We start from the raw sequence: 115,343 nt of genomic DNA, 5'->3' as shown, positions 1-115,343 counted from the left end.
CTAGTACACCGTTCATTGGTGTGCGAATCTCGTGGGACAATGTGGCTAAGAATGCCGTTTTAGCGTTTGTCGAAGCCTGAGCTTTTATTCTCTCCTGCTCCAAATAGATCGTCTTTTCATTGAACTTCTCGATAAGCTGTCCGATTTCGTCATCGCTATCGTACTCAATATCTATGATCCCACCTGTTTTAGAGTCGTCAATCTTAGCGGCAATGCGAACAATTGGTTCAACAATATAGCGATTCAGTAAGTAGTAACCGACCAAGACACACAAGAGCAAAAATGGAATGATCCTCCCCTCAACGCTCATCACTTGTTCAAACACTTGATCGGCGACTTTAGCTTTTGCGTTGACAACTTCCATGCGCCAGTCGAACTCTCCGAAATCAAGCTCGCTGACATAAATTTCGTCCGTCAGTTGAAAGTTGTGTTCAATAATCACGTTTGAGTCAGCATCGCGAACCACTACCCCCAAAGAATGCTGGTTCGTGTGCTCTCGAATAAACTGAAAAAGTGCATCAAGTGATAGGTCTACCGTTACAACTCCAGCGAATCGACCGTTTTGGTAGTACGGAGAAGACGCGGTAATCATCTGGACCTGAGTAAAGGTATCGATGTAAACCGTAGACCAACTAACAGAACCTACCGGAGCATCGGCGGCAGCGACATACCAGGGTTCATTATCATAACCGCCAGATTCGGGGTTATTGTAGGAGTGAATTTGGTCAATACCACTATCACTGTTTTTATTGAAGAATAGACTTTTATATCTCCATTGTTCTGCTTTGAGTTCGGGTTTAGGCCATACGCCACCACTAACAAGCATCTTGTCACTCAATTGAAGTATATGTGGAATTATTGTGTTGAGAGATTGAATATTTTCAGTCCCTTGGGCTAGCCCTACTAAGCTGCTCAATACACCTGTAGAACTGAGGAGGGGCTCTTTGATCTCAAGAGCCAGAAGTTGGGTACGTAACTCTAGGTTTTGCTCTAGCTTTTGTCTAACCGGTGGCTCAACAACCAAATAGGCGACAGAACCGATAGTGGCGATAAAGAAGCACAGGTAAAGTGTTAGGGCGAGAATGCTTTTTTTTCTAAGTGATGAGCGAATTTCCATAGATGTGTGAATCATTCCCTAATATCGATTTATCACTAATTGATTGGTAAGATGAGCGCAATCAACCAGCCCATTAACAAATGGTATTCTATTTTGAAACTACAAGACATCCTTTCTCTCCCAGAACTTGACGGTAAACTACTAAACCTAGCAAAAACTCAAGGCTTTGTAACAGCGATGGCTGCAGCGCCAAACGTATTAATGCCTCAAGAGTGGTTGCCATTCTTATGGGGTGGAGAAGAAACAGCGCCATTTACTGACGGTGAACAACTAGAGCAGTACATTGACGAGATTGTACAAATGTGGAACCAAACTCGTCCCGCTCTCCTAGAAGGCACTTGGCAGTGGCCTGCAGGGTGCGCGCTAGATGAGCAAGACATTGTAACAAGTCAGGCTCGCGATTTCTGTGAAGGTGTATTACAAGGCTGGCAACTTGCGCGTGATGACTGGGAAACGTTGATGCCTGAGGATAGCGAAGATAATGCCCTACTCGGTGGTCTTTTACTTTCTCTTACTATGCTTTACGACCCAGAAACAACCATTGAAACATTGGCCGAACAAGGTATGGAAGGCTTAGAGCAGTTTGAGGAAATCTTCAATGCAATGCCAGTGATGTTATGTGGTCTTACCCAGCGCGGTGTTGCATTAGCTGAAGAACAATAGACGCAACGCTGTCGACCATCAAGATTGAACGGCTGAATAGACAAAAAGCTCTCCAAATGGAGAGCTTTTTTGATCATGTTAAAATTACATGTGGAATATACCGCGCCATATCTTGAGTCACTAAGCTACTGTCTTCCCTAATCGAAATACCGGCAGCTCTATCATTGACCAACCAACTGCCAATTAACGTATGGTTTTGCCCAAACTTAGGTAGTGGATGGTATTGCTGGACGATATTAAATTTAGATTCATAAGGCCCTGACGTTTTAACAAAACGTTTTCCATCGATGACGATCTCGATGTTCGCGCCCTCTCGAGAAAATAGTGGCTTGATGACATAATCTCTCATAGTGTTCGCTTTTGAATCGTTAGCAAAATAAGCGGGCAAAAGGTTCGGGTGGTTAGGAAAACGCTCCCACAATAACGGTAAAAGTGCTTTATTGGATAGAATCGACTTCCACATCGGTTCTAACCAGTTTACGTTCGCAGTCGCTAAGTACTTCGCATATTCCTCTTCAAACATAAACTCCCAAGGGTAAAGCTTAAACATCCAACGAATCGCTCTGTCGTCAGCATCCACAAACAGACCATCTTCCGTCACTCCAATATCTTCGACATGCACGAATGCCGTTGCTAACCCTGCCTCTCGCGCGCAATCCTCTAAATACTGGACAGTCCCTTTATCTTCTTCAGTGTACTTGCAGCAGCTAAAGTGAAGTGTTTGTCCTGGTTGGTATTTTGCTATTTCGGCAAAGCGCTCGATCAAAAAGTCTTGAAGAATATTGAATTGATCCGCGCTCTGGTGAACTCGACCTTTATTTACGACATCTTCTAGCCACACCCACTGCCAAAAGCCAGTTTCAAACAAGCTGGTTGGCGTATCCGCATTGTTTTCCAGTAATTTTGCTGACGAGGTCCCGTTGTACGCGAAATCCAGCCGCGAATAAAGCGAAGGTTCGCTTCGTCTCCATGAAGAAGCGACCTGCTCCCACATAGATTCAGGGATCGCACATTGCGTCAGCAACCGCTCACTCCGAACGACTTCATCCACAATAGCCAGGCACATCTGATGCAGCTCTTCAGTGGGCGCTTCTATATCGCGCTCAATTTGCTCCAGCGTGAATTGATAGTAAGCACTCTCATCCCAATACGGTTGGTCATACATGGTATGGAAACCAAAACCAAACTGGCGTGCTAATTCACGCCAGTTTTCGCGCTCTTGTATTTCTCGTCGAAACATAGTGCTTTTTAACCGCCTCGACTGACCGACACCGCTTTACCAAACCCGCCTCGAGACATCGCCCTGCCAATGGTGCCGCCACCACGTTTATTAAGGCTATTCGTCGCAACTTTGGTCGGCTGATTTCGGTAGGAGCCAAAGAATTGTCCTGCTCCATTATAGAATTTGGATTTATAACGGTACATCGGCTCTGAGTAATAGCTCTTGTTATAACCTTTCAACCCGCTTAATGAGCGACTGTAAAAAAAACCGCCAAAGTTAGGTACATAAGCTCGGGAACTGGAACTGTAGTAACAATCATCCTCGTAGAAATCATTCTCGCATTCGAACTCGCTGCGGTAGCGAGGGGCATTTTGTTCGGCACGAGCTAAAGCTTCTTGGTATGCAATGTCACACTGTTCACTAAACTCAGGCGAGTTAGATTTACACTCATCAGCATCAGAAAAAATGTACCCTTCTGTTTTTGACTCGTACGTAGCAAAGAAGAAAATACCACCAAAGGCAGCAAAGGGAAGAATTTTCCCAAGCTTTAAGCTTTTGTCCATGGAAGAACGTTTAACGTTAGAACTCCGCTTCATCGTTCCTCCTAGTAGGTCATGCACGCGGCATTCAATACGCCAACCGAAACAGAAACTGCTGCTAATACAATACCGGCTGGCAGTTCATCTTTTTCGATACGCTCTGCCACTTTCGGAAGTAAAATAAAGCGTACAATTGCAAATGCGATAATTTGAGCAAGCATTGCGACAACGCCCCATACCATAAAATCGACGATATTGACTGAGTTTTTTGCCGCCCCCGAAATCGCGAGACAGTAACCAAGGAAAGCCCCACTTAGCGCAATCGCTGCTGCTGTATTTTGTTTTTCTTTAATCAGATGCCACTCATCGTATGGCGTCAACTTGACGTAGATGAACTTAAACGCCAATACAAAAATAATAGAAACAGAGAAATAGAGTAAAAAGTTTGGGAAGCCTGCTAACAGGCCAGCAATCATGTGCATTATTGTTCCTTGTTCATTTCTTTCCAGGCAAAATCTTCAATACGTTCATCTGCAATGTAAAACAGCTTGGTACTCGCGGGTACTTCAGCATCTAAATCTGGGTTGAGTTGAATACCATCGCCAATATCAAAAGCAATCAGCGTGGCATGATGGCGTCTTTTGAGAAAAACGAAGAGATTCTCAATAGTGGTGGCAGACTGCCCCTCAGGATAAATAACTGAGTATTGCGTCATACCTCGTGTTGAAGCCAAAAGCTCCTGATGAAGCGCACTTGAGCCCGGGTCAACCGCCGCTTTTGCCAACATTTCTGCGCCAACAGCAGGTATGCATTCCGCTTTCGGGCAATGCTGACTTAGAAGTCGGCCTAGCGCTTCATCTTTAAAGTAAGCGACCAAATGAGCGGAAGGGTTTACAGATGCGCAGTATAGAGCGGCTGACAAGGTAATGTCGTCCGAGAGATTATCCACAATAATGCAAGCGGCTTCGGCAATATTGGCGTTTTTCATTTCTTGCGAATCGGTATAACTGGTCACTTTGATAAAACTGATTTCGCCAGGTAACGGGTTCTCTATTTCTGAACGGCTGCATAAAACAATCGGGCGCTTTCCCTCTTCTTCATGTTGTAACATGCGAATAAGGTGCATCGTTCTCGATCCATTCCAGCCCAACAATACAATATGGTTTTCCACTCTTACTCTCCGTTTTCCTAAAATACCCGCTCGCCAATAGTCCATCGCTGCTCCAGCGACACGCCCCAATAATGCGGCGAATAAGCTCAAACCGCCGGGGATTACAAATAGTACGACAACCCATTTACCCATATCTGTTACTGGAGAATGGTCGCCATAACCCACCGTACTCGCCGTAACCATGAGGTAATAGATAAAGTTAGCGAAACTGTCTGTTAATGCTGTTTCACCAGCGAGAACCAGCAGCCACCATGAAAGGCTCACATATAAGCCACTAAAGATGAGAAGGCTTCGGTTGCTCAATTTAAAAAGGTGGGAACTAAGCCACTTTTTAACTACTAACCACACCGCCATAAATTTATGACCTCGATATTCATTGATTGCATCAATAGTAACTCATTGATAGTAAGACACAAAAAAACCAGCCATATTCGGCTGGTTTTTGAGATTTACTTTCAGTTACGCCTACTTTTTAAGCATTACCTTTCACTTGCATATTTAGCTGCTCAGCAAAATCTAGCATGCGGTTCAGTGGGATAAGTGATTTCACACGTAGCGCTTCATCAACAAAAATTTCGTGCTCTTCACCACCTTCACTAAGCGCTTTCTCAATTGCTTTCAAACCGTTCATTGCCATCCAAGGACAGTGTGCACAGCTGCGACATGTTGCGCCTGCACCTGCGGTTGGCGCTTCGATAAGTTCTTTCTCTGGCACAAGTTGCTGCATTTTAAAGAAAATGCCTTTGTCTGTCGCAACGATCATTTGTTTGTGAGGAAGCTCTTTCGCTGCTTTGATCAGCTGACTCGTTGATCCAACGGCATCGGCAAGTTCTACGACGCTTGCTGGTGACTCAGGGTGAACCAAAATAGCCGCATCTGGATACACGCTCTTCATTTTTCGTAGCGCATCAGCAGAGAACTCATCATGAACCACACACTCACCTTGCCAAAGCAGCATATCTGCGCCAGTTTTGTTAGCGATGTACGATCCTAGGTGACGGTCTGGTCCCCAAATAATTGGCTTATCTTCAGCGTCTAAGTGTTCCACGATTTCAAGCGCAATGCTCGATGTAACGACCCAGTCGGCACGGGCTTTAACCGCTGCTGAAGTATTTGCGTAAACTACAACCGTATGATCAGGGTGAGCATCACAAAACTCGCTGAACTTATCCGCAGGACAGCCAAGGTCGAGCGAACATTCCGCTTCCAACGTTGGCATTAGAATGCGCTTTTCTGGTGTCAGAATTTTGGCCGACTCGCCCATAAAGCGAACACCACCAATAATCAATGTACTTGCAGGGTGACGATTACCAAACTTCGCCATTTCCAACGAGTCACCAACAAACCCGCCAGTGTCTTCAGCTAGGGCTTGAATCTCAGGGTCGGTATAATAGTGCGCGATAAGTACCGCATCTTTTTCTTTGAGTAACTTTTTAATACGCTCAATGTAAGATGCTTTTTCTTCTTCGCTTAATGGAACTGGTTTCGGTGGGAATGGGTAAACAGTGTCGATTTTATCTAATATATGGCTCATTGCTCTTGCTCTACGCAACTTCCTTTAATCCGAGTATTGTAACCTCGTTAATTTTCAAAAACCAACTTGTCGCGGGGATTTCTAGCGGTCTAGCCGTATATCTTTGTTACAGGTAGCATTTCCGAGTAGCGAAATTCGGTGCAACACAAGGTCAGAGGCTCTGCATCATTGCTATCGACTTAGCCGTTCTGCACCAACAGAAAATGGAAAAGAAAAAGGAAGCCGAGGCTTCCTTTTCAAAACATAACGTCTTACAGCTTAGAGCTGGCAAGTTTTGCAGATGCACTACCTGGGTATTCATCAACCACTTGTTGGTAGTACTTTTTCGCTTGAGCTGCATTGTTATTACGCTCAGCGATTTCGCCTAATTTAAGCAACGCATCGGCTCGCTTATTGGAGTCTTTGTAAGACACCACAGCGGCAAAACTTTTCACTGCATCCTCATCCTGCTTTTTAGCGAAGTACAACTGACCTAGCCAGTAGTGAGAATTCGCTGAATATGTAGAATCAGGATAATCTTTCTGGAACTGCTGGAACGCTGCAATTGCGCCAGTGTAATCACGCTTTTTGAGAATGAGGTCAACTGCATTCTGATATGCCGTTTGCTCATCAACATTTGGAGTGTACTGGCCACCTGTTTTCACAGGTTGTGCTTCTTGTGCAGGTGTGGATTTTATCTCTCCACGAACACGATCCAGCTCGACAAACAACTCACGTTGACGTTGCAACATTTGTTTCATTTCGTAGCTATTTCGCTCTAATTGACCACGCAATTCACTGATCTCTTGTGACATTTGGTCAATTTGCTGTTGCATTTGGAGCTGAACGCGATTGCGATTTTGTAGCAAACGTTCTAGACGTTCTACTTCCGTTTCAGATGAACGGCTCTTAGAGACGGATGATGTGCTGTTGAGATCGGATACTGGAGCTGGTGCAGCGAACGCAAAGTTCGCTGCACTTGCCAGTAACGTAAGCGCAACAGCGCGCTTAGTGTTACTGAACATGAGGATTACCTCGAATTAGTATACTAGAACCGCGCGACGGTTCTTAGCGTAAACTTCATCTGATTGACCTAGAAGAAGTGGCTTCTCTTCACCGTAGCTAACGATTGAGATTTGGTCAGCTTGAACACCTAGTGCTTGTAGGTAGTTCGCTACTGCTTGTGCACGACGCTCACCTAGAGCAATGTTGTACTCAGGTGTACCGCGCTCATCAGCGTGACCTTCGATAGTTACGTTAAGTGCTGGGTTCTTGCTTAGGTAAGAAGCGTGAGCCGCTAGCATCTCTTCGTAATCTGCTGCAATTGTTGAGTTGTCAAAAGCAAAGTAGATTGTTTGAGTTTCACGTAGCGCTTGCTCTTTTAGCTCTTGCTCTGTCAACTGACCGCTTTGATCAATTGGCGTAGCTACTGTTGTTTCCACTGCGCCATTGTTGTTTGTTGCTGCACCAGTGTTAGAAGCAGCGTCGTCGCTTGAACTACACGCTGTAACAGCCATTACAGGAAGCGCGATTAGTAGCCCTTTTAGAACCTTGTTCAGTTGCATCTTATTTTCCTTTATTAATCAAACTTATTACTACAAAAACGGTGACCATGCAGGCGCTCGAACACGCCCATTTGTTGCCGGTAATCTAGCTTTGAATCGACCATCAATTGACACCATCGATAGTACGTTTTTCTTGTTGTAAATCGAGCTATACACAACCATGCCACCGTTTGGGGCAATACTAGGAGACTCATCAAGCAAGGTCTTAGTTAAGACTTGAAGAGCACCAGTTTCCAAATCTTGTTTCGCCAAATTAAATCCTGCGTTGCTGCGGTTCACCATAACTAGGAATCGCCCATCAGGAGTAATCTGACCACCCAAATTTTGGCTGCCTTGCCAAGTCAAACGGTCAATAGAACCGCTGCCCAAATTTACTTGATAAATCTGTGGTTTACCACCCCTATCCGATGTGAAAATCAACGATTTTCCATCCGGATGCCAGAACGGTTCCGTATTATTTGATCTGCCACGCGTAATTTGCGTCAGCTTACGAGTGTTAAGGTCAAACGTATAAACATGAAGCGAGCCTGTTTTAGAAAGAACAATCGCTAACTTATTGCCATCTGGCGAAAATCTTGGCGCACCATTGTGACGTGGGTATGAAGTAATTTTCTCACGTTCACCGGTGTAGATGTTCATGATGAAGATTTCTGCTTGGCCATTTTGGAAGCTAACATACGCAAGCTTTTTACCATCTGGTGACCACGCTGGTGACATTAATGGTTGCTTAGAACGTAAAACCAGACGCTCATTGTAGCCATCGTAATCAGCGACTCGAAGTTGGTAAGGGAAACGGTCTTTATCGTTCACTACCACATATGCAATACGAGTCATGAAAGCGCCACGGTCGCCAGTTAACTGTTCATACACCAAATCAGAGATACGGTGAGCGTACTCACGCATACGAGGCCCTTGAACAGTGGCTACTTTATTGAACAGCACATGATCTTTTGACAGAACCAATTCACCGTCACTACCAAGCGCCTTACTCTTCCCACCTGTTAACTGACCACGCACAATATCAACAAGTTGATAGTTGATAACGTAGTCACCTTGGTCGTTTTGCTTGATTGAACCAGTCAATAGCGCATCCACACCTAAATTGGTCCAAGCATCAAAATTAACTTCTGATTCACTGAACGGTGTTTGTGGCATTTTGCTCGTTGGAACTGGGCTGAATTTACCACTACGTTGTAAATCCGAGGCGATAACAGCAGAAACATCCGTTGGAAGCGCTTGTGTGCCCTCCCACTTAAACGGAACAACAGCAATTGGTCGTGCTGAATCAATACCATCGGTAATGACCAACTCTAATGCGGCATTCGCCACATTTGTCATACTGCTAAACAGTACAAACATTCCTAGTAAAAGGCGTCTAATCACGTCTTATTCCTTTTAGTCCAAAGCAACAGTTATGTTGATGTCTTTTAGTCTTTCATTGACCGCTGATTCTGAAGATTTAGGGAACGTCCCTACCTGAGCTATTGCTCGCTTCGCCGCAGCACATACTCGAGTATCGCCACTCAAAACGGTAACACCAGAGACCATCATATCAGTTCCTGTCGGAATCAATTTGATGTTTACCCTACACTCCTTTCCCAGCAAGTAGTCATCCTTAATCAGCTTTTGCTGAATATTTTGAGTATAGATGGATGACATACGAGAAAGTTCGTCGTCAATAAATTGATTGCGCGCAGCACTGTTTTTACTGACCTCATCCTCGAGACCCGCAAAAATATCATCTAACGCGGCTTCTTGAGCTTTGCGCTCACGCTCGGCACGCTCAGCTGCTTCTCTCGCTTTACGCTCTCGCTCCGCTGCCTCTTTTGCCGCTTTCTCTTTTGCAATGCGCTCTTGTTCAGCTTTTTCAGCAGCTTCACGCTCACGACGTGCTTTTTCTTCCGCTTCTTTTGCTGCTTTTTCACGAGCCAAACGTTCTTGCTCAGCTTTTGCTATAGCCGCTTCTTTTGCTAAACGCTCCTGCTCAGCTTTACGCACGGCTTCTTCTTTTTCCTTGCGCTCTTTTTCTAGCTTAGCAGCTCGCTCTTTTTCTTTGCGAACACGTTCTTCTTCCTGCTTGCGCTCTTGCTCTTTTATCTTACGTGCAGCTTCTGCTTCTCGCGCCGCTTGAGCATCTTTCGCTTGCTGCTCTTTCAACTTGCGAATTTGCTCTTCTTCAGCTTTGCGGTTTTTTTCTAGCTGCTCTGCTTCGCGTCTCAGTTTATCAAGACGCTCTTGTTCTTTTTTCGCTGCCTTTTCGCGTTGCTGGCGAATTTCTTTCGCTTGTTGCTGCACAAGTTTTGGATCGATGACAACAGCTTGAACCATTTGCCCTGTAGGCTCTGGTTTAGACATGTTGAAGTCCGTCCCCCAAAGCAGGGCTGCAACTAGAATTGCATGCAAACCAACCGATATTGCTATCGGTTTGGCGTATTGGTTGGGTTTCTTCTTGTGATCTTTCATAGATAATTGATGTCTATTCCCTGATATCGGTCATTAGACCTACCTTAGGGATACCAGCTCGACTTAGTTCATCTAGCAATAGAACAACATCGGCATATGGTGTTGCCGCGTCGCCACCTACCGCAACTGGTGAATCCGGCTTAACCTCTCGCTCCGCTTTCACTCGCACAATAACATCTTGCAACGACAAACCTCGCTGAACTTCTTCATCATTTACGCTTAGACCTAAATTACCCTCGCTATCAATTTCGATGATAATAAAGCTACTGTCAGTCTCGCCAGCAAGGTCTTGCATAGATTCTGCGGTCGATGTTTTCGGAAGATCAACGTCGACGCCTTGAGTCACAAATGGAGCGGTCGCCATAAAAATGATCAACAGTACGAGCATTACGTCGATATACGGAACAACGTTGATCTCCGCTGTCATTTTTCGCTTTTTAGGTTGATAACCCGCCATGCTTTATTCCTTATCCGCGCTGTCTCGGCCAGCCATCGCTTGACGATGAAGGATGCTGTGGAATTCTTCAGAAAATGTTGCGTAAGTGTGCTCTAGTTTACTCACTTTATTGCTTAGGCGGTTGTACGCCATTACTGCCGGAATAGCCGCAAATAGCCCCATCGCTGTCGCGATAAGTGCCTCGGCGATACCCGGTGCAACCATAGACAACGTAGCTTGCTTTACTTCACCCAGCGCAATAAAGGCATGCATGATGCCCCAAACGGTACCAAATAGGCCGATATAAGGGCTTATAGAACCGACTGTTGCCAAAAACGGTAAGCTTGTTTCTAGCTCATCTACTTCACGAGAAACAGCAACGCGCATTGCGCGGCCAGTGCCTTCCATGATGTAAGCTGGTGAATTTGCGTTGCTCTTACGTAGGCGAGCAAACTCTGTAAAACCTGCGTAGAAGATTTCTTCTGTGCCTTCAATTTCGTCTTTACGCGCTTTTACTTTTTGGTAAAGCTGAGAAAGATCAGTACCCGACCAAAATTTGTCTTCAAACTGCTCTGCATTTTTTGATGCTTGAGAAAGCACTTTGCTGCGCTTGATGATCATTGCCCATGACACAATTGACATGCCAAGCAACGTCAGCATCACAAGCTTTACCAACAGACTGGCCTGAAGAAAGAGATCTAAAATGGAAATATCAGCAGTCACTATTTGTTAGCTCCGAATTTATAAAGGTTGGAATAGCTATTGGTTTCATTTTCTTATTATCGATACATGCTACCTTAACCGAGGCCTTGCACAATATCTTGCCTTGATCATTGACCAACTCTTGACAGAATTGCAGAGAAGCACGTTTTATTTCTGACACTCGGGTTACGACTGTCAGATGCTCGTCCAGCCTAGCCCCTTGGTTGAAATCGATATCCATGTGTCGGACAACAAAGCCGATATTTTGTTCCAGTAACACATGTTGAGAAATGCCTTTAGCACGTAACATCTCTGTCCGTGCGCGCTCAAAGAATTTTAGATAATTAGAATGATATACAACACCGCCCGCATCAGTGTCTTCATAGTACACGGTGATCGGCCAGTGAAAGAGATTTGATGTGCCTTGCAAGGGAGTACCAATATATTCAATTCTTTAAAGTAATTACTATAACTGAAGCGACAGCAATTGGTACCGAGCTAAGGAAATATTTTTGAAATTTGTAGAAAAAATAAAAGCTAGGCGAGATACCTAGCTTTTATTCGATGATTTAGTAACCGACTTTATTACAGCATATTTCAGCCTAAATGAAATAAAGTGCCGTTAGATAAATTAAGATAGCTAACGAGAAATAAGGACTAAACAAAACTTGCCAGTACCAGTTTCTTGGCTTGAAGCCCACCCCATACACCATGCTTGAACATACAGACCAAATCAGTGCTGGTGCGATGATTGAGTTAAAACCACCAATTGCTTGATGGTAAGCTTCAGGGTCCCACATCACCAATCCTACGTGCATAAAGCCAAGGATGAGAGATAAGACTCGTAGCAGAGTCTTATCCATTGGTGCGTGAAGTTTCGCTACCTTATCAGCGAGGTTACTCACTGTCTTTATCCATCATTTCTGAGTGCTCTAGCCAAAGAGCGTTGATGATACCGAATGCACAAGCAAGTAGTACACCTAGAATCCATGCGAAATACCACATAGTAAATGCTCCTTAGTAAAGTGAGTTTTTGTTGTCTTCAATGTACTGGTCATCAAGGCGACCAAACATCTTGTAGTAAGTCCAAGATGTGTAGCCAAGGATGATTGGCACCATAACAAACGCAACGCCTGTCATTAGGTTCAGAGTCAGCTCAGATGACGTTGCATCCCACATTGTTAAGCTGTGGCTTGGCATTAAGTCTGAAGGCATGATGAATGGGAACATCGCAAAACCTGCAGTAAAGATAACACCAGCAACACCCAAGCTTGAAGTAATGAACGAAATCGCACATTTTTCAAGACGAGATGCCAATACAGCGAGAAGCGGCATTGCAACACCTAATACAGGAGCAGCCCATAGTAGTGGGTAGTTTTCAAAGTTCTTCATCCACGCACCAGCTTCACGGATAACCTCTTTGTTTAGAGGGTTAGAAGCAGCGTTAGTGTCGATACCGCCAACAATGACGTAACCATCGATATTTTGGATCCAGAAACCAGCCGCTACAAACGCAGCAACCGTCAGTAAACCAGCCAACTGAGCAACGTTGCGCGCACGCACATGCACTTCGCCTGTTGTTTTCATTTGTAGCCAAGTAGAACCTTGCATCAAAATCATGAACAAGCTTACTAGACCACACAACAGTGCAAATGGGTTTAGTAGACCAAAGAATGAGCCATGGTATGTTGGCATCAAGAACTCACTCAATTGGAATGGTACACCTTGTAGAAGGTTGCCAAACGCTACACCAAAGATGATTGGCGGAACAAAACCACTGATTGAGATACAGATATCCCAGGTATTGCGCCATTTTGGATCTTCGATTTTAGAGCGGTAGTCTAGGCCCAGAGGACGAAGCCATAGCGCTGCTAGTGTCAAAATCATCGCTAAGTAGAAGCCTGAAAATGACGTTGCGTAAACCAAAGGCCAAGCTGCGAACAGTGCACCACCAGCAGTGATAAGCCAAACTTGGTTACCATCCCAGTGAGGAGCAATTGAGTTAATCATGACACGGCGTTGCGTGTCGTTTTTACCGATGATAGGTACAAGCGCGCCTACACCCATATCGAAACCGTCTGTTACTGCAAAACCAACTAGTAGAACACCGATTAGTACCCACCAGATGAGTCGCAAGATTTCGTAATCAAACATCTTGTTATCTCCTTACCTTACGCTTCTACTTGGCGACTAACTTTGTCTTCAACAGAGTCAGCATTTTGCTCGAAGTGGTAGCGACCCGTTTTCAGGCTACTTGGGCCTTTACGAGCGAATTTCAACATTAGGTAAACTTCTGCAATCAGGAATACCGTGTATAGCGCCAGAATTGCGAAGAGTGAAGTCCAGATTTCACCTGCAGTTAGCGCAGAAGCTGCAACATGCACTGGTAGAATTTCACCTACAGCCCAAGGCTGACGGCCGTACTCAGCGACGAACCAACCCGCTTCAATTGCAATCCAAGGTAGTGGAATGCTAAATAGTGCAGCTTTTAGAATCCATTGTTTCTGTTCAATCTTCTGACGACACGTTTGGATAAACGCCGCACCAAAGACAAACAACATGATGAAGCCACAAGCAACCATGATACGGAATGACCAGAATAGCGGCCATACTGTTGGGATTGAGTCGTCCGCAGCAGCTTGGATTTGCTCTTCTGTTGCATCAACAACATTGTCTGTGTAGCGTTTTAGAAGTAGACCGTAACCTAGGTCACCTTTCACTTCATCAAACGCAGTCATGTTTTCTTCTGACTTGTCGCCCGCACGAAGCTTCTCTAGAAGTTCATAAGCGTACATGCCGTCACGAATACGATCGACGTGTTCATCACGTAAATCACGAAGACCTGTTACTTGCTCATCAAAAGAGCGTGTCGCGATAATACCCATTACGTAAGGGATCTTAATTGCGTAATCGGTATGCATCGTTTCCTGGTTAGGAACACCAAATAACGTAAATGCGGCAGGTGCAGGTTCAGTGTGCCACTCTGCTTCAATTGCAGCGAGTTTCACTTTTTGAACTTCACCAAGCTCGTAGCCAGATTCGTCACCAAGAACGATGGTAGATAAGATAGCTGCAATACCGAAAGAAGCAGCAATAGCAAACGAACGACGAGCAAACGCAATGTCACGACCTTTTAATAGGTAGTATGAACTGATGCCTAGAATAAACATTGCGCCACAAGTGTAACCAGAAGCAACCGTATGCACGAACTTAACCTGAGCAACTGGGTTTAGTACAACCTCAGAGAAGCTCACCATTTCCATTCGCATGGTTTCGAAGTTGAAATCTGCGCCTACTGGGTTTTGCATCCAGCCGTTTGCGATAAGAATCCAAAGAGCAGAGAAGTTAGAGCCTAGTGCCACAAGCCAGGTAACCGCTAAGTGTTGGCGTTTAGATAGACGATCCCACCCGAAGAAGAATAGACCAACAAAAGTTGACTCCAAGAAGAATGCGACAAGTGCTTCGATCGCTAGCGGTGCACCGAAGATATCACCTACATAGTGGGAGTAGTAAGACCAGTTCGTACCAAACTGGAACTCCATGGTAAGGCCTGTCGCCACACCAAGTGCAAAGTTAATACCGAATAGCTTACCCCAGAACTTGGTCATGTCCTTATAGATTTGCTTGTTCGTCATTACGTACATCGATTCCATAATGGCCAGAAGGAAGGCCATACCAAGGGTCAATGGTACGAATAGGAAGTGATACATCGCTGTCAGTGCAAACTGCAACCGCGATAGATCAACTACGTCAATCATGGTAACTCCTATGTGTCGGCTGAATGACACTCTCTACATATTGCAATCCATATTCAAGTGTTATTTACACTTGAAAAATGTTGAATTATCACAACTCATTGTTGCAAAAATGTGCTTCATTGGTTAGTTAATTGTTAAGCATCAGCTAATATAGCTGGGGCTAATATTACTTGTAAAAACAGATTGTTTCAAAAGGTTTATAGCCGTAACGCGCTTTGATATACATCAATGTTTATGCGCGGAATTTGCACAAAAATCCATCACATTGATCTAGATCAACCAGTATTGGATACGGATGTTAAGAGAGAGTAATCAGGAGAGAAATTAACCAGTTGCAAGCAAACATCGAGTTAACAATCAATGCTTTTTACTTACTAAACCAGTATGAGAAAAAATTCAAAAAATGTGAGTTTGGTCAACTTTAATGAAGCGCTGGGCAACAAAGGCCCAGCGAGGGAATCTTATTTTTCAATTCCGAAATGCAAATACGCACGATCTGTCGCGATTCTTCCACGCGGAGTGCGTTGTAAATAACCTTGCTGAATAAGATAAGGCTCAAGAACGTCTTCAATAGTGTCCTTTTCTTCACCTATTGCCGCTGCCATGTTGTCGAGCCCGACCGGACCACCACCAAATTTTTCCATAATCGCGAGTAGTAGCTTACGGTCCATGTAATCGAAGCCTTCGGCGTCCACATCAAGCATATTCAACGCCTTATCGGCAACATCGGCACAAATGTGACCATTGCCTTTTACTTCCGCATAATCACGAACACGGCGTAGCAAACGGTTAGCAATACGTGGTGTGCCACGCGCACGTCTTGCCACTTCCAATGCACCTTCAGGTTCCATTGATAAACCTAAACAATCCGCGCTTCGCTGCACGATATCTTGGAGGTCTTTTATCTTATAAAACTCAAGGCGCTGAGTAATACCAAAGCGGTCGCGCAATGGTGACGTCAAAGAGCCCGCTCGGGTCGTCGCACCAATTAACGTAAACGGTGGTAAATCGATCTTAATAGAACGAGCGGCCGGACCTTCACCGATCATAATATCCAGTTGATAATCTTCCATCGCCGGATATAGCACCTCTTCAACCATCGGACTCAAGCGGTGAATCTCATCGATGAACAACACATCGTTTTCTTCAAGGTTGGTTAACAGCGCGGCCAAATCGCCTGCTTTCTCAAGTACAGGGCCTGAAGTAGTGCGAATGTTCACTTCCATTTCATTGGCAACGATATTCGCAAGTGTGGTTTTACCCAAACCTGGGGGACCAAAAATCAAAAGGTGATCAAGTGCTTCGCTACGTAACTGAGCAGCTTTAATGAAGATCTCCATTTGGTCACGGACATGGTCCTGACCTTGGTAATCCGCTAATTTTTTTGGCCGAATAGCACGATCAATGACATCTTCATCACGAAAGGCAGGGTTTTCTGGCGCGATTAAACGATCGGCTTCAATCATCTTTTTACCTTGAAAAATGGTTACCTGAGAGAATAATGCCGCTCGTTTAACAGCAAGTGGCATATTTCTATATCTCGTCATCCTGTACAGCGACGAAGGAGCGTGATACAGGATCTTCTATCCGAGCGATTTATGGTCAAATTGTTTCATTAACCGCTCAGCGTGCTGCTATTAGATTCCCAGTCTCGCCAGGCTCGCTGGAATGACACAAAAAAACATCGTTAAGCGATTGGCATTAACCTTAGAGAATGAGTTATCTTGAACAAATATTCACTGTGCAACCAGCGTTACACCATTGATTTTAGAGCTTCACGGATCATTTGCTCACTGCTCATGTCCGGTTTAGCGATCTGAGATACCACTTTCGACGCTTGAGTCGGCTTGTAACCTAGAGCTAGAAGCGCACTGATTGCCTCTTCTTCTGCGTTGTTGGATGTTGCACCAGAATCCGCAGGAGCAGCATCCGTAAATGGCGTAAATAGATCGCCAGCGCCCCACCCTTTCAAGCGGTCTTTCATTTCAACAACCAATCGCTCTGCGGTTTTCTTGCCAACGCCTGGAAGCTTAACCAGCGTAGAAACGTCTTCATGTTCCACACAAGTAACAAATTGCGTTGCTGTCATACCAGAGAGAATACCAAGACCGAGTTTAGGACCAACGCCATTGGCTTTGATCACTTCACGGAAAAGTGCTCGTTCTTTTACTGTGTTGAAACCGTATAGCAATTGCGCATCCTCACGGACAACAAAGTGAGTATAAATAATGGCTTCTTCGCCAACATTTGGCAGTTCGTAAAAACAGCTCATTGGCATCTGGACTTCATAACCAATGCCATTAACTTCAATTAATACTTCAGGTGGTTGTTTTTCAATCAGTATGCCACGAAGACGTCCAATCACTATAAATACTCTTTGGAAATGAATTTGCGACAGGATAATAAAGAACTGGATAGACATCCAGTTAATTTTAACGGTAGCGCCCTTTTCTGGCACTGGTTGCTTTGCCCGCTAACGCAACGAGAGTCTTGTTAGTATTGGCATGACAAATCGCCACACCCAAAGCATCGGCTGCATCCGCTTGAGGCTTGGCGGGCAATTTAAGCATCTGCTGAACCATATGCTGAACTTGCGCTTTGTCCGCGCCACCAGTGCCGACGACAGCTTGCTTAATAAGACGAGCCGCGTATTCAAATACCGGCAACTCCGCATTCACCGCAGCAACAATTGCACTGCCACGAGCTTGGCCAAGTTTTAGCGCTGAATCCGCGTTTTTGGCCATAAACACTTGCTCGATCGCGAAAACGTCCGGTTGAAACTGGGTAATGATTTCCGTGACGCCTGCATAAATCTGTTTAAGCCGACCCGGAAGTTCTTTTTCTGAAGTACGAATGCAGCCACTACCAAGGTATTGCAAGTGGCGTCCATTTTGACGAATGACCCCATAGCCGGTAATGCGCGAACCTGGGTCAATGCCCAAAATAATTGACATGAATGTTCCTAAAAATGAGGCCTAATTCGGCCTCAGTCTTTTTATTATTACTTGCTAACTTCGGAGCAAATACCGCTACCGACACCTTGAGTTTAATCTAGCGTAGCCGCAACGTCGTCAGAGATATCACCATTGTGATAAACCTCTTGAACGTCGTCCAGATCTTCCAAAGCGTCAATCAAACGAAGTAGTTTTGGCGCAGTATCCGCGTCCAAATCTGCTTTCGTAGATGGGATCAGCGACACCTCAGCGTTCTCTGCCTCAAACCCTGCGGCATCAAGAGCATCTTTTACGAGTCCAAAATCGCCTGGGGCCGTGTAGACATCAATCGAGCCATCTTCTGCCGTTTCAATGTCATCAGCACCACTTTCTAATGCTACTTCCATTACCCCATCTTCATCTAAACCTGGGCCATATGAAATCACGCCTTTCTTGTCGAAAAGATAGTTGACGCTACCATCCGTCCCCAGATTACCGCCTGACTTTGAGAATGCATGACGTACGCCAGATACCGTACGATTTCGGTTATCCGTCATACATTCGACCATGACCGCCGTACCACCTGGACCATAACCTTCATAGATCACGGTTTCCATGTTGTCGTCGCCTTCACCACCAGCACCTCGGCTGACAGCGCGGTTGACAGTGTCACGTGTCATGTTGTTAGACAGTGCTTTATCAATTGCTGCTCGCAAACGTGGGTTATTTTCTGGCTCACCGCCCCCCTCTTTTGCCGCAACAACGATTTCACGAATTAATTTAGTAAAGATTTTGCCGCGCTTCGCATCTTGCGCTGCTTTACGGTGACGAATATTCGCCCATTTACTATGACCAGCCATAATTCACCTTTTAATGTATTTTGACGCTTAATAACAAAACATGTTCTAAAAAGCGTTGCTTGGGAAATTGCTTTGGAAGTTTCTTGGGTTTATTTAAACAAAAACTCCCGCAGTTGCGGGAGTTTTCTTCAAATGTTGTGCGCTTATTCTGCGTCTTTTTCTTTCGCTGCAGTTACTGCGATTGCTAGCTCTTCTAGCGCTGCTGGGTTCGCAATACTTGGTGCGTCTGTTAGTAGACACGCCGCTGCTGTTGTTTTAGGGAACGCGATAACATCACGGATGTTCTCTGTGCCACATAGCAGCATTACTAGACGGTCTAGACCAAATGCAAGACCAGCATGTGGAGGCGTACCGAATTTCAGCGCATCAAGCAGGAAGCCGAACTTAAGCTGTTGCTCTTCAGGTGTGATACCTAGAATATCAAATACGGCTTCTTGCATATCTGCGTTGTGGATACGAACAGAGCCGCCGCCCACTTCGTAGCCATTTAGAACCATATCGTAAGCGTTAGAATTTGCCGCAGCAGGGTTTGCTTTTAGCTCTTCCGCAGTCACACCTAGAGGCGATGTGAATGGGTGGTGCATCGCGTGTAGGTTGCCTTCGTCATCTTCTTCGAACATCGGGAAGTCAACCACCCATAATGGAGCCCAAGCAGATTCATCCGTTAGCTCTAGGTCTTTACCTAGTTTCAAACGTAGCGCACCCATTGCTTCTGCAACGATACCCGCTTTATCAGCGCCAAATAGGATAATGTCACCAGATTCCGCTTGAGTACGATCTAGAATGCCGTTGATCACGTCTTCATTTAGGAACTTAGCGACTGGAGATTGGATACCTTCCATGCCCGCTGCACGGTCATTAACCTTCATCCAAGCTAGACCTTTCGCACCGTAGATGCCAACGAATTCACCGTAGCCATCAATTTGCTTACGAGTCAAAGATGCACCACCTGGAACGCGAATAACGGCAACGCGGCCTTTTTCGTCGTTTGCTGGACCTGAGAATACTTTGAACTCAACATCTTTCACTAGGTCAGCAACGTCTACTAGTTCCAGTGGGTTACGTAGGTCTGGCTTGTCCGAACCGAAACGACGAATCGCTTCGCTGAACGGCATTACTGGGAATTCACCTAGGTCAACATTTAGTAGCTCTTGCCACATTTCACGAACCATTTTCTCAGTCGTTGCACGAACTTGGTCAGCCGTCATGAATGACGTTTCGATATCGATCTGAGTGAATTCTGGTTGACGGTCAGCACGCAAGTCTTCATCACGGAAACACTTAACGATTTGGTAGTAACGGTCAAAACCAGACATCATTAGAAGCTGTTTGAATAGCTGTGGAGACTGAGGAAGCGCGTAGAAGCTGCCTTTGTGAACACGGCTAGGTACTAGGTAGTCACGAGCGCCTTCTGGTGTCGCTTTTGTTAGTACTGGTGTTTCAATGTCTAGGAAGCCGTTGTCATCTAGGAAACGACGAACAAAGCTAGACGCTTTAGCACGTAGCTTGATGCGGTCGCTCATTTCTGGACGACGTAGATCTAGGTAACGGTACTTCAGGCGCTGCTCTTCAGAGTTCTTTTGGTTGAAGTCTAGAGGCAGAACATCAGAACGGTTGATGATTTCAAGACCTTTCGCAAGGATCTCAACTTCACCTGTTGCCATGTCTTTGTTTGCTTGGCTCTCTGGGCGAACGCGCACTTCACCCGTTAGTTTGATACAGAATTCATTACGAAGTGTGTTCGCCACTTCATACGCATCCGCCATATCTGGATCAACAACTACCTGAACGATACCTTCGCGATCTCGCATATCAATAAAAATAAGACCGCCTAAATCACGACGACGGTTAACCCAGCCGCAAAGTTCTACAGTTTGTCCTGCAAGGGACTTGTTCAGGTGACCACAGTAATGGGTACGCATAATGAAATTCCCAATCTCTCAAATGTTGTTAACTACGCTCTGTCAGCCTCATTGCTAAGCAGAGTAAAGATTCAGTTATACGCTGAATGTCCACGAAAATCGACTACTCAACATACAATTACGTGTGTTTTATCATTCACTGGTGCTTTTTAGTACAACAAATGTTCAAAAGCGCACCAAAGCGAAAAAATTGGGGAGGATTATAGCGTGAAATTACCTATTTCAGCAAAACTCTCGTAAAGTATTCACACGAGTAGCAAGCAGTAAAGAATAATGGATAACTTACCTCTTCGACTTGGATTGACAATGTGGTCACACAATCAATGGCAACAAAGTTTTTACGGCAGCGGGACAAAGCCCGCTGAACGTTTAGAAAGGTATGCGCAAGTGTTTCATACCGTGGAAGGCAACACGACATTTTATGCCACACCGACGCTCAATACAGTGCAAAACTGGAGAGCCGCAACCCACGATGATTTTCGCTTTACTTTCAAACTTCCTAAAGCCATCACTCATGAGCAAATGCTAAGAGGTTGCAGCGAACAACTGAGAGACTTCATGAAAGTCATGGAGCCTTTGCATGACCGTGTGGGCCAATGGACAATTCAATTGCCAGCCGCATTTGGTCCTGAACACCTTGTTCGACTGAAAAAGTTCTGTGCGAGCTTTCCACCTAACTTCCCTCTCGGTGTTGAGGTTCGCCATATGGCATTTTTCTCCAAAGGCGAAGAAGAGCGAGCACTTAACCAATGGTTAGTAGAGAATAATATTGACCGCATTATTATGGATAGCCGCCCAGTCTTTGCCGCTAAGCCCGACAATGAGGCGATTATTGATGCACAAATGAAAAAACCACGAGTACCTGTTCACGCCATTGCTACCGCTTCACACCCTTTGATTCGCTTTATTGGTCATCCAGAAGAACAGCAAAATTACGAGTTTTTTAAACCATGGCTCAACAAGTTGCCACAATGGATTGCCGAAGGTAAACAGCCATATGTCATGATCCATACCGCAGACAATATAATTGCGCCAGAGTTGGCCGCAAACCTATATAAAGACATACAAAAGCGTATCATGCTCCCTGAGTTAGCACCTTTCCCTGCTGACGATGGCAACTCGCAGTTACAGATGTTCTAACGCAACACATGACAGAGGCGCGAAATTCCCATAAAATACGCGCCTTTTTTGGTGCCTGACATTTTCAGGCGGCTTGTATGCAGAGACTTAGTTATGAACCCTAAGAGCAATCCAGATACTATTTTTTCGGCTCCAATCGATAAAATTGGGGATTTCACGTTCGATGAACGCGTAGCGGAAGTATTTCCTGACATGATTCAACGATCGGTACCGGGTTACAGCAATATCATTTCTGCAATCGGTATGCTGGCAGAGCGTTTTGTAAAACCTCACTCAAACATCTATGACCTTGGCTGTTCTTTGGGTGCTGCAACATTGTCTATGCGTCGCCATATCAAACAAGAAGGTTGCCAAATCATCGCAGTGGACAACTCTCCTGCGATGGTTGAGCGTTGTAAACTTCACGTCAACGCTTACCGCAGTGACACTCCTGTGGATGTAGTAGAAGCAGACATTCGCAATATCGAAATTGAAAACGCGTCAGTGGTGGTGTTGAACTTCACTTTGCAATTCCTCTCTCCAGAAGATCGTTACTCCTTGCTCGAGAAAATTTACGCAGGCCTGCGTCCAGGCGGCATTTTGATTCTATCGGAGAAGTTCGTCTTCGAAGATGAAGTGTCGAACGAACTGTTAATTGACCTTCACCACGACTTTAAACGTGCGAATGGTTATAGCGAACTAGAAATCAGCCAAAAGCGTAGCGCGATAGAAAACGTAATGCGCCCAGATTCAAAGAAAGAACATAAAGAGCGTTTCGCTAAAATTGGCTTTTCTAGCTACGACGTTTGGTTCCAATGCTTTAACTTCGGCTCCATGTTCGCGATTAAATAGACCATGCATACCAAGCCTGAACCATACCGATTTCGGCTTTTGTTAATAATTTATACCCATCAACTCAGCGATTGACTAACTATGTTTAACTTTGCAAATTTCTACCAATTGATTGCCCAAGACACTCGTCTTCAACCTTGGCTTAATGTGCTTCCGCAACAGCTAACGGATTGGCAAAATGCAGAGCACGGTGACTTTAGTCGCTGGTTGAAAGCCCTGAACAAAATCCCAGCGGGTAGACCGGACAACATCGACATTGTTGATTCTGTCACGATTTCAAACAATGAGCCGATGCCTCAAGGGGAACTTAAAAAGCTAGAAAGCTTACTTCGTACATTCCATCCTTGGCGCAAAGGCCCATACCACGTACACGGCATCCATATTGATACTGAGTGGCGCAGTGATTGGAAATGGGACCGCGTGCTTCCGCATATTTCACCATTAAAGAATCGCAGCGTACTCGATGTTGGTTGTGGTAACGGCTACCACATGTGGCGCATGCTAGGCGAAGGTGCACGCTTAACTGTCGGTATCGATCCATCTCACCTGTTTCTAATTCAGTTCGAAGCAATTCGTAAACTAATGGGCGATGACCAACGTGCGCACCTATTGCCATTGGGCATTGAACAGCTACCTAAGTTAGAAGCGTTCGATACGGTATTCAGCATGGGCGTTCTTTACCATCGCCGCTCGCCTCTCGATCATTTAGTGCAACTAAAAGATCAATTGGTATCTGGTGGTGAACTCGTATTGGAAACACTCGTGATTGAAGGTGATGAGAATGCAGTACTGGTCCCGACTTCTCGTTACGCGCAAATGCGTAATGTCTATTTCTTCCCTTCAGCAAAAGCCCTAAAAGTGTGGTTAGAATTGGTCGGTTTTGAAGATGTTCGTATCGTTGATGAAAACATCACATCCCTAGATGAACAACGTACCACAGATTGGATGACGCATAACTCTCTACCTGACTACTTAGATCCGAACGACCCAAGCAAGACTGTAGAAGGCTACCCTGCCCCTCGCCGCGCGGTTCTTGTCGCTCGCAAATCATAATTCGCTGAGATTCCTGACATTGTCTTAACTCATTTTACGAGTTAAGACATTACCCTCTTTCCTCGTAATGAGCGAGTTTGATTTTTGAATCCATTTTTCACGTCAAAATATAAGCACGCTCTAAATAAGGATGCGCTTTTATGTCCTTGATTTTTGGCTTTTCATCACTATTCCTCAAACAATAAGTAATAGAGAAACATTCTTACTTGTGAGGCTTTATCGATATAAGCTAAACTCCAAAAAAATAAACAACTTAATCCAATCCCAAGGTTTTCAATGTTATTACGATTGACCCCGATTGTTGCCATCGCCTTACTATCTGGATGCTCACTAACCAAAGGCGAACAGTACCACCAAGAAACGTTAGCGGCGATTCAAAATTCAGAAGCGAATGTCAATAATCGCATTACCAACCTAGAGCTACAGCTCAGCAACCAATCGGACTATATCGACAGCCTTGAAGAACAAGTCGATAAACTACAGGTTGAACTTCTTACATTTCGCGATGAAGCAATGGCAGAAGTAAAAAAACCGAAAGAGCCGATTATTGTCCAATCTCCCGCTCCTGTGGAACCAACCCCAACTCACGATATTGTCCTTGGCTCTATCGAAAAGGTCACTGTAGAGTCGATTAAGCAAACTTTTGATGCACGTATCGACACTGGTGCCGCGACGTCGTCTTTAAATGCCGTTGATATTGAAGAGTTCGAAAGAAATGGCAAAAAATGGGTCCGATTCCACTTAGCAGACACCAGTAAATCCGAAGAAGAGAAAAGTACTTGGATCGAAGCTCCTGTCATTCGCTACGTCAAAATCCGCCAGGTTACCAGTGAAGAGTTAGAACGCCGCGCTGTGGTAGAACTTTGGGTGCGCGTTGGAAAAATTCATGAAAAAGCGCAATTTACGTTGGCAGATCGCTCACATATGAACCATCCTATTTTACTGGGTAGAGAATTTATGCGCGACATAGCACTTGTCGATGTAAGTCGTACCTATATCCAAACGGACGAAGATAAAAAATAATAAGGTAGATTATGACGTCAAAAATACCGTTTTACCTTTCTATCATCTTATTGGTGATTGCGGGCATTGCTCTGAGTGTTTTCAGACATGAAAACTACGGCGTGCCTTGGACGCCAGGCGAAACTCGCCAGGTATGGGATGTAGAAGCTCGTATTGAGTTCAATGCTAACGGCAACGAAGTAAAAGCGTCACTTGCAGCACCTCATACACAAAGTGGTTACACACTTATCGGTGAATCTGCTTCCTCATCAGGTTATGGCGTTTCCTACATCAATGACGATTCAGGCCGTCGTGCAGAATGGTCAATTCGCCAAGCTCAAGGGCCACAAACCATATACTACAAAGCCCAGTTCTTAGTAGACCCTCAGGCTAAAGTCACTCCTTTACCGCCAACGGAAGACATTACGCCACCAACGCTTTCAGCGCCACAAGCAGCAGCGGCAAATGCCCTTATCGAACGTGCGATGAGTCGCTCAGCCGATAATGTGACGTTTACTCGTGAGCTTATCAAAGCGCTTAATGACCCTGATAGCCAAAACTCGTCGCTACTACTGAACGATTTCAGCCGTACTGATGCACTGCATAACATTTTGCTTACCGCAGGTATACAGAGCAAAACCGTCGGTGTTATCGAACTAGAAGATGGTCGTCGACGCCAAACAATTCAACCAATGGTTCAGGTTTGGTCAGGTAAAGATTGGGTACTGTTTTCACCAAAATCCGAACAAAAAGCAGTGAAACCCAACTTGTTAGTGTGGGATGAATCAAACGTATCCTTACTTGACCTTGTTGGTGGTAAAAATAGCCAAGTGCATTTCTCGATGATTAAGCAAGAAATGACACCACAACAAGCTACAAACAACAAAATAGAAGCAGATGGATTACTGAATATTTCAATTCATAGCTTACCTTTGGAAGAGCAAGCGATGTTCAAAACCATCATGCTCATCCCTATCGGTGCTCTGATCGTTGTGTTCTTGCGTGTGATTATCGGCCTGAAAACATCCGGTACCTTCATGCCTGTGTTGATTGCCGTTGCTTTTGTTCAAACTCAACTATTAACGGGTATTGTCGGTTTCTTGCTAATTGTAGGTACAGGCCTGATTATTCGAAGCTATTTGTCTAGGTTGAACTTATTGCTGGTAGCAAGGATATCTGCGGTCATTATTACCGTTATCATGATCATCTCGGTGTTCACCGTTGTTGCGTTTAAGATGGGCTTAACGGAAGGCCTAACAATTACCTTCTTCCCTATGATCATCTTGTCTTGGACGATTGAACGTATGTCAATCCTATGGGAAGAAGAAGGTGCGAAGGAAGTTGCTCTGCAAGGTGGTGGTTCATTGCTGACAGCGGTATTAGTTTACCTCGCAATGACTAACTCATACATTCAACACTTAACCTTTAACTTTATTGGTCTACAGTTGATTGTTCTGGCCGGTATTCTATTACTAGGTACTTACACAGGTTACCGCCTCACTGAGCTACGACGCTTCAAACCACTAGCGGAGGACTAAACGATGTTCGAAAGTTTTACTTCGCCGTCTAAGCTTCGCCATAAAGGCATTATGGGGATGAACAAGCGTAACCACAGCTATATTGGCCGTTACAATGATCGTTCTAAATACCCACTTGTCGATGACAAGCTAAAGACCAAAATTATTGCACAGGCAGCAGGAGCAACAGTTCCTGCCCTGATCGGTGTCATTCATAACCAAGCTGAAGTTAAGACTATCCACAAAATGGTTGAGAACTGGCCTGGTTTTGTAATCAAACCTGCACAAGGTAGTGGCGGTAAAGGCATTCTGGTTGTTACGTCTCACAAAAACGGGGTATATACCAAACCCTCCGGCTCTACAATTGGTAGGGATGAGGTCGAGCGTCACATTAGTAATGCGCTTGCTGGCCTTTTCTCTCTTGGTGGTAAAAATGACGTTGCTGTGGTTGAAAACTTAATCAAGTTTGATGACTGTTTTGATGGCTTCAGTTATGAAGGCGTACCAGATGTTCGGATCATCGTATTTAAAGGTTATCCAGTTATGGCGATGATGCGCTGCTCTACAGCGGCTTCCGACGGCAAAGCAAACCTTCACCAAGGTGCGGTAGGAGTAGGCATTGACATCGCGACAGGTAAAGCCGTCAGAGCGGTGCAGTTCGATCATCCAGTGACTCATCACCCTGATACAGGTAAAGACCTTTCGACCCTTCAAGTACCGCATTGGGAGCGCTTGCTGGAGCTTGCGTCAAGTGCCTGGGAAATGACAGGTTTGGGATACATGGGTACGGATATGGTGCTGGATAAAGATGAAGGACCTATGGTTTTAGAGCTTAACGCTCGCCCTGGTCTGGCAATCCAAATCGCTAATGGTGCAGGCTTGCTTCCTCGTTTGAAACACATAGAGAGCCTTGGCACACCTGCTGAGTATCCAAAACCGATTGAACGCGTCGCTTACGCGGCAGAGCAGTTCGGTGTGAAGCCGTTGTTCTAACCCTCCGACATAATGTTCGTTATTACTCGCCAGTAATTGTCATGATTACTGGCGTTTTTGTTCCCGCATCCAAAAACCTTGCACTTGCTCTCCTTATTAAACACATCCTTCTCATATATAAGTTGAATCAATGATCGAGCTAACAAAATCAACATAGATCGTTTCTTTTCTACTTTGCCTTTTGAGTATGATGAGAGCTCCCCTTACTCAACTTGAGAGGTTGGGAAATGCTAATAAAAGAAACAAATAATGATGAACCAGAGCTTGAAGAACAAGAGAGCTTAGACCAACACCTACAACGCTTGTCTGAGCTTTCTGTCCAAGCACTCGAAGAGCTTGCTGAAATGATCGAAGTCAGGGACGATATTCCAGAGGAATAAACGTCGCTTCCTCGTGAAGTTCCGCTAATAAGCCGAGACTGCCGTCCTACAGTCTCGGCTTATCTTATGTAGTTCGAAGCCTGCCTCGCAAACAGATACAAAAACGCCCGCGTTCATTGCGGGCGTTTTATTAGATTCGGAGTTTACGATTCAAACTCTTCAATCATCTCTTGCGCTTCAGTCTTAGGCTTATCCGTTTGACCAAAACCACGCAGACCAACTACGTGTACGTGCTCGTGGTCTTTAAACACCTTACGCACCAGTTTGTAGGTCGTACCTTTCTCTGGGCTGATGTTTTCAGGCGCCGCGATGAGAAGCTGCATATCCAGACGGTCACACAATTCGAACAATGTCGCGATCGATTTCGCATCCAGACGCGCGGCTTCATCCAAGAAGAGCAGACGACAAGGCACAATGTCTTTGCTGCGTAGACGACGAGACTCTTCTTCCCAGCTTTGAACAACCATCAGAAGGATTGACTGACCGGTACCGATCGCTTCACCTGTTGATAGCGCGCCAGACTCAGCCTGTAGCCAACCATCTGTACCACGGTTCACTTCTACACTTAGCTCTAGGTAGTTACGGTAATCCAGTAGCTCTTCACCCAGAACCTGAGGAGAACGTTGACCCATATCGATGTGTGGGTTCACACGTTGGAACAGCTTCGCCATTGCTTCAGAGAAGGTAAAGCGGGTCGATTCAAACAGGTCTTTATGTTGCTCTTGTTGTGTCGCTAAACCGTTCAGTAGCACTTCGTGACTTTCACGGATCTTCACGTTTAGACGTACGCCCTTCACCTGACCAAACGAAATGTTCGACAAGCCTTGGTTCAGCATGCGAATACGGTTTTGCTCACGCTGAATCGTCTTCTTGATGATGCTCGCTACTGACTCAGAGCTGATCGCTAGACGGTTTTCACGTTGCGTTAGCTCTTCCGTTAGACGCGCCAGCTCGACTTCCATCTCTTCGATTGCTTCAACTGGGTCATCAGTACGGATGATATCCTGACGAATACGCTCACGAAGGTGTTGGTATACAGCAATATAGAACAGAACTTTACGCTCTGGACGTGCATTATCTTCTGATAGACGCAGCGCATCACGCAGGTCGTCATTGTTCGCAACCGCTAGACGCAGCGCACCCAGTGATTTATCCGACATCGAACGCAGTTCATCCGCTGACATGTAAGCCAGTTCACGCTTGTGTAGACGACGCTCAACATCATTCTCACGCGCCAGACGAAGTACAGAGCACCAGCCAGCTTTCGCAGCAACCACGAACGTACGCAGCTCAACGTATTCTTTCTGAACTTTCTTCAGACGTTTTGCCAAGCCTTTCATCTCTAGTTCAGTAGAGGTGATCGTGCGCTCGTATTCGCTCTTACGGCTGCGAGACGAGTGTAGACGCTCGTGCAGTTCGTCACGACGACGCATTGCGCGCTCTTCCGCACCTTCGTCAGCGTTCACGCCAAACTCTTGAAGTTCTTGTTTGAACTCTTGAACCGTTTCCAGTTTCGCTTGGTGTGAACTCTTCAATGATGCCAATACTTGGTTGTATTGGTTCATTTGACCTTGCGATTGCTTCAACTCTTCACGAGAGCGAGTACGCATTTGTTCAGCTTGAACCAGTTTAGCTTTTAACTGCTCACTCAGTTCGCTACTCTTGTTCAGTAGGTCTACTGAATCTGAGTAAGCGAAGTAGTGACGACGTTCAACGAGATCCGAGAGTGCAAAGATTTGCTTCTTAAGATCTTGTAGCCGCTCGTCTGCCGCTTTGTATTCTGCTTCTAGTGCATCGAATTGCTCTGGGTCAGCATCAAGCGCAGACGCAATATTCTCTAATTGCGTGACGGCTTTTGCATGGTTGTTTAAGAAGTTTTTTGCCTCTGCAAGCTGAGCGATTTTCTCTTCTAGCTCATCAAAACGCGCTTGCAATGACTCATCTTCAACAAGCACCATGTGTGACGCTAGCTTGTCCAGAGAAGACAACGCTTGCTTGCTGGTTTGAAGCTGAGAACGTTGTTGTTGCTCTTTCGCATCCAGATCCGCCAGCACACGAGCAATTTGGTTACGCTTATCACGAATAGTTGCCAGTGCTTGTTCTGGATCGGCGTCAAAAGCAACCTGAATGTGGTTAGACACAAATAAGTTAAACGCTTGGTACAAGCGCTGCATTTTCTGAGAATCAAACGCCGCTTTTGCGTGTTTCTCTACCACTTCTTCTCGTTCGTTACGCAGCAACTCTAGACGCTGCTCACGTGCCGCACGGCCAAACAATGGGATCTCAGGCAAGCGAGAGTAACGCATTTGGCGATCGTTCATACGAACGCAAACCGCGCCCTCTAACTCTTCTGCATCGAACGAGCTGTCATCAAAGGCATCGATGTCACCTTCAATGATGTACAAGTCTTCTGGACAGTCGTCTAGCTCTACCAGTTTCTCTTCGATGCCTGACAAGTCAGAAACAACGATAGCGTGACGAGCCGGACCGTACATCGCACTGAAGTAAGGCGCGTCATCAATCGTGATGTCATCGTAGATCTCAGACAGCAATACACCGCCCAGCGTATCTGCCAAACCTTTCAGGCGAGGGTCATTTGAACCACCAGGAGAAGCAAGACGCTCAATCTCAGCGTCTAGCTGGCTACGGCGCTCAGCAAGCTTATCTTTAGCTAAAGACAGCTCCCTTTCTTGTTCAAGGACAACTTGCATGTGGTTCATTACCGCATGGCGATCCTCAAGCTCTTCACCGCTCTGCTCTCTCAGTTTCTCTAGCGCATCGTTCGCCGCAATCCAAGCTGGTGCTATTGCTTCAAGCTTACTAATTTCTGCCACCGCGTTTTGCTCTAGACGGCGCTGTTCACCACGCTGATCACGAACTTCTTCTTGAGCTATCTCTAGTGATTCGATTTGCGTCGCATGACGTTCACGTTCTTGTTCAAACGTAACCTCATCGGTTAGTTCAACGTGATATTGCTTTTTGTATTCAGCAACCAGTTCACGTGCTTGACGCTGCTGGTTAAGGCTGCGTTCGAGATCACGGTGTTGTGCTCGCCATTGCTGTTCGTTTTGTGCGATTTGTTGTGACTCACGCGCTTTCGCAATTGCGGTTTTCGCATGTTCAGACGCGTCTTTGCGCTCAACTTGACCAACAATGCTTTGTACCAGTTTAAGCGCGGTTTCAAACTGCTCTGCCGCTGCAGAAGACATGTCCAGTTTGTGCTTAACCGATAGCAACGCATTGGTGCTTTCTGACTCTTTGTTCTTAAGCTCAGAGACAAGCGCTTGAGCCGATTCCGCCGTTAGGCTGTCATCGCCAAGTAGTTGCTTCGCTTTCTCCAGCGCTTGAACTGCTTGTTGATATTGAAGGGCGCGAGTTTGCTGAACGTCAAGAGCTTGCTGGTAATCAGCAAGTTGCGTCTTAAGGCTATCCACCTCTTCTTCTGCAACGGTAGCTTGCTCTTCAGCCATCATCACGCGTTCTTGCGCTTCTTCCACTACCATCATTTGTTCTTCAAGACGCTCGCTCAGCTCTTCAAGATCTTCTTGGTAGCGTTCGATCTTCTCTTGCTGACGCAGCGCGTTTTGCACCAGTTGCAAGTGATCAGAAGCCGCTTGGTAGTCTTGCTCTAAAGAAGATTCTGATTCGATCAGCAGTTCCAGCTCTTCTTGAACGCGGTTAAGCAGATTGTTTTGCTCAATCAAGGTCTCGCGAGAACCAAATAACTCTGAACGCAAAGACAATGTCTGTTCTAGTTTTTTACGGCGCTCGTTGGCATGGCGCATATAGTCCGCTGCCACGTAGTTGGTCGACTCTGTAATCAAATGTTTGAACAAGTCACGGTCTGCTTGCGTGGTTTTGATCGCTTCTAGCGTCATGCGGTTTTCACGCAGCGCCGATTCCATATCTTGGAACGCTTTCTTCACGCCGCCGTTTTGTGGCAGAAGGTAGTCACGTAGCGAACGGGTAATCGCACTTGAGATACCACCGTAAAGCGATGCTTCGATCAGGCGGTAGAATTTAGAACGGTCACCAGAGTTACGCAGTTTCTTCGGAATCACACCGAATTCAAACATTTGCGCGTGGTAATCCACGATAGAAGAGAACGCTTTGAACTGAACGCCTTCAAATTCCGCGATCGATTCTTTTACTTCGTTGATTTGACGTACACGAGCTTGAGTCGCAGATACGCTTTCAACCAAGATATCCGTTGGTTTCACATGGCTTGGAAGACCTTGGATCACAAACGGTTTGATGTCTACTTTCTTATCACGACCCGCAACTTGCTGTAGTTTTACTGCAAACAATAGGCGTTGGTTACGTGAGTTCACCACGTCTAGCGCCGCATAACATGCGCCCGGCTGTAGCTTACCGTACAAACCTTTGTCGCGAGACGATTGGCTGCTGCCCGCTTCTGTCGTGTTACGGAAGTGCAGCAGCGTTTGGTCAGGAATCAATGCGGTGATGAACGCCGCCATTGTGGTTGATTTACCTGCACCGTTACCACCTGATAGCGTGGTGACCAGACCATCGATGTCAAACGTACGGGCAAAGAAGCCGTTCCAGTTGACCATGGTCAGCGATTGGTATTTACCGCGTTCAATCATGCTCATGCTTCACCCTCTTCTGTTGTTTCTTCTTGGGCTTGGTCGTCTTGATCTTCTTCAGACAATAAGCTGCCTTGGCTTGGCTCTTTGGTGTGCACTACTGCTTCACCATCACGGATTAGACGCAGCTGCGCTTCACGCATGTCATCGCCAATACGTACATCGGCACCAAAGCGGAATACCGCTTCACTGATGCTGAATTTACCGGTTTCACCGATGTTGATGATCATGCCTAGGCGACGCAAACGACGAAGTGACGTACGTACTTTTTCAAACAGCTTTTCTTTATCAAGGTCAGAACCAGTCGCACGGTTCGTCACTAGCTTCATCAGCTTGTTTTCGTCTGCTAGAGCAAGCAGTTCGTCGTACAGCTCTTGGTTAGTAAAGATGCCTTCGTGCGCAAGACGCTCTGGGCTTAGGTAAAGGAAACACAGTACCTTCCCCACCAGCATATCCAGTTCAGAAAGAACACTACGGCCAATCAGAGACGTTGAACGAGGACGAAGGTAGAAGAAACCTTCTGGCGCTTTCACCAATTCGGTGTTGTAGCGTTGGTAGAAAGAAGAAAGCTCAAGTTCGAAATCCGACAACAACGCGTGATTGTCTAGATCTTCACTTGAGATATGACGCCCTGCTCGAAGCATGCTGTCTAGCGCTGGGAACAGAGGGTTAGAAATTGCTTTTGCCAGATTCTCTGACATGTATTCATTAGTATCGGTCGATGACATTCGCTTGTACCTTTGCCCCAAATTCGTTGATTGCTTTCCAGTCTGGTTGAATCGCTTGGTAATCCGATTCTGAATACCCTAGACGTACAGCTTGATCGACGATAATGCGAGCTAAATCAAAATGATGAGTGTAAGGGTGCTGTGCAAGGTAATCTCGCAGTACCACACTCAAGTCGATTGGTGTGCCTTGATCTTTATGCGCTTTTAGCATGTCACCAATTCGTTCAGACAGCTCATCATTGACTTGTTGAAACTCTTCGTATTCTACTTCCATCGGAACTTGACCCGTTACCTCGTCATCACGCAGTACTAGGGCCTCATCACGAAGGTCAGAAAGCCTCTCCGCATCTGCATAAGTCAGATACCAAGGCGCATCGAAGTAATCTTTGACGGATTGACGCAGACGCGAGCTAAACGCACGGTTCTTATCCATATCGATTGCAGTACGAATAAACTTATGCACGTGTCGGTCATAACCAATCCAAAGGTCGATCGCTTGCTGGCCCCAGCTTGTGATTCGGTCTAGTTTCATTTGCAGACCAAACAAGGCTTCTTCGATAAACTCCAGCTCAGGGTCACCGTAAACAATTTCTTGAATATCGAGGATCTGAGTTTGCAGTTCATCACTGGCGGCTTGCAGCGTATCTTGAAGTTCACGCAACGTGCTTGATGTTTCTGACAGAAGTGCTTCACAGTTGTTGATCGCTTCACGCCAGTCTTTGTTAAGCAGGTCAGCAATCTGTTGTTTCACTGACTGTTGCTGCTCATCCATAACACGTTGGTTGAGATCAATTTGATCGAAGATTTCGCCTACAGAATATTTTAAAACACCGTATACGTTTTTCTTCCAGTGACCCGGTGTGCCACCTTTTTGTGCTGCCTCAATTGCTTTCGCCATTTCATCCGCTACCATGGATAGCTGGATAGATAGACGCAGTTTTGAGAACTCACGGTGACGCACGTAGTAGTCGGTTATTCCTATCGCTAATGGCGACAAGCGGTAAATGCTCGCTCCGTCAGTAATCTCACTGACAAAACGGCTCATAAGACGCTGCTTAACCATCTCGTTGATCGCATTGTTCGCACGAAAAGCGGAGGCTTCGCCGGTCTCATCAAATAGTCGAGTGACGATGGCAAATGCATCATGCAGTTCACCTTCACCCAGTTCTTCATCGAACCTTTCATTACTCAGTACGGCAATGGCTATCAAAAATGCCAATCGCTCTGTGGTCAGGTTCAACGAGAAATCGTGCTGCTTAACCCAGCCAACCAGCTCATCGATTGGTTGCTCTGCAGCATTGAGAGTCATCTCACTCATTGTTATTCCTGTTTATCGTTCTTTTTAGCCCACACATGAATGTAGCGGCCTAATGAGAGGTATGGCTCTTGTCGACAAAGTTGTTTTTCTAGCGCCAACACATCTTCAAACTCGTAATCACCCATGTATTCCATATTGCCTATGTAATCACTAAATGAGCGAATACCAGATTTGCCACAAATATTAAAACCTGAATTTTCTATCCACTGGTAGACTTCTTCAGGTTTTAAGCCTTTTTGCGGCTGTAGTTTAAATCTTTTTCGGTGAGGCATGCCGTCTAATATATGAGGAATGTTGCCACAAACCACGTTTTTATAGACTAAACCGTGGTGGTTGTAGAACATGACTGATGCGATACCTCCCGGTTTTACTTGTTCTAGAACTGTTTCAAGTGCGGCCTTAGGATCAACCAGCCACTCCATCACAGCGTGGAACATAACCAGATCGACCCGTCCATCCATATGTTCACCGATGGATTGGACAGGCGAATGAATCAGGCGATACTGCTCAAGCAAACCGTTTTTTTCAATATCCTGCTTAGCCAACTGCAGCATTTCCGAAGATAGATCACATAAAGCGATTCGATGTCCGAGCTTAGCAAGCTTTTGCGACATTTGTGCCAAACCACCACCAGCGTCCAACACTTCTAGGGGTTGCTGGTCAGCATCTAATTCACTTAGAATCTGTAGAAAATCTTCCCACACAATGATTTGGCGGATCTCCCCTTTATCGGAGCCGTAAATATTTTTTGCAAATTTGTGGGCGATATCGTCGAAATTGCGGTCTTCTGTCACTTCTGCTGAGTTATCATAACGGATTGTGCCGCTATTCTGGCACAAGGAAAGCAGGAATAAAGAGGGATACCCTCATTTTTATTATCAATTGATGTTTTTTCGGACTATTTATGTATGTTTGAGCTGAAAAAAGTAGTGTCAGCCATGCTTATGCCCCTTCCGGCATTGCTGCTGATAGGCTTGTTGGGTCTTGCTCTCATTAGTTTTACTACAAAACGTAAAACTGGCTGCTTCGTTGTTCTATTCTCTTTTGTTGGCATTTTTCTTGTTGCCTTCCAACCTGTTTCAACCAAGCTTCTTATGCCGTTAGAACGAGAGCATAAAGCCTTTTTGCCAGTTTCTGGCACCATCGACTACGTGATGGTTTTAGGGAATGGTCATGTTATCGATGACGAAATTCCACCCACCTCGCAGTTAAGCCGTGCAGCATTAATGCGCTTAACTGAGGGCATTCGTATTTTAAGAATGTATCCAGGCGCGAAATTAATCTTATCCGGCTATGCTGGCGGATCTGAAATTAGCCACGCGCGAATGATGGCGAACGTTGCCCTTGCGTTGGGAGTCGCGAAATCCGATATCATTTTATTAGAAGATGCGAAAGATACGTGGGAAGAGGCGCGTCAAGCGGCTGCATTCGTCCAACAAAAGGAGATTGTGTTAGTCACTTCTGCGAGTCACATGAGCCGTGCATTGTATGAGTTCAACGCAGCAGGCATTAAACCAATCCCAGCCCCGACCAACTTCTTAGCTATTAGCGAGATAAGTCAACCTTGGGATAAATACTCACCTAAAGCGCGTTACTTAGAACAAACAGAGCTTTATTGGCATGAGTACTTGGGCAGTATTTGGCAAAGGTTGCGTGATACTGTCGGCCAAACACCAATGGTTGAAGCAAACTAGTATTATCTTGAAGCCACAAAAAAGGAGAGCCGAAGCTCTCCTTTTCTTTTTACGATTGAGTTATGTTCAAACTAGTCACCAGCAAACATATAGCCTTCGCCGTGCACCGTTACAAAAATCTGTGGGTTCTTAGGATCGAACTCCATTTTTGCGCGCATACGTCGAATAAGAACATCAATGGTGCGGTCATTCGGCGCATCCACTCGATGGCTGATCATGTTCAAAATACGCTCACGACTTAACACCTGGTTAGGGTAAGACGATAATGCCACCAAAAGTTCATACTCTGCTTTAGTTAGTTTTACTGGCTCACCGTTGCGGCTAAGTGCGCGACGTTGAATGTCGAATGTCCACTCCCCAAAGCGCACAATGTGCTCTTCACTGGTTTCATTCGCTTTCGAGCTGCCACTACGCGCTGCTGAAATACGCCACAGCAAGTTTTTAACGCGAACTAACAGCTCTCTCAGTTCAAAAGGTTTTGTCACATAATCGTCAGCACCCATTTCTAGGCCTACGATTTTATCAATGCTATCCGTGCGTCCTGTTACTAATATGATACCAATATCCGATTGGCTACGTAACTCACGAGTAAGCATCAGGCCGTCTTCACCAGGCAAGTTAATATCCAGCATGATCAGGTCTACATCGCCCGCTTGCAAAACTTCACGCATTTCCGCGCCACTCTCTGCTTCGCTGACTTGGTAGCCCTCATTTTGGAAATATCCCGCAAGCTTACTACGAGTTACAACATCATCTTCTACGACTAATACGTGATAGCTCATTTACACCACTTTTCTGTCTTCTTATTATCCAAGACGTATTCTATTCATAACTAGTAACATTTCTAGTCATAGATACATTAAAACGCAAGATTTAGCGTTTTTATTGATTCAAAACAAGCTTGCCCATTGCTATTAATAAACGGTCATTTTTGACCATAAAACATAACAATTATAGTTACTGCTATTCATTTTAATTGATTACACTTAGGGGATATCCCTAATTGACTTTGTGATGCATGACTTGAAGCATCATTCAGGAGCCCAAAATGCAAGAAGTGAAAGCTTTTAATGAAAAACGCGCTGAAATTTACTGGTGGTTTTCGAGCTTGTTCGCAAAAGAACTAACAGAGAAAGAATTGGAAGCCTATCACAGTGTTGAAATTCGCAGTTTTCTCGCAGGTTTAGGTGAAAATGAGTCGCTGAAACCAGCTGTTGATAGCCTAGTTGATGCATTGAATCGGTTACAAGATCGTGAAGATGCACAACTAGAGCTTGCAGCTGACTTTTGTGAACTGTTTTTGAAGACAGAAAAATACGGCGCTCTTCCTTACGCATCCATGTACATTGGTGAATCAGGTTTACTGAATGACAAGCCAGCTGAGGAAATGGAAAAGTTGATGGCTGAATTTGGCGTTCAAGTAGACGAAAACCTAAAGGAACCTGCGGATCACTTAGCCGTTGAGCTCGACTTTCTCGGGAACATGATTATCCGCTCAAACGAGCTTGAACAAGAAAAACACATGGAAGAAGCCTTCGTTAAACAAAACGACTTTATCCAGCAACAATTGATGTCTTGGTTACCTCAGTTTTCAGACAAATGTAAACAATTCGACGAATTTGGATTTTACTCGAGTGTCGCGAAACTATTAGTTGCATTTTGTAAACTAGACAGCGCCTACCTTCTTGGTGAATAATTGCCGCCTATTTTTAGGGAGCCTGCCTATCGGGCTTCCTGTATGCCGAAAGTGACCAATTGTAAGTAACTTGGGTATAATATTCGTTTGCCTTAACTTAGCGCAAAGACGCTTGGTTATTTAGCAGTCAAAATGTGACTTCAAATACACAAATCTCGTGCTGAAAACATTGCTAGTCAGTCCACATAGGGCTAAAATGTGAGCGCAAACGATTAAATATGATTTATATGTAAACCGCTGAAATATAGCGGTTTTTGTGTTTTCTTAACAGGTTGATGGCAATTTCTCATCAGATAGAAAAAAGATAAAATTCATCGACCGATGCTGCTACGCACCCTTTTGTCGCACTTGGATCAACCGCTGCCGAGACACTTAGCGCCAATTTTATATTGCTAGGTGTGAAACCATTAGAGCATCAGGTACATCCAATACGACATATTTCAGTAGCTCGATACAGGACACCATTTATGGCCACGATAAAAGACGTTGCTCGCTTAGCCGGCGTTTCCACTACGACAGTTTCGCACGTTATCAATAAAACGCGTTTCGTTGCAGAAGCAACGCAAGAAAAAGTAATGAAAGCCGTTGACGAGCTGAATTACGCGCCAAGTGCCGTTGCACGCAGCCTAAAATGCAACTCAACTCGTACGATTGGCATGTTAGTAACTCAATCAACTAACCTATTTTTCTCAGAAGTGATTGATGGCGTTGAGAGCTACTGTTACCGCCAAGGCTATACTCTGATTTTATGTAACACAGGCGGGATTTACGAAAAACAACGCGATTACATTCGTATGCTGGCTGAAAAGCGCGTTGATGGCATCCTAGTGATGTGTTCTGACTTAACCGAAGAACTAAAAGAGATGCTTGACCGTCATGCGGACATTCCTAAAGTGGTCATGGATTGGGGCCCAGAGAGCTCGCAAGCAGACAAAATCATGGATAACTCAGAAGAAGGTGGCTACATTGCGACCAAACATCTGATTGACAATGGTCATACGGATATCGCTTGTCTAAGCGGTCATTTTGAAAAGCTTGCTTGCCAAGAGCGCATTGCAGGTTTCCGTCGCGCAATGAGCGAAGCGAACCTAGCTGTAAATGAAGACTGGATCCTTGAAGGTAACTTTGAATGTGATACGGCCGTATTAGTTGCAGATAAAATTACCGCAATGGACAAGCGCCCGACGGCGGTATTCTGTTTTAACGACACAATGGCTCTAGGCCTAATGAGCCGCTTGCAACAAAACGGGATCAAAATTCCTGAAGATATTTCAGTGATCGGCTACGACAACATCGAGCTTGCAGAATACTTCTCTCCACCGCTAACGACTATCCACCAACCTAAACGTCGTGTTGGTAAAAATGCATTCGAAATTCTACTTGAGCGTATCAAAGATAAAGAACACGAAAAACGAATTTTCGAAATGCAACCTGAGCTTGTAATTCGAAATACTGTGAAAAAAATGAACTAAATTTTACTGTATTTAACCGTGTTAAATAAGCGCTCTACAGGGGCGCTTATTTTTTTGGAAAAATTAAGCATTCTCTAATACTTCACACCACTCTAATAACAATTGACTAACGTTAACTCCCTGTTTTATATAAATGTAATATATATTAAGAACTCCTTTTCAAAGGCCAATTTGCACCTTTCCATATGCAAAATAGAGCATTCAATCTATCATTTTTATTGAACCGATATCACACTTTTAACGCTAAACCGTGATGTTAATTCAATATAAGAAGTATGCTCATTGTGTCACGCACAGGGCAAACCATTCGAAAGAGTGGGACGCAAAGCCTCCGGCCTGAACCATATTACGATATGGAAGGTAGCGGGGTTACCGATGGCAAGTGTGTAAGCAATGACTTTACTCTGTAATGACATTGTTTTTACGCATGTTTGCTACTCTCTCGGACCTGACTTTTGGTGGCGTAATATTAATTACACCGAGATAACAAAACATGGATAAACCGATACTCAAAGACTCTATGAAGCTATTTGAGGCACTTGGTAATATCAAGTCGCGCTCAATGTTTGGTGGCTTCGGACTATTCGCTGATGAAACAATGTTTGCACTAGTGGTAAACAATCAGCTTCATATCAGAGCAGACCAAAAAACTTCATCTGACTTCGAGAAACAAGGGCTAAAGCCTTACGTTTATAAAAAACGTGGCTTTCCAGTCGTTACAAAGTACTACGCTATTTCCAGCGATTTATGGGAATCAAGCGAACGCTTAATCGAAGTAGCGAATCAATCATTGAAAAAGGCAAAGCTTGAGAAAGAACAGCAAGCAAGTACAAAACCTAACCGTTTGAAAGATTTGCCTAACTTACGACTGGCTACCGAGCGCATGCTAAAAAAAGCCGGCATCGAATCCGTAGAGAAGCTTGAAGAGGAAGGTGCGCTTAACGCCTATAAAGCGATAAGAGATACGCACTCTGCAACCGTCAACATTGAGTTGCTATGGGCACTAGAAGGTGCTATCAACGGCACTCATTGGAGTGTGGTACCTCAAGCTCGCCGAGATGAGTTGATGAACGGCCTCCAATAAAAGTCGGCCTAAAAACTATCTTGTAAAACCGCAGTCTAATCTGCGGTTTTTTTGTGAAATTTTTTCGGTTTTCCTACTGTCTTATTACATATATCCCAAATTGGAATCAAAATTATGAATAAGAAACTGATATTAGGTCTCATCCTACTAGCGGCTATCGTCTTTTTAGGTATTAACTTTGGCCAGTATTTAACCTTAGAGAATGCAAAAGCCCAACAAGAAGCACTAACTACATACATCGATCAGAATTTTGTATTCTCGGCTGCGATTTACTTTTTTACCTACATTGCAATTACCGCTTTTTCTATCCCAGGAGCGGCAGTAGTCACCTTACTTGGTGCAGCCTTATTTGGTTTTTGGACAAGCTTGCTACTGGTTTCTTTCGCTAGCACTATGGGGGCAACACTGGCCTTCTTGAGCAGCCGATACTTATTGCGTGACTGGGTACAAAACAAATTCGGAAATAAACTCAACGCAATTAATCAAGGTGTCGAAAAAGACGGAGCTTTTTATCTATTTTCCTTGCGTCTAATCCCTGTATTCCCTTTCTTTCTAATCAACTTACTGATGGGCTTAACACCGATGTCTGTAGGTCGATTTTATCTCACTAGCCAAATAGGTATGCTGCCAGGCACAGCCGTATATCTGAATGCAGGTACTCAATTAGCAACAATTGAAAGCCTATCGGGCATTGTTTCACCCGCAGTATTAGCGTCTTTTGCGCTATTGGGACTATTTCCAATCATCACTAAATGGGTTATGAATAAAGTAAGGCCGACACCAAGTCAGCAAAACTCGTAATTGGTGAAGTGGGTATTTTGATGAAAATATTTATCGCTAAAAACCCAGCAGAAGCACACATTGTATGTGAGCTGCTTAAAGTGGAACAAATTTACTGTGAAGTTCGCGGAGAAGGTATTTTCGGCCTAAAAGGAGAACTGCCGTTTGGTGATGATACCGATCCTTATGTGTGGCTTTTTGACACGGCACAAAAGATGAAAGCTGAAGAAATAGTAAAAGCATATCGAAAACAATCCGATAGGCATGAGTATCAAGATTGGCAATGCCCAAAATGTCATGAAATAAACGAAGGGCAATTTGGTGCATGTTGGCAATGTGGATATCAACTAGGAGAGCTATAGCGGCTCTCCTATTCAGTGGATGCACTCAGTTTTAAGCACATACAGCTTGCTGTTTAATAAACTCGATGGAGTGTTGATTGAAGTCTTCTGGACGCTCTACATTGCATACATGACCACAATTCGGGATTTCTCGTAGAATGCTGAGCTTATGTGCTGCAACCATTTCTTTGACAGGTTTAATAAACATGTAATCCCTGTCGCCCATTAAGTAAAGAGTCGGAATGGGTAACTCTCGATCTTTAAAATATTTCATTAACGGATTTACATCAGCGGCAAGAATAAACCAACGTTTAAATTCTTTTTGGCAAAGCTTCTTGGCTTCGCGAATAAAAAGGTGGCGAGATTCTCGTTGGCTTCTTTGAGGCATAACAATATAAGCGAACAGTTTGTAGAGCCACATGTACGGTAGGATATGCTTACAAAAATTACCTAATTTCACCAATATCTGAGAACGAGTGTTAAGCCTTGTGACAGCACCGCCGAGCACCATCGAACGTACGCGCTCTGATGACAATTCAGCAAGGTTTCGAACAATAATAGTACCAAGCGACATACCGACAAAATGAGCGGATTGGATCTTTAAATGGTCCAATACTTTCAAAATATCTTGGGTAACTTCCGTAAAGGTATAACGGCTAGCAATGAGCTCTTTAAGTAACTGATTTGACTTTCCATGCCCTCTTAAATCGATCAGCAATAAGTTAAAGTGTTGCTTGTAAGCTTTAATTTGCTTGAACCAGATAGAAGAGCTACCACCAGCACCGTGCACAAATACAACCCACTCATTACTAGTAGGGTGCAAATAGGTTTTATGAAAAAGTAGCGGCTGGGTCATATTGAGTATCAAAAAGATCGTGCTATTGAGTAAAAAGCCATCCTACCACACTCCCCTTACTCAAGATAATAAAGGCACCTCATTCGGTGCCTTTCGTTACAATTTTAAGTCAAACTAACGCTGAGTGGTAAAGCTGCAAATAAGATTCTGCGGCCTTTTGCCAACAAAAGTCTTGTTGCATCGCGTGCAACTGTACTTTATTCACTTCAGGCTCGTTTTGAGCGTAGAGCAACAGTGCCCTTAGCATCGTTAACAACAATGCCTGCGGTGTCGGTTCGAAAAAAACAAACCCCGTTGCTTCAGATGGGTTTACATCATAATCGCTAACGCTGTCCTTTAAGCCACCAACACCGCGTACTATCGGTAATGTCCCATAAGCCATACTATAGATTTGGTTTAAGCCACATGGTTCAAACTCAGAAGGCATCAAGAAGAAATCAGAACCAGCTTCAACGATATGCGCAAGTTCATTGTCATACGCTTCTACAAAGGCAAATTTGCTAGAAAACTGCGCGGCAACCTCTCGTAGCTGAGCTGCAAGAACAGGGTCTCCGGTCCCAACGACAACTAGCTGAACATCGTGCTTCAAAAAATCGGCCAAAGCAGGCAACAAGTAATGAACGCCTTTCTGCTGGGTCAACCGACAAACCATACCGAACATAGCTACATTTTTTTCGGGCAAATTTAGTCGTTGTTGTAATGCTTTTTTACAAGCTTTCTTCCCTTGCGACATACTTTGCTGGTCGGCGCAGTAATTAACCGGCAAGTAGGTATCAGTTTCCGGATTCCAAGCGCTGTAATCACAACCGTTCAAAATACCAACTAAGTCCTGCGCGCGTTGCTGAAACTCCCAAGCCATGCCGTGACTGCCAAGCTCTGTTTTTAGTTCCTCTGCGTACGTAGGACTAACCGCGTTTATCTTATCTGCATTCATTACACCAGCTTTAAGCATCGTAATATGTGTTGCACTCACCGCAGCATCGGGAACGTTTCTACAATGAAACTCTGGCAAACACTGCACGTCTTCATAACTAAATACTCCTTTAAAGACCGCATTGTGAATTGAAATGACGCTTTTAGTATGAGCAAAAAACGGATCATTGCCATACCTGTGCTTGAGCAAAAATGGAACAAGACCTGTGTGCCAATCGTTCGCGTGTATGATATTAGGTTGAAAGGCGAGCTTGGGTAACATGTCGAGACATGCTGCACTAAAAAACGCAAAGCGCTCGCCGTTATCAGTATACGCTTGGTTGTTCTCCGCATACATTGATGGTCGATTGAAATACGGCGGACAATCAATCAGGTAAACAGGATTTTGACCTAACATGAGCCGCAAAACTCGATACTCCGTATGCGGCCATGATGTTAATTCTGTTTCTAATACAACTTCTGCGTCTGCGAGTTTATCAATACTGCTGTACGCAGGGATGGTAATTCTTACGTCTTGCTGTAGGTTTTGAAGGGCTTCCGGTAGTGCCTTGGCAACATCTGCCAAGCCACCACTTTTAATGAGGCCTTCAACCTCAGAAGCTACAAACAGAATAGATAAGTAGTTAGTAGCCAACTCGAGCCCCTTTCGGAATAACAACAATGCCCTCCTCAGACACGTGGAAGTGTTTTTTATCTTCTTGAAGATTCACACCAATCTGAGTACCAGGAGCAATATCGGCATCCTTGTCGACAATCACACGACGTAAAACACATCCTTCGCCAATTTTTACGTCACCAAGAAGTATACATTCGCTGATATCGCAAGCAGAAGCAATATTACTGCGAAAACCAAGCACCGACTTTTCGATTCTTGAGCCTCTAACATAGCTGCCATTACACACTAAACTATCGATTATCTGCACACGACCATTATCAGAGTCGGTAAATGTCGCAGGTGGCAATGGTGGGTAGTAGGTATGCAATGGCCATTTACGGTTGTACAGCGAAAATGGTGCATCTTTTTCTAGCAGATCCATATGCGCTTGCCAGTACGCATCAATAGTTCCGACATCACGCCAGTACACCTCTTCTTTTTCGCCACTGATTTTGTTGGTACTGAAGTCATACACGAACACATCACCTCTAGGGAACATCTTTGGAATGATGTCCTTTCCAAAATCATGTGATGAAGCTTCATTATCCGCATCTTCGACCAACTCTGAGAACAGTACCTGAGCTTCAAAAACATAGTTACCCATTGAAACTAAAGCGTAATCAGGGTCACCAGGAATCGACTTCGGATTTGCTGGTTTTTCTTCAAAGCCAATCATACGGCCTTCGCTATCCACTTCGATAACCCCAAATTGCGACGCCTCTTTTAGTGGCATGCGCAATGCAGATACCGTCAGAGAAGCCTGCTTTTCTGAGTGGAAGTTCAGCATTTGTTTGATATCCATCTTATAGATATGGTCAGAGCCAAAAATACAAACTTGCTCTGGTTCCTCTAACTCCATAAAACGCAGGTTTTGATAGATCGCGTCCGCCGTCCCTTCGTACCAACGTTTACCAGTACGCATTTGAGCGGGAATAGGATCGATAAAGCGGTCTGTAATGCCGTTGATGTTCCACCCCTTTTTTAAGTGATGGAATAAAGATTGAGATTTAAATTGGGTTAGGACGTAAATGCGCATCAGATCCGCATTAACAAAATTGTTTAGAGCAAAATCGATCAATCGATAACTACCACCAAACGGTACCGAAGGTTTACTGCGAGATTCCGTTAAAGGTCTCAAACGAGAGCCTTCACCGCCAGCAAGAATCATTCCCAAAACACCAGCCATTTGTTGTTCTCCATATCGTTATAGCTTGGATTTGGTACTCGCTTGAATGAGTCATACTCGGGGAGTCAAGCGAATACATTTAGCAACCGTCTCTGAGTTTCTGTGAACTCTTACAACACGGATAAAAAAGCTACGGCACTTCCAGTATGCAACGTCCACTCTTTCCTTATTTTTTGACGCAAACAATGCACACAGTTGCACTAATTTTTGTAATAAATTATCTAAGCGGGTTCTAAATTACAATTTTTAATACGCCATTCTGTGTACCATACAGCTCTTGCGTACTCAAGACGATATCTAGATCACACATGGAAAAGCAAACGATTACATTGTGAAAACAATTTACGAACGGATTCACTACACCGCCGATTTTTTAGCCCAATGTATAACAAATATGTGAATGCAAAATGAAAGTTACAACGAATATTTTTTACATAAAAAATACATCAGCGACTACGAAATATTGATACTGGGATCTTCTCGCGTCAGCAAAACTCAGTCAAAGCAGCAAAGATCTATACGAACAACACAGTGGCCTTTACGCAAAAACAAAACGCAAAAAAGGCAGCGATATCGCTGCCTTTTTACATTACTTAGATCGTACGTTTTTATGCTTTCGCTTTTTTACGCTTATCAGTGACTTCCCACTTACCGTCAACAAAGAGCGCTGTCCAACCAGATGGTTTGCCATTCTCTTCCGAACGAACGTAGTTCTCTTTTGTTTTGCGACTAAAGCGTACAACTGCAGGACGACCATCAGGATCTTCTTGCGGTGCGGTCGCTAGGTATTTGAACTTCTCAGGTAAACGCTCTTCAAAACGTGCCAGTTCAGCAACCAAAGGAGCACGTGTCTCGCGCGATTTCGGGAAGTTGCTTGCCGCCATAAATAGACCTGAAGCACCATCACGAAGTACGAAATACGCATCTGAGTTTTCACATGGCAACTCGGGGAAATGAACAGGATCTTCTTTCGGGGGCGCGACTTCGCCATTCTTCAAGATCTTACGAGTGTTCTTGCACGTTTCGCTCGTACAATCCATGTATTTACCAAAGCGACCGTTCTTAAGCACCATATCAGAGCCACATTTGTCACATTCAACAACTGGACCATCGTAGCCTTTTACTTTGAACTCGCCGTATTCAACAAGGTAGCCTTCACAGTTCGGGTTATTACCACAAACATGCATCTTACGCTTGTCATCAATCAGGTATGCGTCCATCGCTGTTTCACAGATCGGACAACGCTTTTTAGCACGAAGAGCTGCGGTTTCAACGTCTTCTTCTAGAACGTTAATAATACCTTCTTCGTCACCCAAGTTGATGGTTGTCTTACAACGCTCTTTTGGTGGTAACGCGTAACCTGAACAGCCTAAGAACACACCTGTTGAAGCAGTACGGATGCCCATTGGACGGCTACACGTCGGACACTCGATATCTGTCATGACGATGTGGTTTAACTTCATACCGCCTTCTGACTCATCCAGCTCCGCTTTTTCAAGATCGCCAGTAAAATCAGCAAAGAAGTTGTCTAACACAGCTTTCCAGTTCACTTCACCTTCAGCGATTTGGTCCAATTTCTGTTCCATACGCGCAGTAAAGTCGTAGTTCATCAAATCGTTAAAGCTGTCATCAAGGCGGTCAGTAACAATTTCACCCATTTTTTCAGCGTAGAAACGGCGCTGATCAACTTTCACGTAGCCACGATCTTGAATCGTAGAAATGATCGATGCGTAAGTCGACGGACGACCAATACCTCGTTTCTCTAGCTCTTTAACCAGTGCTGCTTCAGTGTAGCGCGCAGGTGGCTTTGTAAAGTGCTGTTTAGGGTCAAGTGACTCTAAGCTTAGCTTATCGCCAAGTTGTACCGCAGGAAGGATTGTATCCTCGTTTTTGCCCATTGGACGCTGTACACGAGTCCAGCCGTCAAATTTAAGGATACGACCTTTCGCTTTAAGCGTGTATTCTGCCGCTTTTACGCTGATGGTTGTTGAATCGTATTCTGCTGGCGTCATTTGACACGCTACAAACTGATTCCAAATCAAAGCATAAAGTTTGTGCGCATCAGCATCGACACCTTGCAGGTCTTCCGCCTTAACACCCACATTTGAAGGACGGATCGCTTCGTGCGCTTCCTGTGCCCCTTCTTTGCTACCGTACGTCAATGGTTTCGCTGGCAGGTACTTATCACCAAACTCAGAACCAATAAAGTCACGTACAGCGTCCACAGCCTCGGCACTTAGGTTAGTCGAGTCAGTACGCATGTAAGTGATGTAACCGGCCTCATAGAGGCGCTGAGCTAGCATCATGGTCTTTTTCACGCCGTAGCCCAGACGTGTACTCGCTGCCTGTTGAAGCGTAGAGGTGATGTAAGGTGCTGAAGGCTTGCTCTTTGTAGGACGGTCTTCACGCTTACATACTTCGTAACTTGCATTCTCAAGTACAGACATCGCTGCTTTGGTTTCTGCCTCATTAACTGGCTTAAACGCAGAACCGTCTTTCTGAGCAACAAGCAGTTTAAAGTCCGCTTTGTCTTTCGTTTTCGTATTCGCATGAATGTCCCAGAATTCTTCTGGTACAAACGCGTTAATCTCACGCTCGCGCTCAACTAACAGTTTCACCGCAACAGACTGCACGCGACCAGCAGATAAACCACGAGCCACTTTTTTCCAAAGTAAAGGTGAAACCATAAAACCAACGACACGGTCCATGAAGCGACGTGCTTGTTGGGCATTTACACCATCCATGTTCAGCTCGCCAGGTGTCTGGAAAGCTTGTTGGATCGCGTTTTTCGTAATTTCGTTAAAAACTACACGTTTGTATCGCTCTTCATCGCCACCGATGATCTCACGAAGGTGCCATGCGATTGCTTCTCCTTCGCGGTCCAAATCGGTTGCGAGATAAACGCAATCTGCGTCTTTGGCGAGTTTTTGTAGTTCGTTGACAACTTTTTCTTTGCCTGGAAGGATTTGGTAATTCGCTTCCCAGTCATGATATGGGTTAATCCCCATCTTTTTGATCAACGCTTTGCGGTCTTTCTCTTTTTTAACGCGCGCTTTCTCTTCCGGACTCATCCCTTTAGTTGAGATGGCTGCGGCTTTTTTCTCACCAGTGCTTTGACCGGCCGTAGGCAGATCACGCACATGACCAACACTAGACTTAACAATAAAGTCTTTACCAAGGTACTTATTTATCGTCTTTGCCTTGGCTGGTGACTCCACTATAACGAGTGATTTACCCATAACTGACTCTAACGTCCTTCATAATAATGCGGGTAGAAACCTTGTTTAAAGGCCACCCGCATAATGTTCTATTTCATTGCTTCTTTTTTTACTATTGTGCGAGATGAAAAGAAGATCAACTGCTTTTTTGAAATTCAGATCCGATTGGTTGACAATTCATCGTCTTTATACTTCAAAGAGACAGGGTTCTGAAAGGTATTGAGCGGCATATCTAAACAGGCAAACTTAGCATCCGCTAATCCAATGCAATAAATTTTGTTACCCATCACAAAATAGTTTGGTTCAATGCTCTGCCATCTTCCTCCGCATCATGCTTATACTCTAAAAATTGATCTGTTTAGTCTTACTGAACGATTGACTGAATTAATCATGCAAACCCATTTTAGTTGTAGGTATACTCAGCGTTCTTAACTGAATAGGATGGTAGAAAGAATATGTCTGATAGAACGTTTATCGAAGAGTTCGACCTTCTTTTGATCGCTAACCAAATCATCCAAGAGCACGATGATTACATCGAGGGGATGCGAGCAACAAGCGTAGAAGAAAAAGAAGGTGTTTTAGTTTTTAAAGGTGAATACTTCCTTGATGACAAAGGTTTACCAACTTCAAATACGACTGCAGTATTCAATATGTTCAAATACTTAGCGCATCACCTTTCTAAGGAATTTACGCTGGTTAAATAGTATTGGGAAACAAAAAAGCCAGAGTGTTATTCACTCTGGCTTTCCTGTTTTAGGTCAGAATATTTAGCAACTTAAAGCCTTAAGTTTGTCGAAGTAGTCAGGGAACGTTTTCGACGTACACTTTGGATCGTTAATCGTCACAGGCGTATCACTAAGTGCCACCAGCGAAAAACACATCGCCATACGATGATCATCGTAAGTATCAATCGCTGCATGCTTTAACTGAGAAACAGGTTTGACGATGATGTAGTCTTCCCCTTCTTCCACTTCCGCACCAACTTTACGTAACTCAGTCGCCATAGCTGACAAACGGTCTGTTTCTTTTACACGCCAGTTATAAACGTTACGAATAGCGGTAGTGCCTTCGGCAAATAACGCTGTTGTCGCGATGGTCATTGCAGCATCAGGGATATGGTTGTAATCCATATCAATGCCTTTTAATTGACCAACACGTGAAATTACGTAGTCATCACCCCATTCAATTTCTGCACCCATTTTTTCAAGCGCATCAGCAAATTGAATATCACCTTGAATGCTGTTTTTACCGATACCCGTTACTTTAACTTCTCCACCTTTGATGGCTGCCGCCGCCAAGAAGTAAGAAGCAGAAGACGCGTCACCTTCAACCAAGAAATCACCTGGAGCGATGTATTGCTGACCGGCTGGGATCACAAACTCTTGATAGTCGTTGTTGATCACATCGACTCCAAACTGCTTCATGATATGCAGGGTGATATCGATATAAGGCTTAGAAACCAAATCGCCTTCGATGTTGATGCGAATTTCACCTTCAGCCAATGGCGCAGACATTAAGAAAGCGGTCAAGAACTGACTTGAAATGGACCCATCAATAGAAACTGTACCTGCTTTTAGGCCAGTACCAATTATTTTGAGAGGCGGAAAGTTCTCGTTTTCCATGTACTCAACGTTCGCACCAGCATCTTTCAGTGCCGTGACAAGGTGACCAATTGGACGCTCTTTCATACGAGGTTCGCCCGTCAGTACATACTCCCCTTCTCCAAGACAAAGAGCCGCAGCTAATGGTCGCATCGCAGTGCCAGCATTGCCGAGAAATAACTCTACCGGCTCTGAGACAGAAAACGGACGCCCAAGGCCTTCAACGAGACATTCTGTTTTATCTTCGGAAAGTTGGTATTGAACGCCTAGTTTAGTCAGCGCATTCAGCATATGACGGATATCATCACTGTCGAGGAGATTAGTAAGGCGAGTTCTGCCTTTAGCAAGAGCAGCAAGTAAAAGAGCTCGATTAGAAACGCTTTTAGAGCCAGGAAGGTTCACTTCCCCTTGAATTTTATTGATAGGTTGTAACGTTAGGCTTTCCATTAAAAGTTGATAATCCTTTGTGCCCTCAACACACGATTTTTTATGAGGGCTAAACAATTCTTCGTGAATTCAGACTACCCAAAAAAACACGACAAAACCAGAGTAAATCGGCGCTAATTTATGAATATCCTCAAGCAGCCTAAAGATACAGAATTAAAGGCATTGCCAGCGATGTAAATAAGAGCGAAAGAAGTACGGCGAAACAGCAAACTATTTCGACTTTATTTGACGATAAGCCAGCCCGACTGTACATGCCTGATTAAGCTTCGTTAGGCTAAAACAACCTAGGGTTAATAAGTGATATCAACCCTGACTCCATCATCAAAATATAAGATACGAACTTCATCCCCTCGACTAAATAACATATTTTTATCAACATCTTGGATGACATTAATTAGCTTATCACCCTTCACTTTGATGAGTAGCTCAACTAACTTATATTCAACCGTGTATTGGTAATTACTTTGGTTTTGAGCAACTGCGGCACCTGCAAGCGCACCCACTGCCGTCGCGACTTCTCTTCCCGTACCGCCACCAAATTGATTACCGACTAAACCACCGATAGTGGCACCAAGTAGTGTCTTCCAACCGTTACTTTTCGATTGAACAACCTCTTGTTGAGTAATATAACGGACAGAGTCAATCTTCCCGTAAACTACTTCATTAACTGGCTTGGCAACATTTCTTTCATAGGCTGCGTTGGCGACAAGTGGTAAAAACAGTATGATCCCAAGCCATACTTTTACGATATTTCTTAACCAGGTCATCATAAACTCCTCTGACTCCAATGTTGGTAACGACTTCTTATGGCTATTTATTTAACTGAACTCGATGAAACGTTCAACTTTCCCTCACCCTATAAAGCACTCAGCGACCCCAATGGTTTGCTGGCTTTTGGTGGTGACTTAAACCCCATGAGAATCCTCAATGGTTACTATCAAGGCATTTTCCCTTGGTATGGTCCTGGTGAACCTATTTTATGGTGGAGCCCTTCTCCGCGCGCTGTGTTTGACCCATTGCAGTTTAAGCCATCTAAAAGTCTCAAAAAATTTCAGCGTAAACATAACTATAAAGTAACACTCAATTTCGCGACAGAAGAAGTGATTAGACTATGTTCTTCAACACGCCCTGTAGAGGAAACATGGCTCAACGAGGAAATGCAAGCTTCCTACATTGAGTTAGCCAAACTTGGTCACTGTCACTCTGTAGAAGTATGGCATGACAACAACCTGATTGGCGGACTATATGGCATCTGCGTGGGCCAACTTTTTTGCGGAGAGTCGATGTTTAGTCTAAAAGATAACGCATCCAAAATTGCATTGTGGTACTTATGCAACCATTTGGCGTCAAAGCAAGGTCAATTAATCGATTGCCAAGTTATGAATTCTCACTTGGCATCACTTGGCGCATTTGAACTTGAGCGTGACGAATTTATGCAAAAACTACTATCTTTAAGAGAAAAGCAAACACTATTTGATGCCTATCAGCCCCAAGTTTTGCAGGATTCAGTATGAGTACGGATATACAACATATTCGAATAGGGTTGACGAATAATCACCCTTGTAGTTATTTGCCTGAACGGCAAGAGCGGGTTGCGGTGGCGCTTGATGAAAGGCTGCATACTGAAGAAAATTACCAGTTGCTCATGGCTAACGGTTTTCGTCGTAGCGGAGATACCATATATAAACCGCATTGCGAGCATTGCACCGCTTGCCAGCCAATTCGAGTCTCGATTCCAGACGTTAGACTATCAAAAAATCAGAAGAGGCTGCTTAATAAAGCACAGTCTGTACGCTGGGAAATGAAACCTGAAATGGATGAGGAATGGTTTGAGCTTTACAGTCGGTACATCTGCAAACGGCATAAAAACGGCACTATGTACCCACCAAAGCGTGATGAGTTTGCTCGATTTGCTCAAACCAGCTGGCTGACAACGTCGTTTTTACACATTTACGATGAATCAGATCAATTGCTCGCCATTGCAGTGACAGATTTGATGCCACAATGCTCGAGTGCTTTTTATACTTTCTTTGACCCTGACTACGAGTTATCTCTTGGCACGTTAGCAGTGCTTTATCAAATTAAATACTGCCAAGAAAACAAACAACAGTGGCTATATTTGGGATATCAGATTGATGAGTGCCCAGCAATGAGCTACAAAACACGCTTTCAACGCCACCAAAGGCTAGTAAATCAGCGTTGGCGAGGGTAGAATACGCCTCAACTTTACATAATTACTATTTAGCGGCAGAATATAGCCCGCTAATATTGCCTAATTTCTAAAGAGGATTAAATGGCTAAAGAAGACGTAATCGAGATGCAAGGCACAGTCCTTGACACTCTACCAAACACTATGTTCCGTGTTGAACTTGAAAACGGTCACGTTGTGACTGCTCACATCTCTGGCAAGATGCGTAAGAACTACATCCGTATCCTAACGGGTGACAAAGTAACTGTAGAGATGACTCCATACGACCTGTCAAAAGGCCGCATCGTCTTCCGCGCTCGTTAATCTCTGATTTTCGGATGCAATAAAAAACGGAGCAAGCTGCTCCGTTTTTTATTGCACAATTTTTTCCGATTTAGTTCAGATAAAAAAGCGCACGATCTTCTCGTGCGCTTTTGCGTTTGTTACCGAATAACGATTAATGCATCGCTGTCTCTTTCTCACTTAAGTATTCAAACTCAAGCGTATCGTTGACCAGCGTTACTTTCACTGTACCGCCGTCAACTAAAGATCCAAACAACAGTTCGTTAGCTAAAGGCTTCTTAAGCTGTTCTTGGATAACCCGCCCCATTGGGCGAGCCCCCATAGCTTTGTCATAACCTTTATGTGCTAACCAATGGCGAGCGTCTTGCGATACTTCCATTGAAACGCCTCTCGCATCAAGTTGCACTTGCAGTTCAACAATGAACTTATCAACCACTTGATGGATAACGCTTTCATCAAGGCTGTTAAACCAGATGATGTTATCAAGACGGTTACGGAACTCAGGAGTAAACACCTTCTTAATTTCCGCCATTGCATCGTGACTGTTGTCTTGTTGAATCAAACCAATTGATTTCTTCTCGGTTTCCGCCACACCTGCGTTAGTTGTCATAACAAGAATGACATTACGGAAGTCTGCTTTGCGACCATTGTTGTCCGTTAGCGTACCGTTATCCATGACTTGCAACAGCAGGTTAAAGATATCAGGGTGCGCTTTTTCAATCTCATCAAGTAATACGACTGAATGTGGGTGCTTAATAACAGCATCAGTTAGCAAACCACCTTGGTCATAACCGACATAACCAGGAGGCGCACCAATTAAGCGACTTACGGAGTGACGCTCACCATACTCAGACATATCAAAACGAAGTAGCTCGATACCTAGAAGCTTAGATAACTGCACTGTCACCTCTGTTTTACCAACCCCTGTTGGGCCTGCAAACAAAAATGAACCAACAGGTTTGTTGTCTACACCCAAACCTGCACGTGTCAGCTTGATCGCCTCGGACAATGCATCAATCGCATTATCTTGACCAAATACCAACATCTTCATTTTGCTATCTAAGTTTTTCAAAATGTCTTTATCTGAAGAAGAAACCGACTTCTCTGGAATTCGCGCCATTTTGGCAACCATTGATTCGATATCAGCCACTCCGACCGTTTTTTTACGACGGCTTGCAGGAGCAAGACGACTACGCGCACCAGCTTCATCAATGACATCAATGGCCTTATCTGGTAGATGGCGTTCATTAATGTATTTAGCCGACAGTTCTACCGCGGCACGCAGTGCTTTATTGGTATAACGTACTTCATGGTGAGCTTCGTACTTCGGCTTCAAGCCCATCAAGATTTTAGTTGTGTCATCTAATGAAGGCTCTACAACGTCTATCTTTTGGAAACGGCGAGACAACGCACGCTCTTTCTCGAAAATGTTGCTGTATTCTTGGTATGTCGTCGAACCAATACAACGCAACTTACCGCTACTCAAAAGAGGCTTAATAAGATTTGCTGCATCGACTTGACCACCAGATGCCGCGCCTGCACCGATGATGGTATGTATTTCATCGATGAACAAAATGGCATCTTCTTCTTTTTCAAGTTGTTTCAAAATCGCCTTGAAGCGCTTTTCAAAATCACCGCGATATTTGGTACCAGCGAGCAAAGAGCCAATATCTAGTGAATAAATCACGCTGTTTTGAATGACCTCAGGGACCTGCCCTTCGACAATTCGCCATGCAAGACCTTCCGCAATGGCTGTTTTACCAACCCCTGCCTCACCCACTAGTAGTGGATTATTCTTGCGGCGTCGACAAAGTACCTGAATAGTGCGCTCTAACTCTTTATCACGTCCAATGAGTGGGTCGATGTTTCCATCTTTAGCGACTTGATTAAGATTCGTCGCAAAGCTTTCTAGGCGTTCTTCAGAATTAGGCTCTTCAACACTTTCTGAGCTAAACGAGTCTGATGATGAATCCTCACCTGCACCTGATGCTTTAGTAATACCGTGGGAGATGAAGTTAACAATATCTAATCGGGAGATGTCATTTTTCTTCAGTAAGTAAGCGGCATGCGACTCTTGTTCACTGAAGATAGCAACAAGCACGTTGGCGCCTGTTACTTCATTACGACCAGACGACTGTACATGAAAGACGGCGCGTTGTAGTACACGTTGAAAACTCAAAGTCGGCTGCGTTTCACGCGTCTCATCACTATCTGGGATAAGAGGCGTAGTTTGATCGATGAAAATATCGAGTTCGTTGCGTAAAGCGTCAAGATCCGCCTTACAAGCTAGAAGGGCTTCCTTAGCTGCATCATTTTCCAACAATGCAAGTAGGAGGTGTTCGACAGTCATAAACTCGTGGCGTTTATCTCGCGCCCGAGCAAATGCACCGTTAAGGCTTGACTCTAGTTCTTTATTTAGCATAAGTACCTCCCGAAAAAACAACTGGGGTTGTTCGAGCAAGTCTTCTTTGTTTACGCTTGCTCCATAGTGCAAAGTAGCGGATGTTCATTTTCCCTTGCGTACATCGTAACTTGCGCTACTTTTGTTTCGGCAATTTCTGCGCTGTATGTGCCGCAGATTGCCTTTCCTTCATAGTGGACCTGAAGCATGATTTGAGTTGCTTTATCAATATCATGTGAGAAAAATCGCTCAAGCACCTCTATGACGAAATCCATAGGTGTATAGTCATCATTATTGAGTACGACATTGTACAGCTTAGGTGGCTGGACTTTCGTACTTTCTCGCTCCAGAAGATCAGAGTCCGGAGTGACCCATTCAAAATTTTTACTCATGGCAATCTAAAGATATCGTATCAAAGGGTTGATGTTTTCGACCTATAAAAACAATCTACCACAAGCGTGCAGCGCGGTGTAGTGAGTTATGGCACCGAATTCGATCTTTGATCGATAAAAGTTGCTACCTAATATAGAGACTAATGCACGTCTTGATACGGTGCAAATAAAAGATGCTTGTCGATAAGTTACACATTTTTTCTTATAAAAGAACTTTCTATTTATTGCTTTCGGACTATTGCAAACCACCCCATCATCTTCTATCTGGATCACACTTCCTCATTGAGAATACGGTAATTATCACGAAAACTTCATTTTTTATTCAGTCAGAGGATTCTTCTCCCATAAGCAACACGGACAGTATGGCTTTTTCAGTATGAGCCACTTCATAGGCAAATTGACTAAACTTCTGCGTATATACGAAAAACTGTTTGCAAATTTGTTAATCTCAAAAGTGATTTGTTTTCAATTATGTTTCTGTTTGTTGCTCACTGCTATTGACTGTCGAAATTCATTGACTACAGTGGAAAGTGTCGATGCATAAATCATCATTTTGAAACCTCTCTTCTTTAAGTGGTTTGATGAATGTGACTTATCATTGATTTGACGTTTGTTGGCATTCGCTGACAATGGTAGTACCAAGTTAAAGGTATAACTTGGTTGCAGTAACAACATCAGTAAAAAATGCATGAGGGATGTAAAGCATGGCTACAGGTACAGTAAAGTGGTTTAACAATGCCAAAGGATTTGGGTTTATTTGTTCAGATGAAGAAGAGGGAGATATCTTTGCCCACTACTCAACTATCCAGATGGACGGTTATCGTACACTGAAAGCAGGCCAACAAGTCTCTTACGAGATTGAAAAAGGTCCCAAAGGCTGTCACGCGAGTAGCGTCGTGCCTCTTGAAGGCCAAGCCAAATAATTAGAGCGCTGTCGAAATATAAAAATATTGCTCTCGAAACGCCACGTTGATGTTTTGAAGAGAAAAATAAACCCGCCAAGATAGCGGGTTTCTTACTATTTAGAGCACGTGTTACAAAAGGAACACTTACAACGCACTTACAGGATAGGAAACACGCCGAAAACGACGTGTTTTTACACTAACTTACTTGTTAATGATTGCGTTAAAGGTTTCGCTTGGACGCATCAATTTAGAAACCAATGCATCGTCTAGTAAGTAGTAACCTCCTAGCTCACCTTTCACGCCTTGCGCATTATTTAGCTCAGCAACGATCGTTTCTTCCTGCTCTGACAGCGCTTTTGCAATTGGTGCAAATTCAGCAGCAAGATCCGCATCATCCGTTTGCTCTGAAAGCGCTTTCGCCCAGTAAAGTGCAAGATAGAAGTGGCTTCCACGGTTATCTAGCTCACCCACTTTACGTGACGGAGATTTGTTGGTGTCTAAAAACTCACCGGTCGCTTTATCTAGTGTATCTGCGAGAACCTGAGCCTTAGGATTGTTTGTCGCTACACTTAAATGCTCTAACGAAGCTGCAAGCGCTAGGAACTCGCCCAAAGAATCCCAACGAAGGTGATTCTCTTTTTCTACTTGTTGAACGTGCTTAGGAGCAGAACCACCAGCGCCTGTTTCAAATAGACCACCACCATTCATCAATGGAACAATAGATAGCATCTTAGCAGACGTACCTAACTCGAGAATTGGGAACAAGTCTGTTAGGTAGTCACGAAGAACATTACCTGTAACAGAGATAGTATCTAGGCCCGCTTTCATACGCTCTAGTGAGTACTTACAAGCTTCAACAGGAGATAGGATCTTAATCTCTAGACCGTCAGTATCGTGATCTGGTAGGTAGGCGTTTACTTTCTTGATGAGCTCAGCATCGTGCGCGCGGTTTTCATCTAGCCAGAATACAGCTGGAACACCTGTTGCACGTGCGCGAGTCACTGCTAGTTTAACCCAATCTTGGATTGGTGCGTCTTTAACCTGACACATACGGAAGATATCACCTTCTTCAACCGCTTGCTCTAACAGTACGTTACCTGAAGCATCAACAACGCGAACAGTACCCGCAGCGTCTAGAATGAATGTCTTGTCGTGAGAACCATACTCTTCAGCTTTCTGAGCCATTAGACCAACGTTAGGTACGCTACCCATAGTGGTTGGATCAAATGCGCCGTGCTCTTTACAGAAATCAATAACCGCTTGGTAAATACCTGCGTAGCTACGATCTGGAATCATCGCTTTGGTGTCTTTTTGTTTACCATCTGGTCCCCACATTTGACCCGAAGAGCGAAGCATTGCTGGCATAGAAGCATCTACAATAATGTCACTTGGTACATGTAAGTTTGTGATACCACGATCAGAGTCAACCATCGCAAGTTCTGGTTGAGTTTGGTAAACCGCTTGAATGGCCGCTTCAATTTCTGCTTTTTGCGCTTCAGGTAGAGACTCAATTTTTGAGTAAACATCACCGATGCCATTGTTTACATCAACGCCTAGCTCTTCAAACAGCTTACCGTACTTATCGAAAACGTCTTTGTAGTAAACTTTTACGGCATGGCCGAAAATGACAGGGTCAGAAACTTTCATCATCGTCGCTTTCATATGAAGAGACAGCAGCACGTCTTGCGCTTTCGCTTCAGCAATCTCTTTCTCGAAAAATTCAACCAACGCCTTCTTCTTCATTACTGAAGTATCAATGACTTCTTTATCTAGTAATGGGAACGCAGACTTAAGCTCTTTAACTGTACCATCATTACCGACAAACTCGATTTTGACCTCTGTTGCACCAGAGATAGTTGTAGACTTTTCGCTACCAAAGAAGTCATTGTCTGACATGCTCGCAACATGAGACTTAGATTCTGCTGACCATGCACCCATTGAGTGTGGGTTTTTCTTCGCGTAGTTCTTAACCGAAGTCGGAGCACGACGGTCTGAGTTACCTTCACGAAGTACTGGGTTAACCGCACTACCTTTGATTTTGTCGTAAGCCGCTTTAATCGCTTTCTCTTCGTACGTGCTCGGCTCTTCTGGGTAGTTTGGTAAATCGTAACCTTTCGCCTGAAGCTCTTTAATCGCCGCTTTAAGCTGAGGAACTGAAGCTGAAATGTTAGGTAGCTTGATGATATTTGCTTCTGGAGTTTGAGCTAGTTCACCAAGCTCAGTCAACGCATCGCCAATGCGCTGTTCTTCTTTTAGATGCTCTGGGAAGTTAGCGATAATTCGACCTGCTAGTGAAATATCACGAGTATCTACATTGATGCCAGACGATGCTGTGAATGATTGAATGATTGGTAGTAATGAATAAGTTGCTAGCGCCGGCGCTTCATCAGTGATGGTGTAGATAATTGTAGGTTTTTCTGTAGGCATGAAATTTCCCTATTTTTTAATCAACTTGTTGGCTGATCAACTCAGCGTCTGAGTTGGTTTAATTGACGCATTGCTGCACGTTAGCAGTACATGTCTCCTCACTAACGCCACATGCGGTTCGCACTCTTTGTTGTAGTTTGAAGCTCTAAGCTCTGAATCCATGAGTGCACTGATATAATTAAACAAATAACACGAATTAGTCTATCATTCTGTGCGCGTTTGTTAGTTTTAGGCGCGCAAATCATATCCGATCATGAGAAAACTTAAAACTTTCAAACACAGTTCATTTACATTTTTGCAGGGTAGTTAACATGTCATCTCGTATAGGTCAGGAAAAAGGTCGCAGTCGTAACCAGTCTAAAACGGGCCATTTTAAACACTCAGGAGCTCGCAATGGCTCGAAGACTCGTACTCAGCAAGACCGCCGCCCTAATCACCCAACAAAAAGCCAAAAGCCAAAAGTGGCCCCTAAAGATCGCAAAGTCATTATTTTCAATAAGCCTTACGATACGCTCAGTCAATTTACCGATGGCGATGGTCGCAAAACGTTAGCGGACTATATCCCGATCAAAAATGTCTATGCGGCTGGCCGATTGGACCGAGACAGCGAAGGTTTGATGGTACTCACTAACGATGGCATCTTGCAGGCGAAGTTAACGCAGCCAAAGTCAAAATCGCCGAAGACTTATTGGGTTCAAGTTGATGGCGCTCCTCAGGAGCAAGATCTTGAAAAATTGAGAAAGGGAGTAGAGCTAAAAGATGGTATGACTCTACCGGCCGAAGTTGAAGTAATTCCAGAACCACAAGTCTGGGACAGAACCCCTCCGGTCCGTTTTCGAGCAAATATCCCTACCACTTGGTTAGCCATTACCATTATTGAAGGAAGAAATCGTCAGGTACGTCGCATGACTGCGCACATTGGCTTCCCTACTTTGCGCCTCATTCGTCATTCGATGGGTGATATCGTCCTTAACGACCTAATGCCTGGTGAATGGAGAGAAATCTCTCTCTAATAAGCAGAAAAGATAAAAGCAGGCTTAAAGCCTGCTTTTTAGATTCGTACTTTTTCAGTTAAGCCCTATCTAATGAACTAAGGGATTACTGCTCAGCAAGCCAGTTTTTAAATGCCTCTTTTTCCGCCGGAGACGCTTTCTGGTACATCGTCTTTAATACATCAACCATTGGGCTGTCGTTCGATGCGGCTGTTGAACGGGTATCACTAGTCTCAACTCGAGGCTCGATATCACTTACTGATTGTTGATGCTGATTCACAGTTACATAACTAACGGCAACACTCGCGATACCGCCAGCAATATTGTAGTTGCGAGATTCTTGAGGGTAATTACGACCAATTTGAACACCATCTGACTCTAATACATCTTCGACCAAAGCAATAGGTTGGCCTTTGGTATCCAGTAATTGCCAATCTAGAGGCGAGATGTTGTTTTGCGCTTGGCGAAGAGTTTTAAACTCTGGTAGTTCAAACGTTAGCTTTTCGTTTTCAGCATCAAATTTAGCAACGATTACATCACTGTAAACCGTCTTAAGGTTTTCGTTAATTTCGAATGTAGGTTGATATTTGAAGACAATTTGATTCGTTCCGTCAGGTAGTTCGATTGTCTTCTCACTAGAAAAAAGACCACCTTCTAGATCTGGCTTCTCCATGTTGACGGCCAATAACTTCACGTCTTCTGGAACCACTAAAGTCGTTGCAGCGTAGAGGTTTGTACTGGCAAAAATAGACAGTGCCATTGCCACTTTTAATGATAACTGCATAGAATTTTTCATCCTTATCTTCATAGTAAAAGACCCAGCATATAGCTGGGTCTTACAATATCAAACTGGGTATTGATTACCAGTAGAAACGAGCACCAACACCGAAGTTAGTTGCGTCGTCTGTGTCTTTGTTGTCGAAGTCAGTACCTTCGAAAGTGTAACCCGCTTCTGCGAATACACGTGCCCATTTAGAGAACTTGTATTCAACACCAGCGTAGAACCAAGAGGAGTCTGCGTCTACTTTACCTGCTTCGTCAGTAGACTGAGCTAGGTACTCGTAACCAGAGTATAGAGTTGTTTTAGGAGCAACAGCGAACATACCAGCTACAACGATGTAGTGTGAATCAACTGTTGATTTACCTAGCTTATCTTCGTTTTCGTTGTAGTAGTACGTAGCACCTAGAGTGTGCTCGTTTAGTGCGTACTCAGCAGTTACTTCAAAAGATAGGTTTTCGTTATCAGTACGCTCTGTGTGAGAAACTGTTTGCTCTACACCATTAAGAACTAGTTTTTTCTCTTTAGTTACGTTGATGTCGTTGTTCGCAGTAAGTACACCAGCGTGTAGAGATAGGTCGTTGAAAGATTTACCAACGAATACTTCTAGTACTTCTTCGTTAGAATCTTTTTCGCCTAGCGCGTAACCAGCTTTTAGCCAGAATGCGTCATTTTCGTAAGCGTATTTGATTTGAGAATCGTTGTTCCAAGCGTGACCGTATGCAGTTTCCGCTGCGTTACCACCGAAGAAGTAAGAGTAATCTGCGAAGTATACGTCATCAGCCCAAGTACCTTCTTTACCGAAGCGAAGAGTACCCATATCACCCATATCAAAACCGATGATGTGGCGACGTACGTATACAGAGTCATCTGTACGCTCGCTTGAATCAGCACCTGCGTCGTAGTTGTCACCTAGAGCAACACCGATTTCAACTTCACCCAGAACTTTTAGGCTTTCGTCAACAACGTAAACCGCGTTCACACCAGTACGAGAAGAGCTAGTGTTTAGCTCTGCTGTGTGATCAGTTTTTTCTGTGAATAGAAGAGTTGGACGTAGCTGACCGTAGAAATCTACAGAACCTTCTTCAGATTTGAATACTTCAGCTGCGTTCACTGAAGTTGCAGACGCAACTACAGCTAGTGCTAATAGAGTTTTTTTCATAATTAATCCACTGCCTTTTCTTAGTTCGGGATATCCTTGTCCGGTTCCCTTTTTTTATATGTTTGAGGTAGAGCGTTAACAAAACGTTATACAGCACCTCCTCAAAATCTGGAGCTAAGAGTGCAAAAGATTATTCTGGCTGTCAAATTTTCTAAATACCAATGTAAAAAAAACAAAATACCATTATAAAACAATAACTTGATAAGTTTACCTTTATTTATTCGACGAACATCTAACCAATCTCCATTATTATTTGTAATTTACAAAATCATCAACAAATGGTTTTTTAATCCAATAAGTAAATTTAAAAAAACAAAAAAAAGAATAAAAACCCACAAATCAGACCAAGTTGGAGTTTTATATTTTTCATATAATGAAATTAATTTCATTAAGATAAGGTTCAATATTTTTTTGTGAAGGAGATCTACATTCCTTATAAAAGCATTCCGTTTTGTGAACTACTGTACAACTAGTGATGTGTGCTACTATTCGCCTCCAACGCATTTGAGGCCCGTATGCTGACCAGTAACATTCAAAAATCGATTCGTAATAGCTATCAAAACCTTCAAGATCAACTTGATAACTTTGTGCCTAGAAGAGCACAAAACTACCTTGTTGCAGAGATTGCAAAAACGCTGTGCGGTCAGTATCACAAATCTAACCGAATACTCGTTGCAGAAGCAGGGACTGGAATTGGTAAATCGCTCTCCTATCTAATGGCGACCATTCCCGTGGCTGTACATAACAATAGAAAAGTGGTTATCTCAACGGCGACCGTCGCTCTGCAAGAGCAGCTCATAAATAAAGACCTCCCTCTTTTTCGTCGGATTACCGACCGAGAGTTTTCTTTTATTTTGGCAAAAGGCCGTCAACGCTATTGTTGCGCTGAAAAGCTCGCTACTGCTAGCGGTGCTGATGGTGGCCAGTTAGCCATGTTTGAAACCAAACCTAAGCAAAAAGATATAGAGCTGTTAGAAACAATGCATCGCTCTCTTGCGCAAGGTAAATGGGACGGTGACCGTGATTCTTGGCCTAAACCCATCGACGATAAGCTTTGGCAACTGATTGTCAGTGATAAACACAGTTGCAATAACAGTTTACCAGGCCACCGCGGCTGCCCATTCCAAAAAGCGCGCTCAGAGTTGGATAAAAACGATGTCATCATTGCTAACCACTCTCTTGTCATGGCAGACGCAGATTTAGGTGGCGGCGTGATTTTACCTGAGCCAGAAAATACGATATACGTCTTCGACGAGGCACATCACTTACCTCACGTCGCTCGTGACCATGCTTCAGCATCTGCGAGTTTAAAAGGTGCGGCAGCATGGCTTGAGAAGTTAAATCAGTCGATTAGTAAGTTTTCATCACTCGCAGACGAGAAACGCGTAGCTCGATTTCGCAACGACCTTCAAGACGCGGTTCAGAACTTGATACCGGCACTGACTCAATTGCCCAAACAGTTCGACCCAGCTCAATTTGAAGAGGGTATCTACCGCTTCGAACACGGTGAACTACCTGAGTGGCTAGAGAACCAATCCAAAGAACTAAAACAGTTCAGTAAAAAAGCAAATCAGAGCGTGGCAAAAATTGCCGACCTTATTGCGGAAAGAGTAAAAGACGGGGAGCTTGCGACAAGGTTGGCTGAACCAGCGCTTGCAGAGCTCGGTTTCTACATTCAAAGGTTAGAAAACCTAGCGCAAGTATGGCATTTAATGGCTGAACCAACTCGTGAAAAAGGTGCGCCTTTAGCTCGCTGGTTAGAAACCCACCCCGATCGCGAGGGTGATTTCATTGTGAGTGTTTCGCCACTTGAAATTGGATGGCAACTCGACCAACAGATTTGGAGCAGATGTATTGGCGCCATTTTGGTTTCCGCAACGATGCGTGCATTAAACTCTTTCCATTACTTTTGCCATCAGGTTGGTATTGATGGAAAACCAGAATCAGGCACTCAGTTTTTAGCGCTTGCGTCACCATTCGATTACCAAAACCAGGCAGAATTGCTCATCCCTGCGATGAAATATGAACCACCAGCGCCTCAATTTACTGAATATCTTATCGAGATATTGCCTAAGTACTTGGAAGACAAGAAAGCCAACTTAGTATTATTCTCATCCTATTGGCAGATGAACCAAGTCGCGAAGGCACTCTCTTTGAAGTTCATAAAAAAAGGCTGGGCGTTGCAAGTTCAAGGTGAAAGCTCACGTCAAGAAATTCTAAAAAAACATAAAAAGTTAATAGAATCAAATAAAACCAGCGTCTTATTTGGTACTGGCAGTTTCTCTGAGGGGCTAGACTTACCTGGCGAATTACTTGAAAACTTGGTGATTACAAAAATTCCATTTGGCGTTCCAACCTCCCCTGTTGAGCAGGCTCATTCCGAATACATTGAGAAAAAAGGAGGAAACCCGTTTATGCAAATAACTGTACCAGACGCAAGCAAAAAGCTGATCCAGAGCGTAGGTCGCTTACTGCGTAAAGAGAGAGATTCTGGTAGAGTAACGATTCTTGATCGACGCCTAGTCACTAAGCGATACGGACAAGCCTTAATCGACTCACTACCTCCATTTAAACGTAAAATAGAATATTAGAAGAATCACCATTTATGGAAATGATTGAGCCAACCATGCTGTTGGTGTTGGCGCTTGTCGCTTTTGTCGCAGGATTTATTGATGCAGTTGCCGGTGGTGGTGGCATGCTTACCGTACCTGCTCTACTTTCGCTAGGCTTGCCGCCTCATATTGCACTAGGCACCAATAAACTTGCCGCTACCTTTGCTTCTTCTACTGCAGCATTTACGTACTACAAAAAACGTCTATTCAAACCTCAATGCTGGAGGCGTGCATTCGTGGCAACACTCGTCGGAGCGACATTAGGTACGCTATTTGTAGATGCGATTAGTACGGATTGGCTGGAAAAAGGATTGCCGCTTGTTATTTTGGCGGCAGCGTTGTATACCGTTTTTCATAAAACACCCCACTCTGCTCATCAAAGTCCAATACCCGAGCCTTGCCCAAAACTTCATAAAAAACAGTACATGCAAGGCTTATCCATAGGATTCTACGACGGACTCGCAGGGCCTGGAACTGGGGCTTTTTGGACAGTAAGTTCAATGGCGCTGTACCGACTGAATATCTTGCTCGCCTCTGGCTTAGCAAAAGCAATGAACTTTACCAGTAACTTTACCTCTTTGATCACTTTTGCATTCCTCGGACACATCAACTGGGTGCTAGGCTTAACAATGGGAGTATGTTTAATGGCTGGTGCTTTTGTTGGCGCGCACTCCGCTATTAGATTTGGTTCTAAATTCATTCGTCCTGTATTTGTTACTGTCGTCAGCATACTAGCCATTAAATTGGCTTATGACGCATGGTTTGTAGGCTTGTCATGAACATTTCTCAACTCCAGGAAAATCTAGAACAAATGGCGAAGCAAGCCGCTGTTCTTGACCGTCAAAGAGGCGAACATCATGTTCCGCTTTTTGATGAGCGTTTATTTGGTTGCCGCTCTCGCTTACTTACTCCTTGCGTAAAAGAAGCAAAAGCCACGCTGGATGCGATTGTGCGTGAGCAAAATGAAGGTAAGCTCACCGCTTTGCGTGCTGAGTACCTCACTGAACGGTTAGTGGCGCAAATCGGTGCAATTCAACGCGAGATTTCTACCACTAAAATTCGTAAGAATGAAATCAAACATAGCAGCTATTTCCGCAAGCCTATCAACGTGCTTTATCAGGAACTCGCTCAACACCAAGAGTGGGCAAGACGCTTGCGCGAGATGGTGTTAGAAAAAGAACGTGCTGTCGAAAGCGCTCCGAGTTTTATGCGTGCCGACGCTCAAAAAGTATTACTAGCAACCGAGCAACGTTTAGCGCGTTGTGAAGCAGCACTTCTTAAGCTAGAGAACCAAATTACACATAGGGAAAAACATCAATAATGGCTGATCAACCAACCTCGCCTTTAGATGACGCACCTGAAGAGATCAAACTGGCTGTCGATTTAATCTATTTGCTTGAGAGCAATGAGATAGATCCAGAAGTTGCGCTTAACGCTTTAAAGATCGTGCAAAACGACTTAGAAAACAAATTAAAAGCAAAGTAGCTCAGAGCGTTTCAATCCTTTCACCGAGACTCATTTTCAGTGCTCTTACACAATGATACTATTCATAAAAAAGTACGCCCCCAAAAGGATAAATAATGAAAGTAATCAGCTTTAACATCAATGGACTACGTGCGCGACTGCACCAACTCCAAGCGCTAATCGACAAACACCAACCTGATGTGATTGGTCTTCAGGAAATTAAAGTTCACGATGAAGCATTCCCGATTGAAGCTGTCGAAGCCATGGGCTACAAAGTGTATTTCCATGGTCAAAAAGCACATTACGGCGTAGCAATGCTTTGTAAGCAAGAGCCTCTACACGTACAAAAAGGGTTCCCGACGGATAACGAGGAACATCAAAAGCGCATGATCATGGCAACGTTTTTAAATGAAAACGGCGAAAAGGTCACTGTGCTAAACGGCTATTTCCCTCAAGGGGATAACATCAGCCACGAAACCAAATTCCCATACAAGCGCCAATTCTATAAAGATCTGATGACCTACCTAAACGATCATCACAATAACGACGAGCAATTGATTGTTATGGGTGACATCAACATCAGCCCTATTGATGCAGATATCGGTATCGGCGAACCAAACCGTAAACGTTGGCTAAAAACAGGTAAATGTTCATTCCAACCTGAAGAGCGCGAATGGTTGAAAACCTTACTAGACTGGGGCTTTGTGGACACCTTCCGTAAGCTATACCCAGAGGTGAACGATCAATTTTCGTGGTTTGACTACCGTTCTCGCGGTTTTGATGATAACCGTGGCCTACGAATTGATGTCATTTTGGCAACCCCTTCTCTAGCGGAAAAGTGTATTGAATCTGGTATCGACTATGAGCTTCGTGGTATCGAGAAGCCTTCAGATCACGCACCAATCTGGTCAACATTTAAGTAATATATTGCAAAGCTATAAGCGAGACTCAACGCTAAGCTTAGTCCAATAAAAAGGGAGACTCAGTCTCCCTTTTCATACAAATTACCAGTTAATCACTGATTTAGCGGCCAAACCGTTTGACCATCAATAGTTATCGGTGTTTGAGCAAATTCGTTCAGACAGTAGCCTGTATTACTACTTGCAAAGTAAGTGAGCGGCATCGGCGGTAGATTCAGCGCCACAACCTGCTGTTTCGCTTTTTCTGTGAACGAGAACCCCCACATATCGAGATAGCTAGTCATATCTCGCTGAGAGATGTAGCTCAGAGCAATAAGCAACCAGTCGTTGTTCGAGATGCTATTTGCTTCTTCCCGAGAGTAGTTGGCAAAACCAATGCTCAATCGTCTCTCATCCCAAAGCGCGTCGTCCGATTTTAAGCGGTTAAACTCACGTTCAATCAGGTGCAAGCGCGCCAATAAATGCCAACCATTTTTAAGCACACCTTCATGCTGCGCCGCCATCATCATTTGAATGTAAACACGAGCGCCCCAACTCCAACTGGTTTGATTTTGCGCAGCCATGTATGCGTTTGGATCCGCTTGAGTTCGGCTAGCTTGCAATAATTCAAACTGGCCTTTGAAATCCAAGCTTTGGCAAGTTGAAACTTTTCCCGTATTCTGGAAGAAACGAGACTTACTGTAATACGAGTAGTAATTGGTCGTTGAATGCCCTTCCCAGCCTGAAAATCGGAATCGACCTTTTTCTAAACCATGACCAAGCTCATGTAAATCACCGTGACCGAGTGGGCTGAATGACCAGTAAGCATCGTAAGGGTTACCCGAACAACCATAACCACACGTCGCTTGGTCAGCGTTCATGTGCTTCACTATATCAATATTGGCGATTTCCCAACCTTGGTTTTGGGCGTATTGAATAATTTCAGGCACTTCATCTATGCCCGGCCCTTGGAAACCTGCCAGCACATGCGGGTAGTTGTGAACATATTCTTCTGTTGCAAGCGCCATTTCCGAAGGGGTAGACCACATTTCATCGTTGACCGACTCCAACATTTTGTCGCGCTTTGAGTGTACTTCAAACCCAGGAGTGATCAGCTCAGCCCAATCGAATAAATTGGCTTCTAACTGTTGAATAAAAGCGTCGTTGTCCTTCTCACTTCTCCAAACTGGATGCTGTGCCACATGATTAAATTTCAGTTCAACCGGAACATCATTTTTGTCAAAGTGAACCTGTACTGGACCACCATAAGGAGAAGTCAGCGTGATGGTTTCACCCGGCTTTACTTCATAGCCGAATGAAGTCAGCAGTTTTGGTCGCGTGTATCCATCTTTGCTGAACTCATGAGTTGCACCACTTCTTAAAGTGTTGATGACAATCTTAGTCGCCACATCATTGCTGTCATTACGTTTAACCGTAAAGGTTTCCCCAGGAAGCGCATACACACCAGCCGAACGGAAGTTACGCTTTGATTCCATATTAATCGTTGCACTGATTCTCTTTATGTCAGGGCTAAACTCACTACGGCTGAAGTTCCCCATATTTGGTTGTTTTGGGTTTACGCTTCGGCTGTTGTATTGCACGTAATCGGCAAAGTACGACTTTAGGAATTCGGTCGTTTGGGTTGATTGTTTGTCCATCGGGAAGACAACCGTTTGACGATAATGATCAGCCAGCAATACCATGAGTTTTTCGTATTGGTAGCCGTTTTGATTAAACAAATCTACTTTTTGTTCATCAAGCTTTTGCAACCAATGGCGAATGCTGTTTGCCCCTGCATAAAATTGACTGTCCATATTCGCAGTGTCAGGGCAGGATTTGTCATCACACTTTGACAAGTCAACGTTGAAATTTTGAGATTCAAAACGAGACAACAGCGCTTGTTGTGTGATGACAGAGTCCGGCACAACGTTCATCAACGATGAAGGTTCCCAGTCGACCAAGCCTAACTTACGCCAATAGTTATCTCCCACATAATCAACATGGAATTTTTCCAAAATGTCTTGGCCAAGATCAGTTAGTCCTCCATCCCAATGCAGGTATAGAACAGGAATTTGGACTTGCTCAGCGTATTCCAAAGCTTCGAGTACTGGTTTGTTGGTATCTCCAGATTGCAGATGCTGTGACAAGATCAATAAGTTTGGAGTATTGGTTTGCAAGCAGCTAAGTAGCTTCGAACCATCGCATAGGTTGGCCTCGTTAAACGCCAACTCTTGTGAAACATTGTCTTTCAGCCAATTCCGAGTCGCTTGCTCATCCGGAAAGTAATAAGACTGATCCATTTGCGCGATGACGACGTTTGAAGTAACTCCGCCCGACAACCAAGTGACCAGGTTACTTAACCATTTCGTCATCGCTGCGTTGGAAGAGTCGGGAAAACGTTGTGCCGTTCTAAATGGGTTACTACCTAATAGTGCGTAACGTTGACCATTAGACTTTTCCCCGGCAACGCCAATTGACAGAGCTTGATCTTTGTAACCGCTTGCCATGGCCTTATTGGTCATCAAGATGGTGTCGTTGAAGCCATACTGAGGTGCCAAGATCGCGGCATCATGGGTTGGATCCCAATAAAGACCTGAAAGGCTTTTCGCAATTGCAGATTTGATCGTATTCGACTGCATCTTGTGGGCTTCTACAACCTGACGACTTTCTCGAATGAAATCGCTCGGGTCAGAAACGAGCAGTGCATTACCAGTTTCCAGAGCTTGTTGAACTGGAGCTTGCGTTGGTTTTACTTGAGCATTAGGTTGTGATTCTCCCTCTCCCCCACCACATCCTGTGGCTAAGGCGGCAATGCCCAACGATAGAATTGTTTTTTTCATTTTTACTTACTAAACAATGAGTTTATCGAATGTTAATGTAAGTTAATGAATAATAAGAAATAGTCTTTTACATCGGCTGGAAAAATAGGAATGAAGATAACAAAATTATCAAAAGCAATAGCACCCACTCCGGTGCTATTGCCTCTATTGATAATTAGCTTAAAGGACGCAGATAAGCTAAGAAACGCTTCTCTGCCACTTTGAAACACCACAAAATCATAAACGTCAGTGCCATGTAGAACAGCCCCGCCGTCAGGAAAGACTCAAATGGTGCATAGTAGCGCGAGTTAACTAGACGCGCAGCACCAGTTAAATCCATGATGGTAACGATGCCCGCGACTGCACTTCCGTGCAGCATAAATATGACCTCGTTGGAATAAGCTGGTAATGCTCGACGCAATGCACTCGGCAAGATAATACGTCTGTATGTCATAAACTTACTCATGCCATAGGCTTTCGCAGCTTCCACCTCACCTTTCGGCAAACCATTAATCGCACCACGAATAATTTCTGCGGTGTAAGCCGATGTATTCAGAATAAAAGCGACCAAAGCACAGAACCAAGCGTTCTCCCACAAGGTATCTTTCACAGGGAAAAACTGATCCATGCCGTAGTAAATCAAATACAGCTGAACCAATAGCGGCGTTCCACGGAAAAAGTAAATGAATCCCCAAGAAGGTAAGCTTAGAGCGTAATTGGTACTATTGCGTGCCACGGCTAATGGGATAGAGACACACAAGCCAATAACCAACGCTAATCCCACTAACCAAACTGTTGTCCAAAGTCCCTGAAGATAAGTTGGAAAGCTTTCAATAATCAAAGAAAAGTCCATAACTTACCTCGCATGAATACTGAACTTACGCTCAACAAGCTTGAGTAGCCCGGTCGAAACGCTGGTAAAAAATAGAAAGATGAGCGCGACAGCCATGTAAAAGGTGAACGGCATTTTCGTTGTACCTGCTGCCAATGAGCTCATTCTCACCATGTCATCCAGACCAATAATGGAAACTAACGCTGTGGTCTTAAGTAACACTAACCAGTTATTACCAAATCCAGGTAATGCATGACGAATCATCTGAGGAAGTAAGATTCTTCTAAACGATAAAGCAGAACTCATCCCATAAGCTTTCGCCGCTTCTAATTCACCCTTGTCCACCGCCATGATCGCTCCACGAAAAGTCTCCGCCATGTAGGCGCCAAAGATAAAACCAATCGTGAGTACACCAGCTATAAATGGGCTGACATCAATATAATCAGGTAAGTAAGACGTCCATTCATGGTTTGGATCACTCGAGGCAAACCACTCGTTGAGCGTTTCGTTGATGGAGTAAAGGCTGTTATTTAAAAGTATTTGTCCACCAAAGAAAATTAGCATCATCAGAACCAAATCTGGAATGCCGCGAATAACGGTGGTGTAAAGAGTGGCAATCGCCCTTGCCCATTTGTAAGGTGCTAACTTAGCTAATGCGCCAAGCATGCCTAAGACCATGGCGAGAATGAGTGAAAGCACTGCAACTTCTATTGTTACTAAAGCTCCCTTCAAAATCGAAGCTTCGTATCCTTGTAAATCTAGCATAGGTGAGTTCCTAATCCCTAAACTCAAAAAATCGACCGTTGACTACTTCTAGGAACAAGCCAACGGTCGCTTAATTACGGTTTATTCACCGTACACATCGTAGTTAAAGTATTTACCAGCAATTTCTTGGTAAACACCTTTCTCACGTAGTGAAATAATTGCTGCGTCGAGTTTCTTCGTCAGATCTTTGTCTTGTTTACGAACAGCGATACCCATACCTTCGCCAAACCATTTTGGATCGGTTAACGATGGTCCAACAAACTCATAAGCTTCGCCACCTGCTTTGTTGATCACACCCTCTTCTAGAGCAGACGCATCACCTAAAACGGCAGCAATTCGACCATTTTCTAGATCAAGATACGCTTCATCAAAAGAGCCATAACGCACAATTTCAACATCATCGCCGTAGTTGTCAGTTAAGTACTTGTCATGTGTCGTCGCACGTTGCACGCCAATTTTGACATCTTTAAGATTATCAAAATCTAGACCAGCACCTTTCTTAGCGATAAATTTATTTGGAATTTGTGCGTACTTGCCAGTGAAATCGACTTTTTTCTTGCGCTCTTCAGTGATAGACATTGCTGCGATGATGGCATCGTACTTACGTGCAAGCAGAGAAGGAATAATACCATCCCAATCTTGAGCGACGATTTTGCACTTCACTTGCATCTCTTCACAGAGTGCATTTGCCATGTCTACGTCAAAGCCTTTTATTGAGCCATCAGTTTCTGTCCAGCTAAACGGAGGGTAAGCACCTTCGATACCAAAGCGAACTGTTTTCCATTCTTTCGCTTGGGCAACACCTGATACTGCCGTTGCAGCAATCGTTGCTGCTAATAACCACTTTTTCATTTCCATACTCCTGTGATTGCTATTTTATTTCGTTTTGTTTGTTGTGTTGGCTTAGGAGGCAATAGTCTGCCGCCTAACAAATATTAGTAAATGGATGAGATAAACTGCTGTAATCGTTCTGAATCCGGGTTTGTAAATAGCTTAGCTGGATTTCCCTGTTCTTCCACTAAGCCTTGATGTAAAAACATCACATGGTTTGATACGTCACGCGCAAACGCCATTTCGTGCGTGACCACCAGCATAGTTCGCCCTTCATCTGCCAAATCTCTCATTACCCCCAGAACTTCTCCTACAAGTTCTGGGTCAAGCGCAGAAGTTGGCTCGTCAAACAACATCACCTCTGGGTCAACTGCTAGCGCACGGGCAATAGCGGCACGTTGCTGCTGGCCGCCAGATAAGTGCCCAGGGTAATAATCTTTACGCTCATACAAGCCTACTTTCTTAAGCAAGACTTCTGCGTTTTCAATCGCTTGAGCTTTTGGCACGCCTAGGACATGAACAGGCGCCTCAATCACGTTTTCTAGTACGGTTAGGTGAGACCAGAGGTTGAAACCTTGGAAAACCATTGCCAGGCGTGAGCGAATACGTTGGACTTGCTTTTCATTAGCAGGAACAGATTCACCTGCTCTGTTGTTCTTCATTTGGATTAATTCACCATTTACCCAAATTTCGCCCGCGGTAGGCGTTTCTAGCAAGTTGATACATCTGAGAAAGGTACTCTTACCTGAGCCGGAAGAGCCAATGATGGAGATAACATCTCCTTTGTGCGCGGCAAGTGAAATGCCTTTTAAAACTTCATTTTGTCCAAATGTTTTGTGCAGGTCTTTTATATCTAGCGCTGGTACATCATTCATGCGCCCTACTCCCTGTGTTTTTGTCACTGCAATTAAGGGACTCCGCCCTCTCTAATTCGGAACAAATTAGCACCGCCCCTTGAAACTTGCAACAAATTATTAACCTAAATAATTCGAATAGAAAGATACGATAAACAAATTAATATGCAATATATAGCAACATATTCTTCAAAAGTTGAATATTAAATATAAAAAAGCCCCTTTCAAAGGGGCTTAATAAATTTACAAAAGTGTTAATTGAAACCTATTCGAGGTCGCAATGAATTAATTAAAACGACTGACTACCAACGAGTTTGAAGTACGTAATGTCACTTCATTTTCTAAGCCTTCTTTTTCAGAAGTAATGATGCCATCTAGGTCTTCATCTAGTTCAGGCTCTGACGCTTCACCATTGGAGAAGAAGCTCATGAAAACTTTAGAATCAATATTACTATCTTCATTCACTACTAAAGCAGTGCGATTAAAATCGTCCGAAGCTGAAACCTTCAAACCGTTAACGGCCGATGTTGGGAAGTTGTAGTAATGCAATTCAGGAACAACAACAGAATCACTATCACTTGTTGTGAAAATGCGATGTGTGACTCTGTAGTCGCCTGAAGTTGCAAAGTAAGCGACACGAGTAAAGCCTTCAGTAGACGATGTTAAGCCCATGTCCAGATCAATCACGGACTCTGCACTTCCTTGCGTTGATACACTTGGTTTTGTGTTCGGCAGGTTATCAATATTTAAGTAAGCACTCGGATCAACGTCAATATCCCATCCGTCAGAGATCGTTTCGTTAAGTAGAGACTCCCAACCATTAACTTGATTCTCTGAGAACGCCATGTATACCCAAGTTTCTTTATTCGTTGCACTAGGGCGATTATATTCAACGGCCGTTTTATCCAGCTTCAACGCGTCATATGCAAAACCGTTAGTAACAAAGCCAATGTTGAGCGAGTCGTAAGTATAGTCAGAAGACGAATAAATGTTTGACGTATTATCCGCTCTAACTAAGGCTATCTCACCAGTTCCCCACGAACCAATACCATACTGGTAAAGCGCTTTGTCACTTGAACCTGATTCATACTGAAACAATGCCGTTGGTTCACCTTTAAGCCCCATCAGTTCATCAGTAGGCAACATATCAGGGTTCGGAGACGTGAAAATATCGGTTTGCGAGACAAAGTTGTAATCTCCGCCACCTGATTCAGCGTTTCGGTAATCTAAGTTAGTAAACTTATTGCTTGCTACGTTACCGCCAGTAAAGCATTTGTTCAAAGAGTCTCGGTTTAGTGCAAAAGTAGCATTACGTAGTTTCTTATCTTGCAAGAACTCTTTTGAAAACGTGTTTACGCGAGCTTCTTTGCCGTTAAATTCTATTGCTTGAAACGTTACAAAGCCGCCGTCAGGGATATCTTCAAGATAAAACTTAAAGTTATCAGTGGTAGGTTTGATAATGTCTCCGGATCTTTTGCCATCGGCATCAGAGTAGTAACCGATAACATAGTTGGTCACTTGCTCTTTTGACGCTGCACTGTAGGTTAAAACCGTTTTATCGCCGTTCAGCTCAGTTTTGTGGTCATATACAGTACAACCTTTCGTAGTTGCTTCACTTTCAGTCATTGTTGCTGGTATAGCAAAATCAAAAGTAAACGCAGTTTTCGGCGCTGCACCACCGCCACCGCCGCCACCGCCGCCGCAACCGACCATTAACCCTGAGATGATTGCCACTAGTGGCAGTACTTTAAGCTGTTTCATGTCTTTTTCCTAAACTGAGCGGCAATGATTAGCCAAAAAATTGTCTTTGCTCTGTCCAAAGCAAGAATAAAGCCAGCTTTATATAATCACCGTGAATATTGACATTTAATCTGCATCTCGTGCAAAAGGACAAAAAGTTCTAATTTTATGCAACTTGTGTAATGAAATTACACAAGATCTCCGCATCTCATTCGCATGCCAGAAACTTTCTGTAGTTTTATTTCACAACCATTCTTAAAGTGATCTAAATCAATCACCCTAAATGGCTATCTTGCTAGACTCCTGCCAAAAGATGAGGCTTTTTTTGTGCCTCAACACAATAAGTTATTAGCTATGCTTAGGCACAGTGTCGACGTGTAACAAATCTAACAATAGCTAGCATAAGCGTGCCGCAGGATGCGGATTAACACAATTGAATGAAGAATTCATAACTTTTAAATATATGAGGAATCTATGTCAGACGCAGTTAACAAAACGCACTCTGATTCAGATATCGAGACCAAGAGCTACCGTGAGCTTCATCGTCCAGCATCTGAGTTCGCAAGCCGTTCAGACTACCTAGACCACGAACTACAAATTATGAAGCCACGTCGTTTTGGCTTGAACTTGCCAGGTCGTGACTTCCGCTTTGAGCTTGAAGACCTTGTTCCAGCGCTTGCTGGTACTATCGGTATTATCGCAATGTACTCTGCGGTAATGATGTCTTGGGCTGAAGGTCTTACTGCAGCATGGGACCACGTAAACTTAGGCAAGGACTTTGCTATCGAAGTTGCGCGTGTAGAAATGCTCATCCCTGCACTTCTTTTCTGTGTACTTGCCTCTGGTTTTATTAACCCTAAAGCCAACCTAGCAGGCAACCACGGCCCAATGATCCCTCTTATTGGTACCATCGCTCTTGCTGGTGCTCACCCTCTTGCATTAGCAATTCTCATTGGTGTGTTTGGTTTGATTTTGAGCCTCTTAAAAGGTGGGTCAAAACTGGTTAACCTCACCTCTGAAGGTACGGCTGGTGGCCTTCTTATTTTCCTAGGTTTAACCGGAACCATGAGCCAAATTAACTCTATTCAAGCTTGGGCTGTTGGTTTGCAATCCGATACGGTTGCCGCTGGTAGCATGGGTTACATCGGTCTAATTGTTCTTGCGGTTACCATTGGCTTATACGCGTTCCTTGCTAAAGTGAACAAACGCTGGCTAGCGATCCCTGTTTGTGCCTTCACTGGGCTTGCAATCGCACTTGCTCTTGGCGCAGGCTTCGATATTAAATTCGTAACCGAGACAGGCCTTCCAAACCTAAATCCAATCTACTGGTGGGGTTCAACAGAAGAAGGTTGGATGCTTGGTCTTCCTAATATGGAACACTTCATCGCTTCTCTACCATTCGCCATTCTTGCGGTAGCAATGTGGTCACCTGACTTCTTGGGTCACCGTATCTTCCAAGAGATGAACTATCCACGTAAGAGTGAGAAAGTGCTGATGGACGTTGATGACACAATGACAATGTGTTCCGTTCGCCAAATGGTCGGTACTGCAGTGGGTGGTGGTAACATCACATCATCTTGGGGGACTTACATGATCCCTGCTGCAATCGCGAAACGCCCTATTCCTGCTGGCGCCATCTTACTAGGCTCTCTATGTATTATTGTTGCAATCCTTGGTTTTCCTATGGACGTTGCAGTATGGCCTCCAGTTATGCGCGTTGCTCTTCTCGTTGGTGTATCTCTACCACTGCTTGAAGCTGGCATGCAGATGGTGAAGGACTCGAAAGACTCACAAGCAGCAGGTATCTGTATCTTTGGTTCTGCCGTTGTTAACCCAGTTCTAGCTTGGGCACTAACTATGCTTTTAGATAACAACGGTTTAATTGGAGATAAAGAGCGCGCGTCTCGCCTATCATTTGTAGACAAGATTGTGATCCCAGTAAGCGTACTTGTTATCTGTTTAGTTGCTATGCTTGCAGTTGGTATGCTTGAAGGCCAGTATGGCATCCAAGCTTGGCTATAAGCTAGCAGTCCAGAAATTTGTGGGTAGCGCTCGTCGCTACCCCATTTTTATCGAGATTTTTGAGGATTTATTGATTTAGTTTAAGGTTTGCAAAAAAATTTTAGTTTAACCTCTAACTGTTGCTTAAAAAGAAAAACGTTAAAACTAGTGACAATATTTATAGTTTTGTAAATCGAATACGTAAATTTAAGACTATAAATATTGTTATTCATAAGAGTGTACTGTTCCCCTCTTTTATCTGGGGATAGCTGGCTCAACGGCGAAGCAGTACGTATTTTTTTCTACTAAAAAGGTAGGTATGTCATGGCAGAGCAATTTGCTAAAGCTTGGGAAGGTTTTGCTGCAGGCGACTGGCAAAACGAAGTAAACGTTCGTGATTTCATTCAGAAGAACTACACTCCGTACGAAGGCGACGAATCTTTCCTAGTTTCTGAAGGTACTGAAGCGACTAACAAGCTTTGGGCTAAGGTAATGGAAGGCATCAAACAAGAGAACGCGACTCACGCTCCTGTTGATTTTGATACTTCAGTTATCTCTACCATCACTGCTCACGATGCAGGCTACATCGAAAAAGACCTAGAAACTATCGTAGGTCTTCAAACTGACGCTCCTCTAAAACGTGCGATCATCCCTAACGGTGGTATCCGCATGGTTGAAGGTTCATGCAAAGCCTACGACCGCGAGCTAGACCCACAAGTTAAAAAAATCTACACAGAATACCGTAAAACTCACAACCAAGGCGTTTTCGATATCTACACTCCTCAAATCATGGCGTGTCGTAAATCTGGCGTACTGACTGGTCTTCCAGATGCATACGGTCGTGGTCGTATCATCGGTGACTACCGTCGTGTTGCTCTATACGGTATTGACTTCCTAATGAAGGATAAATTCGCGCAGTTCTCTTCTCTACAAGAGCGTTTTGAGAACGGCGAAGACCTACAAATGACAATGCAGCTTCGTGAAGAGATCGCAGAGCAACACCGTGCTCTAGGTCAAATCAAAGAAATGGCTGCAAAATACGGTTGTGATATTTCTCGTCCTGCTGAAACTGCGCAAGAAGCTATTCAGTGGACTTACTTCGGTTACCTAGCTGCTGTTAAATCTCAAAACGGTGCGGCTATGTCTCTAGGTCGTACTTCTACGTTCCTAGACATCTTCATCGAACGTGATATCGCGGCTGGTAAGCTAACTGAAGAACAAGCTCAGGAAATGATCGACCACTTCGTAATGAAACTACGTATGGTTCGTTTCCTACGTACTCCTGAGTACGATGATCTATTCTCTGGCGACCCTATCTGGGCAACTGAGTCTATGGGTGGTATGGGTCTTGACGGTCGTACGCTAGTTACTCGTACAAACTTCCGTTTCCTAAACTCACTATACACTATGGGTCCTTCTCCAGAGCCAAACATCACTGTTCTTTGGTCTGAGCAACTACCTGAAGGCTTCAAGAAGTTCTGTGCGAAAGTATCTATCGATACTTCTTCTATTCAGTACGAAAATGACGACCTAATGCGTCCAGACATGAACTCTGACGACTACGCGATCGCATGTTGTGTATCTCCAATGGTTGTTGGTAAGCAAATGCAGTTCTTCGGTGCTCGTGCGAACCTTGCAAAAACAATGCTTTACACCATCAACGGTGGTGTGGATGAGAAGCTAAAAATCCAAGTTGGCCCGCAAATGCCTAAGATCGAAGGCGATGTTCTTAACTACGATGAACTGTGGGAGAAAATGGACCACTTCATGGATTGGCTAGCGAAACAATATGTGACTGCACTAAACGCTATCCACTTCATGCACGATAAGTACAGCTACGAAGCGGCACTAATGGCTCTACACGACCGTGACGTTAAACGTACTATGGCTTGTGGTATTGCTGGTCTATCTGTTGCAGCTGACTCACTATCTGCAATTAAATACGCAAAAGTTAAGCCAATTCGTGACGAAGACGGTCTAGCAATCGACTTCGAAATCGAAGGCGATTACCCTAAATTCGGTAACAACGACCCACGCGTTGATGACATTGCATGTGAACTTGTTTCTGTATTTATGGGCAAAATCCGTAAGCTTAAGACTTACCGTGACGCAATCCCTACTCAGTCAATTCTTACTATCACTTCAAACGTGGTTTACGGTAAGAAAACTGGTAACACGCCTGATGGTCGTCGTGCTGGTGCTCCATTTGCTCCAGGTGCAAACCCAATGCACGGTCGTGACGAGAAAGGTGCTGTAGCATCACTAACTTCAGTTGCTAAACTGCCGTTTGCTGACGCACAAGATGGTATCTCTTACACATTCTCTATCGTACCTAACGCACTAGGTAAAGATGAGGGTTCACAACGCGCTAACCTTGCTGGTCTGATGGATGGTTACTTCCACCACGAAGCGGGTATCGAAGGTGGCCAACACCTAAACGTGAACGTTCTTAACCGTGAAACTCTAGAAGACGCAGTTAAGCACCCAGAGAAATACCCTCAGCTAACAATCCGTGTATCTGGTTACGCTGTTCGCTTCAACTCTCTAACTGCAGAGCAACAAGCTGACGTAATCGCACGTACATTCACTGAGTCTCTATAAGACTATAGCGAAATAACGTTCTAGTAATACAACAAAGGCTGATGCTAAGTAGCATCAGCCTTTTTTTATTTCTTGAATGAAAGTTGTGATATCGCGAAAGACTTTTGCCCGCATTCTTACGTATGATGCGAAAAAAGTTAGCAAATAAAGTCTATGAGATTTAGTAAATTAATTATTCTTACCCTTCTTTCTCCAGTTGCAATAGCATCCACTAAGTCTACGGTTTCTTTTACCATCGACAACGATGGTATTTTTGGCGTCGATCAAGACTATACGAATGGTGTTTTCCTTTCGTACGCGACAGACCAACTGATACAAGAAAGCCAATGGAAATGGCTGAGTCTAGCTAACTCAGAGCACGCCAATATCGATAAAATAGAGTTGGTTCTTGGCCACAAAATGTGGACTCCAAGCGACATTGAAGCCGATTATCCACTAATCAATGATCGCCCATATGCCGGTTACCTACACACCGAAATCAACTACCTTTCCCTAACGAGTGACAAAGCTGTACGGTACAATTTCACCATAGGAGCTACGGGTGAAAGTTCGCTATCAGAAAAGGCGCAAGAAATCGTTCACGGCATAACAGGATCGACGGACCCTCAAGGTTGGGATTACCAGATTGAAGATAAAGTTGCGTTCAGCCTTGGTTACCGCGTATTTAACAAATTGATGCGCAGCGAAGAACAAAAAACACAATGGGAGATCACCAACATTAACGACATCAATGCGGGTAACTTCCGTAGTGATGTCTCTCAAGGCGTCATGTTTCGTTGGGGTACAAACCTAGCGAATAGCATCGGAGCCGCCAATATCAGTGTCGAAAGCCCTTTTTCAGCAAGTATGATCGCTCAGAACACGTCGAGTTGGTTCTTGTTCACCGGGTTTGAAGGTCGTTACCGCTTTAATGACATGACTATCGAAGGAGATCGTCCTGGCATTCCTGAACCATCAGCGCCATACGACGTCACTCTGCAAAATTGGCAAGCAAGTGCCGTCGCGGGGGTATCTTGGTACAACCAAAATTACGGTGCAAGCATCACCTTTACAATTAAAACACCGGATTATGAAGAAGCCCAAACCGATGTTTATGGGACAGGCTCGTTCTCCGTGTTCGCCTTTTTCTAAAAACTGGATTATCCCAGCATCGAAGTCAATCTAGATACACGGCAAGTTCTCGGGGTAGGTATTAACCACCTCGTGTTCAAGCGTTTATGTAGATTGGCTCCATCTATTTTCTTTCTTCAAATAACCTTGCCTTTAGTACCGACAAAGCTGTTTTAACCCTGCTTTTTGTAATAAAATAACAGCTAGAATTTACTAGTAATGAGAGCAAAAGATGTCAACAGCTGGTCGTATTCACTCATTTGAGTCATGTGGTACCGTAGACGGACCTGGTATTCGATTTATCGTCTTCTTGCAAGGTTGTTTAATGCGCTGTAAGTATTGCCATAACCGCGATACTTGGGACACGCATGATGGCAAAGAAGTCACGGTTGAAGAAATCATTTCCGAAGCGAAAAGTTACCGCCACTTCATGAATGCATCAGGCGGTGGCGTTACTTGTTCTGGCGGCGAAGCGATGCTTCAACCGGAATTCGTACGTGATTTTTTCCGCGCTGCTAAAGCCGAAGGCATTCATACATGTCTAGATACTAACGGTTATGTTCGTAAGCACACTGATGTTATCGATGAAGTACTGGATGCAACAGACTTAGTCATGCTTGACATCAAACACATGAAAGACGAAGTGCACCAAGATCTCATTGGTGTATCCAACCGACGCACATTGGACTTTGCTCGTTACTTGCAAAAAATCGGAAAGAAAACATGGATTCGCTATGTCGTCGTGCCTGGTTACACAGATGACCCAGAAGCAGCACACATGCTTGGTGAATTTATTAAAGACATGGATAACATCGAAAAGGTCGAGTTACTTCCTTACCACAAATTAGGGGCTCATAAGTGGGAAGCGTTAGGCTTAGAATACCCACTCGAAGGAGTAAACCCGCCACCGAAAGAAACCATGGATGAAATTCAATCCATTCTTGCTCAATACAACGATAACGTAAAATACTAAGTGAACCGCAAGACTAACCTCTTTAAAATACCAGCTTATTGCTGGTATTTTTTTGATTATATCTAAGCCTTATCAGTGAGTTTCTCTGCGGTCATTTAGGTATAAAAAGAACGATAGAAATGATTGCGTCATGTTCGCATAGGAAGGAAGTAACATGGATTTGTTTAACTTAGGCTCTCTTGTTGTCTCAATTTGGATAGTAGTAGTCTACTGCCTACCAGATTGGAAAAAAGTCGTTTGGCCCAAACTGGAAAAAGAAAAAGGATTTCAGCACCTCGTTTTTGCAACGCTCTTCTTTTTCAGTATTTTATGGACAGCTCAAGCAGGTGTAAAAGAAGGATTACAGATTCATTTTCTTGCACTAACAACACTGACGATGATGTATGGTTGGCGCATGGCATTTCTAATCAGTATCCCTGCAATGCTGGTCAACCACCTACTACATGATGTGTCCTTGCTACTCTTACCCACGTCGTTAGTTCTATCTGCCCTAATTCCGATTTTCATTAGTTACTTAGTGTTTCTTCTGAGTTACCACTACTTACCACGAAACATTTTTGTTTTCATCTTCGTTGCTGGATTTTTCAATGGCGCGATAACAGGAAGTCTGCACCTCATCATTAACTCTTTTTATCACCTATCAGTTGGTCACTACGATTGGGAAACCATTCAACATAACTACTTTGTTTTTGTGCCGTTGCTCGCCTTTCCAGAAGGTCTATTAAATGGTATGGCACTGGCGGTTTTAACCGTATTCAAGCCAGAGTGGCTGAGAGTATTTTCAGACCGAGACTACATATACAATCATTACCATAAATAAGTGTTTTCAAACTGGTCAAAAGTGACAGTTCTTGCCATTTTTTAGTATTAAATATGTGTTGAGATCATGTTTCACTCATGTCTTAAGCGTTAACCTAAGCACATTAAAAATGTATTAGATATCTAGTGAGGTCACCATGGAAATGTCAAACGCTCAACGTTTGATTCTATCAAACCAATACAACCTTATGTCTCAACTTGATCCAAGTAATGCGGCCAAATACAAACGCTTACAAACGATCGTTGAACGTGGTTATGAACTACAAATGCGAGAGTTGAACAAAGATTTCGGCTGCCTCTCAGAAGCAGAGTGTCGTGAGATCATCGACGTTATGGAGATGTATCATGCGATGCAAGAGTCTTACAACATGCTAGACGATGAAGATCGTAGCAACGTGGATCAACGTCGCTTGAAGTTCTTGGGATTTGATATCGCTTCAGAAGCGCAACAAGTACATTACGTACGTTTTCTCATCGATTCTGAAGGTTTGTACCCTCAGTTTGACAAGGCAGATCATCACTTTAACAGCCAAATGCCGATGCTAGATAAATACCGCCGTATGCTGCAAACTTGGCGTAACTGCCCTCGTCAGTATCATTTATGTGAAAACGAACTAGCGCAAATCTTCAGCGCATAAAATGGTCGTCTAAGAATGAGGAGAGCGCCCGCTCTCCTTGTTATTTACCCTGTCACAAACTTATCTAAGACTTTGCTCTCTTCCTACCTCTTTCACTTGCCTTGCTCAATGTAGAACAACGAATCACTGAGACTCTTCCGTCTTTGCCAAATATTTGATTTCTATTGCACCTATTCACGACATAAATTCGTCCTTAATAAAAGAGTGATTCAAATGTCACTTTTACAATAAATTCATAATTGTTAAGCAAAATTGCAAATCCCCGACTAGGCTTAAGTAGAGAAAGGCTGTGATTGAAAAATTCATATCCACCGCTCACCGTTGTAACGAAAAAACCGTCCATAAAGCAAAGTCTTTGGTGTCGCCAATCTTACATTCTGTACGAACCAAATGTGATAACAGGACGTATATTCAAACAACAACGAGCATAACTGTTGGTGGAAAGCCTGAATCAACGTTCGTCGGTAGACTGACTATTAAAGGGGAAAGCGACATGAGTATTTTCGACCACTATCAATCAAGATATGAAGCTGCAAAAGATGAAGAGATGTCGTTACAGGAGTTTTTAGCCCTGTGTAAAGATGACAAAAGCGCTTATGCTAATGCAGCAGAACGCCTACTGATGGCGATTGGTGAACCAGAGATAATCGATACGGCAAAGGATCCGAGACTAAGCCGAATCTTCTCGAATCGTGTTATCTCTCGTTATGAAACCTTTAAAGACTTTTATGGCATGGAAGATGCTATAGAACAAATTGTGTCTTACCTAAAACATGCGGCGCAAGGCCTAGAAGAGCGTAAGCAGATTCTTTACCTACTCGGCCCTGTAGGTGGCGGTAAGTCTTCGCTTGCAGAAAAGCTTAAGGCTCTGATGGAACAGATGCCTATTTATGTTCTTACTGCTAACGGCGAACGCAGCCCAGTGAATGACCATCCATTCTGCCTATTCAAAGCCACAGAAGATGGCGATATTTTGAAAAAAGAGTATGGCATCGAGCACCGTTATCTTCGCTCGATCATGTCTCCTTGGGCCGCTAAACGTCTTCACGAGTTTGGTGGTGATATCACCAAATTTAAAGTAGTGAAAGTACGCCCTTCTATCCTTGACCAAATCGGTATTGCCAAAACTGAACCAGGCGATGAAAACAACCAAGATATCTCATCATTGGTTGGTAAAGTCGATATTCGTAAGCTTGAACACTATTCGCAAGACGATCCAGACGCTTACAGCTACTCCGGTGCGCTGTGTAAAGCAAACCAAGGTTTAATGGAATTCGTTGAGATGTTCAAAGCACCAATCAAAGTGCTTCACCCGCTGCTAACAGCAACGCAAGAAGGCAACTTCAACGGTACAGAAGGCCTTTCTGCGATTCCATTCGACGGTATGATTCTGGCTCACTCAAACGAATCTGAGTGGCAGACCTTCCGTAACAACAAGAACAATGAAGCGTTCTTGGACCGTGTTTATATTGTGAAAGTACCTTACTGTCTACGTGTTTCAGAAGAAGTCAAAATCTACCAAAAACTTCTCGAAAACAGTGAGTTATCTCAAGCCCCTTGTTCACCAAGCACACTCGAGACTCTGGCACAATTCAGTATTCTTTCTCGACTTAAAGAGCCTGAGAACTCGTCCATCTTCTCTAAGATGCGCGTATACGACGGTGAAACGCTGAAAGATACGGATCCAAAGGCAAAAAGCTATCAAGAGTATCGTGATTATGCTGGTGTCGATGAAGGCATGAACGGTCTCTCAACACGTTTTGCCTTTAAGATTTTGTCACGCGTATTTAACTTCGACCAAACCGAAGTGGCAGCCAACCCTGTACATCTATTCTATGTGATTGAACAACAGGTTGAGCGCGAACAGTTCCCTGCTGAAACAGCAGAGAAATATCTCGAGTTCTTGAAAGGCTACCTAGTACCTCGATACGTTGAATTTATCGGTAAAGAGATTCAGACCGCTTATCTTGAGTCTTACTCTGAATACGGCCAAAACATCTTCGACCGATATGTCACCTATGCAGACTTCTGGATTCAAGACCAAGAGTACCGAGATCCAGAAACTGGTCAGCTATTTGATCGCTCTTCACTGAATGCTGAGCTAGAGAAGATCGAAAAAACAGCTGGTATTTCTAACCCGAAAGATTTCCGAAACGAAATCGTTAACTTTGTGCTTCGTGCGAAAGCGAATAACAATGGTCAAAACCCGGTTTGGACCAGCTACGAAAAACTGCGCACAGTAATCGAGAAGAAAATGTTCTCCAATACCGAAGAGCTACTTCCGGTTATCTCATTTAATGCGAAAACCTCTTCTGAAGATCAGAAGAAGCACGACGACTTTGTCGCTCGCATGATGGAAAAAGGCTATACCGAGAAACAGGTTCGCCTACTTTCTGAGTGGTACCTACGAGTACGTAAGTCATCCTAACCCAGTATTGAGTTAGGTCGCTTGTGAAACATGAAGAGGGCTATTTCATGGCGCAATTTATAGACCGAAGGCTCAATGGCAAGAACAAGAGCGCTGTTAATCGACAGCGCTTCTTGAAGCGCCACAAAGAGCAAATAAAAGAGTCGGTAGCAGACGCAGTGAATCGACGCTCGATTACGAATACGGAAACGGGCGAAGACGTCTCTATCCCTCACAAAGACATCAATGAGCCTATATTTCATCAAGGCAAAGGTGGTGTTCGCGAACGAGTTCATCCCGGTAACGATCAATTTATTGCTGGTGATAAAATTGAGCGTCCCAAAGGTGGCGGTCAGGGTAGCGGCTCAGGAGAAGGGAACGCCAGTCCAGATGGAGAAGGCCAAGACGAATTTGTATTCCAAATATCAAAAGATGAGTACCTCGATATTTTGTTCGAAGATCTCGAGCTGCCTAATCTAGAAAAAAACCAAATTGCCAAAATCACTGAATGGAAAACACACCGTGCAGGCTTTCAAACTGCCGGTATCCCTTCCAATATCGCCGTAGTACGTTCTCTGCAACAATCTCTTGCGCGCCGTACTGCAATGACTGCCGGTAAGAAACGACTTCTTAAAGAGTTAGAAGACGAACTTGCTCGCATCAAAAATATTGAACCTGCTCAGCAGTTTGAAGAGAACCGCTTGAAGGCTGAAATTGAAGAACTGCGCAAGAAAATCGAAAGCGTGCCGTTCATCGATACCTTCGACTTACGCTTCAAGAACTATGAGAAACGCCCGGTACCATCGAGCCAAGCGGTCATGTTCTGTCTAATGGACGTATCCGGTTCGATGGATCAGGCAACGAAAGACATCGCAAAACGCTTCTATGTTCTTTTGTACTTGTTCTTAACTCGTACCTACGAGAATGTCGAAGTCGTCTTTATCCGCCACCATACCCAAGCGAAGGAAGTGGACGAGCACGAATTTTTCTACTCACAAGAAACCGGGGGCACCATTGTATCTAGCGCACTCAAGTTAATGGATGAAATAGTAAAAGAGCGATACCCGATTGGTCAGTGGAACATATATGCAGCTCAAGCATCCGACGGTGACAACTGGGCAGATGATTCGCCAAGGTGCCGGGATCTATTAGTGAACAAATTACTTCCAAACTGTCAGTACTACTCTTACATAGAGATCACACGGCGCTCGCACCAAACTCTATGGCATGAGTACGAAAAACTCACTGAAGAGTTTCCTAATTTCGCAATGAAAAACATTCGCTCTGTGGAGGATATTTTCCCAGTCTTTCGTGAACTATTCCAAAAAGAAACGGCGTAAGGAGGCTAGCGATGAATACCGCAACGAGAAACCTCTCAGGAGAGGCGCCTAAGAAGCGTAACAGTAAAGTGTTGCCAGATGGACCAGATTGGACATTTGAGCTGTTAGAGCGATACCACAAAGAAATTAAGCGTGTCGCGGAGCATTATCGCCTAGACACTTACCCTAACCAAATAGAAGTGATTACTTCAGAACAGATGATGGATGCCTACTCAAGTATCGGCATGCCAATCAATTACAATCACTGGTCATTTGGTAAAAAATTCATCCAAACAGAGCAGAACTATAAACATGGTCAAATGGGGCTAGCCTACGAGATTGTGATTAACTCCGACCCTTGTATTGCTTATTTGATGGAAGAAAATACGGTAACAATGCAAGCACTCGTTATAGCGCACGCGTGTTACGGCCATAACTCTTTTTTCAAAGGTAATTACCTATTCCAAACGTGGACTGACGCCAGTTCTATTATCGACTATCTGCTGTTCGCCAAAAAGTACTTAGCCGAATGTGAAGAACGATATGGCGTAAAAGAAGTGGAAAAGCTTCTCGACTCTTGTCACGCGTTAATGAACTTTGGTGTAGACCGCTACAAGCGTCCAGAGAAAATCTCAATTACAGAGGAAAAAGCAAGACAAGAAGAACGCGAAGCATACCTACAATCTCAAGTTAATGAGCTTTGGCGCACGGTACCAACAGCCAAGACGAAAGAGGAAGACATTAAAGAGCGATTCCCAAGCGAGCCTCAGGAAAATTTGCTCTACTTCTTCGAAAAACATGCTCCGTTGTTAGAGCCATGGCAACGTGAAGTTGTTCGGATCGTCCGTAAGATCAGTCAGTATTTTTATCCGCAAAAACAAACGCAAGTCATGAATGAGGGCTGGGCAACGTTCTGGCACTACACCATACTCAACCATCTTTATGATGAGGGCTTGGTGTCTGAAAAGTTCATTCTAGAGTTCTTACATAGCCACACCAGTGTCGTGGCTCAGCCGCCTTATAACAGTCCTTACTTTAATGGCATTAACCCCTACGCGTTAGGCTTTGCCATGTTCCGAGATATTAAGCGTATCTGTGAAGAACCAACTGATGAGGACAAGGAGTGGTTTCCAGACTTGGCAGGAACCGACTGGTTAGATGCAGTGCATTTCGCGATGCATAATTTCAAAGATGAAAGCTTTATTAGCCAATACCTTTCTCCGAAATTAATGCGTGATTTCAAGTTGTTTGCGATCAACGATGATGATCATAAGAACTTTATTGAAGTCGCTGCGATACACGATGAGATGGGTTATAAACGCATTAGAGAAACCCTAGCCGCTCAGTATAACTTATCTAATCTTGAGCCAAACATTCAGGTGTTTAATGTCGATGTCCGTGGTGATCGCTCGCTTACGTTGCAGTACGTTCCTCACAACCGCATCCCACTTGATGATAGTTACGAAGAAGTTCTAAAGCACGTGTATCGATTATGGGGCTTTGATGTCATTCTCCAAGAAGTGAAAGACACCGGTCACCGAGAGGTGTTAGCGACCTGCCCTAAACGGAACCAATACGACACTAACATTTAACTAATACCGCGATACAAGTAAAACAAAAAGGCTCCTAATTCAGGAGCCTTGTTTATTCTTAAATCTATATGAGCATTTGTTACGCTTGCTTTGCAACAATCGCGCGCACGGCTTCTAGATCTTCGGGCGTATCAACGCCTGCTGCTGGTGCTTCTTTCGCTACCGCCACATGAATTTTTTCACCGTACCAAAGCACTCGCAGTTGCTCAAGACACTCAATCTGCTCTAATGCACTTGGTGCCCAGTTGACATACGTATTAATGAAACCAGCTCGATAAGCATAAATACCAATATGACGCATTAATGGGTTGGCAATGGTTTTGTCTTGTTTAGCAAAGTTATCGCGATCCCAGGGGATGGTTGCTCGACTAAAGTACATCGCATAGCCTTGCTCATCTGCGACAACTTTAACAGCGTTCGGGTTGAACACTTCCTCTTCCGAGTCTATTTCTACAGCTAACGTCGCCATCGGGGCTTCACACCCAGATAAGTTATCAGCAACCTGACGAATGATGGACGGCGGAATCAAAGGCTCATCCCCTTGCACATTAACAATAATGTGGTCTGACGGAATAGCCATCTTTTCAACAACTTCGGCAAGACGCTCCGTACCTGATTCGTGGTGGGGAGAGGTCATACAAACTTTACCACCAAATGACGAAACCGCTTTCGCAACACGCTCGTCATCAGTTGCAACGATGACATCTTCCGCACCCGCTTGTAGCGCTTGTTCATAAACCCACTGAACCATAGGCTTACCACCAATATCCGCTAGCGGTTTACCAGGCAAACGGCTCGATGCGTAGCGCGAAGGGATGACAACCGTAAAAGACATTAGCGTCCCTCATCCATGCTCATAGTGCGAGCTTCAGGCTCTAGCAGAACTGGAATACCCTCTTTGATCGGGTAAGCAAGGCGATCCAATTTGCAGATCAACTCTTGATTATCTTTATCGTACGTCAGCTTACCTTTGCAAACAGGGCAAGCTACAATCTCAAGTAGACGGTGATCCATAAGCCGCTTTAACCTCTTTTATTCTATTTAAAATTTGCTCTGCATCGTTTGATTCAAACTGGGCAGATACAGGCAGATACCACCAATTATCTTGCGCATAATGGCTGCACTTGACGGCATCTTTCTCGGTCATAACCACATTGGTCCCTTGTTGAGCCAATGCTTCTAATTCTTGTTGATCAAAGTCTTGATGGTCAGCAAAACCTTTTGTGACTTTAACATCTGCGTTCATCGAGTTTAGTGTATGAAAAAACCGCGGAGGATGCCCAATGCCCGCAAATGCGACGAGATCTTTCAACTCCGAGACATCCACATGTTGCTTAGTCTTAAGATTAATAGCTTTAGAGGGTGCTAAAGCCATTGCGATTTCGCCCGTATGCGCTTGACCGCCATTGGTGATGATAAAGTCGACTTCTTTAAGTCGCTCAATACCTTCACGTAAAGGACCTAATGGAATCAGGCTTTCATTCCCAAACCGGCGATTCCCATCCACAATCACTAACTCAATATCACGGCCTAACGCATAATGTTGTAATCCATCATCCGTAATTATGATATCCACATCCAAATCTAGCAGTGCTTTCACTGCATTTGAACGCACAGGATCTACCGCAACAGGTGCTCCTGTACGGCGATGAATCAACTTAGGTTCATCGCCACAATGCTTCGCTGGCGTATCTTCTTTTAGCACTAACGGATAGGCAGGAGCCTTTGCCCCATAACCACGAGAAACAACCCCCGGCTTAAAGCCCATTTGCTGTAGTTGCTCAACAAGCCACACAACAACTGGTGTTTTACCATTGCCACCAGCAGTGATATTGCCAACCACAACAACAGGTATTGGCGCATTATAAGCTTGCTTGCGGCCAGTTTGGTATTGCTTTCGCTTTGACTTGCTTATCGTTCCAAATAATAAACTCAGTGGCCACAAAAGCGGCCACAAGAGGTATTTTATTGGATGGTTTTCAAACCAGATTTTTTCAACCACCGCGCTTATTCACCAAACTGAATACGGTGCAATTGTGCATACGCACCATTTTTCTTAATAAGCTCAGCGTGGTTGCCACGTTCAATGATGGCACCATCATCAACCACAAGAATTTCATCGGCTTTCTCGATTGTGGATAAGCGGTGCGCTATTACAAGTACCGTTTTATCTTTTTGCAGCTCATCAAGTGCAGCTTGAATAGCTCGCTCGGATTCGGTATCCAAAGCCGAAGTTGCCTCATCAAGAATCAGCACTGGAGCATCACGCAATAGAGCTCGCGCAATCGCAACACGTTGGCGTTGACCACCAGACAAGCTAGCACCATTTTCACCAATCATGGTATCAAGTCCATCATCCATTTTGCTGATGAACTCCATCGCATGCGCGAGTGTTGCCGCTTTCTCGATATCACTGCGCTCATATTGGCCATCCGTTGCGTACGCAATATTGTTTGCTATCGTGTCATTAAACAAATGAACATTTTGCGATACTAGTGCAAATTGCTGGCGTAAATTCTTTAGCTCGTAATCACGAATATCATGCCCATCTAATGTGATAGATCCACTGTCAACATCATAGAAGCGGTTGAACAAGTTCGCGATGGTACTTTTACCTGAGCCAGAACGGCCAACTAGCGCCACCGTTTTTCCTCTTGGAATATCGAAGCTGACATTTTCCAATGCTGGTTTTTCTGCACCAGTGTAAGTAAAGCTTACGTTTTTAACTGAAACATCGCCATTTGCGCGTTCAACTGTCAACTTACCTTCGTTTTTCTCAGGCTCGAGGTCAATTAACGCGAAGAGCGTTTGGCTCGCGGCCATACCACGTTGGAACTGAGAAGTAACGTTAGTCAGCGCTTTAAGTGGGCGCATCAGACCAAACATTGCAGAGAAGACAACAGTAAATGTACCTGGAGTCAGTTGCTCTTTAATCGAATCAATACTTGCTAAATAAAGAACGGCAACAATTGCAAGTGATGCAATCATTTGGATGATAGGGTTAGCCGCCGCTTGAGCCGTCACCAACTTCATGCTTTGTTGACGCATTTGGTTGCTGACTTTTTCAAATCGTTTACGTTCGATGTCTTGGCCGCCATAGCTCAACACAACTTTATGGCCTTTCAGCATCTGCTCTGCTGATGCAGTTACGTTACCCATCATGGTCTGCATATTTTTGGATATTTTTCTAAAACGTTTAGAAACAACACCAATACCCCATGCTACAACGGGAGCAACAGCAAACAGCACTAGCGACAACTGCCAGCTGTTGTAAAACATCAAAACTAACAGACCAATGATACTTGCGCCTTCACGGACAATGCTCACCAACGCTTGGCTAGTTGCCGCTGACACTTGCTCTGAGTCGTAGGTTATACGCGACAATAAATTGCCCGTCTTTTCCTTATCAAAGTAAGACACTGGCATATGCATAAAGTGATTGAACACCATGCGACGGACTTGCATAACTACGTTGCCAGATACCCAGCTCAAACAGTAGGTGGAGACAAATCCACTTATGCCACGGATGAACATCATGGCAAAAATAATCAATGGAAGCGTGCGTAAAAAATCAGATTCAGCGTTCCCAAAACCTTCATCGAGTAGTGGTTTTAGCAGGGAAATCATATAGGTATCTGATATGGCATTAATAACTAATGCAATGACTGCAACGACAAGACCTGACTTATAAAGGCGAATAAATTGCCATAGACGCTTAAACGTCTGCCAAGTCGTTTCATCAGTATTTATCGACATAGAAGTGCTTTATTTTCTTACATTAAGACTCTCATTCTACTCCCTTACGCAGCATCTGCCTATACCAAGGCTCAAATGTATCGCTACGTTTGGTTTCTGAGCGCCAATTATCACGGTGAATAAAGAAGCTTACCTGACCACCCTCACCAGTATCAAGCCAAGTAATGCCAAGCTTTCGGTATGAAGCAACGACATTTTCCGCTGGCATTCCCCATCGATTGTTTTTTGCTAAAGAAGCAACCGCCACACTCGGGCTCACCGCCTCGATAAATCGAGGATTCGATGAACTTTTACTCCCGTGGTGAGGGACTAGCATCACATCGCTTTGTAACTTTCCGGGTTCTCTAAGCAAAATCCACTCGCTAATGGCCTCAATATCACCAGTAAAAAGCATACTAAAGTTAGAAATAGGGTCAGTAAGTCGTAATACACAGGAGTGCGGATTATACGCACGTTGAACAAGTGCAGGAGGCCAGAGCACTTCCATCTTTAATCCTTGCCATTTCCATTGGTCGCCTCTAGTGCAAGGTTCATATCCGATAAAGAATTGACTACTAAGTTTACGCTGTGGAGAAAAGGCATCTTCAATGAAAAAGCGGCCGCCTGCGTGATCATTATCGGAATGGCTTAGAATCAGTGTATCTATGCTTTCATAACCTCGTTGATGCAAAACCGGAGTGACGACCTGCTCTGCGATACTGCCACTTTGCCATGCTTTACCAGTGTCATACAGCAACACCTTGTCGTCTTTTTCTACAACCACTGCAAGGCCATGACCTACATCTAATACATCGATACGCCAATGCGGTTCATACTCCGCTGCAAACTTGATACTAATAACGATGCCGAGTAACAAATACCACGCGTACTGAGACATGAACCGTTGAAATATTAAGCAAACCACTATCACCATAACCAGCATTGTCATTTCCATGCTAATGGGTTGCCAAGAACCTACTGCGTACTGTATTGACGTGCTCAATGGCTGTAATGACCAGTCCACCAAATGCCACAGAGGCTTCGCTATCATTTCAAGAAACAAAGATGAGAACAGGGCTAGAAACATCAAAGGTACAACGATAAATCCGAACCAAGGAATAAATACCAAGTTGTAGGCTATTGAGGACAAACTAAAACCGGAGAAGAAATGGCCACTAACAGGTACGATTAAAGCGCTCAACATCAATTGAGTAAGCAATAACGCTTTTAATCGCGCTTTCCAACCTCCCCTTTGATGTCGAATCAAATTAATTGCGAACAATACCGCACAAACGGAGAGGTACGATAACCAAAAGCTCATACTGTAGGATGCAAAAGGTTGGACAAGCAGTTGTAGAGATACTGCAAGCAAAAGAACTCGCCAAGAAGTCCAGTGCACCAGAGTATACTTCAGGAGAACGTAAACAACGCATACCGACACTGCTCGCGTAGTAGGCAGAGAGAAATCCGCTAACCAAGCGTAGGCAACAGCGAAGATCAGCCCATATAAGCTAGGTAACAACTGGTATTGGGGTAATAGATAACGAACGGTACCGCCCACGACTAGCCCAAAAGTAAACGCCATACCAATATGTAAACCAGAAATGGAGACCAAATGCAGTAAACCACTGTCCCTGAGCGCTTGCCAATCTTCCTTAGACAACCAAGAACGGTCAGCAAAAACTAACGCACTTATTAACGAGAAATGATGAAGGGAAGACACATCATCAGCGACATCGGCAATAATGGATTGACGCAGAGATACATTAGAACGAACAATCCACTGAGCGTCTTTGTTAACAACCGCTCGGGCGATAATATTTTTACCCATCGCGTGCTTTTCAGCATCAAAGCCAGCTTCGTTGCGTAGACCTATAATCGGCTTTAACGAGATGGATGTCGTAAACTCACTGTTAACATCGAGTGGAAAAGGCGTAATAAGACGGATTTTAGGTTTAAGAAAAGGTAACAGAGTTTGAGAATTTACCGCTTCTATAGCGACAATACCTTCATAACCGTGACTTATTTGCGTAAAAGGGCTGTCAACTTTACCAATTATGGTAATATTCTCCCCTGCTTGAAAAAGGGCTTGTCTCTGAGACTCCAATACATTGCCGTGGACGATGACAACCATAAAGCCCGCAATTGCGCCTATGCTAATTAAGCCACGACGTAATTTGATTATTGAGCCAGTGGTTATTATTCCCAGCAGCAACCAACGCCAATCTGGTATTGTCGGCCACCAAGCTGACGAGATTACGCTCGCTACAAATAACGCCAAGGTCCAACTTTTTTCTGAGAGAGTCATGCTGTCCTATGCCTAGAAAGCTGATAAAACGCTTCATGCCAGATCATGAATTGATCAAACGCCAAAAAGCATTGAAGGTCTTCGGCAATGTGTTGTACAACCCAAACTTGTGGTGCTTAAACCGCCGCTCGGCATCAGGGGCTTTTGCTGTCGGGTTATTTATGGCTTTTGTTCCGCTGCCGAGCCAAATGATCATGGCCGCTGGTTTGGCCATTATGTTGGGTGTCAATCTGCCCCTCTCCGTCGCTTTGGTATGGATCAGCAATCCTATCACTATGCCTGTGCTATTTTACTTTGCGTACAAGCTAGGTGCTCTAGTGATGCGTCTTCCCCCGCAACCTTTTCACTTTGAACTATCGTGGGAATTCATCATGCAGCAAATGAGCACCATTGGACCTCCATTTCTATTGGGCTGCGCAATTTGTGGGGTTGTATCCGCGATTATTGGCTACTTCGGAATTCGAGGGCTTTGGCGCTACTCCGTGGTACGGAGCTGGCAAAAACGCAAAATAAGATAAGACCTTACTGCGTAAAAATCAGCATTTGAGCTATCAGTTGAGGGGCATCTAACAGTTAGAATGAAACGCGATGTTACTCAAGTCGGATAAATACAAAAAAGGACCGAATTCGGTCCTTTTTGTTTTTCGCATATTGTAAAACAATCCGCTATTTAGAACTCAGTACAGCCGCCGGATTCAACCTTGCGGCACGCGAAGCAGGATACCACGTCGCAAGTAAACTAAGCACTATCGCCGTCACTGACACCAATGCCACATCTGGCCAGTGTAGTTGTGATGGTAAGAAGTCGACGAAGTAAATATCACCCGATAAAAACTGATGACCAATTAAGCTCTCTAACCCTTTAATTAACGGAGTCAGGTTTAACGCCACTAAGACACCGATAACACTGCCGACGAGACTACCAAATACACCAGAGAATACACCTTGCCAAACAAAGATCCGTTTGATTAGGCTATCTTTTGCTCCCATTGTTCGCAAAATTGCAATTTCCGCCGCTCGGTCTTTCACTGCCATCATCAACGTAGACACAATATTAAAACATGCCACGCCAATCACCAGTACCATCACCAAGTACATAATGGTGCGCACGAGCTGAATATCGCGATACAAAAAACCAAACTTTTGCTGCCAGCTTTTCAAATACACGTAAACATCAACCATGCTACCAACCTCGCGAACAATAGAAGGCGCATTGAGAACATCGTCAGTTTTTAGTGAAATGCCTGTGACCCCTTCCCCTAACCTCGCGTATTGCTGCGCATCAGCTAATGGTACTAACGCTAGAGAGTGGTCGATTTGGCCATTCAACGTTAAGAACCCTGACACCTTCACGCGCACACGCTTAGGAGCCTGCACTTTATTTGCGCCGCCTGTTTGCGGAATCATTAACGTCACATAATCCCCCACGCCGACATTTAGCTCGTTTGCTACACCTCGGCCTAAGATCACTTGCTGCTGACCAGCATAAAAGTTTTGCCAAGCAGCTTGGTCAATAAAATTCGACAAACTCGACACCGCTTGCTCGAAAGTAGGCTCTACACCACGAACTTCTATCGCTTTTAGCTTACTGCCTTTTTCTGCCAAACCCGTAAAACGAACATACGGTGCTGCCGCAACAACATGTTCATGTTTTAGAGCTTGATTCATCGTTTTGGTGTAGTCCTGAAGTGGTCCATTAACACCTTCTAACTCGCCGTGTGGGATCACAGACAACACACGCGATTGCAGCTCGCGCTCAAAGCCATTCATTGCAGACAAACCGATAATGATCACAGCAACGCCAACCGCAATACCAATAGTCGAAGAAAGCGATATGAAAGACACCATCTTGTTGCGCTTTTTCGCTCGACTGAAGCGACCACCAATCATCAAAGCTAAAGAGGTAAACAAAACTAGCCCTCCGCAGATGCTGTATCAGTCACAAAACGATCTACGAGCAAACCATCTTGCATGTGCATTTGACGATCCATTTTTGCTGCCAGCTCTTTGTCATGCGTGACAACCAAAAATGCAATGTTTGACTCTTTATTGAGCTCGCGCATCAAATCATAGATAGACAGTGCCGTATTGTGATCTAAGTTCCCCGTAGGTTCATCAGCCAAGACCAGGTCAGGTTTATTCACCAATGCACGCGCAATCGCAACACGCTGACGCTCACCGCCCGATAACTCGGAGGGTCTATGTTGCATCCGATGACTCAAACCAACTTTATCTAACAGCGCTTTAGCCGCCTGTTTTGCATCCGCTACTTTAGCACCGCCAATCATCAGTGGCATCGCCACATTTTCAAGCGCAGTAAAGTCAGCCAACAAGTGATGAAACTGGTATACAAAACCAAGGTGCTTGTTGCGTAATGCCGCCTGTTTGTTCGAGCTCAAAGCTGATAGGTTTTGCCCTAGAAAATCAACTTCACCATGAGTTGCGTCATCTAACGCACCTAAAATATGCAATAAGGTACTTTTTCCCGAACCAGAAGAGCCAACAATAGAAACCAACTCCCCTTTGTCGATATCGAAACTTACGCCTTTCAACACTTCCGTATCTAACGAACCCTCTCGGTAGACTTTACGAATATCACGACATTCTAATAGCTTATTCATAGCGAAGTGCCTCAGCAGGTTTAACAGAAGATGCTCGATAAGAAGGATAAAGCGTAGCAGCAAGGCTAAGAGCAATCGCCAATACCACCACTAAAAGAATTTGCAGTGAATCAATCAAGATGGGTAGATGACCACCAAAGCTGAATAGCGCCACACCAGCAGATTCAAGAATCGCATTTAGATTAAGTGACAAGATCACGCCCGCAGCGCCACCAACAATCGCGCCAATTACACCACTGCTTGCACCTTGCACCATGAAAATGGTCATCACTTGAGATTGAGTCATGCCTTGAGTTTTCAATATTGCGACTTCTGATTGCTTCTCCATTACCACCATGATTAAAGCGGAGATAATATTGAATGCAGCGACACCCACAATTAGACCTAGCATAAGTCCCATCATGTTCTTTTCCATTTTCACCGCTTGGAAAAGCTCACCACGCTGTTCGCGCCAATCACTCCATTCCCATCCATCAGGCATGGGTTGGTCAGCAAAATCCGTCACCATAAATGGGTCAGAGAAAAAGACACGCCAACCAGAAACCGTGTCTTTAGGGAAACGCATCAGCTTAGATGCATCCGTCATGTTCACAATCATTAATTGACCATCAACGTCCGATCCCGTATTGAAAATGCCTGAGACAGTAAAGTTTCGCTGGCTAGGAATACGGCCAAGTGGGGTAAACTGCGTTGCGTTGGTCACCATCAAGCGCACTTTATCCCCGATTGAGACCTTTAGTGAACGCGCCAAACTGTGACCCAAAAATACATTGTAGTCACCTGCTTGAAGTGACGATAATCGTCCGGCAATCAAATGGTTGCTAATCGGATCGCCTTTCTTAGGTTCAATACCGATGAGGTAACCAGCCGTCAGCTGTGCAGAACTCTGAATAACAGCCTCTCCTCTAACGATAGGTTCCGGCTGAGATTCACTCGACATCGCTTGAACAAATGGAGGGGCAGACTCGGTCATAGGCGTTTTTCCATCGTGTTGCGAAACAACGGCATGAGGTAGCACACCTAAAATGCGTTCTTTTAACTGCGATTCAAACCCGTTCATCACAGAAAGAACCGTCACCAACGCCATTACACCGATCGTAATACCCGCCGTCGACATATAAGAAACAAATCGGCTGAACCTATCTCCAGAGCGTCCCCGAAGATACCTTAAGCCAATAAACAATGAGATAGGATGATACATATAAGACAAACCAACTGGTTGTTTTGATATAAAGCTTTAGCGGATTATCTTACCTTACTCTTCTCATTAAGAAGACAAGAGAATCGCTAAATTTGTCAACGACATGCAATAAGTCTGTATTTAGGGCAAAAAGTTCAAGGACAAACCGGCTAAACTTGATAACTTCATTCAGTTAGCGATAATCAGTGCCCTATTTCTCTTTGTTTGTTGAGTGAACAGGGAGCGCTCACTGGCAAAAGGATCGACTATATGACAGAGCAAGAATACTTTACCGTCCATCATAACCTCACCATCAACGTCGAAACGTTGAGTGCGGACTTTGCTTTGCCAGATGAAGAAACATTTGCCTCCGAAATTCCAGCACCATTTATTGTCGCCAGTGAATTTAGTCACTTAGATATGTTGGCAGACAACGCGCGTCTAGAGCTGAAAAACAAAGAGTTAAAGCATGTGATCAACTTGCTTGATACGCAAAACGCGAAACTTAACCTCTTGTTGAGCTTTATGCTTTCACAACAAGATGACGCCTCCATTCGATATCAAACGACGCAGTTTGGTGCTAGTCAACTCAGTTTCCGCTCAGATACAGCGTTAACTACTCAACAACTCGTTCGTGTTAAACTGTTCCTCGATCACCCTGCTGCGGCGATTTACTGTTACGCTCAAGTAGAAGAATGTGATGCTTCAGAGCAAGATTTCATTATCACGCTTAGATACAAGATGCTCCGAGAATCTGATCAAGATTTACTGATAAAGGCGGCACTGTATCAACAACAAAAACTTTTACGTCAGCGCTCGATGGAGCGAGATAAAAAATAATTCCTATGACAAAAGCAACGATTCTTTCCGTCACCAACCCTTCAGAGCGTGGCGACAAAAAACAGCTAGGTAATTTGCCGGGCGCAGCTCTACCTCTAGCCATTGCAGAGCTAGCCAAGCAGCATTCGAGTCACTCGCTACTCGTTGTGCCTGACCCGCAAATCGCTTTAAAGCTTCAGGCAGAGATTGAGCAATTCACCGACCAAACGGTAAGCCTGTTCCCCGACTGGGAAACGCTGCCTTACGATAACTTTTCTCCGCATCAAGAAATCATCTCTGAACGTATCGCACGCCTATACCAACTGCCAAGTCAACGTGATGGCATAACCATCGTCCCGGTCAGTACAGTATTGCAACGCCAATCGCCACGTGATTTTCTGTTGCAACACACTTTAATGGTGAAAACTGGTGATCGGCTCTCGCTAGAGAAGTTACGTGTACAACTTGAAAATTCTGGCTACCGCCATGTAGATCAAGTATTTGGACCAGGTGAATATGCAAGTCGTGGGTCTATTCTGGATCTCTTTCCTATGGGCAGCAATGACCCGTACCGCATCGACTTCTTTGATGATGAAATAGATACCATTCGCACGTTTGATCCAGAGAACCAACGCTCTATCGACGATATTCAGCAAATCCAATTGCTGCCTGCACATGAGTTCCCAACCACTAAAGAAGCGATTGAAGATTTCCGTACACGTTGGCGCACCCAGTTCGACGCACGCCGCGAGCCTGAATCAATCTACATGCAAGTGACCAAAGGCACGTGGCCCGCTGGTATTGAGTATTGGCAGCCGCTGTTTTTTGACCATACCGAGACTTTATTTGAATATTTGCCAGAAGACTCTCAAGTCATCACATATGGTGATATCGAATCTGCGGTCGATACTTTCTTAACCGATGTCGAATATCGATACGACCAGAAAAAAGTTGATCCGTTGCGTCCTCTTTTGACTCCTGAACAGCTTTGGTTGAAAAAAGACGAACTTTTCAGTCAACTAAAACAGCTCCCTATCGCTCAATTGAGCCTAGATAAAGTGGTTAAGCGTGCCGGTCGTCAAAACCTACCCGTACAATCGTTAGCCGAGCTTGGCGTTCAGCAACAAAATAAAGAGCCGCTCTCGCGCCTTCGTCAGTTTAGTGAGCAATTCAGCGGAAAAATCGTTTTCTCGGTAGAGTCAGAAGGTCGTCGTGAAGCACTAACGGAGCTGTTGCAAGGCATCAAAGTTCGGCCAGTCGTACATGGCTCACTTTACCAAGCTCTAGACTCGGGTGATCGATTCAGCTTGGTCTTAGGCGCAGCAGAGCATGGTTTCATTCACGAAGATCTGAACTTCGCTCTGATCTGTGAAAGTGATCTACTCGGTGACCGTGTTATCCAGCGACGCCGCAAAGATAAAAAAGCCGTCAACAGTGACACCGTTATTCGCCACCTTGCCGAACTAAAACCCGGCCAACCTGTGGTTCATATTGATCACGGTATTGGCCGCTACATCGGTTTACAAACACTTGAAGCCGGTGGTATGAAAACGGAATACGTCACCCTTGAGTATCAAAACGATGCCAAGCTCTACGTGCCAGTTTCATCACTGAATCTTATCAGCCGTTATTCTGGCGGCGCTGAAGAGAGTGCGCCACTGCATAAATTAGGTGGTGAAGCGTGGGCAAAAGCACGTCGTAAAGCGGCAGAAAAAGTGCGTGACGTCGCGGCAGAATTGCTGGATGTGTATGCAAAACGAGAATTAAAACCGGGCTTCAAATTTGAGCTAGATCGTGGGCAATACGCAACATTTAAAGCAACATTCCCGTTTGAAGAAACAGATGACCAAGCGATGGCCATCAATGCCGTATTGTCAGACATGTGCCAGGCAAAAGCAATGGATCGCTTAGTATGTGGTGACGTGGGCTTTGGTAAAACGGAAGTCGCTATGCGCGCAGCATTTGTCGCAACGGATAACAGTAAACAGGTCGCCGTACTCGTACCAACAACCTTGCTTGCTCAGCAGCATTTCGAAAACTTCCGTGACCGTTTTGCCAACTTACCAATCCGAGTTGAAGTACTGTCTCGTTTTAAATCTGCCAAAGAACAAAAAGTCATTCTGCAAGACGTTGCCGATGGTAAAGTAGACATTGTCGTTGGTACGCATAAGCTGCTTTCGAGCGACATTAAATTCAAAGATTTAGGTTTGTTGATCGTTGATGAGGAACACCGCTTCGGGGTTCGTCAAAAAGAAAAAGTCAAAGCAATGCGTGCGGATGTGGACATTCTTACCCTCACCGCAACACCAATTCCACGCACACTGAATATGGCAATGAGTGGCATGCGAGACCTGTCGATCATCGCGACACCTCCTGCACGCCGTTTAGCCATTAAAACCTTTGTTCGACAAAAAGAAGAGCCAGTGGTCCGTGAAGCGGTACTGCGTGAAATTATGCGTGGTGGTCAGGTTTACTTCCTGCACAATCAGGTTGAAACCATTGAAAAAACGGCAGAAGACTTACAGAAGCTCATCCCAGAGGCACGTATTACCGTGGCTCATGGTCAAATGCGCGAGCGCGAACTTGAGCGAATCATGAATGACTTCTACCATCAGCGCTTTAATGTGTTGGTGTGTACAACCATCATCGAAACCGGTATCGACGTACCAACGGCGAATACCATAATCATGGATCGTGCGGACAATCTTGGCTTGGCGCAGTTGCATCAATTACGTGGCCGTGTTGGACGTTCGCACCATCAAGCCTATGCTTACTTATTAACGCCACATCCAAAAGCCATGACCAAAGATGCCATCAAGCGTCTTGATGCGATTGCTTCACTGGAAGACTTAGGTGCTGGCTTTACGTTAGCAACCCACGATTTAGAAATCCGTGGTGCTGGTGAGCTGCTTGGTGATGAGCAAAGTGGGCAAATTCAATCCGTTGGTTTTACACTTTATATGGAAATGCTGGAACAAGCAGTGCAAGCATTAAAAGAAGGCAAGGAGCCATCTTTGGATGAGCTGCTTCGTGAGCAAACTGAAGTGGAAATGCGAATCCCAGCGCTCTTACCAGATGATTACATTCCGGATGTAAACACACGACTGTCGATGTACAAACGCATTGCGAGTGTCACAAGCAGTGATGAACTATCAGAGCTAAAAGTGGAACTGATTGATCGCTTTGGTTTGCTTCCAGACGCAACAAAGAACTTACTTGCCGTCTCAGAATTGAAAATTTCGGCTGGTAGTTTAAAAGCGAAAAAGATAGAAGCCCATGATAAAGGTGGATTTATCGAGTTTTACCCTGATGCTGACATAAATCCAGCGTATTTAGTTAAACTGCTGCAATCACAGCCGCAAAAATTTGCAATGGAAGGTCCAACTAAGTTCAAGTTTAGCGTACCATTGGTGGACCGACGTAAACGCATTCAGTTTGTTCAAGACTTACTGAATGATTTTAAACAGAATTTATTACCAACGAGCTAATAGTCGAATGAGAATACTGATCCCGTTATTGCTTCTATGTGTCTCAATGCCCTCTTGGGCACAGCGCCAATTTGATATTGAAGTGATCATTTTCAAGCGAGCAGTCGACGCTGAAAGCACAACAGAATCTTGGCCGAATCAACTGCCAAAAATCGATATGGAAAATGTCGGTAGCCTAGAGAGTGAATCCTACCGCCGCTCTAAAGGCGTGACACTTTTGCCAAGTTCTTCTTTCCGTCTCAACGCGCAAGAAGCGGCACTAAATAATCATGCCGGCTTTAAAGTGCTTAAACACGTAGCCTGGCGTCAAGGTGACCGAGGTAAATCTAGCGCCCCAATTTTCCGCATCGTTGGCGGGCGAGATTTCTCTGATTCTTATCAAGCAGATGGCCGCCCAATCAATGGCAATCAAACATTTTCCAGCGACGGTTACAGTGAAGAGACGGTCAATGGCCCTTTATATGAACTAGATGGTCGATTCCAAATATACGTACAGCATTACCTCTTCGCCGAAACAACACTAGATCTGCGCGAACCAAGTGTTAGAGAGGTGCGTTTTGAACCAACCTCAACTGAGCAATTGGCGGATGACTTAGGTGAAGTAGATGGTAACGTCCAAGTAGGTAACTTGGCAGAAATATCGCCGACAGTAACCGAAGAGAAATTCCTGAAGAGTTATCGAATGGATCAAAAACGTCGTATGCGTAGCAGCGAGACTCATTACCTAGATAACCCGTTGATGGGTATGATCATTCAAGTTCGTCGGGTTCGATAAGCACGAGCGGTTCGACAAAGCGCAGCAAAGCTGCGCTTTGTTTTTATCTGCTATACCTCAGTTATTCCTAACCAACGCAGAGCAAGGAAAATAGCTGCGTTCAAGTATAAATAGACAGCTTTCAATTTACTTACACTCAACATGGAAGTCGTATTAGTTCATGAGTCCAGACTTTGAAATCATTGCGCCCCGCTTAGCGCTCAAGCTCATCCCTGCTGAAGAAGCACATTCACTACAACGATTACTTGCAGAATCCCCTTCGCTGCACCAATGGCTTGACTGGTGTGATAAAAACGTCACATTGAAAACCGCGCAGGACTTTCTGTTGGCAACCCGTCTTAACTGGGTCAAAACTGAGGCTTTTGGTTTCGGTATCTATGAGCGGCAAAGTAACACTTTGGTTGGAATGGCAGCGGTTAATGAGTTATATCATACGTTTAATATGGCGAGTATTGGTTACTGGGTTGCCGACCGCTATCAACGGCAAGGCTATGCCCAAGAAGCCGTTAAAGCCTTAGCAGAATTCTGCTTCGCAAAGCTAAGTTTAACTCGACTAGAGATTGTTTGTGACCCCGACAACGAAGCTAGCCAAGCCTTAATTGAGTCCGTCGGTGCACAAAAAGAAGCCATCGCCAGAAACCGGTTTATTTTTCAGGGTAAGCCTAAAGATGGCGTTGTGTTCTCACTTTTACCGACAGATCTAACATAAACAAAAAGCCACCGACTTGCGGTGGCTTCTGCATTTTTTAAGATACAACACATCCACACAGAGTGGATTTAAAACCTTAGTGCAGCTTAAGGTTTGGACGCAGCACGCGATTAATGCGGCCGACGAGCATCATCAGACCGGTTTTGAATACACCATGCAACGCCATTAGGTGCATGCGATACAATGAGATGTAAACGACACGAGCAATACGGCCTTCTACCATCATCGACCCTTTAGTTAGGTTCCCCATCAGACTACCAACGGTTGAGAAGCGACTTAGAGACACTAATGAACCGTGATCTTTATATACATAGTCTTTCAACTCGCGCCCGTTGATCTTCGCGACGATGTTACTAAATGCCTGGCTTGCCATTTGGTGTGCAGCTTGAGCGCGTGGCGGCACGAACGAACCGTCAGACTGGGTGCATTGTGCTAAGTCACCAATAACAAAGATGTCATCATCTCGTGTTGTCTGTAGTGTGTTTTTCACTACAAGCTGATTGATACGGTTCGTTTCTAAGCCAGCGATATCTTTAATAAAGTCTGGAGCTTTGATACCTGCAGCCCAAACCATGATTTGAGCTGGGATTTTCTCACCATCTTTTGTAGTAAGGCCATCTTTTTCAGCTTTAGTCACCATAGTGGCGGTGCGCACGTTTACGCCCAACTTCACCAACTCTTGATGAGCAGCAGAAGAAATACGTGGAGGTAACGCTGGTAAAATACGCTCACCTGCTTCAATCAGATTGACGTTCAACTTGCTAGAATCAAGATCACCGAAGCCATAAGTGCGCAGCTCTTTAACAGCATTATGTAACTCAGCTGATAGTTCAACGCCAGTTGCACCAGCACCAACAATCGCAATATCGACCGTACCGTTACCGTTTTTCGCGTGCAGCTTTAGGAACTCGTTGTTCATTTCTGTACGGAAACGGTGTGCTTGCTCAGGGCTGTCTAGGAAAATACAGTTTTCACGAACGCCAGGCGTGTTGAAGTCGTTTGATGTCGAGCCAATTGCCATCACTAGAATGTCGTATTCTAGCTCACGGCTTGGCATAAGAAGTTCACCGTGTTCGTCTTTAAGCTCACTTAAGATGATAACTTTACGTTCACGGTCGATGTCTTGAAGGCTACCCATTTGGAAGTCGAAGCTGTGGTTTTTTGCATGAGCTCGGTAGCTCAGTGCATCTACTCCTTCGTCCAAAGAACCTGTAGCAACCTCATGCAATAATGGCTTCCACAAGTGGCTCGCTTTTCGATCGACTAGCGTAATTTGCGCACGGTTTTTGCGACCTAGAGTTCGACCAAGCTTAGTTGCCAACTCAAGACCACCTGCACCGCCGCCTACAACGATAATGCGTGTCACAATGATTTTCCTCTACAAAAATGAATATATGGGGTTCAGCTCGATGCATGACTCACAAACATTTGCGGCATCCATCCAACCGATGAATTCTTGGTTCTTAGAGGTGTCTCAATTACTTGGATTAAAAAACTGCCACTCACTTTGATTCTTTATCTATCAATGACTTGTCAGGGTTTGGCACGTTTATCTGGTACGCATACGACGCCAGAATTTTTGGGCAAGTTTATTACTCGCTCTCAATTTTTTTTGATATTTATCAAATTATTTTAGTCCGGTTCATTATATAGAGACCAACTTTGAAGGCAACCAAAATCCGTGTAACGAGTACGGATTGACTACTTTTCGACTACTCTACAACAAGGTGTTCGTGCTACATAGGAGGGAAGTAAGAAAACGGTAAGGAGAACACAATATTCAAAGCGTTAAACCAAGAAAATGTGCCTTTCAAAGAGACAGTGGCTCGGCATACTCAAGAGAAGGAATCGCAGCAAAGCAGCCGATAAAAACGCCGCTTTACTGTCTACACTCAACATTAATAAGTATTTTTAAATGCCTTTATCGCTTGTAAATGATGAGAGATTTTTTTGAACTTATGAGACTGAGTTTCATCCCAAATGATTTGATAGTGTTTTTCTAGCTCAGCTGCCGTTTTCGAGTTGTCATGCACTTCATCATCTTTAGAGAGAATCACTAAGCAGTGAGCTTGATTTTTCGCTCGGAACTGATCAACACATTTTGTTGCGATATCTTCGTACTCTTCTGGGCGATCGATTCGACCAGCCATCGTTTTTTCTGGGTGCAAGTTCGGGTTGAACATCACTTGCTTGATACCGCATAGAAAACCAATTCGCTCAGACCAGTAACCACCTAAACCAACCCCACAGATTAACGGGTTTGGGTCATCAGATTGATCGATAACTTTAGACACTTCTTTTAACAAGTGTTGCATGTCGTGCTTTGGGTGAAGGGTGCTGTAATTGATAAAACGAACGTCGTCGTCGATAAATTGCAGTTGAAGAACTTTTTCGTGGTTACCCGGGCTTGTACTGTCAAAGCCGTGTAAGTAAATAATCATGTGTACCTCTCCCTGTGTGTATCTGGTACTTTTATTAAAACTACCACTATTTCCTTACTGTTAAAGGGGAAAATATCACGAGTTCTCAAAACAGTGATCTTCCATACACAATGAGCCTTTCAACTCATACGCACTGTTTAAGTATTGTTCAGTTCCCCACAATTTATAGGCAAGTAGATACCAGAGCATCGCCATCACCAAGGTTCTTGGTTGCCAAGCGTGTACACCTCTCAGCCAAAGAGACACATCTTCGATACCTCGAATTTGGCAATACTGCTTTACCGCTTCTTCCACAGGCGCATTCGCGACCTGAATAGTTAAGGTCAAATCTAGCCTAGGGTCAGCAATCCCGGCATACTCCCAATCAATGACTTTCACCCCACTCTCCCCTCGCACTAGGTTGTAACACCCCAGATCGAAGTGACATAGGGCAAGCGGAACAGGTGCAACGTTCGGTTCCGTACGCCACTTCATGTACAAAGCCTCAAACTCCGTACCCACATACTGACCATCAAGCTCAAGCCAATAATGATCGATGCGAGAAATATATGAAAATGGAACCAAAGGAATTGCGCTTATCGGATATTGATGAATCTTCGCCGCAATGGATAATAAATTGCTTAGTGCTAAGCCTGACTCCGTCAGAGCCTCTCCTTCTATCCATTCCACCAGCAACCCTTGCTCATGAATAAAAACTGGCTTGGGGCCAATTTCCAATGAAGAGACTGCATTCAGCACTTGATATTCACTGTGACGAGAAATTGAAAAAGCCTTGCAGACATGACTGGTCGGTCGCCAGATGTATGCAAGGCCTTGAGAAGATTCCAACCGCCAACAGCGGTTGGTTAGCCCCCCGGTAACAGTTTGTACTTTTACCGGAGGCTCCGTAAAGAAGCCATCGAGAGCATTAAGACTCGGATCTAACTGTTTTGCTTGTTGCCAAGAAAACCATGCCATTGATGACTTCTCCACCCTGTTCGATTAAAGACCGAATAGGCTCTTAGATTGCGCTTTACGAATTTCAGTTTCATCCGCCCACTCAATCAAACCTGTTTCTAGGTCCATTAGGCGCATGGTCATCTTGTAGTATACATCTTTATCGCTACCTGCATTTTTCACAATGCTAGATAGGTTGCCGTAAAGCATGTATTGAGCACCAACCATTTTACCAAATTGGATAGCTGTGCTTTGGTTAACAAGCTCATCCGTGTTTTGGAAGTTAAGTTGTTCACGCACAGACTCAACACGATCCATATCAACAAAACGGAACTTACCTGAGTTCAACATCTTAGTAGAGATCGTGTCAGTAATGGATTCAGTGTCAATATGTTCACTGGTTTTGTTCTTAATTCGCTCAACAAAAACGATAGGACGTTGGTCACGAGTAATTGCTGCTACAGAGCCCGACATCATCATGCTATCCACCATTTCAGCCGCGATTTTTTGTAAATCTGTTGAGCCAAAATCGATAGTCGTGGTTTCTGTTGCTTGCGCATCGCCGTAAGAGACTTTGTTAGAACAGCCACCTAAAATGACGGCAAGACCTAAAAGAGCAATAATACTTTTTTTCATGAGAGTTCCTTAGTTTTTCAATACCAGCGCATCGTTAGCGCGGCAGCTTCGGCAGAGCCGTTAAGATTAATCGTCTTGTGCTTCTCTAATTTGCACACGGAATTTTGTGCCATTTGGATTCACAGTAACTTCAGATAACGTGACTTGCTCAAATCCTCGCACAATCATTTTTCGCCACGGACCAGGTTTGGTATTCACTTCTAAACCATTGTTGTCATACCAATAAAATCGGTAAAGAATGTGCTGATCACCTTTGTAATTGCTACTCAGCAGCACGACTCCTCGTGGGCGATCATCAACGTAAGTGGTGGTGATGTTGTCAACTAATAAGCGACTACCTAAAACGTTATCATTAAAAAATACTTTTTGCGTTTGGCCATCAATTCGAATACCAGCCGTGTTTTCGGCGCATCCAACTAAACCAATAGCCATTGCTAAACAAACAAGCCATGCTTTCATTACAGTCTCCCTAGCTGTTTATGCCACACGGTTGAGTGTGCTCCCTGACGAGATACCCATACCAATGTAGTCTGCTGTGCAGGCACTTCAAACTGATAGGTTTGATCACCCAAGTTTAAACTTTGTGTTCCCGGTTTCACGATTTTTGAAGCCGTTTTCACTTGCGCTGGCAATGTTTGCCAACTTCTTGTATCTGGCTGTTCGGTCAATGTGTTCCATACATTGAAAAGTATGTTGCCCACATCATCGCCTTTTTTCGCCGCCTCTTTTCGGATTCGATCTTTTGCCCAAACACGAAGAGCTTGACGGATCACTATTGTAGTAAGACGTTCATTAAGATCGTTTTGCGCCATCGCATTAACATCAGTCAGCGTACTGGAAGGCAATACCTGACCATTTAAAACAACATCGCTAAAACGTTGAGCACCTCGGTTCTGATAATAAGGAAGCGCCAACGAATAAATCGCGCCATTATCGCGACTGTCGTAAATCGGTAAATCAATACGCCACCCTTTCATCGCCTCAACAACACCCTGCTCATCAATAACGATGACTCGCCCTTGTGACTGAGTTAATCCAGAAGGTGCTTTGCCATACCGCTTCTCTAGCATGCGCAAGTCTTCACGCATGCCCAGCTTCTTAGCAGCGTATAAGGTACTTTCCACAACTTGCTTGTTGTCTGGCATTACAGCGAGTGCTCGTCGGTAATCAACATAAGCACTGTTTAAGTCTCGCGACGCTTCATATAACAAGCCAGAAAGATAGAACAGATAACCATTTTGTACCGCGCTTAGTTTTTTACCAGCATCAGGGTAGTTCGCTAACACACTGCCTAAATTGGCAGACATGCCTTGCTTGTTAAGGTCTTTCTCTGCTGCTTTTAGCTCTTTTTCACGCGCCTTTCTTGCTGCTTCCTGAACTTGATTAGCTCGACGCACTTCAACTAGTGCCCCTTCTAAATCGTTTTTCTGTAAGTAATTTAGTCCTAGATACAGGTGCAAAAAGCCAAGTTCGTAATCGGCGGGATGATAGTCTTGGAGATTGTCGTTCACTGCGAGAGAGCCGACGCTCGTTGCCGTGTCTGACACAGATATCGTCGCACGATCTTGTTGAACACGTACAGCACGATCGCTGCTTTCTAGCGCATTTAAACTTGTTGGGTAATCTTCAGCAAGAAAAGAGATACGACCTTTTTCAAAATTGCCAAGTATCTCGCCACCCACTTCACTTGATTGAAGTTGTTTTGCTTTGGCATATTCCCCTGCAACAACGGCTTGATAAACTTCTTGATTCTGGTTGCTGTAATGGCTAAACAGATTGCCCGCAGATAAATTCGCGCAGCCAGAGGCCATTAAAGCCCAGCTCATCAGCCCTAACAGCTTTACACCTAGTTTCACATTTATCTCCACAAATGTGTCATTCGACAGGAAAAAGAAGTGGGTGAATCGCCACCCACTTTTAAAAGCTTAGCTCAATACCATTGGACCTAGAGGGCGGCCGCCTAGTAGGTGCATGTGAATATGGTAAACCTCTTGGCCACCATGTGGATTACAATTAACGATTAGGCGATAGCCGTCTTCAGCAATACCTTCTTCTTTCGCTAACTTTCTAGCAACAGTGAACAAACGCCCCATCATTGCTTCATCTTCAGCTTCTACATCATTCGTTGTTGGGATCAGTTTATTCGGAATAATGAGAATATGGCTTGGTGTGCGAGGGTTAATGTCGCGAAACGCAGTCACCAAATCATCTTGATAAAGGATATCGGCAGGGATTTCCTTGCGAATAATTTTACTAAAGATCGTTTCTTCCGCCATGAGGACTCCATTTTATAAACGTAATTAGACCCCAATTAGTATGCGCCAACCAAAAGCGGAGCTCAATAAAAACAGTGTTCACTTAACATTATTAATCAAATGCTAATTAACGAGGCTTTTTTTGTCGTGTGCGTCATAAAATGCGCGTCACAAACTGAATACAATCCAATGAATTTTGTTACTTTTTTAAGACAATTATTATTTTTATACCCAAGTAAACTCAAAAATGCTTGGGTAGCTTGTCTATTTTTGGGAGAGGAAACTCACTTATGCGAGGTTCAGTTATTAAAAGGATGTATGCCGGCTTTGCACTGATCATCATCCTATTTGCCGTCACAATTGCCATTATGATGGGAGGAATGAGTGATATTCACGGAAAATTTGGCACGGTATCTAAATCATCCCTACCGTTGGTATCGTTATCTAATCAAACCAGTGTTGAGCTGCTTTCTGCCGACAAATCATTTAAAGACTTCCTGACAACAGAGAATAAACAACGCATGGATGAAATGCGTCAGGAATTTGCTAGATCTCAACAGCGCTTCGAATCCACATTGGCTCAACTGAAAACCGCAAGCCAAATCTACCCTTCTCTTGCCGAACCGTTTTCACAGTTAAAAACGTTAGAGCAGAGCTATTTTACAGAAGCTCTAGAGGCCATGGACAACTACGAAGCAATGTTCGCGGCTCAAGAAGAAGTGCAAAAATCCTCACGCCGCTTCCAAAAACTGAATACCGAACTTTCGGTTGGTCTTAAAGAATATGTGGCAGATCAAACCAGCATTTCTGTCAAAGTCATGGCAAAGAGCTACTTTATCAAGTTAAAAGATGCCGAAGTAATTACCTCTGATGCCCTCGCCAGTTCCAACCCTGAGTTTGTTACGCAAGCCGTAGCTAAAAACCGCAAAGCAGTAACGCACTTGAATTACGCATTCCGCGGGTTGGTGACTCAGCTTCCTGAGCTAGAAAAAGCATTTGGCGAATCTGTAGAGCAATTTACTCGTGACGTCGGTATGCGTGGCGGTGTGCTAGACCAACATAATAATTACCTCAATGCTCGCGCCGCTTTGTATAACAATATCGCCAACCTAGCAAATAAAGTGGATTCAACCATGGCGATTCTTGAGCAATTTACGACAACCGCAACAGATAAGCTCAATGAATCATTGGCAGATGCAGGTGACATATATTCGGCCGGTGTAACGAAAGCCATCATCATTGGCGTCATTGTCGTTTTACTCGCGACAGCGATTGGCTACCACATCGCACAAAGCGTTCGCGAGCCGTTGACTCGTATTCTAAAAGTGTTAGAAGGCCTGACTGAAGGTGATATGACACAGCGTATCGATATTCGCTATAACAACGAATTCAGCCGTGTGAGTGGACACATTAACTCACTCGCCGACAACCTTCACGAGATCTTGGTGAAACTCAACGAAGCGTCAGAAAACCTATCGTCAACCGCGACAACCAACGAACGCACCTCTTCGCAAGCACAAATTAAATTGAGCTCTCAACGCGAACAAACGGCAAACGTCGCTACCGCGATGACAGAAATGTCTCATTCAGTGCAGGAAGTCGCGCAAAGTGCGCAAGGCTCGCTAGAAATGGTGCAACGCGTCGAATCTGCCTCTGAAGAAGGCAGAAATGTTATGAGCAGTAACATCTCAACCATTAATCAACTAGAAACACGTTTGAACGAATCGGTCTCCGCAGTTTCTGAGCTACAAAAGATGAGTGGTCAAATTGGGTCTATCCTTGATGTGATCCGCAACATTGCGGAGCAAACCAACCTACTGGCATTGAACGCGGCAATTGAAGCGGCTCGCGCTGGTGAACAAGGTCGCGGCTTCGCGGTAGTGGCAGATGAAGTACGAGTACTCGCATCAAGAACGACTCAATCAACCACTGAAATTGAATCCATGATCAGTAATCTGCAATCTAGCTCACAATCGGCAAACCAAGTCATACAAAGCTGTATGAGCGATATGGAGATGTCGGTTGAGCAAGCGTCAAAAGCGAACAGCTCAATGGAAGAGATCCAGGCGCTAATCATTGAGATCAGCCAAATGAGTACGCACATTTCACAAGCAGCAGCAGAGCAAAGTGAAACATCAACAGACATTGCTCGCAGCATCGAAGATATCAACAGCATCGCCGATGAAAGTTTCCAAGCCATGTCGAGTATCGCACAAACCAGTGAATCACTGACCCACTTGGCTCATCAGCAAAATGAATTGGTCCACCGCTTTAAGTTATAAATACTTTATAATTAAGAGCATTAATTAGTGCAATCAACTGTATAAGGGCGACTTTTTGTTAAGTCGCCCTTGTTTTTTGTCGGCCATGTCTACATATGATTAATAAGGCCAGCTCATCCCCTTGCACAACTCTTTTCGAGCGGCCTCATAAAAAGGAAAATCTATGGCTGTTCATGTTGGTATTATCGACCAAGACCCAGTGAGATTGGTCACTCCTCTATTAGATAATCGTACGCTAAGCACACATATCGTCTTCATCGGAGACAAGAGCCAGTTAGATATATTTGACCGACTGAGTGCCGTTTTAGCTCAACGAGAAATTACTTCTGAATTTTTTGAAATTCCATCCGCTGTTAATACATCTCTGATCAAACAAGCAATTCAAAAACTGGCAAAAGACCTTCATGAACGCGGCGAAGATGTAAAATTGAACGCGAGCTGTGGTCTTCGTCATCGCTTGTTGTCGGTGTACGAAGTTTTCCGTACCTATCGCTGGCCAATTTTTGTGGTTGAGCCTAGTAGCGATAAGCTTTGTTGGTTATACCCTGATGGCAAAGAAGATACCCAAGTCGAAGATCACATTACGATTGCAGATTACCTCACTATCTTTGGTGCACGCGGCGAGTTTCACCACGTTGATTTACCACCTCTTCTTGATAAAAAATTGTATGAACTTGGTGAACGATGGGCCTCAAATGCGCTTGAGCTTGGGCCAGGTCTAGCAACACTTAACTACCTTGCAACCACATGCCGCAAAGAACAAAAGCTTGATGTCGAGCTCTCCGAAAAACAGCAGGGCTACCGTGAGCTCAACATGTTGCTTTCAGATTTAGTAGAAGCAGAAATCGCCACCTATGAGAATGGCGTTTTAACGTTTGCAGATGAAGATGCTCGACGCTTTTCAAACGGTGAGTGGTTAGAAACTTTGGTTCACAGCACCGTGAAGCAAATCCAAGACACCATGCCGACGATCCAAGATCGATCGTTAAATGTTCAGGTTTATCGTAAACTTGGTGAAAGTGAAGTACGCAATGAGTTAGATGTCGCAACAGTTGTAAACAACAAGCTGCACATCATCGAGTGCAAAACCAAAGGCATGAGAGATGACGGCGACGATACTTTATATAAGTTAGAATCGCTTCGCGATCTATTAGGTGGCTTGCAAGCGCGCGCAATGTTGGTGAGCTTCCGTCCTCTTCGTCACAATGACATTACTCGTGCTGAAGACTTAGGGCTAGCCCTGATTGGCCCTGATGAGCTTAAAGATTTAAGAACGCACTTAACGGCTTGGTTTAAAGACGCGGGCGGTTCAGACGAGATATAGTGCCATTAAGAAAAGCTAAAATTCACAACGATAAAAAGCAGCATTAATGCTGCTTTTTTTATACCTAAATTTTAGCTGTACGCATTTCTATAAGTAGAAAAAAACCAGAGGTTAGCCTCTGGTTTTTTCTGTTTGTTTAAATGCCAACTATAGAGGCTTAAAGCATTTTACGCGCTGCTTCTACAACCACTTTAATTGAACGCGCTTCCGTTTCTTTCAGAGTTGAATGATCTGGAATCTCTTTTTGTGTACGGTTGATGATAACACCAGCCACACAACCCGCTTTTAAACCAGAGCTCGCACACATTGTTAGCAGTGTTGCAGACTCCATCTCGAAGTTAAGTACGCCCATGTCTTGCCATTCTTGCATAGAGCCTTGGAAACGCTTAACAACACGACCAGAGAACGTATCGTAACGTTCTTGACCAGGGTAGAACGTGTCGCTTGATGCAGTCACACCCATGTGAACTGTAGCGCCAGACTCTTCTACCGCTGCTTTCATTGCGGTTGCTACTTCAAAGTCAGCAACTGCTGGGAATTCCATAGGAGCAAAGTGTAGGCTCGCACCGTCAAGACGAACTGACCCCGTCGTTACGATCATGTCACCCACGTTTACATGTGGTTGAATTGCACCCGTTGTACCAACACGTAGGAAAGTACGAACACCAAGCTGTGCCAATTCCTCAACTGCGATAGAGGTAGAAGGACCACCAATACCTGTAGAACAAACCACAACAGGTTTACCGTCTAGCTCTGCACGGTATAGCGTGTATTCACGATGGCTTGCTAGAAATACTGGATTTTCCATTTGTTCTGCGATTTTTTGAACACGCGCTGGGTCACCAGGAATGATCGCTAGAGTCGCACCATTAAGATCAGCTTCAGTAACACCTAAATGGAATACAGCTTGAGACATAAGTCGCTCCTTATTGTGGCTTATTTTATGAACAATAAGCTCATTAATCAGTTATTGGGTACAGATGCACTGTAGCGAACCTTTCACCAACATAGAGTGATCACAATCACAATGACAAAATGTAATGAAAATGAAATTTCAAACAAAACTGGTATTGATCACACTTTAAGGGGCGTTAGATCATTTTGTTGCATAGCAATGCGTGATTTCAAGGACGAGAAAAACGTCTGATCGCATCAGGTGAATACGGTTAAAAAAAGCCCGGTACACGAATGCCTCGGGCTATTAATGAGTGGGATTAATGGTTAGGTCAGTTATTTGATCTGCTTGGACTCAAAACGAAGTAATCTCAACGCATTCAATGTCACCAGTGCTGTTGCACCACTGTCGGCTAATACAGCAACCCACAACCCAGTAACACCAAGTAAACTTGTCACTAAGAATACACCTTTCAAACCTAGCGCTAACGCGACATTCTGACGAATGTTACTTAGCGTCGCACGCGACAGTTCTATCATGGCAGGTAGCTCAATCAAACGGTTGTGTGTTAACGCCGCATCAGCAGTCTCGAGCGCAACATCCGTACCGCCTCCCATCGCAATGCCGATACTCGAAGCTTTCATGGCTGGAGCATCATTGATACCGTCTCCCACCATAGCAACGGTATGTTGTTGTGATAGCTTCTCGACGTAATGCAC

The 115,343-nt window shown here is 44.3% G+C and carries 102 protein-coding genes and 1 riboswitch (2 of these 103 cut by a window edge); of the genes, 41 read left to right on the top strand and 61 right to left on the bottom strand.

The features are described from left to right. A protein-coding gene (locus R7190_RS04720) for an ATP-binding protein (protein ID WP_158157380.1) crosses the window boundary here: on the bottom strand, nucleotides 1-1,117 show its beginning. Its footprint begins 1,304 nt before the window's first position; 1,117 of the gene's 2,421 nt are visible here — the first part of the coding sequence; the start codon lies at nucleotides 1,115-1,117; the stop codon falls past the left edge of the window. 51 nt (nucleotides 1,118-1,168) lie between these two features. Between R7190_RS04720 and R7190_RS04715 the strand changes: the two genes are divergently transcribed. Continuing rightward, nucleotides 1,169-1,780 carry a YecA family protein gene (locus R7190_RS04715; protein ID WP_203345782.1) on the top strand — a complete coding sequence of 204 codons (612 nt, stop codon included), beginning with the start codon at nucleotides 1,169-1,171 and terminating at the stop codon, nucleotides 1,778-1,780. 73 nt (nucleotides 1,781-1,853) lie between these two features. Here R7190_RS04715 and R7190_RS04710 read toward each other — a convergent pair whose 3' ends face one another. The 21 genes from R7190_RS04710 to aspS all read right to left on the bottom strand — a co-directional run bounded on the left by R7190_RS04710 (nucleotide 1,854) and on the right by aspS (nucleotide 20,864). Next, nucleotides 1,854-3,020 (bottom strand): glutathionylspermidine synthase family protein, encoded by a 1,167-nt coding sequence (locus tag R7190_RS04710; RefSeq protein ID WP_203345781.1) that lies wholly within the window; start codon nucleotides 3,018-3,020, stop codon nucleotides 1,854-1,856. An 8-nt stretch (nucleotides 3,021-3,028) separates the two neighbouring features. Beyond that, entirely contained in the window at nucleotides 3,029-3,598 is a 570-nt protein-coding gene (locus tag R7190_RS04705; protein WP_025766906.1) for a DUF1190 domain-containing protein, read from the bottom strand. 8 nt (nucleotides 3,599-3,606) lie between these two features. Beyond that, complete coding sequence (locus R7190_RS04700; RefSeq protein ID WP_005378281.1) at nucleotides 3,607-4,023, bottom strand: DUF350 domain-containing protein; 417 nt, start codon at nucleotides 4,021-4,023, stop codon at nucleotides 3,607-3,609. Next, on the bottom strand, nucleotides 4,023-5,066 hold the full coding sequence (locus R7190_RS04695) for a potassium channel protein (protein WP_017820047.1): 1,044 nt from the start codon (nucleotides 5,064-5,066) through the stop codon (nucleotides 4,023-4,025). The genes R7190_RS04700 and R7190_RS04695 overlap by 1 nt, the downstream gene beginning before the upstream one ends. 118 nt (nucleotides 5,067-5,184) lie before the next feature. After that, on the bottom strand, nucleotides 5,185-6,246 hold the full coding sequence (gene nadA / locus R7190_RS04690) for a quinolinate synthase NadA (protein WP_017820046.1): 1,062 nt from the start codon (nucleotides 6,244-6,246) through the stop codon (nucleotides 5,185-5,187). Nucleotides 6,247-6,497: 251 nt separating this feature from the next. Then, nucleotides 6,498-7,250: a tol-pal system protein YbgF gene (gene ybgF / locus R7190_RS04685; RefSeq protein WP_005378285.1), complete on the bottom strand. Its 753-nt coding sequence runs from the start codon at nucleotides 7,248-7,250 to the stop codon at nucleotides 6,498-6,500. Between the two features lie 15 nt (nucleotides 7,251-7,265). Further along, nucleotides 7,266-7,790: a peptidoglycan-associated lipoprotein Pal gene (pal, locus tag R7190_RS04680; protein WP_005378293.1), complete on the bottom strand. Its 525-nt coding sequence runs from the start codon at nucleotides 7,788-7,790 to the stop codon at nucleotides 7,266-7,268. Between the two features lie 30 nt (nucleotides 7,791-7,820). After that, nucleotides 7,821-9,173 (bottom strand): Tol-Pal system beta propeller repeat protein TolB, encoded by a 1,353-nt coding sequence (gene tolB / locus R7190_RS04675; protein ID WP_005387925.1) that lies wholly within the window; start codon nucleotides 9,171-9,173, stop codon nucleotides 7,821-7,823. Nucleotides 9,174-9,185: 12 nt separating this feature from the next. Further along, nucleotides 9,186-10,253 (bottom strand): cell envelope integrity protein TolA, encoded by a 1,068-nt coding sequence (gene tolA / locus R7190_RS04670; protein WP_130546632.1) that lies wholly within the window; start codon nucleotides 10,251-10,253, stop codon nucleotides 9,186-9,188. A 13-nt stretch (nucleotides 10,254-10,266) separates the two neighbouring features. Then, nucleotides 10,267-10,710: an ExbD/TolR family protein gene (locus R7190_RS04665; RefSeq protein ID WP_005378298.1), complete on the bottom strand. Its 444-nt coding sequence runs from the start codon at nucleotides 10,708-10,710 to the stop codon at nucleotides 10,267-10,269. A gap of 3 nt (nucleotides 10,711-10,713) precedes the next feature. Further along, entirely contained in the window at nucleotides 10,714-11,412 is a 699-nt protein-coding gene (gene tolQ, locus R7190_RS04660) for a protein TolQ (protein ID WP_005378301.1), read from the bottom strand. Then, nucleotides 11,402-11,821 (bottom strand): tol-pal system-associated acyl-CoA thioesterase, encoded by a 420-nt coding sequence (gene ybgC, locus R7190_RS04655; RefSeq protein WP_017820044.1) that lies wholly within the window; start codon nucleotides 11,819-11,821, stop codon nucleotides 11,402-11,404. Before ybgC ends, tolQ begins: the two co-directional genes overlap by 11 nt. A gap of 172 nt (nucleotides 11,822-11,993) precedes the next feature. Further along, a complete protein-coding gene (gene ybgE / locus R7190_RS04650; RefSeq protein ID WP_005378304.1) occupies nucleotides 11,994-12,296 on the bottom strand; it encodes a cyd operon protein YbgE in 303 nt (100 codons plus the stop codon). After that, nucleotides 12,289-12,396, bottom strand: coding sequence for a cytochrome bd-I oxidase subunit CydX (gene cydX, locus R7190_RS04645; RefSeq protein WP_000270284.1), 108 nt, complete (start codon nucleotides 12,394-12,396; stop codon nucleotides 12,289-12,291). The genes ybgE and cydX overlap by 8 nt, the downstream gene beginning before the upstream one ends. A 12-nt stretch (nucleotides 12,397-12,408) precedes the next feature. Beyond that, nucleotides 12,409-13,545 (bottom strand): cytochrome d ubiquinol oxidase subunit II, encoded by a 1,137-nt coding sequence (gene cydB / locus R7190_RS04640; protein ID WP_006742909.1) that lies wholly within the window; start codon nucleotides 13,543-13,545, stop codon nucleotides 12,409-12,411. Nucleotides 13,546-13,562: 17 nt separating this feature from the next. Beyond that, nucleotides 13,563-15,149 (bottom strand): cytochrome ubiquinol oxidase subunit I, encoded by a 1,587-nt coding sequence (gene cydA / locus R7190_RS04635; protein ID WP_005378311.1) that lies wholly within the window; start codon nucleotides 15,147-15,149, stop codon nucleotides 13,563-13,565. A 461-nt stretch (nucleotides 15,150-15,610) separates the two neighbouring features. Next, nucleotides 15,611-16,615, bottom strand: a complete 1,005-nt coding sequence (gene ruvB, locus R7190_RS04630; RefSeq protein ID WP_005378312.1) for a Holliday junction branch migration DNA helicase RuvB — start codon at nucleotides 16,613-16,615, stop codon at nucleotides 15,611-15,613. A 287-nt stretch (nucleotides 16,616-16,902) separates the two neighbouring features. Then, the gene (gene ruvA, locus R7190_RS04625) at nucleotides 16,903-17,514 is read right to left on the bottom strand and encodes a Holliday junction branch migration protein RuvA (protein ID WP_005378313.1); all 612 of its coding nucleotides are present in this window, start codon (nucleotides 17,512-17,514) and stop codon (nucleotides 16,903-16,905) included. Between the two features lie 67 nt (nucleotides 17,515-17,581). Then, on the bottom strand, nucleotides 17,582-18,103 hold the full coding sequence (gene ruvC, locus R7190_RS04620; RefSeq protein WP_005387909.1) for a crossover junction endodeoxyribonuclease RuvC: 522 nt from the start codon (nucleotides 18,101-18,103) through the stop codon (nucleotides 17,582-17,584). Between the two features lie 92 nt (nucleotides 18,104-18,195). After that, nucleotides 18,196-18,942: a YebC/PmpR family DNA-binding transcriptional regulator gene (locus R7190_RS04615; RefSeq protein WP_017635061.1), complete on the bottom strand. Its 747-nt coding sequence runs from the start codon at nucleotides 18,940-18,942 to the stop codon at nucleotides 18,196-18,198. A 143-nt stretch (nucleotides 18,943-19,085) separates the two neighbouring features. After that, the gene (gene aspS, locus R7190_RS04610) at nucleotides 19,086-20,864 is read right to left on the bottom strand and encodes an aspartate--tRNA ligase (RefSeq protein WP_005378401.1); all 1,779 of its coding nucleotides are present in this window, start codon (nucleotides 20,862-20,864) and stop codon (nucleotides 19,086-19,088) included. A gap of 306 nt (nucleotides 20,865-21,170) precedes the next feature. Here aspS and R7190_RS04605 point away from each other — a divergent pair, with 306 nt between their 5' ends. The 7 genes from R7190_RS04605 (at nucleotide 21,171) to R7190_RS04575 (ending at nucleotide 27,780) form a co-directional block, all read left to right on the top strand. Then, complete coding sequence (locus R7190_RS04605) at nucleotides 21,171-22,004, top strand: DUF72 domain-containing protein (RefSeq protein WP_238970254.1); 834 nt, start codon at nucleotides 21,171-21,173, stop codon at nucleotides 22,002-22,004. Between the two features lie 93 nt (nucleotides 22,005-22,097). Then, the gene (gene cmoA, locus R7190_RS04600; RefSeq protein WP_017635063.1) at nucleotides 22,098-22,835 is read left to right on the top strand and encodes a carboxy-S-adenosyl-L-methionine synthase CmoA; all 738 of its coding nucleotides are present in this window, start codon (nucleotides 22,098-22,100) and stop codon (nucleotides 22,833-22,835) included. An 81-nt stretch (nucleotides 22,836-22,916) separates the two neighbouring features. Beyond that, nucleotides 22,917-23,888, top strand: a complete 972-nt coding sequence (gene cmoB / locus R7190_RS04595) for a tRNA 5-methoxyuridine(34)/uridine 5-oxyacetic acid(34) synthase CmoB (protein ID WP_186584391.1) — start codon at nucleotides 22,917-22,919, stop codon at nucleotides 23,886-23,888. 276 nt (nucleotides 23,889-24,164) lie between these two features. Then, nucleotides 24,165-24,911 (top strand): ATP-dependent zinc protease, encoded by a 747-nt coding sequence (locus R7190_RS04590; protein ID WP_005378391.1) that lies wholly within the window; start codon nucleotides 24,165-24,167, stop codon nucleotides 24,909-24,911. A gap of 11 nt (nucleotides 24,912-24,922) precedes the next feature. Beyond that, the gene (locus R7190_RS04585; protein WP_005378389.1) at nucleotides 24,923-26,428 is read left to right on the top strand and encodes an inactive transglutaminase family protein; all 1,506 of its coding nucleotides are present in this window, start codon (nucleotides 24,923-24,925) and stop codon (nucleotides 26,426-26,428) included. A gap of 3 nt (nucleotides 26,429-26,431) precedes the next feature. Next, a complete protein-coding gene (locus R7190_RS04580; RefSeq protein ID WP_005378387.1) occupies nucleotides 26,432-27,400 on the top strand; it encodes an alpha-L-glutamate ligase-like protein in 969 nt (322 codons plus the stop codon). Between the two features lie 227 nt (nucleotides 27,401-27,627). Next, nucleotides 27,628-27,780 (top strand): hypothetical protein, encoded by a 153-nt coding sequence (locus tag R7190_RS04575; protein WP_005378381.1) that lies wholly within the window; start codon nucleotides 27,628-27,630, stop codon nucleotides 27,778-27,780. Nucleotides 27,781-27,923: 143 nt separating this feature from the next. Here R7190_RS04575 and mukB read toward each other — a convergent pair whose 3' ends face one another. The 4 genes from mukB to cmoM are packed head-to-tail and all read right to left on the bottom strand — an operon-like array spanning nucleotide 27,924 to nucleotide 35,227. Then, complete coding sequence (gene mukB, locus R7190_RS04570; protein ID WP_053349534.1) at nucleotides 27,924-32,387, bottom strand: chromosome partition protein MukB; 4,464 nt, start codon at nucleotides 32,385-32,387, stop codon at nucleotides 27,924-27,926. Between the two features lie 2 nt (nucleotides 32,388-32,389). Then, a complete protein-coding gene (gene mukE / locus R7190_RS04565; protein WP_005378379.1) occupies nucleotides 32,390-33,115 on the bottom strand; it encodes a chromosome partition protein MukE in 726 nt (241 codons plus the stop codon). After that, nucleotides 33,096-34,433 carry a chromosome partition protein MukF gene (mukF, locus tag R7190_RS04560; protein WP_017634722.1) on the bottom strand — a complete coding sequence of 446 codons (1,338 nt, stop codon included), beginning with the start codon at nucleotides 34,431-34,433 and terminating at the stop codon, nucleotides 33,096-33,098. The genes mukE and mukF overlap by 20 nt, the downstream gene beginning before the upstream one ends. Before the next feature lie 2 nt (nucleotides 34,434-34,435). After that, the gene (cmoM, locus tag R7190_RS04555; RefSeq protein WP_065275056.1) at nucleotides 34,436-35,227 is read right to left on the bottom strand and encodes a tRNA uridine 5-oxyacetic acid(34) methyltransferase CmoM; all 792 of its coding nucleotides are present in this window, start codon (nucleotides 35,225-35,227) and stop codon (nucleotides 34,436-34,438) included. A gap of 114 nt (nucleotides 35,228-35,341) precedes the next feature. Here cmoM and elyC point away from each other — a divergent pair, with 114 nt between their 5' ends. Further along, nucleotides 35,342-36,127: an envelope biogenesis factor ElyC gene (elyC, locus tag R7190_RS04550; RefSeq protein WP_005387893.1), complete on the top strand. Its 786-nt coding sequence runs from the start codon at nucleotides 35,342-35,344 to the stop codon at nucleotides 36,125-36,127. A 71-nt stretch (nucleotides 36,128-36,198) separates the two neighbouring features. On the opposite strand, the gene torR is transcribed toward elyC, so the two are convergent. Continuing rightward, entirely contained in the window at nucleotides 36,199-36,909 is a 711-nt protein-coding gene (gene torR / locus R7190_RS04545) for a two-component system response regulator TorR (protein WP_005378370.1), read from the bottom strand. 266 nt (nucleotides 36,910-37,175) lie between these two features. On the opposite strand from torR, the gene torD reads away from it, so the two are divergent. The 5 genes from torD to R7190_RS04520 all read left to right on the top strand — a co-directional run bounded on the left by torD (nucleotide 37,176) and on the right by R7190_RS04520 (nucleotide 41,521). Beyond that, nucleotides 37,176-37,823, top strand: coding sequence for a molecular chaperone TorD (gene torD, locus R7190_RS04540; RefSeq protein ID WP_017820035.1), 648 nt, complete (start codon nucleotides 37,176-37,178; stop codon nucleotides 37,821-37,823). A 467-nt stretch (nucleotides 37,824-38,290) separates the two neighbouring features. Next, the gene (gene purR / locus R7190_RS04535) at nucleotides 38,291-39,295 is read left to right on the top strand and encodes an HTH-type transcriptional repressor PurR (protein ID WP_005378368.1); all 1,005 of its coding nucleotides are present in this window, start codon (nucleotides 38,291-38,293) and stop codon (nucleotides 39,293-39,295) included. A 287-nt stretch (nucleotides 39,296-39,582) separates the two neighbouring features. Continuing rightward, nucleotides 39,583-39,672, top strand: a riboswitch (cyclic di-GMP riboswitch). Between the two features lie 116 nt (nucleotides 39,673-39,788). Beyond that, nucleotides 39,789-40,379: a TfoX/Sxy family DNA transformation protein gene (locus tag R7190_RS04530; protein WP_005378367.1), complete on the top strand. Its 591-nt coding sequence runs from the start codon at nucleotides 39,789-39,791 to the stop codon at nucleotides 40,377-40,379. A 114-nt stretch (nucleotides 40,380-40,493) separates the two neighbouring features. After that, a complete protein-coding gene (locus tag R7190_RS04525; RefSeq protein ID WP_005378366.1) occupies nucleotides 40,494-41,180 on the top strand; it encodes a TVP38/TMEM64 family protein in 687 nt (228 codons plus the stop codon). A gap of 20 nt (nucleotides 41,181-41,200) precedes the next feature. Further along, complete coding sequence (locus R7190_RS04520; RefSeq protein WP_017820033.1) at nucleotides 41,201-41,521, top strand: DUF2007 domain-containing protein; 321 nt, start codon at nucleotides 41,201-41,203, stop codon at nucleotides 41,519-41,521. 31 nt (nucleotides 41,522-41,552) lie between these two features. Here R7190_RS04520 and R7190_RS04515 read toward each other — a convergent pair whose 3' ends face one another. The 4 genes from R7190_RS04515 to topA form a co-directional block, all read right to left on the bottom strand. Further along, on the bottom strand, nucleotides 41,553-42,356 hold the full coding sequence (locus tag R7190_RS04515; protein ID WP_017820032.1) for an alpha/beta fold hydrolase: 804 nt from the start codon (nucleotides 42,354-42,356) through the stop codon (nucleotides 41,553-41,555). A 109-nt stretch (nucleotides 42,357-42,465) separates the two neighbouring features. After that, a complete protein-coding gene (glgA, locus tag R7190_RS04510) occupies nucleotides 42,466-43,923 on the bottom strand; it encodes a glycogen synthase GlgA (RefSeq protein WP_186584392.1) in 1,458 nt (485 codons plus the stop codon). Next, nucleotides 43,913-45,130, bottom strand: a complete 1,218-nt coding sequence (glgC, locus tag R7190_RS04505) for a glucose-1-phosphate adenylyltransferase (protein WP_017634726.1) — start codon at nucleotides 45,128-45,130, stop codon at nucleotides 43,913-43,915. The genes glgA and glgC overlap by 11 nt, the downstream gene beginning before the upstream one ends. Before the next feature lie 608 nt (nucleotides 45,131-45,738). Beyond that, nucleotides 45,739-48,369 (bottom strand): type I DNA topoisomerase, encoded by a 2,631-nt coding sequence (gene topA, locus R7190_RS04500; RefSeq protein WP_005378351.1) that lies wholly within the window; start codon nucleotides 48,367-48,369, stop codon nucleotides 45,739-45,741. A gap of 434 nt (nucleotides 48,370-48,803) precedes the next feature. Between topA and R7190_RS04495 the strand changes: the two genes are divergently transcribed. Beyond that, the gene (locus R7190_RS04495; RefSeq protein ID WP_005387884.1) at nucleotides 48,804-49,052 is read left to right on the top strand and encodes a YciN family protein; all 249 of its coding nucleotides are present in this window, start codon (nucleotides 48,804-48,806) and stop codon (nucleotides 49,050-49,052) included. Nucleotides 49,053-49,115: 63 nt separating this feature from the next. On the opposite strand, the gene aroA is transcribed toward R7190_RS04495, so the two are convergent. Both aroA and R7190_RS04485 read right to left on the bottom strand, forming a co-directional pair. Beyond that, a complete protein-coding gene (aroA, locus tag R7190_RS04490) occupies nucleotides 49,116-50,396 on the bottom strand; it encodes a 3-phosphoshikimate 1-carboxyvinyltransferase (protein ID WP_005387883.1) in 1,281 nt (426 codons plus the stop codon). A gap of 290 nt (nucleotides 50,397-50,686) precedes the next feature. Then, entirely contained in the window at nucleotides 50,687-51,163 is a 477-nt protein-coding gene (locus tag R7190_RS04485) for a glycine zipper 2TM domain-containing protein (RefSeq protein ID WP_005378348.1), read from the bottom strand. A gap of 39 nt (nucleotides 51,164-51,202) precedes the next feature. On the opposite strand from R7190_RS04485, the gene aat reads away from it, so the two are divergent. The 3 genes from aat (at nucleotide 51,203) to infA (ending at nucleotide 52,908) form a co-directional block, all read left to right on the top strand. Continuing rightward, on the top strand, nucleotides 51,203-51,910 hold the full coding sequence (aat, locus tag R7190_RS04480; protein ID WP_182038218.1) for a leucyl/phenylalanyl-tRNA--protein transferase: 708 nt from the start codon (nucleotides 51,203-51,205) through the stop codon (nucleotides 51,908-51,910). Further along, entirely contained in the window at nucleotides 51,907-52,608 is a 702-nt protein-coding gene (locus R7190_RS04475) for an arginyltransferase (protein ID WP_186584393.1), read from the top strand. Before aat ends, R7190_RS04475 begins: the two co-directional genes overlap by 4 nt. 81 nt (nucleotides 52,609-52,689) lie before the next feature. Beyond that, the gene (gene infA, locus R7190_RS04470) at nucleotides 52,690-52,908 is read left to right on the top strand and encodes a translation initiation factor IF-1 (protein ID WP_001040192.1); all 219 of its coding nucleotides are present in this window, start codon (nucleotides 52,690-52,692) and stop codon (nucleotides 52,906-52,908) included. Between the two features lie 133 nt (nucleotides 52,909-53,041). On the opposite strand, the gene clpA is transcribed toward infA, so the two are convergent. Together clpA and clpS are read right to left on the bottom strand one after the other, a co-directional pair. Beyond that, nucleotides 53,042-55,309: an ATP-dependent Clp protease ATP-binding subunit ClpA gene (gene clpA, locus R7190_RS04465; RefSeq protein ID WP_005387879.1), complete on the bottom strand. Its 2,268-nt coding sequence runs from the start codon at nucleotides 55,307-55,309 to the stop codon at nucleotides 53,042-53,044. 50 nt (nucleotides 55,310-55,359) lie between these two features. Further along, a complete protein-coding gene (gene clpS, locus R7190_RS04460) occupies nucleotides 55,360-55,680 on the bottom strand; it encodes an ATP-dependent Clp protease adapter ClpS (protein ID WP_005378419.1) in 321 nt (106 codons plus the stop codon). A 704-nt stretch (nucleotides 55,681-56,384) separates the two neighbouring features. Between clpS and cspD the strand changes: the two genes are divergently transcribed. Then, entirely contained in the window at nucleotides 56,385-56,603 is a 219-nt protein-coding gene (cspD, locus tag R7190_RS04455) for a cold shock domain-containing protein CspD (protein ID WP_005378407.1), read from the top strand. Nucleotides 56,604-56,786: 183 nt separating this feature from the next. Here the strand turns inward: cspD and R7190_RS04450 are convergent, their stop codons facing one another. Continuing rightward, on the bottom strand, nucleotides 56,787-59,012 hold the full coding sequence (locus R7190_RS04450) for an NADP-dependent isocitrate dehydrogenase (protein WP_005378404.1): 2,226 nt from the start codon (nucleotides 59,010-59,012) through the stop codon (nucleotides 56,787-56,789). A gap of 311 nt (nucleotides 59,013-59,323) precedes the next feature. On the opposite strand from R7190_RS04450, the gene R7190_RS04445 reads away from it, so the two are divergent. Next, entirely contained in the window at nucleotides 59,324-60,025 is a 702-nt protein-coding gene (locus tag R7190_RS04445) for a pseudouridine synthase (RefSeq protein ID WP_318137517.1), read from the top strand. An 85-nt stretch (nucleotides 60,026-60,110) separates the two neighbouring features. Here the strand turns inward: R7190_RS04445 and R7190_RS04440 are convergent, their stop codons facing one another. Then, nucleotides 60,111-60,788 carry a DUF2057 family protein gene (locus tag R7190_RS04440; protein ID WP_017634732.1) on the bottom strand — a complete coding sequence of 226 codons (678 nt, stop codon included), beginning with the start codon at nucleotides 60,786-60,788 and terminating at the stop codon, nucleotides 60,111-60,113. 76 nt (nucleotides 60,789-60,864) lie between these two features. Then, nucleotides 60,865-61,944 (bottom strand): porin, encoded by a 1,080-nt coding sequence (locus tag R7190_RS04435; RefSeq protein ID WP_005378424.1) that lies wholly within the window; start codon nucleotides 61,942-61,944, stop codon nucleotides 60,865-60,867. 515 nt (nucleotides 61,945-62,459) lie between these two features. On the opposite strand from R7190_RS04435, the gene dinG reads away from it, so the two are divergent. The 5 genes from dinG (at nucleotide 62,460) to xthA (ending at nucleotide 66,943) form a co-directional block, all read left to right on the top strand. Then, entirely contained in the window at nucleotides 62,460-64,535 is a 2,076-nt protein-coding gene (gene dinG, locus R7190_RS04430) for an ATP-dependent DNA helicase DinG (protein ID WP_042522117.1), read from the top strand. 14 nt (nucleotides 64,536-64,549) lie between these two features. Continuing rightward, nucleotides 64,550-65,335 carry a sulfite exporter TauE/SafE family protein gene (locus tag R7190_RS04425; protein WP_005387866.1) on the top strand — a complete coding sequence of 262 codons (786 nt, stop codon included), beginning with the start codon at nucleotides 64,550-64,552 and terminating at the stop codon, nucleotides 65,333-65,335. Beyond that, entirely contained in the window at nucleotides 65,332-65,877 is a 546-nt protein-coding gene (locus R7190_RS04420) for a primosomal replication protein (protein ID WP_033905048.1), read from the top strand. Before R7190_RS04425 ends, R7190_RS04420 begins: the two co-directional genes overlap by 4 nt. Then, a complete protein-coding gene (rsmS, locus tag R7190_RS04415) occupies nucleotides 65,877-66,041 on the top strand; it encodes a pleiotropic regulatory protein RsmS (RefSeq protein WP_005378432.1) in 165 nt (54 codons plus the stop codon). The genes R7190_RS04420 and rsmS overlap by 1 nt, the downstream gene beginning before the upstream one ends. Nucleotides 66,042-66,136: 95 nt before the next feature. After that, nucleotides 66,137-66,943 (top strand): exodeoxyribonuclease III, encoded by an 807-nt coding sequence (gene xthA / locus R7190_RS04410; protein WP_005378433.1) that lies wholly within the window; start codon nucleotides 66,137-66,139, stop codon nucleotides 66,941-66,943. A gap of 92 nt (nucleotides 66,944-67,035) precedes the next feature. Here xthA and R7190_RS04405 read toward each other — a convergent pair whose 3' ends face one another. From R7190_RS04405 to R7190_RS04380, 6 genes are all read right to left on the bottom strand, one after another. Continuing rightward, nucleotides 67,036-69,759 (bottom strand): ImpA family metalloprotease, encoded by a 2,724-nt coding sequence (locus R7190_RS04405; RefSeq protein WP_186584395.1) that lies wholly within the window; start codon nucleotides 69,757-69,759, stop codon nucleotides 67,036-67,038. Nucleotides 69,760-69,913: 154 nt separating this feature from the next. Further along, nucleotides 69,914-70,591 carry an ABC transporter permease gene (locus R7190_RS04400; RefSeq protein ID WP_005378435.1) on the bottom strand — a complete coding sequence of 226 codons (678 nt, stop codon included), beginning with the start codon at nucleotides 70,589-70,591 and terminating at the stop codon, nucleotides 69,914-69,916. A 3-nt stretch (nucleotides 70,592-70,594) separates the two neighbouring features. After that, nucleotides 70,595-71,335, bottom strand: a complete 741-nt coding sequence (locus R7190_RS04395) for an ABC transporter permease (RefSeq protein WP_005378436.1) — start codon at nucleotides 71,333-71,335, stop codon at nucleotides 70,595-70,597. Nucleotides 71,336-71,416: 81 nt separating this feature from the next. Further along, nucleotides 71,417-72,187 (bottom strand): ABC transporter substrate-binding protein, encoded by a 771-nt coding sequence (locus R7190_RS04390; protein ID WP_005378437.1) that lies wholly within the window; start codon nucleotides 72,185-72,187, stop codon nucleotides 71,417-71,419. Between the two features lie 83 nt (nucleotides 72,188-72,270). Beyond that, on the bottom strand, nucleotides 72,271-73,041 hold the full coding sequence (locus tag R7190_RS04385; protein WP_005378438.1) for an ABC transporter ATP-binding protein: 771 nt from the start codon (nucleotides 73,039-73,041) through the stop codon (nucleotides 72,271-72,273). Nucleotides 73,042-73,305: 264 nt separating this feature from the next. Then, complete coding sequence (locus R7190_RS04380; RefSeq protein WP_318137516.1) at nucleotides 73,306-74,781, bottom strand: 54K polar flagellar sheath protein A; 1,476 nt, start codon at nucleotides 74,779-74,781, stop codon at nucleotides 73,306-73,308. 453 nt (nucleotides 74,782-75,234) lie between these two features. Here R7190_RS04380 and R7190_RS04375 point away from each other — a divergent pair, with 453 nt between their 5' ends. The 9 genes from R7190_RS04375 to R7190_RS04335 all read left to right on the top strand — a co-directional run bounded on the left by R7190_RS04375 (nucleotide 75,235) and on the right by R7190_RS04335 (nucleotide 88,220). Next, nucleotides 75,235-76,782: a DUF3360 family protein gene (locus tag R7190_RS04375; RefSeq protein WP_005378441.1), complete on the top strand. Its 1,548-nt coding sequence runs from the start codon at nucleotides 75,235-75,237 to the stop codon at nucleotides 76,780-76,782. Nucleotides 76,783-77,085: 303 nt separating this feature from the next. Then, entirely contained in the window at nucleotides 77,086-79,362 is a 2,277-nt protein-coding gene (gene pflB, locus R7190_RS04370; RefSeq protein WP_005378442.1) for a formate C-acetyltransferase, read from the top strand. A 153-nt stretch (nucleotides 79,363-79,515) separates the two neighbouring features. Next, nucleotides 79,516-80,493, top strand: coding sequence for a lipid A deacylase LpxR family protein (locus R7190_RS04365; RefSeq protein ID WP_053303245.1), 978 nt, complete (start codon nucleotides 79,516-79,518; stop codon nucleotides 80,491-80,493). Between the two features lie 211 nt (nucleotides 80,494-80,704). After that, on the top strand, nucleotides 80,705-81,445 hold the full coding sequence (gene pflA / locus R7190_RS04360) for a pyruvate formate lyase 1-activating protein (protein ID WP_005378444.1): 741 nt from the start codon (nucleotides 80,705-80,707) through the stop codon (nucleotides 81,443-81,445). A gap of 154 nt (nucleotides 81,446-81,599) precedes the next feature. Next, complete coding sequence (locus tag R7190_RS04355) at nucleotides 81,600-82,265, top strand: energy-coupling factor ABC transporter permease (RefSeq protein ID WP_054575461.1); 666 nt, start codon at nucleotides 81,600-81,602, stop codon at nucleotides 82,263-82,265. A gap of 136 nt (nucleotides 82,266-82,401) precedes the next feature. After that, nucleotides 82,402-82,902 (top strand): YfbU family protein, encoded by a 501-nt coding sequence (locus R7190_RS04350; protein ID WP_005378446.1) that lies wholly within the window; start codon nucleotides 82,402-82,404, stop codon nucleotides 82,900-82,902. 493 nt (nucleotides 82,903-83,395) lie between these two features. Beyond that, nucleotides 83,396-85,330: a PrkA family serine protein kinase gene (locus tag R7190_RS04345; protein WP_005378447.1), complete on the top strand. Its 1,935-nt coding sequence runs from the start codon at nucleotides 83,396-83,398 to the stop codon at nucleotides 85,328-85,330. A 47-nt stretch (nucleotides 85,331-85,377) separates the two neighbouring features. Next, complete coding sequence (locus R7190_RS04340; RefSeq protein ID WP_186584396.1) at nucleotides 85,378-86,649, top strand: YeaH/YhbH family protein; 1,272 nt, start codon at nucleotides 85,378-85,380, stop codon at nucleotides 86,647-86,649. Nucleotides 86,650-86,660: 11 nt separating this feature from the next. Further along, nucleotides 86,661-88,220 (top strand): SpoVR family protein, encoded by a 1,560-nt coding sequence (locus tag R7190_RS04335; RefSeq protein WP_005378449.1) that lies wholly within the window; start codon nucleotides 86,661-86,663, stop codon nucleotides 88,218-88,220. A 79-nt stretch (nucleotides 88,221-88,299) separates the two neighbouring features. On the opposite strand, the gene kdsB is transcribed toward R7190_RS04335, so the two are convergent. From kdsB to R7190_RS04310, 5 genes are read right to left on the bottom strand one after another with little or no spacing between them, the layout of a single operon-like run. Further along, nucleotides 88,300-89,055 carry a 3-deoxy-manno-octulosonate cytidylyltransferase gene (gene kdsB, locus R7190_RS04330; protein WP_053349434.1) on the bottom strand — a complete coding sequence of 252 codons (756 nt, stop codon included), beginning with the start codon at nucleotides 89,053-89,055 and terminating at the stop codon, nucleotides 88,300-88,302. After that, on the bottom strand, nucleotides 89,055-89,234 hold the full coding sequence (locus R7190_RS04325) for a Trm112 family protein (protein ID WP_005378451.1): 180 nt from the start codon (nucleotides 89,232-89,234) through the stop codon (nucleotides 89,055-89,057). The genes kdsB and R7190_RS04325 overlap by 1 nt, the downstream gene beginning before the upstream one ends. Continuing rightward, the gene (lpxK, locus tag R7190_RS04320) at nucleotides 89,215-90,222 is read right to left on the bottom strand and encodes a tetraacyldisaccharide 4'-kinase (protein WP_186584397.1); all 1,008 of its coding nucleotides are present in this window, start codon (nucleotides 90,220-90,222) and stop codon (nucleotides 89,215-89,217) included. The genes R7190_RS04325 and lpxK overlap by 20 nt, the downstream gene beginning before the upstream one ends. A 5-nt stretch (nucleotides 90,223-90,227) precedes the next feature. Continuing rightward, entirely contained in the window at nucleotides 90,228-91,976 is a 1,749-nt protein-coding gene (gene msbA / locus R7190_RS04315) for a lipid A ABC transporter ATP-binding protein/permease MsbA (protein WP_186584398.1), read from the bottom strand. Between the two features lie 31 nt (nucleotides 91,977-92,007). Continuing rightward, a complete protein-coding gene (locus R7190_RS04310) occupies nucleotides 92,008-94,263 on the bottom strand; it encodes a DNA internalization-related competence protein ComEC/Rec2 (RefSeq protein WP_186584399.1) in 2,256 nt (751 codons plus the stop codon). An 8-nt stretch (nucleotides 94,264-94,271) separates the two neighbouring features. Here R7190_RS04310 and R7190_RS04305 point away from each other — a divergent pair, with 8 nt between their 5' ends. After that, a complete protein-coding gene (locus R7190_RS04305; protein WP_005387834.1) occupies nucleotides 94,272-94,781 on the top strand; it encodes a DUF2062 domain-containing protein in 510 nt (169 codons plus the stop codon). A 148-nt stretch (nucleotides 94,782-94,929) separates the two neighbouring features. On the opposite strand, the gene lolE is transcribed toward R7190_RS04305, so the two are convergent. From lolE to lolC, 3 genes are read right to left on the bottom strand one after another with little or no spacing between them, the layout of a single operon-like run. Continuing rightward, a complete protein-coding gene (gene lolE / locus R7190_RS04300; RefSeq protein ID WP_186584400.1) occupies nucleotides 94,930-96,174 on the bottom strand; it encodes a lipoprotein-releasing ABC transporter permease subunit LolE in 1,245 nt (414 codons plus the stop codon). A gap of 2 nt (nucleotides 96,175-96,176) precedes the next feature. Further along, nucleotides 96,177-96,884 carry a lipoprotein-releasing ABC transporter ATP-binding protein LolD gene (gene lolD, locus R7190_RS04295; RefSeq protein WP_005378457.1) on the bottom strand — a complete coding sequence of 236 codons (708 nt, stop codon included), beginning with the start codon at nucleotides 96,882-96,884 and terminating at the stop codon, nucleotides 96,177-96,179. Continuing rightward, the gene (gene lolC, locus R7190_RS04290; RefSeq protein ID WP_031778997.1) at nucleotides 96,877-98,085 is read right to left on the bottom strand and encodes a lipoprotein-releasing ABC transporter permease subunit LolC; all 1,209 of its coding nucleotides are present in this window, start codon (nucleotides 98,083-98,085) and stop codon (nucleotides 96,877-96,879) included. The genes lolD and lolC overlap by 8 nt, the downstream gene beginning before the upstream one ends. A 249-nt stretch (nucleotides 98,086-98,334) precedes the next feature. On the opposite strand from lolC, the gene R7190_RS04285 reads away from it, so the two are divergent. The 4 genes from R7190_RS04285 to R7190_RS04270 all read left to right on the top strand — a co-directional run bounded on the left by R7190_RS04285 (nucleotide 98,335) and on the right by R7190_RS04270 (nucleotide 103,855). After that, nucleotides 98,335-98,904 (top strand): hypothetical protein, encoded by a 570-nt coding sequence (locus R7190_RS04285; RefSeq protein WP_017634743.1) that lies wholly within the window; start codon nucleotides 98,335-98,337, stop codon nucleotides 98,902-98,904. A 5-nt stretch (nucleotides 98,905-98,909) separates the two neighbouring features. Then, complete coding sequence (mfd, locus tag R7190_RS04280; protein WP_053303252.1) at nucleotides 98,910-102,371, top strand: transcription-repair coupling factor; 3,462 nt, start codon at nucleotides 98,910-98,912, stop codon at nucleotides 102,369-102,371. 7 nt (nucleotides 102,372-102,378) lie between these two features. Next, complete coding sequence (locus R7190_RS04275; RefSeq protein WP_021707672.1) at nucleotides 102,379-103,146, top strand: peptidoglycan binding protein CsiV; 768 nt, start codon at nucleotides 102,379-102,381, stop codon at nucleotides 103,144-103,146. Between the two features lie 160 nt (nucleotides 103,147-103,306). Then, on the top strand, nucleotides 103,307-103,855 hold the full coding sequence (locus R7190_RS04270) for a GNAT family N-acetyltransferase (protein WP_005387823.1): 549 nt from the start codon (nucleotides 103,307-103,309) through the stop codon (nucleotides 103,853-103,855). Nucleotides 103,856-103,931: 76 nt separating this feature from the next. On the opposite strand, the gene R7190_RS04265 is transcribed toward R7190_RS04270, so the two are convergent. The 7 genes from R7190_RS04265 to hinT form a co-directional block, all read right to left on the bottom strand. Beyond that, a complete protein-coding gene (locus tag R7190_RS04265; RefSeq protein WP_005378463.1) occupies nucleotides 103,932-105,221 on the bottom strand; it encodes an NAD(P)/FAD-dependent oxidoreductase in 1,290 nt (429 codons plus the stop codon). Nucleotides 105,222-105,753: 532 nt separating this feature from the next. Next, entirely contained in the window at nucleotides 105,754-106,296 is a 543-nt protein-coding gene (gene ycfP / locus R7190_RS04260; protein ID WP_005378464.1) for an alpha/beta hydrolase YcfP, read from the bottom strand. A gap of 75 nt (nucleotides 106,297-106,371) precedes the next feature. Beyond that, nucleotides 106,372-107,253: a thiamine kinase gene (thiK, locus tag R7190_RS04255; protein ID WP_186584402.1), complete on the bottom strand. Its 882-nt coding sequence runs from the start codon at nucleotides 107,251-107,253 to the stop codon at nucleotides 106,372-106,374. A 24-nt stretch (nucleotides 107,254-107,277) separates the two neighbouring features. After that, the gene (gene lpoB, locus R7190_RS04250) at nucleotides 107,278-107,868 is read right to left on the bottom strand and encodes a penicillin-binding protein activator LpoB (RefSeq protein ID WP_005378467.1); all 591 of its coding nucleotides are present in this window, start codon (nucleotides 107,866-107,868) and stop codon (nucleotides 107,278-107,280) included. Between the two features lie 66 nt (nucleotides 107,869-107,934). Then, a complete protein-coding gene (locus R7190_RS04245; protein ID WP_064353738.1) occupies nucleotides 107,935-108,327 on the bottom strand; it encodes a YcfL family protein in 393 nt (130 codons plus the stop codon). After that, the gene (locus R7190_RS04240) at nucleotides 108,327-109,724 is read right to left on the bottom strand and encodes a COG3014 family protein (protein WP_025766940.1); all 1,398 of its coding nucleotides are present in this window, start codon (nucleotides 109,722-109,724) and stop codon (nucleotides 108,327-108,329) included. Before R7190_RS04240 ends, R7190_RS04245 begins: the two co-directional genes overlap by 1 nt. Nucleotides 109,725-109,793: 69 nt before the next feature. Then, on the bottom strand, nucleotides 109,794-110,144 hold the full coding sequence (gene hinT / locus R7190_RS04235) for a purine nucleoside phosphoramidase (RefSeq protein ID WP_005378473.1): 351 nt from the start codon (nucleotides 110,142-110,144) through the stop codon (nucleotides 109,794-109,796). A 269-nt stretch (nucleotides 110,145-110,413) separates the two neighbouring features. Between hinT and R7190_RS04230 the strand changes: the two genes are divergently transcribed. Both R7190_RS04230 and R7190_RS04225 read left to right on the top strand, forming a co-directional pair. Continuing rightward, the gene (locus tag R7190_RS04230) at nucleotides 110,414-112,405 is read left to right on the top strand and encodes a methyl-accepting chemotaxis protein (protein ID WP_086046599.1); all 1,992 of its coding nucleotides are present in this window, start codon (nucleotides 110,414-110,416) and stop codon (nucleotides 112,403-112,405) included. Between the two features lie 163 nt (nucleotides 112,406-112,568). Next, nucleotides 112,569-113,729: a DUF1887 family protein gene (locus tag R7190_RS04225; RefSeq protein ID WP_064353735.1), complete on the top strand. Its 1,161-nt coding sequence runs from the start codon at nucleotides 112,569-112,571 to the stop codon at nucleotides 113,727-113,729. A gap of 157 nt (nucleotides 113,730-113,886) precedes the next feature. On the opposite strand, the gene udp is transcribed toward R7190_RS04225, so the two are convergent. After that, nucleotides 113,887-114,645 (bottom strand): uridine phosphorylase, encoded by a 759-nt coding sequence (gene udp, locus R7190_RS04220; RefSeq protein ID WP_005378479.1) that lies wholly within the window; start codon nucleotides 114,643-114,645, stop codon nucleotides 113,887-113,889. Between the two features lie 314 nt (nucleotides 114,646-114,959). Next, nucleotides 114,960-115,343, bottom strand: partial view of a zinc/cadmium/mercury/lead-transporting ATPase gene (locus R7190_RS04215; RefSeq protein WP_186584403.1) — the end only. It continues 1,923 nt past the right edge of the window; 384 of the gene's 2,307 nt are visible here — the last part of the coding sequence; its start codon lies off the right edge, out of view — the gene reads right to left on this strand; the stop codon is at nucleotides 114,960-114,962.

This window comes from Vibrio sp. 1078-1, assembly GCF_033340475.1.
The sequence above is the reverse complement of the archived record's forward strand: the minus strand, read 5'-3'. Positions and strand labels throughout refer to the sequence as shown.

Bases quoted from the DNA above. Each gene is read 5' to 3' on its own strand.
- R7190_RS04715 (WP_203345782.1), top strand. From the start codon at position 1,169: ATGAGCGCAATCAACCAGCCCATTAACAAATGGTATTCTATTTTGAAA.
- R7190_RS04710 (WP_203345781.1), bottom strand. From the start codon at position 3,020: ATGTTTCGACGAGAAATACAAGAGCGCGAAAACTGGCGTGAATTAGCA.
- R7190_RS04705 (WP_025766906.1), bottom strand. From the start codon at position 3,598: ATGAAGCGGAGTTCTAACGTTAAACGTTCTTCCATGGACAAAAGCTTA.
- R7190_RS04700 (WP_005378281.1), bottom strand. From the start codon at position 4,023: ATGCACATGATTGCTGGCCTGTTAGCAGGCTTCCCAAACTTTTTACTC.
- R7190_RS04695 (WP_017820047.1), bottom strand. From the start codon at position 5,066: ATGGCGGTGTGGTTAGTAGTTAAAAAGTGGCTTAGTTCCCACCTTTTT.
- nadA (WP_017820046.1), bottom strand. From the start codon at position 6,246: ATGAGCCATATATTAGATAAAATCGACACTGTTTACCCATTCCCACCG.
- ybgF (WP_005378285.1), bottom strand. From the start codon at position 7,250: ATGTTCAGTAACACTAAGCGCGCTGTTGCGCTTACGTTACTGGCAAGT.
- pal (WP_005378293.1), bottom strand. From the start codon at position 7,790: ATGCAACTGAACAAGGTTCTAAAAGGGCTACTAATCGCGCTTCCTGTA.
- tolA (WP_130546632.1), bottom strand. From the start codon at position 10,253: ATGAAAGATCACAAGAAGAAACCCAACCAATACGCCAAACCGATAGCA.
- R7190_RS04665 (WP_005378298.1), bottom strand. From the start codon at position 10,710: ATGGCGGGTTATCAACCTAAAAAGCGAAAAATGACAGCGGAGATCAAC.
- cydX (WP_000270284.1), bottom strand. From the start codon at position 12,396: ATGTGGTATTTCGCATGGATTCTAGGTGTACTACTTGCTTGTGCATTC.
- cydB (WP_006742909.1), bottom strand. From the start codon at position 13,545: ATGTTTGATTACGAAATCTTGCGACTCATCTGGTGGGTACTAATCGGT.
- cydA (WP_005378311.1), bottom strand. From the start codon at position 15,149: ATGATTGACGTAGTTGATCTATCGCGGTTGCAGTTTGCACTGACAGCG.
- ruvB (WP_005378312.1), bottom strand. From the start codon at position 16,615: ATGATTGAAGCCGATCGTTTAATCGCGCCAGAAAACCCTGCCTTTCGT.
- ruvC (WP_005387909.1), bottom strand. From the start codon at position 18,103: ATGTCAATTATTTTGGGCATTGACCCAGGTTCGCGCATTACCGGCTAT.
- R7190_RS04615 (WP_017635061.1), bottom strand. From the start codon at position 18,942: ATGGCTGGTCATAGTAAATGGGCGAATATTCGTCACCGTAAAGCAGCG.
- aspS (WP_005378401.1), bottom strand. From the start codon at position 20,864: ATGCGTACCCATTACTGTGGTCACCTGAACAAGTCCCTTGCAGGACAA.
- R7190_RS04605 (WP_238970254.1), top strand. From the start codon at position 21,171: ATGTGGTCACACAATCAATGGCAACAAAGTTTTTACGGCAGCGGGACA.
- cmoA (WP_017635063.1), top strand. From the start codon at position 22,098: ATGAACCCTAAGAGCAATCCAGATACTATTTTTTCGGCTCCAATCGAT.
- cmoB (WP_186584391.1), top strand. From the start codon at position 22,917: ATGTTTAACTTTGCAAATTTCTACCAATTGATTGCCCAAGACACTCGT.
- R7190_RS04590 (WP_005378391.1), top strand. From the start codon at position 24,165: ATGTTATTACGATTGACCCCGATTGTTGCCATCGCCTTACTATCTGGA.
- R7190_RS04585 (WP_005378389.1), top strand. From the start codon at position 24,923: ATGACGTCAAAAATACCGTTTTACCTTTCTATCATCTTATTGGTGATT.
- R7190_RS04580 (WP_005378387.1), top strand. From the start codon at position 26,432: ATGTTCGAAAGTTTTACTTCGCCGTCTAAGCTTCGCCATAAAGGCATT.
- R7190_RS04575 (WP_005378381.1), top strand. From the start codon at position 27,628: ATGCTAATAAAAGAAACAAATAATGATGAACCAGAGCTTGAAGAACAA.
- mukB (WP_053349534.1), bottom strand. From the start codon at position 32,387: ATGATTGAACGCGGTAAATACCAATCGCTGACCATGGTCAACTGGAAC.
- mukE (WP_005378379.1), bottom strand. From the start codon at position 33,115: ATGTCATCGACCGATACTAATGAATACATGTCAGAGAATCTGGCAAAA.
- mukF (WP_017634722.1), bottom strand. From the start codon at position 34,433: ATGAGTGAGATGACTCTCAATGCTGCAGAGCAACCAATCGATGAGCTG.
- elyC (WP_005387893.1), top strand. From the start codon at position 35,342: ATGTTTGAGCTGAAAAAAGTAGTGTCAGCCATGCTTATGCCCCTTCCG.
- torR (WP_005378370.1), bottom strand. From the start codon at position 36,909: ATGAGCTATCACGTATTAGTCGTAGAAGATGATGTTGTAACTCGTAGT.
- torD (WP_017820035.1), top strand. From the start codon at position 37,176: ATGCAAGAAGTGAAAGCTTTTAATGAAAAACGCGCTGAAATTTACTGG.
- purR (WP_005378368.1), top strand. From the start codon at position 38,291: ATGGCCACGATAAAAGACGTTGCTCGCTTAGCCGGCGTTTCCACTACG.
- R7190_RS04530 (WP_005378367.1), top strand. From the start codon at position 39,789: ATGGATAAACCGATACTCAAAGACTCTATGAAGCTATTTGAGGCACTT.
- R7190_RS04525 (WP_005378366.1), top strand. From the start codon at position 40,494: ATGAATAAGAAACTGATATTAGGTCTCATCCTACTAGCGGCTATCGTC.
- R7190_RS04520 (WP_017820033.1), top strand. From the start codon at position 41,201: ATGAAAATATTTATCGCTAAAAACCCAGCAGAAGCACACATTGTATGT.
- R7190_RS04515 (WP_017820032.1), bottom strand. From the start codon at position 42,356: ATGACCCAGCCGCTACTTTTTCATAAAACCTATTTGCACCCTACTAGT.
- glgC (WP_017634726.1), bottom strand. From the start codon at position 45,130: ATGGCTGGTGTTTTGGGAATGATTCTTGCTGGCGGTGAAGGCTCTCGT.
- topA (WP_005378351.1), bottom strand. From the start codon at position 48,369: ATGGGTAAATCACTCGTTATAGTGGAGTCACCAGCCAAGGCAAAGACG.
- R7190_RS04495 (WP_005387884.1), top strand. From the start codon at position 48,804: ATGTCTGATAGAACGTTTATCGAAGAGTTCGACCTTCTTTTGATCGCT.
- aroA (WP_005387883.1), bottom strand. From the start codon at position 50,396: ATGGAAAGCCTAACGTTACAACCTATCAATAAAATTCAAGGGGAAGTG.
- R7190_RS04485 (WP_005378348.1), bottom strand. From the start codon at position 51,163: ATGACCTGGTTAAGAAATATCGTAAAAGTATGGCTTGGGATCATACTG.
- aat (WP_182038218.1), top strand. From the start codon at position 51,203: ATGGCTATTTATTTAACTGAACTCGATGAAACGTTCAACTTTCCCTCA.
- R7190_RS04475 (WP_186584393.1), top strand. From the start codon at position 51,907: ATGAGTACGGATATACAACATATTCGAATAGGGTTGACGAATAATCAC.
- infA (WP_001040192.1), top strand. From the start codon at position 52,690: ATGGCTAAAGAAGACGTAATCGAGATGCAAGGCACAGTCCTTGACACT.
- clpA (WP_005387879.1), bottom strand. From the start codon at position 55,309: ATGCTAAATAAAGAACTAGAGTCAAGCCTTAACGGTGCATTTGCTCGG.
- clpS (WP_005378419.1), bottom strand. From the start codon at position 55,680: ATGAGTAAAAATTTTGAATGGGTCACTCCGGACTCTGATCTTCTGGAG.
- cspD (WP_005378407.1), top strand. From the start codon at position 56,385: ATGGCTACAGGTACAGTAAAGTGGTTTAACAATGCCAAAGGATTTGGG.
- R7190_RS04450 (WP_005378404.1), bottom strand. From the start codon at position 59,012: ATGCCTACAGAAAAACCTACAATTATCTACACCATCACTGATGAAGCG.
- R7190_RS04445 (WP_318137517.1), top strand. From the start codon at position 59,324: ATGTCATCTCGTATAGGTCAGGAAAAAGGTCGCAGTCGTAACCAGTCT.
- R7190_RS04440 (WP_017634732.1), bottom strand. From the start codon at position 60,788: ATGCAGTTATCATTAAAAGTGGCAATGGCACTGTCTATTTTTGCCAGT.
- R7190_RS04435 (WP_005378424.1), bottom strand. From the start codon at position 61,944: ATGAAAAAAACTCTATTAGCACTAGCTGTAGTTGCGTCTGCAACTTCA.
- dinG (WP_042522117.1), top strand. From the start codon at position 62,460: ATGCTGACCAGTAACATTCAAAAATCGATTCGTAATAGCTATCAAAAC.
- R7190_RS04425 (WP_005387866.1), top strand. From the start codon at position 64,550: ATGGAAATGATTGAGCCAACCATGCTGTTGGTGTTGGCGCTTGTCGCT.
- R7190_RS04420 (WP_033905048.1), top strand. From the start codon at position 65,332: ATGAACATTTCTCAACTCCAGGAAAATCTAGAACAAATGGCGAAGCAA.
- rsmS (WP_005378432.1), top strand. From the start codon at position 65,877: ATGGCTGATCAACCAACCTCGCCTTTAGATGACGCACCTGAAGAGATC.
- xthA (WP_005378433.1), top strand. From the start codon at position 66,137: ATGAAAGTAATCAGCTTTAACATCAATGGACTACGTGCGCGACTGCAC.
- R7190_RS04405 (WP_186584395.1), bottom strand. From the start codon at position 69,759: ATGAAAAAAACAATTCTATCGTTGGGCATTGCCGCCTTAGCCACAGGA.
- R7190_RS04400 (WP_005378435.1), bottom strand. From the start codon at position 70,591: ATGGACTTTTCTTTGATTATTGAAAGCTTTCCAACTTATCTTCAGGGA.
- R7190_RS04395 (WP_005378436.1), bottom strand. From the start codon at position 71,335: ATGCTAGATTTACAAGGATACGAAGCTTCGATTTTGAAGGGAGCTTTA.
- R7190_RS04390 (WP_005378437.1), bottom strand. From the start codon at position 72,187: ATGAAAAAGTGGTTATTAGCAGCAACGATTGCTGCAACGGCAGTATCA.
- R7190_RS04385 (WP_005378438.1), bottom strand. From the start codon at position 73,041: ATGAATGATGTACCAGCGCTAGATATAAAAGACCTGCACAAAACATTT.
- R7190_RS04380 (WP_318137516.1), bottom strand. From the start codon at position 74,781: ATGAAACAGCTTAAAGTACTGCCACTAGTGGCAATCATCTCAGGGTTA.
- R7190_RS04375 (WP_005378441.1), top strand. From the start codon at position 75,235: ATGTCAGACGCAGTTAACAAAACGCACTCTGATTCAGATATCGAGACC.
- pflB (WP_005378442.1), top strand. From the start codon at position 77,086: ATGGCAGAGCAATTTGCTAAAGCTTGGGAAGGTTTTGCTGCAGGCGAC.
- R7190_RS04365 (WP_053303245.1), top strand. From the start codon at position 79,516: ATGAGATTTAGTAAATTAATTATTCTTACCCTTCTTTCTCCAGTTGCA.
- pflA (WP_005378444.1), top strand. From the start codon at position 80,705: ATGTCAACAGCTGGTCGTATTCACTCATTTGAGTCATGTGGTACCGTA.
- R7190_RS04355 (WP_054575461.1), top strand. From the start codon at position 81,600: ATGGATTTGTTTAACTTAGGCTCTCTTGTTGTCTCAATTTGGATAGTA.
- R7190_RS04350 (WP_005378446.1), top strand. From the start codon at position 82,402: ATGGAAATGTCAAACGCTCAACGTTTGATTCTATCAAACCAATACAAC.
- R7190_RS04345 (WP_005378447.1), top strand. From the start codon at position 83,396: ATGAGTATTTTCGACCACTATCAATCAAGATATGAAGCTGCAAAAGAT.
- R7190_RS04340 (WP_186584396.1), top strand. From the start codon at position 85,378: ATGGCGCAATTTATAGACCGAAGGCTCAATGGCAAGAACAAGAGCGCT.
- R7190_RS04335 (WP_005378449.1), top strand. From the start codon at position 86,661: ATGAATACCGCAACGAGAAACCTCTCAGGAGAGGCGCCTAAGAAGCGT.
- kdsB (WP_053349434.1), bottom strand. From the start codon at position 89,055: ATGTCTTTTACGGTTGTCATCCCTTCGCGCTACGCATCGAGCCGTTTG.
- R7190_RS04325 (WP_005378451.1), bottom strand. From the start codon at position 89,234: ATGGATCACCGTCTACTTGAGATTGTAGCTTGCCCTGTTTGCAAAGGT.
- msbA (WP_186584398.1), bottom strand. From the start codon at position 91,976: ATGTCGATAAATACTGATGAAACGACTTGGCAGACGTTTAAGCGTCTA.
- R7190_RS04310 (WP_186584399.1), bottom strand. From the start codon at position 94,263: ATGACTCTCTCAGAAAAAAGTTGGACCTTGGCGTTATTTGTAGCGAGC.
- R7190_RS04305 (WP_005387834.1), top strand. From the start codon at position 94,272: ATGCCTAGAAAGCTGATAAAACGCTTCATGCCAGATCATGAATTGATC.
- lolD (WP_005378457.1), bottom strand. From the start codon at position 96,884: ATGAATAAGCTATTAGAATGTCGTGATATTCGTAAAGTCTACCGAGAG.
- lolC (WP_031778997.1), bottom strand. From the start codon at position 98,085: ATGTATCATCCTATCTCATTGTTTATTGGCTTAAGGTATCTTCGGGGA.
- R7190_RS04285 (WP_017634743.1), top strand. From the start codon at position 98,335: ATGACAGAGCAAGAATACTTTACCGTCCATCATAACCTCACCATCAAC.
- mfd (WP_053303252.1), top strand. From the start codon at position 98,910: ATGACAAAAGCAACGATTCTTTCCGTCACCAACCCTTCAGAGCGTGGC.
- R7190_RS04275 (WP_021707672.1), top strand. From the start codon at position 102,379: ATGAGAATACTGATCCCGTTATTGCTTCTATGTGTCTCAATGCCCTCT.
- R7190_RS04270 (WP_005387823.1), top strand. From the start codon at position 103,307: ATGAGTCCAGACTTTGAAATCATTGCGCCCCGCTTAGCGCTCAAGCTC.
- ycfP (WP_005378464.1), bottom strand. From the start codon at position 106,296: ATGATTATTTACTTACACGGCTTTGACAGTACAAGCCCGGGTAACCAC.
- thiK (WP_186584402.1), bottom strand. From the start codon at position 107,253: ATGGCATGGTTTTCTTGGCAACAAGCAAAACAGTTAGATCCGAGTCTT.
- lpoB (WP_005378467.1), bottom strand. From the start codon at position 107,868: ATGAAAAAAAGTATTATTGCTCTTTTAGGTCTTGCCGTCATTTTAGGT.
- R7190_RS04245 (WP_064353738.1), bottom strand. From the start codon at position 108,327: ATGAAAGCATGGCTTGTTTGTTTAGCAATGGCTATTGGTTTAGTTGGA.
- hinT (WP_005378473.1), bottom strand. From the start codon at position 110,144: ATGGCGGAAGAAACGATCTTTAGTAAAATTATTCGCAAGGAAATCCCT.
- R7190_RS04230 (WP_086046599.1), top strand. From the start codon at position 110,414: ATGCGAGGTTCAGTTATTAAAAGGATGTATGCCGGCTTTGCACTGATC.
- R7190_RS04225 (WP_064353735.1), top strand. From the start codon at position 112,569: ATGGCTGTTCATGTTGGTATTATCGACCAAGACCCAGTGAGATTGGTC.
- udp (WP_005378479.1), bottom strand. From the start codon at position 114,645: ATGTCTCAAGCTGTATTCCATTTAGGTGTTACTGAAGCTGATCTTAAT.